This is a genomic window from Staphylococcus sp. GDY8P120P (assembly GCF_017892065.1).
Lineage (GTDB): Bacteria > Bacillota > Bacilli > Staphylococcales > Staphylococcaceae > Staphylococcus > Staphylococcus nepalensis.
In genome coordinates, this window is the sequence record NZ_JAESKI010000007.1 from 1 (window position 1) to 115,343 (window position 115,343).

The 115,343-nt window shown below is 32.9% G+C and carries 93 protein-coding genes (1 of these 93 running past the window's edge); 23 read left to right on the top strand and 70 right to left on the bottom strand.

What is annotated here, in order from left to right; all coding sequences use genetic code 11:
* Positions 1–54: 54 nt before the first annotated feature.
* Together KA900_RS04635 and KA900_RS04640 are read right to left on the bottom strand one after the other, a co-directional pair.
* The gene (locus tag KA900_RS04635; protein ID WP_096808453.1) at positions 55–1,458 is read right to left on the bottom strand and encodes an MFS transporter; all 1,404 of its coding nucleotides are present in this window, start codon (positions 1,456–1,458) and stop codon (positions 55–57) included.
* 593 nt (positions 1,459–2,051) lie between these two features.
* A complete protein-coding gene (locus KA900_RS04640; RefSeq protein ID WP_096808452.1) occupies positions 2,052–2,693 on the bottom strand; it encodes a bifunctional 2-keto-4-hydroxyglutarate aldolase/2-keto-3-deoxy-6-phosphogluconate aldolase in 642 nt (213 codons plus the stop codon).
* A gap of 585 nt (positions 2,694–3,278) precedes the next feature.
* Here KA900_RS04640 and KA900_RS04645 point away from each other — a divergent pair.
* Together KA900_RS04645 and KA900_RS04650 are read left to right on the top strand one after the other, a co-directional pair.
* On the top strand, positions 3,279–4,124 hold the full coding sequence (locus KA900_RS04645; RefSeq protein WP_115341947.1) for an HAD family hydrolase: 846 nt from the start codon (positions 3,279–3,281) through the stop codon (positions 4,122–4,124).
* Between the two features lie 3 nt (positions 4,125–4,127).
* On the top strand, positions 4,128–5,852 hold the full coding sequence (locus KA900_RS04650; RefSeq protein WP_096808450.1) for a glycoside hydrolase family 3 protein: 1,725 nt from the start codon (positions 4,128–4,130) through the stop codon (positions 5,850–5,852).
* A 221-nt stretch (positions 5,853–6,073) separates the two neighbouring features.
* On the opposite strand, the gene uidA is transcribed toward KA900_RS04650, so the two are convergent.
* The 10 genes from uidA to KA900_RS04700 all read right to left on the bottom strand — a co-directional run bounded on the left by uidA (position 6,074) and on the right by KA900_RS04700 (position 19,051).
* Positions 6,074–7,867, bottom strand: coding sequence for a beta-glucuronidase (gene uidA, locus KA900_RS04655; protein ID WP_096808449.1), 1,794 nt, complete (start codon positions 7,865–7,867; stop codon positions 6,074–6,076).
* Positions 7,868–7,904: 37 nt separating this feature from the next.
* On the bottom strand, positions 7,905–9,308 hold the full coding sequence (locus KA900_RS04660; RefSeq protein ID WP_096808448.1) for an MFS transporter: 1,404 nt from the start codon (positions 9,306–9,308) through the stop codon (positions 7,905–7,907).
* 524 nt (positions 9,309–9,832) lie between these two features.
* Positions 9,833–11,047: a helix-turn-helix domain-containing protein gene (locus KA900_RS04665; protein WP_103372987.1), complete on the bottom strand. Its 1,215-nt coding sequence runs from the start codon at positions 11,045–11,047 to the stop codon at positions 9,833–9,835.
* 142 nt (positions 11,048–11,189) lie between these two features.
* Positions 11,190–12,263 (bottom strand): YkvI family membrane protein, encoded by a 1,074-nt coding sequence (locus tag KA900_RS04670; protein WP_096808447.1) that lies wholly within the window; start codon positions 12,261–12,263, stop codon positions 11,190–11,192.
* 430 nt (positions 12,264–12,693) lie between these two features.
* The gene (locus KA900_RS04675; protein ID WP_115341945.1) at positions 12,694–13,467 is read right to left on the bottom strand and encodes an SDR family oxidoreductase; all 774 of its coding nucleotides are present in this window, start codon (positions 13,465–13,467) and stop codon (positions 12,694–12,696) included.
* Between the two features lie 118 nt (positions 13,468–13,585).
* The gene (locus tag KA900_RS04680; protein WP_103372990.1) at positions 13,586–14,944 is read right to left on the bottom strand and encodes a gluconate:H+ symporter; all 1,359 of its coding nucleotides are present in this window, start codon (positions 14,942–14,944) and stop codon (positions 13,586–13,588) included.
* Between the two features lie 189 nt (positions 14,945–15,133).
* Positions 15,134–16,690 carry a gluconokinase gene (gntK, locus tag KA900_RS04685; RefSeq protein ID WP_096808444.1) on the bottom strand — a complete coding sequence of 519 codons (1,557 nt, stop codon included), beginning with the start codon at positions 16,688–16,690 and terminating at the stop codon, positions 15,134–15,136.
* Positions 16,691–16,714: 24 nt separating this feature from the next.
* The gene (locus tag KA900_RS04690; protein WP_210139337.1) at positions 16,715–17,395 is read right to left on the bottom strand and encodes a GntR family transcriptional regulator; all 681 of its coding nucleotides are present in this window, start codon (positions 17,393–17,395) and stop codon (positions 16,715–16,717) included.
* Between the two features lie 313 nt (positions 17,396–17,708).
* Positions 17,709–18,404 carry a GTP pyrophosphokinase gene (locus tag KA900_RS04695; protein ID WP_096808442.1) on the bottom strand — a complete coding sequence of 232 codons (696 nt, stop codon included), beginning with the start codon at positions 18,402–18,404 and terminating at the stop codon, positions 17,709–17,711.
* 233 nt (positions 18,405–18,637) lie between these two features.
* Positions 18,638–19,051, bottom strand: a complete 414-nt coding sequence (locus KA900_RS04700; RefSeq protein WP_096808441.1) for a DUF2188 domain-containing protein — start codon at positions 19,049–19,051, stop codon at positions 18,638–18,640.
* A gap of 174 nt (positions 19,052–19,225) precedes the next feature.
* Here KA900_RS04700 and KA900_RS04705 point away from each other — a divergent pair, with 174 nt between their 5' ends.
* Together KA900_RS04705 and KA900_RS04710 are read left to right on the top strand one after the other, a co-directional pair.
* On the top strand, positions 19,226–20,401 hold the full coding sequence (locus KA900_RS04705) for a hypothetical protein (protein WP_103372840.1): 1,176 nt from the start codon (positions 19,226–19,228) through the stop codon (positions 20,399–20,401).
* Positions 20,382–21,593 carry a 5,10-methylene-tetrahydrofolate dehydrogenase gene (locus tag KA900_RS04710; RefSeq protein WP_115341943.1) on the top strand — a complete coding sequence of 404 codons (1,212 nt, stop codon included), beginning with the start codon at positions 20,382–20,384 and terminating at the stop codon, positions 21,591–21,593. The genes KA900_RS04705 and KA900_RS04710 overlap by 20 nt, the downstream gene beginning before the upstream one ends.
* A gap of 276 nt (positions 21,594–21,869) precedes the next feature.
* On the opposite strand, the gene KA900_RS04715 is transcribed toward KA900_RS04710, so the two are convergent.
* From KA900_RS04715 to KA900_RS04730, 4 genes are all read right to left on the bottom strand, one after another.
* Positions 21,870–23,786 (bottom strand): FUSC family protein, encoded by a 1,917-nt coding sequence (locus tag KA900_RS04715; protein WP_115341942.1) that lies wholly within the window; start codon positions 23,784–23,786, stop codon positions 21,870–21,872.
* Positions 23,787–24,231: 445 nt separating this feature from the next.
* Positions 24,232–24,930, bottom strand: a complete 699-nt coding sequence (gene budA / locus KA900_RS04720; RefSeq protein ID WP_103372843.1) for an acetolactate decarboxylase — start codon at positions 24,928–24,930, stop codon at positions 24,232–24,234.
* A gap of 177 nt (positions 24,931–25,107) precedes the next feature.
* Positions 25,108–25,392, bottom strand: coding sequence for a putative quinol monooxygenase (locus tag KA900_RS04725; RefSeq protein WP_096808436.1), 285 nt, complete (start codon positions 25,390–25,392; stop codon positions 25,108–25,110).
* 67 nt (positions 25,393–25,459) lie between these two features.
* The gene (locus KA900_RS04730) at positions 25,460–26,737 is read right to left on the bottom strand and encodes a pyruvate MFS transporter (protein WP_210139338.1); all 1,278 of its coding nucleotides are present in this window, start codon (positions 26,735–26,737) and stop codon (positions 25,460–25,462) included.
* A gap of 386 nt (positions 26,738–27,123) precedes the next feature.
* Between KA900_RS04730 and uptA the strand changes: the two genes are divergently transcribed.
* Entirely contained in the window at positions 27,124–27,735 is a 612-nt protein-coding gene (uptA, locus tag KA900_RS04735) for an undecaprenyl phosphate transporter UptA (protein WP_103372846.1), read from the top strand.
* A 242-nt stretch (positions 27,736–27,977) separates the two neighbouring features.
* Here uptA and putP read toward each other — a convergent pair whose 3' ends face one another.
* Positions 27,978–29,528, bottom strand: a complete 1,551-nt coding sequence (gene putP / locus KA900_RS04740; RefSeq protein ID WP_103372847.1) for a sodium/proline symporter PutP — start codon at positions 29,526–29,528, stop codon at positions 27,978–27,980.
* Between the two features lie 545 nt (positions 29,529–30,073).
* On the opposite strand from putP, the gene KA900_RS04745 reads away from it, so the two are divergent.
* Together KA900_RS04745 and KA900_RS04750 are read left to right on the top strand one after the other, a co-directional pair.
* Positions 30,074–32,026: a fructose-1,6-bisphosphatase gene (locus KA900_RS04745; protein ID WP_096808432.1), complete on the top strand. Its 1,953-nt coding sequence runs from the start codon at positions 30,074–30,076 to the stop codon at positions 32,024–32,026.
* 287 nt (positions 32,027–32,313) lie between these two features.
* Positions 32,314–33,375, top strand: a complete 1,062-nt coding sequence (locus KA900_RS04750; RefSeq protein ID WP_103372848.1) for a YkvI family membrane protein — start codon at positions 32,314–32,316, stop codon at positions 33,373–33,375.
* A gap of 149 nt (positions 33,376–33,524) precedes the next feature.
* Here the strand turns inward: KA900_RS04750 and mhqD are convergent, their stop codons facing one another.
* The 4 genes from mhqD to KA900_RS04770 form a co-directional block, all read right to left on the bottom strand.
* Positions 33,525–34,121, bottom strand: coding sequence for a methylhydroquinone degradation carboxylesterase MhqD (mhqD, locus tag KA900_RS04755; RefSeq protein WP_096808430.1), 597 nt, complete (start codon positions 34,119–34,121; stop codon positions 33,525–33,527).
* A 29-nt stretch (positions 34,122–34,150) separates the two neighbouring features.
* A complete protein-coding gene (locus tag KA900_RS04760) occupies positions 34,151–35,056 on the bottom strand; it encodes a VOC family protein (RefSeq protein ID WP_107643915.1) in 906 nt (301 codons plus the stop codon).
* 44 nt (positions 35,057–35,100) lie between these two features.
* Positions 35,101–36,063 carry a ring-cleaving dioxygenase MhqE gene (gene mhqE / locus KA900_RS04765; protein ID WP_103373189.1) on the bottom strand — a complete coding sequence of 321 codons (963 nt, stop codon included), beginning with the start codon at positions 36,061–36,063 and terminating at the stop codon, positions 35,101–35,103.
* Positions 36,064–36,133: 70 nt separating this feature from the next.
* Positions 36,134–36,565, bottom strand: coding sequence for a MarR family winged helix-turn-helix transcriptional regulator (locus tag KA900_RS04770; protein WP_096808427.1), 432 nt, complete (start codon positions 36,563–36,565; stop codon positions 36,134–36,136).
* A 188-nt stretch (positions 36,566–36,753) separates the two neighbouring features.
* Here KA900_RS04770 and aldA point away from each other — a divergent pair, with 188 nt between their 5' ends.
* Entirely contained in the window at positions 36,754–38,181 is a 1,428-nt protein-coding gene (gene aldA, locus KA900_RS04775; RefSeq protein WP_182478027.1) for an aldehyde dehydrogenase, read from the top strand.
* Between the two features lie 89 nt (positions 38,182–38,270).
* On the opposite strand, the gene KA900_RS04780 is transcribed toward aldA, so the two are convergent.
* Positions 38,271–39,269: a metal ABC transporter solute-binding protein, Zn/Mn family gene (locus tag KA900_RS04780; RefSeq protein WP_115341938.1), complete on the bottom strand. Its 999-nt coding sequence runs from the start codon at positions 39,267–39,269 to the stop codon at positions 38,271–38,273.
* Between the two features lie 198 nt (positions 39,270–39,467).
* On the opposite strand from KA900_RS04780, the gene KA900_RS04785 reads away from it, so the two are divergent.
* Positions 39,468–39,746, top strand: coding sequence for a GNAT family N-acetyltransferase (locus KA900_RS04785; protein WP_096808424.1), 279 nt, complete (start codon positions 39,468–39,470; stop codon positions 39,744–39,746).
* Positions 39,747–39,814: 68 nt separating this feature from the next.
* On the opposite strand, the gene KA900_RS04790 is transcribed toward KA900_RS04785, so the two are convergent.
* Together KA900_RS04790 and KA900_RS04795 are read right to left on the bottom strand one after the other, a co-directional pair.
* Entirely contained in the window at positions 39,815–41,578 is a 1,764-nt protein-coding gene (locus KA900_RS04790; protein ID WP_210139339.1) for an ABC transporter ATP-binding protein, read from the bottom strand.
* On the bottom strand, positions 41,571–43,352 hold the full coding sequence (locus KA900_RS04795; protein WP_115341937.1) for an ABC transporter ATP-binding protein: 1,782 nt from the start codon (positions 43,350–43,352) through the stop codon (positions 41,571–41,573). Before KA900_RS04795 ends, KA900_RS04790 begins: the two co-directional genes overlap by 8 nt.
* 189 nt (positions 43,353–43,541) lie before the next feature.
* Between KA900_RS04795 and KA900_RS04800 the strand changes: the two genes are divergently transcribed.
* Positions 43,542–44,351 carry a VOC family protein gene (locus KA900_RS04800; RefSeq protein WP_096808421.1) on the top strand — a complete coding sequence of 270 codons (810 nt, stop codon included), beginning with the start codon at positions 43,542–43,544 and terminating at the stop codon, positions 44,349–44,351.
* 49 nt (positions 44,352–44,400) lie between these two features.
* On the opposite strand, the gene KA900_RS04805 is transcribed toward KA900_RS04800, so the two are convergent.
* From KA900_RS04805 to KA900_RS04820, 4 genes are all read right to left on the bottom strand, one after another.
* Positions 44,401–45,060 carry an NAD(P)H-dependent oxidoreductase gene (locus tag KA900_RS04805; RefSeq protein ID WP_096808420.1) on the bottom strand — a complete coding sequence of 220 codons (660 nt, stop codon included), beginning with the start codon at positions 45,058–45,060 and terminating at the stop codon, positions 44,401–44,403.
* A gap of 111 nt (positions 45,061–45,171) precedes the next feature.
* Positions 45,172–45,978 carry a Cof-type HAD-IIB family hydrolase gene (locus tag KA900_RS04810; protein WP_107643910.1) on the bottom strand — a complete coding sequence of 269 codons (807 nt, stop codon included), beginning with the start codon at positions 45,976–45,978 and terminating at the stop codon, positions 45,172–45,174.
* A gap of 379 nt (positions 45,979–46,357) precedes the next feature.
* Positions 46,358–47,902: a sodium:solute symporter family protein gene (locus KA900_RS04815; RefSeq protein ID WP_207572774.1), complete on the bottom strand. Its 1,545-nt coding sequence runs from the start codon at positions 47,900–47,902 to the stop codon at positions 46,358–46,360.
* A 25-nt stretch (positions 47,903–47,927) separates the two neighbouring features.
* Positions 47,928–48,809 (bottom strand): N-acetylneuraminate lyase, encoded by an 882-nt coding sequence (locus KA900_RS04820; RefSeq protein WP_103373042.1) that lies wholly within the window; start codon positions 48,807–48,809, stop codon positions 47,928–47,930.
* A gap of 227 nt (positions 48,810–49,036) precedes the next feature.
* On the opposite strand from KA900_RS04820, the gene KA900_RS04825 reads away from it, so the two are divergent.
* Positions 49,037–49,909: an ROK family protein gene (locus KA900_RS04825; RefSeq protein ID WP_096808416.1), complete on the top strand. Its 873-nt coding sequence runs from the start codon at positions 49,037–49,039 to the stop codon at positions 49,907–49,909.
* A 98-nt stretch (positions 49,910–50,007) separates the two neighbouring features.
* Here the strand turns inward: KA900_RS04825 and KA900_RS04830 are convergent, their stop codons facing one another.
* On the bottom strand, positions 50,008–50,805 hold the full coding sequence (locus KA900_RS04830) for a MurR/RpiR family transcriptional regulator (RefSeq protein ID WP_096808415.1): 798 nt from the start codon (positions 50,803–50,805) through the stop codon (positions 50,008–50,010).
* Positions 50,806–50,971: 166 nt separating this feature from the next.
* On the opposite strand from KA900_RS04830, the gene KA900_RS04835 reads away from it, so the two are divergent.
* A complete protein-coding gene (locus KA900_RS04835) occupies positions 50,972–51,640 on the top strand; it encodes an N-acetylmannosamine-6-phosphate 2-epimerase (RefSeq protein WP_096808414.1) in 669 nt (222 codons plus the stop codon).
* A 77-nt stretch (positions 51,641–51,717) separates the two neighbouring features.
* On the opposite strand, the gene srtA is transcribed toward KA900_RS04835, so the two are convergent.
* On the bottom strand, positions 51,718–52,317 hold the full coding sequence (gene srtA, locus KA900_RS04840; RefSeq protein ID WP_096808413.1) for a class A sortase SrtA: 600 nt from the start codon (positions 52,315–52,317) through the stop codon (positions 51,718–51,720).
* A 159-nt stretch (positions 52,318–52,476) separates the two neighbouring features.
* Between srtA and KA900_RS04845 the strand changes: the two genes are divergently transcribed.
* Positions 52,477–53,646 (top strand): ArgE/DapE family deacylase, encoded by a 1,170-nt coding sequence (locus KA900_RS04845; RefSeq protein WP_103373044.1) that lies wholly within the window; start codon positions 52,477–52,479, stop codon positions 53,644–53,646.
* Between the two features lie 192 nt (positions 53,647–53,838).
* Here the strand turns inward: KA900_RS04845 and KA900_RS04850 are convergent, their stop codons facing one another.
* Positions 53,839–54,510 (bottom strand): haloacid dehalogenase type II, encoded by a 672-nt coding sequence (locus tag KA900_RS04850; protein ID WP_096808411.1) that lies wholly within the window; start codon positions 54,508–54,510, stop codon positions 53,839–53,841.
* A 211-nt stretch (positions 54,511–54,721) separates the two neighbouring features.
* Between KA900_RS04850 and KA900_RS04855 the strand changes: the two genes are divergently transcribed.
* Positions 54,722–54,985, top strand: coding sequence for a hypothetical protein (locus tag KA900_RS04855; protein WP_096808410.1), 264 nt, complete (start codon positions 54,722–54,724; stop codon positions 54,983–54,985).
* Positions 54,986–55,308: 323 nt separating this feature from the next.
* Here KA900_RS04855 and KA900_RS04860 read toward each other — a convergent pair whose 3' ends face one another.
* The 4 genes from KA900_RS04860 to KA900_RS04875 form a co-directional block, all read right to left on the bottom strand.
* Positions 55,309–56,382 (bottom strand): NAD(P)-dependent alcohol dehydrogenase, encoded by a 1,074-nt coding sequence (locus KA900_RS04860; protein WP_115341934.1) that lies wholly within the window; start codon positions 56,380–56,382, stop codon positions 55,309–55,311.
* A gap of 18 nt (positions 56,383–56,400) precedes the next feature.
* A complete protein-coding gene (gene xylB, locus KA900_RS04865; protein ID WP_103373047.1) occupies positions 56,401–57,885 on the bottom strand; it encodes a xylulokinase in 1,485 nt (494 codons plus the stop codon).
* A gap of 15 nt (positions 57,886–57,900) precedes the next feature.
* Positions 57,901–59,196 (bottom strand): MFS transporter, encoded by a 1,296-nt coding sequence (locus KA900_RS04870; RefSeq protein ID WP_229718971.1) that lies wholly within the window; start codon positions 59,194–59,196, stop codon positions 57,901–57,903.
* Positions 59,197–59,406: 210 nt separating this feature from the next.
* A complete protein-coding gene (locus KA900_RS04875; RefSeq protein ID WP_096808407.1) occupies positions 59,407–60,432 on the bottom strand; it encodes a LacI family DNA-binding transcriptional regulator in 1,026 nt (341 codons plus the stop codon).
* A 345-nt stretch (positions 60,433–60,777) separates the two neighbouring features.
* Here KA900_RS04875 and KA900_RS04880 point away from each other — a divergent pair, with 345 nt between their 5' ends.
* Complete coding sequence (locus KA900_RS04880; RefSeq protein ID WP_207606677.1) at positions 60,778–62,871, top strand: helix-turn-helix domain-containing protein; 2,094 nt, start codon at positions 60,778–60,780, stop codon at positions 62,869–62,871.
* 112 nt (positions 62,872–62,983) lie between these two features.
* Here the strand turns inward: KA900_RS04880 and KA900_RS04885 are convergent, their stop codons facing one another.
* From KA900_RS04885 to KA900_RS04895, 3 genes are read right to left on the bottom strand one after another with little or no spacing between them, the layout of a single operon-like run.
* On the bottom strand, positions 62,984–64,444 hold the full coding sequence (locus KA900_RS04885; protein WP_115341931.1) for an ABC transporter ATP-binding protein: 1,461 nt from the start codon (positions 64,442–64,444) through the stop codon (positions 62,984–62,986).
* 9 nt (positions 64,445–64,453) lie between these two features.
* Positions 64,454–65,173: an energy-coupling factor transporter transmembrane component T gene (locus tag KA900_RS04890; protein WP_103373593.1), complete on the bottom strand. Its 720-nt coding sequence runs from the start codon at positions 65,171–65,173 to the stop codon at positions 64,454–64,456.
* A gap of 1 nt (position 65,174) precedes the next feature.
* Positions 65,175–65,759 (bottom strand): MptD family putative ECF transporter S component, encoded by a 585-nt coding sequence (locus KA900_RS04895; protein ID WP_115341929.1) that lies wholly within the window; start codon positions 65,757–65,759, stop codon positions 65,175–65,177.
* A gap of 752 nt (positions 65,760–66,511) precedes the next feature.
* On the opposite strand from KA900_RS04895, the gene KA900_RS04900 reads away from it, so the two are divergent.
* Together KA900_RS04900 and KA900_RS04905 are read left to right on the top strand one after the other, a co-directional pair.
* Entirely contained in the window at positions 66,512–67,849 is a 1,338-nt protein-coding gene (locus KA900_RS04900) for an aspartate aminotransferase family protein (protein WP_103372606.1), read from the top strand.
* Positions 67,850–67,867: 18 nt separating this feature from the next.
* Complete coding sequence (locus KA900_RS04905) at positions 67,868–68,956, top strand: YkvI family membrane protein (RefSeq protein WP_103372604.1); 1,089 nt, start codon at positions 67,868–67,870, stop codon at positions 68,954–68,956.
* A gap of 109 nt (positions 68,957–69,065) precedes the next feature.
* Here KA900_RS04905 and KA900_RS04910 read toward each other — a convergent pair whose 3' ends face one another.
* From KA900_RS04910 to pgsB, 5 genes are read right to left on the bottom strand one after another with little or no spacing between them, the layout of a single operon-like run.
* Positions 69,066–70,658: a gamma-glutamyltransferase gene (locus KA900_RS04910; protein WP_096808401.1), complete on the bottom strand. Its 1,593-nt coding sequence runs from the start codon at positions 70,656–70,658 to the stop codon at positions 69,066–69,068.
* A 2-nt stretch (positions 70,659–70,660) separates the two neighbouring features.
* Positions 70,661–70,819: a hypothetical protein gene (locus KA900_RS04915; protein WP_096808400.1), complete on the bottom strand. Its 159-nt coding sequence runs from the start codon at positions 70,817–70,819 to the stop codon at positions 70,661–70,663.
* Entirely contained in the window at positions 70,809–71,879 is a 1,071-nt protein-coding gene (locus KA900_RS04920; protein WP_103372605.1) for a CapA family protein, read from the bottom strand. The genes KA900_RS04915 and KA900_RS04920 overlap by 11 nt, the downstream gene beginning before the upstream one ends.
* 14 nt (positions 71,880–71,893) lie before the next feature.
* Complete coding sequence (gene pgsC / locus KA900_RS04925) at positions 71,894–72,346, bottom strand: poly-gamma-glutamate biosynthesis protein PgsC (protein ID WP_096808398.1); 453 nt, start codon at positions 72,344–72,346, stop codon at positions 71,894–71,896.
* A gap of 1 nt (position 72,347) precedes the next feature.
* Positions 72,348–73,505 carry a poly-gamma-glutamate synthase PgsB gene (pgsB, locus tag KA900_RS04930; RefSeq protein WP_096808397.1) on the bottom strand — a complete coding sequence of 386 codons (1,158 nt, stop codon included), beginning with the start codon at positions 73,503–73,505 and terminating at the stop codon, positions 72,348–72,350.
* Positions 73,506–74,037: 532 nt separating this feature from the next.
* Between pgsB and KA900_RS04935 the strand changes: the two genes are divergently transcribed.
* On the top strand, positions 74,038–74,361 hold the full coding sequence (locus KA900_RS04935) for a hypothetical protein (protein ID WP_096808396.1): 324 nt from the start codon (positions 74,038–74,040) through the stop codon (positions 74,359–74,361).
* A 155-nt stretch (positions 74,362–74,516) separates the two neighbouring features.
* Positions 74,517–75,674 (top strand): ArgE/DapE family deacylase, encoded by a 1,158-nt coding sequence (locus KA900_RS04940; protein WP_119487717.1) that lies wholly within the window; start codon positions 74,517–74,519, stop codon positions 75,672–75,674.
* A gap of 169 nt (positions 75,675–75,843) precedes the next feature.
* On the opposite strand, the gene KA900_RS04945 is transcribed toward KA900_RS04940, so the two are convergent.
* From KA900_RS04945 to KA900_RS05015, 15 genes are all read right to left on the bottom strand, one after another.
* Positions 75,844–76,812 carry an alpha/beta hydrolase fold domain-containing protein gene (locus tag KA900_RS04945; protein WP_115341927.1) on the bottom strand — a complete coding sequence of 323 codons (969 nt, stop codon included), beginning with the start codon at positions 76,810–76,812 and terminating at the stop codon, positions 75,844–75,846.
* Between the two features lie 279 nt (positions 76,813–77,091).
* Positions 77,092–77,607: a GNAT family N-acetyltransferase gene (locus KA900_RS04950; protein ID WP_096808393.1), complete on the bottom strand. Its 516-nt coding sequence runs from the start codon at positions 77,605–77,607 to the stop codon at positions 77,092–77,094.
* Positions 77,608–77,825: 218 nt separating this feature from the next.
* Positions 77,826–78,155 carry a thioredoxin family protein gene (locus KA900_RS04955; RefSeq protein ID WP_096808392.1) on the bottom strand — a complete coding sequence of 110 codons (330 nt, stop codon included), beginning with the start codon at positions 78,153–78,155 and terminating at the stop codon, positions 77,826–77,828.
* A gap of 119 nt (positions 78,156–78,274) precedes the next feature.
* Positions 78,275–79,258, bottom strand: a complete 984-nt coding sequence (locus KA900_RS04960) for a D-cysteine desulfhydrase family protein (protein WP_103372503.1) — start codon at positions 79,256–79,258, stop codon at positions 78,275–78,277.
* Between the two features lie 26 nt (positions 79,259–79,284).
* Complete coding sequence (locus tag KA900_RS04965; protein WP_115341926.1) at positions 79,285–79,803, bottom strand: VOC family protein; 519 nt, start codon at positions 79,801–79,803, stop codon at positions 79,285–79,287.
* Between the two features lie 138 nt (positions 79,804–79,941).
* A complete protein-coding gene (locus tag KA900_RS04970) occupies positions 79,942–80,505 on the bottom strand; it encodes a GNAT family N-acetyltransferase (RefSeq protein ID WP_096808389.1) in 564 nt (187 codons plus the stop codon).
* Between the two features lie 274 nt (positions 80,506–80,779).
* Positions 80,780–82,174 (bottom strand): YfcC family protein, encoded by a 1,395-nt coding sequence (locus KA900_RS04975; protein ID WP_096808388.1) that lies wholly within the window; start codon positions 82,172–82,174, stop codon positions 80,780–80,782.
* A gap of 565 nt (positions 82,175–82,739) precedes the next feature.
* Positions 82,740–84,482 carry a pyruvate oxidase gene (locus tag KA900_RS04980; RefSeq protein WP_096808387.1) on the bottom strand — a complete coding sequence of 581 codons (1,743 nt, stop codon included), beginning with the start codon at positions 84,480–84,482 and terminating at the stop codon, positions 82,740–82,742.
* A gap of 87 nt (positions 84,483–84,569) precedes the next feature.
* A complete protein-coding gene (locus tag KA900_RS04985) occupies positions 84,570–85,256 on the bottom strand; it encodes an LrgB family protein (protein WP_096808386.1) in 687 nt (228 codons plus the stop codon).
* Positions 85,257–85,643 (bottom strand): CidA/LrgA family protein, encoded by a 387-nt coding sequence (locus tag KA900_RS04990; protein ID WP_096808385.1) that lies wholly within the window; start codon positions 85,641–85,643, stop codon positions 85,257–85,259.
* A gap of 445 nt (positions 85,644–86,088) precedes the next feature.
* Positions 86,089–86,964: a cidABC operon transcriptional activator CidR gene (gene cidR / locus KA900_RS04995; RefSeq protein ID WP_115341924.1), complete on the bottom strand. Its 876-nt coding sequence runs from the start codon at positions 86,962–86,964 to the stop codon at positions 86,089–86,091.
* A gap of 330 nt (positions 86,965–87,294) precedes the next feature.
* Entirely contained in the window at positions 87,295–88,755 is a 1,461-nt protein-coding gene (gene nhaC, locus KA900_RS05000; protein ID WP_103372500.1) for a Na+/H+ antiporter NhaC, read from the bottom strand.
* A 307-nt stretch (positions 88,756–89,062) separates the two neighbouring features.
* Positions 89,063–90,037 (bottom strand): SMP-30/gluconolactonase/LRE family protein, encoded by a 975-nt coding sequence (locus KA900_RS05005; RefSeq protein WP_207606311.1) that lies wholly within the window; start codon positions 90,035–90,037, stop codon positions 89,063–89,065.
* Positions 90,038–90,219: 182 nt separating this feature from the next.
* Positions 90,220–91,503, bottom strand: coding sequence for a hydroxymethylglutaryl-CoA reductase, degradative (locus KA900_RS05010; protein ID WP_103373437.1), 1,284 nt, complete (start codon positions 91,501–91,503; stop codon positions 90,220–90,222).
* Positions 91,503–92,657 (bottom strand): thiolase family protein, encoded by a 1,155-nt coding sequence (locus KA900_RS05015; RefSeq protein ID WP_119487715.1) that lies wholly within the window; start codon positions 92,655–92,657, stop codon positions 91,503–91,505. The genes KA900_RS05010 and KA900_RS05015 overlap by 1 nt, the downstream gene beginning before the upstream one ends.
* 103 nt (positions 92,658–92,760) lie before the next feature.
* Between KA900_RS05015 and KA900_RS05020 the strand changes: the two genes are divergently transcribed.
* On the top strand, positions 92,761–93,933 hold the full coding sequence (locus KA900_RS05020) for a hydroxymethylglutaryl-CoA synthase (protein WP_096808379.1): 1,173 nt from the start codon (positions 92,761–92,763) through the stop codon (positions 93,931–93,933).
* Positions 93,934–94,399: 466 nt separating this feature from the next.
* Here the strand turns inward: KA900_RS05020 and KA900_RS05025 are convergent, their stop codons facing one another.
* The 9 genes from KA900_RS05025 to KA900_RS05065 all read right to left on the bottom strand — a co-directional run bounded on the left by KA900_RS05025 (position 94,400) and on the right by KA900_RS05065 (position 108,351).
* Positions 94,400–95,944: a BCCT family transporter gene (locus KA900_RS05025; RefSeq protein ID WP_119487714.1), complete on the bottom strand. Its 1,545-nt coding sequence runs from the start codon at positions 95,942–95,944 to the stop codon at positions 94,400–94,402.
* Positions 95,945–96,230: 286 nt separating this feature from the next.
* On the bottom strand, positions 96,231–96,764 hold the full coding sequence (locus KA900_RS05030) for a methylated-DNA--[protein]-cysteine S-methyltransferase (RefSeq protein WP_107643948.1): 534 nt from the start codon (positions 96,762–96,764) through the stop codon (positions 96,231–96,233).
* Between the two features lie 286 nt (positions 96,765–97,050).
* Positions 97,051–98,433, bottom strand: a complete 1,383-nt coding sequence (locus KA900_RS05035; RefSeq protein WP_103372687.1) for an MFS transporter — start codon at positions 98,431–98,433, stop codon at positions 97,051–97,053.
* A gap of 219 nt (positions 98,434–98,652) precedes the next feature.
* The gene (locus KA900_RS05040) at positions 98,653–99,345 is read right to left on the bottom strand and encodes an alpha/beta hydrolase (RefSeq protein WP_119487712.1); all 693 of its coding nucleotides are present in this window, start codon (positions 99,343–99,345) and stop codon (positions 98,653–98,655) included.
* Positions 99,346–99,392: 47 nt separating this feature from the next.
* Positions 99,393–99,857: a hypothetical protein gene (locus tag KA900_RS05045; protein WP_210139340.1), complete on the bottom strand. Its 465-nt coding sequence runs from the start codon at positions 99,855–99,857 to the stop codon at positions 99,393–99,395.
* Positions 99,858–100,205: 348 nt separating this feature from the next.
* Positions 100,206–101,381 (bottom strand): M20 family metallopeptidase, encoded by a 1,176-nt coding sequence (locus KA900_RS05050; RefSeq protein WP_119487710.1) that lies wholly within the window; start codon positions 101,379–101,381, stop codon positions 100,206–100,208.
* A gap of 78 nt (positions 101,382–101,459) precedes the next feature.
* The gene (locus tag KA900_RS05055) at positions 101,460–102,857 is read right to left on the bottom strand and encodes an MFS transporter (protein WP_210139341.1); all 1,398 of its coding nucleotides are present in this window, start codon (positions 102,855–102,857) and stop codon (positions 101,460–101,462) included.
* 443 nt (positions 102,858–103,300) lie between these two features.
* Complete coding sequence (gene aryK / locus KA900_RS05060; protein WP_119487709.1) at positions 103,301–105,583, bottom strand: transcriptional regulator AryK; 2,283 nt, start codon at positions 105,581–105,583, stop codon at positions 103,301–103,303.
* A 227-nt stretch (positions 105,584–105,810) separates the two neighbouring features.
* Positions 105,811–108,351 carry an MMPL family transporter gene (locus KA900_RS05065; protein ID WP_207606308.1) on the bottom strand — a complete coding sequence of 847 codons (2,541 nt, stop codon included), beginning with the start codon at positions 108,349–108,351 and terminating at the stop codon, positions 105,811–105,813.
* Between the two features lie 148 nt (positions 108,352–108,499).
* On the opposite strand from KA900_RS05065, the gene KA900_RS05070 reads away from it, so the two are divergent.
* Complete coding sequence (locus tag KA900_RS05070) at positions 108,500–109,054, top strand: TetR/AcrR family transcriptional regulator (protein WP_096808370.1); 555 nt, start codon at positions 108,500–108,502, stop codon at positions 109,052–109,054.
* Positions 109,055–109,103: 49 nt separating this feature from the next.
* On the opposite strand, the gene pruA is transcribed toward KA900_RS05070, so the two are convergent.
* Both pruA and KA900_RS05080 read right to left on the bottom strand, forming a co-directional pair.
* Positions 109,104–110,648, bottom strand: coding sequence for an L-glutamate gamma-semialdehyde dehydrogenase (pruA, locus tag KA900_RS05075; RefSeq protein ID WP_096808369.1), 1,545 nt, complete (start codon positions 110,646–110,648; stop codon positions 109,104–109,106).
* Between the two features lie 416 nt (positions 110,649–111,064).
* Complete coding sequence (locus KA900_RS05080; RefSeq protein WP_096808368.1) at positions 111,065–111,502, bottom strand: DUF4064 domain-containing protein; 438 nt, start codon at positions 111,500–111,502, stop codon at positions 111,065–111,067.
* A 185-nt stretch (positions 111,503–111,687) separates the two neighbouring features.
* Here KA900_RS05080 and KA900_RS05085 point away from each other — a divergent pair, with 185 nt between their 5' ends.
* Together KA900_RS05085 and KA900_RS05090 are read left to right on the top strand one after the other, a co-directional pair.
* Positions 111,688–113,379: a BCCT family transporter gene (locus tag KA900_RS05085; RefSeq protein WP_096808367.1), complete on the top strand. Its 1,692-nt coding sequence runs from the start codon at positions 111,688–111,690 to the stop codon at positions 113,377–113,379.
* Between the two features lie 252 nt (positions 113,380–113,631).
* Positions 113,632–114,417, top strand: coding sequence for a putative hydro-lyase (locus KA900_RS05090; protein WP_119487707.1), 786 nt, complete (start codon positions 113,632–113,634; stop codon positions 114,415–114,417).
* A gap of 203 nt (positions 114,418–114,620) precedes the next feature.
* On the opposite strand, the gene KA900_RS05095 is transcribed toward KA900_RS05090, so the two are convergent.
* A protein-coding gene (locus KA900_RS05095) for a PTS sugar transporter subunit IIC (RefSeq protein WP_096808365.1) crosses the window boundary here: on the bottom strand, positions 114,621–115,343 show its 3' portion. The gene runs 294 nt beyond the window's last position; only the last 723 of its 1,017 coding nucleotides appear in the window; its start codon lies beyond the right edge, outside the window; its stop codon occupies positions 114,621–114,623.

The window sequence follows — 115,343 nt, forward strand, 5'->3', positions numbered from 1 at the left end:
TTTAAGGGTTCAGTGCCAAATGATGTCATAGTCTTTTTATTTCCTTTCATTTCATTAAATTTCTTCTCTTAAAGCGAGTTCTTTAACAATTTGTTTGTGACGTTTATCTGTTAATGGATAGCCAAACAGGAATATAAGTAATGCAATTAAACATCCTACGCCAGGCACACCAAAAAATAATATTTTAAGACCAGTTAACGTTTCCGCTGATTGGGCAACATTCGGTTGATATCCTATCATTGTCAGTGCAACACCTGGAATAAACCCAGCTAACGCTTGCGAAATCTTACGTGTGAAACTATAGCTTGAATATGTAATCCCTTCAGAACGAATGCCAGATTTCCATTGTCCATACTCTACAACATCGGCAATAAAAGCCCATGTCACTGTGTTAGGAATCACGAGAAAGAATGAAGAGATTGTGTTTACAATTAAGAAAGTAGTAAGATGACCCCCAAAGTATATAAAATTCAAAAACTCACAAATTACAAACCCACCGATACCTATAATAGCGGTCATCTTTTTACCAACGCTTTTACTTAACAATGTTGTTAAAAATAACGCTGGTATTAAAACAATAAAATTCAAAGTACTAACTAATCCTACTAAATTAGGTGCGTCCATCACATACTGGAAGTAATACAATTGAGATGACTGTTTCAAAAACATCGCCATAATCGTTAATAATGTATAAATTGCCAAGATTGCAAAGGCACCGTTGTTCAAAACACTCAAGAAAGCTTTTTTCCCTAATCCTTTTTGTTTCGGTCTTTGAATGACGTGTCTTTCCTTAACATTTTTATAACAAATTAAATGCAAAATAACGCCAACTACTGCCAGTATTGCTACTGCTACAGGATAACCAATCGCGTGGTTTGGAAATTGATTAACTAAAGGAATTACCACAATGCCAGCAACAAACAATGCAGCTTGTGAACCTAAATTTCTATATACAGATAGTTGCGTTCTATCTTCTGAATTAACTGTCATGGATGCTGAAAGTGAACCATAAGGTATATTCACGCAAGAATACGCTGCGTTAAATAACATATACGTAGCAAATGCCCAAATGACTTTTCCAGTTTGATCTAAATGAGGTGAAATAAATGATAAAACTGTACAAATTGCTAGAGGCACTGTTCCATAAAGTATAAAGGGCCTGAATTTACCGCGTTTGCCGATATTGGTTCTAGAATCTATATAAGTGCCTACGCCTGTATCTACAAAAGCATCAAATATTTTAGACACTAGGAAAACCAATCCTCCATAGAATGCAGATATCCCTAATATATCTGTAAAAAATTTTAATAAATAAATTTGCCCCATATCGAACATCATACCGTTCCCTAGATCTCCCAAACCGTATGATAGTTTTTCTTTAAATTTCAGTTTGGGTGTAGCTATGTTTTCAAGTCTACTTTGAGTTGAATGTGCTTGCTCGGATGTTTTAGAAACCATAACCTATCTCTCCCTAATCGTTTAATATCGTGGTTGCCTATTATTGTTCATGTCATGCGATTAAAAACACTTTAGTTATAAACTGTCACACTATGTTTATAAAACATAGATGCATATCTCATTGGATTCACATTTCTATACCAAACCCTTTCATTCTTATATAAATCGTTTCCTCAAATCTACTGATCTCGTACAAATTTCAATTGCTAAACCAAACATATCATGGGTATATATCATCTTTTTTCTTAGAAAAGTAATTAATGTAAACGTTTTCTAATAGCGCTAAAATTTTTTCTACTCTATATGTAAACTCATTTTTGTTTCGTTCACCCTTTAACAATCTCCAATTGAAACGATAATGTTAACAACCGACAGCACATCAATATTTTTTAATTTATATACATTTACTATCTGTATGACTGTCTACTGGGTTGTTTACAAAACACACGTTAATGATAATTCTGACTGTCGCAAATCACCTAGAGACTAGATTTATATTTGTATTACTCATATCAAATAAGACTACTCGTTCTATTTTGAATAAGTGATAGCTTAGCGTTCGTACTATGATTTGGAATGTGATGACGCGCATGCTACTTATGTCGTATTGATTGAAATTTCTGTACAAATTCACGTGTTTGGGCCACAATGATATCTTCTTCGCCTTCTTTAACATTTCGGGTTAAAGCACTACCAATACCGATTGCAAAGGCGCCATTATTATACCACTGTTCCATATTTTCTAACGAAATACCACCGGACGGCATCATTTTCGCTTGTGGTAACGGACCGTGGACATCTCTTATAAATTTAGCCCCTAGTAGGTTACCAGGGAACAATTTAACGACTTCAACACCATGTTGAAGTGCGTTTGTAATTTCTGTTACTGAACTACACCCAGGTAAATAAGGAATTTGGTATAAATGACATATATGAGCTACTTGTACATCGAAATGTGGGCTAACAACGTAACGCGCACCATTCATAATGGCTATACGTGCTGTTACTGCGTCTAATACTGTACCTGCACCAATAACAACTTCTTTGTTAAACTTCTTTGTTAATGCTTTAATAGCCAATTCTGCATAAGGTGTTGTAAACGTTATTTCTATATTCAGAATACCACCTTCAATTATTTTTTCGCTTTTTAATATTGCATCTTCACTGGAATTCCCTCGGACAACTGCAACCAGATAATTATCGTTCATTTGTTGTAAAATACGTGTCTTTTCCATGCTGCTGCTCCTCTTCGTTTTATTTACATCGCTCAATTTAATTATATTTTTTATCTAATTCTAGTCAATTACTATAGTATGTATACATAACTTTGCTTCATTTATTTCAATACGCATTCGCTCGCCATAATAACTTGAAAAGTGTTGATAGTACTATATATTTGTGTATTTTTTCACAATGAATAGTTAAACAATATTTTCTTAAATAAATGTTGTTTCCTACAACCTATATGGCGACTATTTTTGGTATATTCGATGTATTTTATAAATAAAATGACTTTTTTTATAAAAAAATGTCATAAACTGGCAACTTTGTGAATTTAATCACTATTTCCCGAGGAAATGGCTAGTTTTTTTTAAATATGCGTGCTAACTTTAACAGTATAAAGAAAGCGCTTTATTATATTTTAACCTTCACAGCGAATTGTCGTTTCACACTTGAAGCAAACCATTATTAATTCATTTCTTTGAGTATGTAACATACATAGCTTATCTATTATTCAATGAATATAAAGAAAGTGCGTGTCTATATCTTTAATTAAATAATCATAATGATTGTAATTTTATTTGAGAGGAACATTTAAAATGATTGATTCTTTACCGAACTACCAACCTAAGTTCAAAAAACTAATTTGTGTTGATTCAGACGGATGCGCTATTGATTCTATGACAATAAAACACGAGCGTGCATTCGGCCCTGCACTTGTTGCAGAATGGCGGTTAGAAAATATCCAGTCTGAACTATTAAAACGATGGAATGATTTAAATTTATATGAAATCACTAGAGGTATTAATCGTTTTAGAGGATTAGAACGTATGTTAAGTGAACTTGTTGAACAAGGTATAAACATTGAGGGATACAAAGATATTAAGCATTGGGTCCAAACAACACATGCCTTCTCTAATCCTGCATTGGAAGAAGCGATACAAGCGAATCCTAATCAAATCGGATTAAAAAAAGCACTCTCTTGGTCGCATAACGTCAACGCTATAATCAAAACATTACCAAGCATAGGCCCGTTTAAATATGTACAGGAATCGTTGCAAAGTGCTTCAACTTTTGCTGATATCGCAATCGTATCGTCTGCAAATTTATCAGCAGTAGAATATGAATGGGAAACTTACAAGCTTACGCCCTATTTAAGCGGTATGTTTGCACAAGAAGCAGGCACAAAAGAATACTGTTTAGCACAATTAAAGCAGCATTATAATTTAGAAGACATCATTATGTTAGGAGATGCTAAAGGCGATTTAGAAGCAGCTCAATCACATAATATGTACTTTTATCCGATACTTGCAGGCCATGAAAACCAATCTTGGCTCGATTTCAACAATAAATATCTAAAATTATTTAAAGAAAGTAAGTTCAACCAAGAGATACAAGAAGCATTAAAAGATTTATTTTTCAATAATTTTGAAGGAGAGGAATAAATTATGGTTAAAGTAGATTTAACAGCAGCACCATATTATTTAAATACGGATCAGATAACATGGGTGGAAGAAACACTTAACAATTTAACAGATGAAGAAAAAATAGGTCAGCTATTTTTTAATTTATTTTCATTAGAAGGTGGAAAAAAATTCTACGACGCCGACTTAACTAACGAAGATGTGCTTAAACGCTACCATATTGGAGGCGCACGTTATGAAGGTGGCAATAAAGAAGATGTGCAACACTTACTTAATGACTTACAAAAGCATACAAAAGTGCCCGTACTTGTAGCAGCAAACTGTGATTCAGGTGGTAATGGGGCATGTAAAGACGGTACCTACATAGCAAGTGCTGCACAATGTGAAGCAGCACAAGATACAAAAGTTGCCTATAACGCTGGCCTAGTATCGGCACGTGAATCTTCTGCATTAGGAGTGCACATTAACTTCGATCCTTGTGTTGATATTCTAAAAAATTGGCGTAATACGATTGTTAATACGCGTTCATATGGCACAGATGCTGAAACAGTGATTAAATATTCAAGCGCATTTATAGACGGTTTTAACGCTGAACGTAACATGATCACGTGTATTAAGCACTTCCCAGGTGACGGTACAGAAGAACGTGATCAACACTTAGTGCTTGGCGTAAATGAATTAACAACACAAGAATGGGATGATAGCTTCCGTAAAGTTTATCAACATCATATCGATCGTGGTGTACAAATGATTATGGCTGGTCATATCGCACAACCTGCCTATTCGAAAAAATTAAACCCTAATCTTGAAGATAAAGATATCTTACCTGCAACGCTTTCTTCTGAGCTCATCACTGACTTATTAAAAGACGACATGAAATTTAATGGTTTAGTCGTTACCGATGCAAGTCACATGCTCGGTATGACCGCTTCCATGCGCCGTGAAGATTACGTCCCATTAGCAATTGCTTCCGGTTGTGATATGTTCTTATTTTTTAATGATTTAGAAGAAGATTATCAATTCATGCTTAAAGGCTATGAGAAAGGCGTTATTACTGAAGAACGGTTAAATGACGCAGTACGACGCGTACTAGGGTTAAAAGCACAGTTGAGCCTTCATAAAAAACAAAAAGATGGTTCAATTATTCAACCTAAAGAAGCGTTGGATATCATCGGTTGTACGGAACATTTGGAAATGCGTGCAGAAGCTGCAGATCTAGGTATTACGCTTGTAAAAAATACTTTAAACCAATTACCTATCCGTCCTGAAACGCATAAAAATATTATGCTTTATGTCATTGAAGGTGAAAAAGACGGCATTTACAAATCTGCTAACAACGTAGCAGACGATATTATTAAAGAACTTGAATCTCGAGGGTTCAACGTCACATTAAATGACGGTTCCACACGTATTAAAGGCAAAACGCTAGCATACCGCAACAACGTAGATGCAGCTTTAGTATTTGCAAATATTATTGGCTATGCAGCAGAAAACAACTACCGTATCAAGTGGGGCACTGCCATGAGTAATGAAATTCCATGGTACGTACATGAAGTGCCAACTGTGTTTGTTTCAACTAATTTCACTACACATCTACACGATGCAACAATGGTTAAGGCATATATTAACGCATACCATTCAAATCATGAAACAATCAAACAAACTATTGATAAAATCATGGGCGAGAGCGAATTCAAAGGCGCCTATAACGACTTAGTATGGACAGACAAATGGCAAGCAAAATTATAACCCATTATACCTGTTATCATGAAAAAATAAAATTATCAAAAAATAATAATCCTTTCAGAGTACACACAATAAGTGAAAACTTTGAAGGGATTGTTTCATCTTAATTTTAGTTATATTATATATTTCACAATTTCATTAAATAAAAACCACCTCAAATTTTACGGCTAATAACAAAATTTGGGGTGATTATGATAATATTTATTTTTATTGAGTGCGGTAACTTATGATTTATAACCAAAATCAGGTATATTTTCCCAACGCTTTTTAAAGTAATGCGCCACTGCTTTAGGACGTCGTTCACGTGTGAAGATACCTTTCTTATTTCCTTGAACTCTGATAATATCCGTAGATGTTTCAAAATCTGCAAAATTCCATGTTTGTTCACCAATAAACTGCGGATATTCATCTATTACTTCGTGGTTTGCTTCATAATATCGAACTTGATACTCTTCAGTAAATAATTCATCACTAATTGCATGTATCCCCGCTACCGTATCCGCTCCATATTCCGTAAACATAATCGGTTTATCTGGTTGTTTTTCAGTCCATCCATCTAATTCTGTTCTCAGGGCTTCTTTAGCTGCTACCAAATCACCTGTTTGTGTATACCATCCATAATATCTATTCAGACATAGTACATCTACTAAATCTTGTACTTGGCATGTGTCTGGTTGCGAAGTTAATATGGTAACTATTGTGACTGGTCGGTGTTGCGGGTCACATGCACGCGCTAAATGAACTAACGGTTCAAAATATGCTTTTGCCCCCGCTTCGGTAGAAGCAGGCTCATTAGCAATGGACCACATGACTACACAAGCATGATTTTTATCACGTTCGATTAACCCTTTAATCACTGATTCATGCGCTTCTTTCGTACCAATTTCTTCAAAAGTATTTCTTAAAGTAACACCAGACAATATCGTGCTAAAGTTAAGATGCACACCAACAGCTGTTGTTTCGTCTATTACTACAATACCTTGTTCATCTGCTAACCGCATCATCTCTTCAGAATATGGATAATGAGACGTTCGGAATGAATTACCACCAATCCACTTAATCAGATTAAAGTCCATTACATTTACAACTTCATTTAAGCCGCGTCCGTTGTAATATGTGTCTTCGTGTTTTCCGAAGCCTTTAAAATAGAATGGTCTATTATTAATTAAAAACTGCCCTTTTTTTACTTCTACAGAACGAATGCCAAAGCGCTCAGCATAACTATCTATTATTTGATTATTATCTAATAGCGTCACTTCTAAATGATATAAGTAAGCATTTAATGGTTCCCATAAGTGAGGTTGCTCTACTTTAATAGAACCGTTAAAACCAGATGTTTCAGCAACAATATGACCTTCTTCATCGATTAATCGAACTAATACTTCATCCACTGTGGCATTTGTAACAACCGTATAACCTACTTCTGCTATATCGCCTTTAAGCTCTGGTATAATTTCAATATCTTCTATAAACGTTCTAGGTGTTGTATAAATTTTAACAGGTCTATGAAGCCCAGCATAGTTAAAGAAATCAAAATTAGGTTTGTTCTTTTTAATTAAATTGCCATCTTTATCTGTCGTTTCACTATAGTCACCAACGGGTAAAGTGGTTTCGTCTAATATATTATTTACACATACTGTTAAGCGATGCTGTCCTGAATAAAACTGGTCATTTAATTCTACTTCAAAGGGCAAGAAGCCACCTTGATGTGATGTGACTTCTTGGCCATCAATATAAACAGTTGCTTTATGAGTTGCTGAACCAAACCGTAAAACAATGCGCTCATTTGATAAAACTTTAGGTATCGTAAATGTTCTTTCATACCAAACATTTCCAACATGATTACGTATGTTTGTCGTCACGCCTTGGTCATTATACGAACCCGGTACTGCCATCACTAAATCAGTATTTAAGGGTCGTGTTACGTCTATCGTGTCCTGATTACCTTCTAACTTAAACTGCCAAATACCGTTTAAATCAATAATGCTTCTGTGTTCATTCGTTACTGGATATAGCATATCGATGCTCCTCTCATAATATTAAAATGTGAATTATCTATATTTCTTCTCTAAGCGCTAATTCTTTAACAATTTGTTTGTGCTTCTGATCCGTAAGTGGATATGCAAAGAAGAATAAGATCACTGCAATTAAACAAATTGTTGCGGGTACGACAAAGAATAAAACTTTCAAACCAAATATTGTATCTGGTGTCTGAGCCGCATTAGGGACGTAACCAATAATTGTTAACGCCATCCCTGGTATAAAACCTGCTAAACCTTGGGAAATTTTTCTTGTAAAACTATAACTTGCATAAATAATACCTTCAGATCTTAGCCCTGATTGCCATTGTCCATATTCTACAACATCTGCAATAAATGCCCATGTCACCGTATTTGGAATAACTAAAAACAATTGTGCAATCGTATTAATAATTAAAAACGGTACGATTTGTTCTGAAAATAGTGAGAAATTTAATATTTGGAAGATGATAAAACCACTTACACCGATGATCGCTGTCATCTTCTTACCTACTCGTTTACTTAAAAACGTTGTAAGGAACAACGCTGGTATTAATACAATAAAATTCAATGTACTCACAATACCAATTAAGTTATCGAATCCCAGTACGTTTTTGTAATAATACAGTTGTGCACCTTGTTGTAAGAATAAAGCTGTAATCGTTAATAAAGTATAAATGGCTAAAATAATAAATGGTCTATTTTTCAGTAAATTAAAAAACGCTTTACGACCTAGCCCTTTAATTTGAGGACGCTCTACTGTATGACGCTCTTTAACACCTTTATAACACAACATATGTAGCGTCACACCCGCAACCGCAAGAATTCCAACTGCAACTGGGTATCCGATGGCATGATTAGGAAAAAGACTCACTAAAGGAATGATAATAATACCTGAAATAAACATTGCACCTTGCGAACCTAAATTACGAAATACTGATAATTGTGTACGGTCATCCGCATTGATTGTCATTGAAGCAGATAATGAACCATAAGGAATATTAACGATAGAATAAGCAGCGTTAAATAATAAATATGTTCCAAACGCCCAAATAATCTTACCTGTTTCACTTATATCTGGAGAAATAAAGGTCAGCACCGTTAATATTGCTAATGGAATACTGCCATATAATATAAACGGTCTAAACTTCCCACGTTTAGAAAAATTCTTTTGATTGTCAACAAGCGTCCCTACACCCGTATCTACAAAAGCGTCAAAGAACTTAGCCACTAAGAATACCAGTCCACCTATGGCTGATGGAATTCCCAATATATCTGTATAAAAGAGCAGCAAATAGATTTGCCCCATATCAAACATTAGTCCATTCCCTAAATCTCCAAAGCCATAAGATAATTTCTCTTTAAATTTTAATTTTGGTGATTCGATTTCGTTAAATTTTTTCAGCTTAGAATTTGCTGGTTTTAATCTCGCTGTAACCATAAGGATTACCTCTTTCCACTATCGAAATCAAAGTTATGAGCTTTAACTTTGTCATTTCATAGTCAGTTTTAATGATTGTGGCCCTCAATCGTTATATCATCCATAGTTTTGAAAGCGCTTTCTACTATAGATAAATTTTTTTACCCCTATAAATTAATTCGATTTTTATTATCGCGTGTTTACATCTTTAACACATTATTTATAGAGAGCTTACTTTTATTATATTTTTAAAATAATAACAGTCAATGAAATAATAACAACGTTGTTATTATTAAGTAGTTATCTTTTTAATTTCTTTTCATTTTGAACTATAGTTAAAGTCTGTAACAACGCCAATCGAAATTGATACGTTACTTTGTATATTAACCTGAGCGAGATACCTATTATATACCTCTATCTTAATGTGAAGTGGTTTAATTTTAATGTTTTTTTAAAGATATTATCATATTTTTGATATTTTTCTAATTTTATTTACAAATTTTATTTGTAATTATTAATTTTTACGTTTTTTTAACTCAAATTTATTAGTAGAATTCTTTATGCTCTATGCGATATTTCAATGGCGTCACACCATAGTGCTTTTTAAAACATTGAGTGAAGTAACTTTGTTCTTTAAAACCAACATAATTTGAAACTTCAGATACAGTCATTTTTGTGCGTGCTATTAAGTCGCGTCCTTTTTTAACTCTTAAAGTTGTAATAAATTGAGACAGTGACTGATGGCATTCTTGATTAAAAATCCTTGATAAATAACTCGGTGCTAAATCTACATAATTTGCTAACTCATCTAACGTTAAATGTGTATCTAAATTTCTTTCAATATATTGAATCACTTTACTTATTTTAGGACTATACGCGTTTGCTTTTATCTTCATAGCTCTTTCAGCGTATGCTTTAACAATCGAATGCGTTAATTCATCTAATAATTCAATATCCATTGTTTGATCAATCATAGTCGCGAATCTAGCTGAAATTTCATCAATATGAATCAAACTAACCCCTGCTTTTTCACCTGCTTTACGACATAACGTATTAATTAAATATGCTTTATATTGCTCATTTGAAATATCGTCTTTAACTCTTCTCAAACCAGCGACAGATATATTCATATTATTTAAGATGGACAAAGCTTCTTCGACATTACCATTTTCAACCGCTGTCAGTAGCTGATTCTCTAAATGATAACGATATTCTATTTCTTGTAATGTGTAATCAATTTGTGCTTTAGATTCTGCTAATATTGCTTCATTAGTATGAAAACTAAAATCAATATCTACAGTTTCATAAACAATATTTCTCTTCTTTAAAAAGCGAATTGCTAAACGACACATTTTTTGTGCTTTAACATGATGGCATAGTGGTACTTTTAATAAATATTGTTTCAGTATCGATAGTTTAGAAATTTTAATGTTCATACTTTGCAACATTTCATTACATTGCCGTTCATTTGGTCTTTTTTCCATATATGGCCCAATAATATAAACTTGTCTGTATTTTTTAAATTTGAAAATTAAAAAACTTACATTGAAACTATTTTTATAATGGTAAATTTTATTGCTGTGCATATGCACGATAAAATGTTTTAATTCGTTTTTAAATTGCTTCCTTGTTGTATTTATAAATGGTGTCTTGATATGGTTACTAATCCCCTTCATGTCATCCATATCATAACCTTCTAATTGAATACTTAATAATTGCAAAGCATGCATTTTCAAAATTTCTAGCGCTTCATCATTCATAAAAAAACACCCCATTCCTTATAATTGTATTATATCTAAATAATAAGGAATAGAGTATCAAATTAATAGAAAATTTCAAAAATGTTTTTCTTTACACTTTATAGACCATTATGATTTAAAACGTTTATAACAATATGGTTTTTTATTTATTTTTCTTTCCAAATTTCAATTTAAATGGTGCATAAAATAGGACGAAAATGAGAACTAAACCTAAATAACCAATTAAAGGATAGAAAATAGCTACAAGGTCTGTAAAGCCTACAAAACTTAAGCATAGTCCTACAAGCACTGTAATGGTATAGAATACTTTAAAACGCATAGAGTCTACTATCGTAAATCGTGTAGCGAATGCGTAAAACATACCTAAACCTGTATTGAAAATCATGCCAAATATCACGATTGCCATAATAACACCAAGTATTGGAGATATATGGTTCACAATGCCTAACATAGGCATTTCCATGTCGCCTACAATGTTAATTTGTGTGAAAATAGCTAAGTGACTTAATACAATCATGACACCTAAGGTTAAACCACCTAGTAGTCCACCAACAGCTGCGAGTTTGCTATTTTTTTCTGCTCCTCCCATAACGATTGCCATAGATGCGCCTACTGCTGTATTAAAAGAAGCATAATTGACACCTGCTACAAACCAATTCGGTAATGTAGATGGTTTAGCATCTGAAATTGTATCCAGTTCAGCAAATGGCACGTTTGTGGTTAAGAAACTATAAACCGAAATAATTAATATAAACAAAATTAAAAAAGGTGTAATATTCCCGATAACCTTAACGACACCTTCTACACGCAACATACCTGCAAGTATAATCAATATAGTCATTAAAATTGTACCGACGATTGATGGAAGTCCAAATTGCTGGTTTAAGTTTGAGCCTGCACCTGCAATCATTACCACGCCTACGCCAAATAAAGTGAAAATAATGACTAAATCAATAACCCAGCCTAGTATTTTTCCAAATAATGTTCCACCTGTGATATTATGTATGACATTTTTATGTGAGTCTGTGTTAAATCGGCTACCTAACCATACTAACATCATCCCCACATAAGCGAATAATGCTGTAGTGATGATCGCACCTAAAGTACCTAAAATACCAAAACTAGTAAAATATTGAAGTACTTCTTGCCCGGAAGCAAAACCAGCACCTACAATGACGCCAATGAAAGCACTTGCGATAAGTAATATTCTTTTCATAATTTCCCCCCTTATTGTGTCTACTATATACAAGTTAAGTGAAATTTCAACTGTAATATATTGATGTCACATTATGCTTTTTTGAAACAAACGCTTAGCATAGCTGTATATTTACAATTTGAAAATCACTATAATTATCTAATTTTATCATTTTATCTGTAAATTATGTTGAAATACCATATACAACTATATTTTTGGTACAAATGTACCAAAACTTCAAACCTATTTTTCAATTGTTATATAAAAAAAGCAGGCTAGAAATCACAAAAACTTTGACTGATTTCATATACCTGCGTTTTAAGCATATTAATTTATTTTAATACCTTTGGTTGACTGTATTTTGTGAAACAAACCCTTAATTTGATTGATAGGTTTGACCTATAGCAGTAAATGCTATAACGCAATCTACGTTTTTATTTCCTTTAATATACTATCTAAGTAAGTATCCACCATCAACCGGTAGGGAAACACCTGTAACATAATCTGACGCTTCACTTGCTAGGAAAATAAGTGGCCCCATTAAATTTTCAGGCACACCCCACTCGCCAGATGGAATATGACTTTTAATTTCTGGACCTCTCACTGGGTCTTCTTCTAATACTCTTGTCATATCTGTTCGAATATAACCTGGAGATAATGCATTAACTTGAATGTTATATTCTGCCAACGCATCTGCATAAGCTTTCGTGATACCTACAACACCATGTTTGCTTGCTGCATATGGAAAAATATTTTTACCTGCGCGGTAGGATTGCATTGAGCCTATATTAATAATTTTTCCTGATTGTTGTTTCGTCATCACTTTAGCCACTTCGTGAGCCATGTAATAAGATGCATTTAAATTGATATCAATTACTTTTTGCCAATCTTCATCTTTAAAGTCTAGTACATTATTTCTAATCTGCACACCAGCATTATTGACAAGAATATCTATATTTCCCCAAGTAGTTACCGCTTCATCAACTACTTTTTGAGCAGCGCCTTGTTTCGTGATATCTTGTTGTATAAATGCTATATTGCCTTCATGATCATTTACCATTTGCTTTAAATATTCCCAAGATTGTGTCGATGAACTGACGATAGTTACATTTGCACCATACATTGTTAAAGCAATGGTATAATACATGCCTAATCCACGCGCGCCCCCCGTTACAATAGCGTTCTTGCCTTTTAAAGAAAAACTATTCAAATCAAATTTTGTCATCATTTACGCCTCTTTTCTCAATATTAATGATTTCTTTTAAAAAAAGTCCTTAACTATATCATACTGTTAAGGACTTAAAAAACAACTATTCATTCATACTGCTGTACTGAATATGACATTATACAAAAATACTTAGTATTAAAATAAACACGAGTCCTGAAACAGAAATCACCGTTTCAAGTAATGACCATGTTAAAAATGTCTCTTTCACAGTTAAACCGAAATATTCTTTAAACATCCAGAAACCTGCGTCATTCACGTGAGATAAAATAACACTACCAGCGCCAATCGCTAATACGACCAATGCAACGTTAACATCAGATGCTTGTAGTAGTGGTAACACAATACCTGTTGATGAAATCGCAGCTACTGTAGATGAACCTAAGGCAATTCTTAAAACAGCTGCAACGACCCACGCTAAAAGAATTGGTGACATTTCAGTACCTTCAAACATTTTAGCTATTGTGTCACCAACTCCGCCGTCGATAAGTACTTGTTTAAAAGTACCGCCACCACCAATAATTAGGATCATCATACCTATTGGATAGATGGCATTAGAAACTGAGTCCATTATTTCTGAATTTTTTCTACCTTGTTTCACACCCATCGTAATAATAGCAAATAATACTGCAATTAACATTGCTGTGCCTGCTGTACCTATAAAGTAAATGAATGATTCAAATCCATTCGTTGCTTCTTCATTACCAGTTATTAACTGAACGATAGTGGCTAGTAACATTAAAATAACTGGTGATATTGCAGTTAATAAACTAATTCCAAATCCTGGCATTTCAGATTCTGAAAATTCCTTTTGTGCGCCTAAAGCTGAAATGTCGCCTTCTCGGCTATAGGCAGAAGGTGTAATCTTTTGTGCTACTTTATTAAATAATGGTCCAGCCACAATTGTAACTGGAATCGCAATAATAATACCATAAAGTAATACATGTCCTAAGTTAGCTTGTAACTCTTTTGCAATAACCACTGGACCTGGATGTGGTGGTAAGAAACCATGTGTAACAGATAACGCCACAACCATTGGTAAGCCAAGTTTTAATTGTGAAACGTTAGCACGTTTAGCTATCGTAAATACTAATGGAATTAATAATACGAGTCCAACTTCAAAGAAAAGCGCTATACCTACAATGAAAGCTGCAACAAGCATTGCCCATTGTACATGTTTATGACCAAATTTTTTAATAAGTGTGTCAGCAATTCTTGTAGCGCCTCCGCCGTCAGCTAATAATTTACCTAATATAGCCCCTAAACCAAAAATCAACGCAATATGACCTAATGTACTACCCATACCGTTTTCAATGGTTTCAATAATTTTATCTAAAGGCATACCAAGTAAAATTGCAGTGACAATAGATGTAATAATAAGTGAAATAAATGTATTCAATTTTAAGAAAATAATAAGTGATAATAATACGACAATCCCTATAACCACAGTAATTAATGGCCAAATTGTTTCAAACATAATCGTTCTCCCTTTCAACACTGAAAACATCATCGTAAAGATATCAAACCGACTCTTTTTTTGATAACGCTTACTTTCGTGTTTAAAATTTTTATTTTTCTATTATGGTTAAAAGTACAGCTATAAATAGCTCTAGCCCAACTAGATGATTCAGTTCTATTTATAGCCTGTCTTTTATTTAATCTCTTTCTATTTTTGTTCCTTGTCTTTAGTTATATGTTCACGCTGAAACGTAGCGATTTCAGCATAACGGTCTTCTAAAGAGCGGCTTAAATTGATAAATATTGAAATCAGTTTCTGGTAAATTTTCACATTATCTTGATTAGGTTTATGATCATTTGTAGTTCCAACCATTTCTTCGATAATAGAAAAATCATCAATTTCACCAAGTGCTTTCATACCAAGCACGCAAGCGCCTAGACATGAACTTTCATAACTTTCAGGAACAATTAAATTAGTGTCAAAGATATCAGCCATCATTTGACGCCAAACTTCACTTTTCGCAAAACCGCCTGTTGCTTTTATTGTTGAAGGTGTTTCGTTCATCACTTCTATCAAAGCTAAATAAACGGTATAAAGGTTATAAAGCACACCTTCTAAAGCTGCTCTAATCATATGTTCTTTTTGGTGCGTTAAGGTTAAGCCAAAAAATGAACCTCTTGCGTCTGCATTCCATAACGGCGCACGTTCCCCTGCTAAATATGGGTGGAATATTAATCCATCTGCACCCGGTTTAACTCGGTTCGCAATTTTAGTAAGTACATCATATGGATCGACACCTAAACGTTTTGCCGTTTCGACCTCGCTTGCCAATAATTCATCTCGTAGCCAACGTAATACCACACCGCCGTTATTGACTGGACCACCAATTACATAATGATTTTCGGTTAATACATAACAGAAAATTCTTCCCTTGTAATCTGTGCGTGGTTGATCTATCACAGTTCTAATTGCGCCTGAAGTACCGATTGTGACAGCAACTTCTCCTTTTTTAAAAGCGTTGACACCTAAATTAGAAAGTACACCATCGCTTGCACCAACAACAATTGGTGTATCTTCATCTATGCCCATCAATGTTGCATAACGACGTTTCATTCCCTTTAAAATATGTGTCGTTGGAACAACTTTAGGTAACTGTGATGCACTAATACCTAATAATCTTAAAGCCGCTTTATCCCAATCTAAATCTTCAAGATTAAACATACCTGTTGATGAAGCCATTGATTGATCAATCACATACTCTTCAAATAATTGATAAAAAATATAAGTCTTGATATCAGCAAATATGGCTGTTTGGTTATATATTTCTTGTTGTTCATGTTTCATCCAAAATATTTTAGATAACGGAGACATAGGATGAATCGGCGTACCTGTTCTTCTATATATTGCATCGCCATCGTGTTTTTCTTTAATTTCTTCTGCGTATTTAATCGCACGGTTATCAGCCCATGTTAAATTTTCAGTTAATCGTTCATTACTCGCGTTCATTGCAATCAAACTATGCATTTGCGCACTAAATGAAATTAATTTCAAATCTTTTTTATCGATGTTCGCTTCTCTCATTACATATTTGATGGTCATTAACACGGCATCGAACAGTTCATCAGGATTTTCTTCTGAAACTTCTACGTTTGGTGTGTGTAAAGGATAACCGATATTATGTTTCATTATGAATTGTCCTTTTTCATCATAAAGGACAGCTTTAGTACTTGTAGTACCTATATCAACGCCAATCATATATTTCATGATTTTACCTCCTACTATCACTTCTTATTTTAACCAAAAACTATCAATATCTTCCCCAACGTCATCAAAGTTCAAATGAAATGCATTTCTAAGTTTTGTTGCATCTTTATCTGCAATCGCATCAATAAATACTTCGTGATTATGGTGGATTCGTTCAAAGTCTTCAGGTTTTTTATTCATACGTTCACGCATTGATAATAAAATAAGCGCTTCCATCACTGGCCTTAAGTTATTCCAAAACGTTTTCAAGTATTGATGCTTTGAAGCTAATATGGTTACTTCATGAAATTTCATATCATGCACTGTAAATGCTTCTGCATCCTCAAATTTCACAGCAACTTTCATCATCTCGAGCTGTTTTCGCATCTCTTTAACAATTTGTTTGTGATTACTTGCTTTAATTTTATTAAATGCAAAAGATTCTAACATAATTCTTAGATCATATAGTTCTTTCTTTTCATTATCATTAAATGGCAAGACATCTGCGCCCATACGCTCTAAATTAATTAATTGATCTTGTTTAAGTAGCTTAAACGCGTCTCTAACTGGAGAACGACTGACATTAAATTCTTTAGCGATTTGGTTTTCAGTCAGCAGTTTATCTGGCGTAATTGTCCCATCAACAATCCTCAAACGTATTTCTGAAGCAATCATTTCACCTTTAGATACACCTTCAAGCCATTGTTCTGGATATAAATATTTCACCGCGCCGTCACCTCATTATCAATTCGATATACTTGTATACAAGTATATTAATATACAAGCAACAAAAATGCAAACGCTTGCACTTTAAAATTCACGTCTTTATTTCACAAAAAAAGCGGCATGCCTAATTTGAATAGACATACCACTTTTTTTAATATTAATTATTTGATTGAGCTCAATGTGTACCATTACACGCTCATTAATGTATTTGATTACAGTAACAGGATGACCTATTACCTTAATCGTACAAAATAACTTAAGTTAACGAATACAAGTTTGGGTTAAAAAATCTTGCCTTAGTTCAGACAGTAACTTAATTGTCAAAAACTTCAGTATGGATATTTTGCATTTTACTTTCAACCGTCGTTATTTCATTTGCACATTGTTTTAGAACTTCTCTATAATCTTCAGTATTTTTTTGATTTTTATAACGAATCTTGTGCTCTAAACTCGCCCACATATCCATACCAATTGTTCTAATTTGAATTTCTACTGGCACCTTTTCTACAGAGTGAGCTAGAAATACTGGTATTGAGACTACAATATGCAAACTTCTGTAACCGTTACCTTTCGGCGTTTTTATATAATCTTTACGCTTTATAAGTTGCACATCCGCTTGTTTTAACAATAGTTCTTCGATTACATAAATATCATCCATATAATTGCAAACAACTCTAATACCCGCAATGTCTAAAATGTACTCTTTAGCTGATTCAGTATTAATTGGATAACCTTTTCGGTCTAATTTTTTAATCAAACTTCTCATTTCTTTGACTCGGCGTTCCATATGATGAATTGGATTATGCTTATACATTTGTTTGAAATGATCATCTAAGATATCAAGTTTAGTACTGATTTCTTTAAGTGCAGAAGAGTACAATTGTTCTAAAGATACAAAATCGATAACCATTTCAAATGCTTCTTCGTAGTTGTTTATATAGGCCAAACTCTCTTTAAATTCTGCTTTTAAATCATCCATATTTAGAGTAGGCTTGCGTTCAATGTACATAAATCGTACCTCCATAACTCTCACTTTATAAATATTATAGCTGAATTAAAATACATTTAAAATAAAATAGTATATAAATCAGCCATAATATTAGACTATTGAGACTAAGATATAAAGGAATTATTATCTTAGGGGGCATATCATATTAACAGTAGACAACTGTAAATACACGTGTATGCGAACGAACACTTTAAGTGACTTTCAAACGCCCACGCTCATAGTCATTTTTGATATTACTCATCCTTTTTGTGTTCAATGATTTCAGTTTTTCTATTATCTGCGATATTGCGTGCGCGTTTCATAGCATCTTCTTTTTTATCAAAACTATCAGAAGCTTGTTTCGCATCTTCTGATTTTATTTTCCAAGCATCGTCTTCATAATACACATGTACGTCCTTATTATTTAATTTTGGATTGCTTGATTCATCTTTTTCATGTACTGTAATTTTTTTATTTTTCAACTCTTCTAATTCTTTTTTAGAAGCCGTTTGATACCAATTTTCTGCTTGTTTGGTCGCAATTGGTATCGTATTTTCTTCTTTATAGCCATCCTTTAACATCGCATTACCAATATCTATAGCTTTCTTCCGTTCTAAGGGCTCCATGTTTTTCCAACTTTGTGGGTAATCTTCCATAGTCCAAGGCATAAATTAAAAACCTCCTGATTATATTTATTAGTTTTCTTTTACCACCTTTTGTTTAAACTAATCAAGCCTATGCTATTTAAATTTAATGAATTGTAAAATCAATATGATTTATCTTTGATTTATCGGGAATTAATTATAGGAAGTGTAATAGTTAAAAAAGGAGGTCAAACTAACATGAAGGTCACAATCGGGTTAATACCATCTCCTGACATGCCACATAAACTCATCAACAAAATATATTCTGAACTCCCAAAGGATTTTAAAAATCACGTTGATTCAGAGGTTGAGTGGCAGTTTGATATGCATATAGCATCCATGATTGGTACTGCTGAACATATGGATAAAGCCTTAGATATCGCTGCTAATATTAAAAAGCAAAAAAATTGGGATTATACTATTTGTATCACTGATTTACCTAATTTTTCTAAAAACAAAAGTGCGTTATGTGACGTGGATTTTGATAATAAAACAGCTTTATTATCACTACCAGCATTAGGTGCTTTTAAATTAAAAAATAAATTACGAGAATGTTTAATTTTTATAATTGAGTACTTGCATACTCCAGATAAAAATCAACTTGATTTAAATTCCAAATATTTTAAGCTAACTCAGTTTAATGAAGTCATTCCTAATGAGAAGAAATCAGATCATAAATCACGCGTTATTGCTAAATCAACTATACTAGGTTGGTTTCATTTAATTTGTGGCATGACTTATGCCAATGAACCATGGTCTGCCATTTTTGATTTTAAAAAAATTATTTCTGTTTCTTTTGCTACAGGTACTTATATAGCCATTTTTTCTACACCATGGGATATCAGCTTAGATTATAGTTATTGGCGCTTTATTTTATTGATGTTTCTTTCTATTTTTGGAATGGTTGGTTGGTTGATATACTCGTACAAATTATGGGAACGACCAAGTCCGAACACGCAAAAACTTTATCGCTTTATATATAATATAACGACTTTTGCGACGCTTTCGACCATTACATTTTTCAACTTTATAGCGCTCTATATTCTATTAACTGTAAGTACATTGTTATTTGTACCACCAGAATTGTTTTCAAACTGGACGTCATTAAATAGCAAAGAACCTACTGTACTCAATTATATTAACTTAATCTGGTTTATAACTTCTCTAGGTATATTGGCAGGTGCTATGGGATCCACTGTTGAAAATGCTGAAAAAATTAAAAGAGTAACTTATTCCTTCAGACAATATTATAGAGCTAAGTCATTAGAACAAGAAGATGAAAATAACTCTAGTGATTATGCTCAAGATGATTATTATGAAGGCAAGAAACAATCACACCACGAGGAGGGATTAAATGAGCACGACAGTCGCTAAAATAGGTATTGTTGCCGCGCCAGGTATCTCTGAAAAAATTGCACGTAATCTTGAAATAGATTTACCGAATATACTCAGCAACCAATACGACAATTCAATTGAGTGGAAAGTTGAAACAGTCATCGACCCTTTAACAGGCTCTGCTGAAACGGTTCATGATATTTTTACTAAAATCACTGACTACCAAGATAACAATAATTGGAAATATACGATTGGGCTCACTGATTTGCCTGTCATTGAACAACAAAAGGTGGTTGCTATTGATATTAATAGACAAAATGGCGCTAGTTTAATTTCTTTACCTGCTTATGGATGGCGTCCTATCAAAAAACGTATTCAAAATTCTATTTTAGCTATGCTTCAAGCCATCGATGAATTTAAAAATCCAGAAAAAAATAGCGAACATCATCGGGGCATGCAGCTTATGAATGCTCAATTTCCTTTATCGAATTTACAAGCGCGTACTGTTTATTTTAAAGATACTACTTCTCAACATACACAGTATTATGTCTCTTCTCGAGCCAAAGGTATGTTTCGTTTAGTTAGTGGTATGACATTTGCTAACAACCCATTCAATATGCTGAAAAGCCTAAGTAGCGTTGTCGCAATTGCATTTACCACAGGCGCATTCGGTATTATTTTCACTACTATGTGGAACTTAAGTTTTGCGTATGCTGGATGGCGGCTGCTATTGATGATGCTTGCCGCTATATTTGGAATGATGATTTGGATGATTGTCGCTCATGGCTTATGGGAATCTAAAAAAGAAAGTAATAATAAAAGAATCACAACGTTATACAATTTAACTACGACTATGACTTTAACTGTTTCTGTAATGATTTATTATACTATTCTATTCATACTATTTTTAATCGCTGCGTTAATCGTGCTCCCATCGGGTTATTTAGGACAAACGTTACAATTAAAAACATCTGCAAATTTAATAATATATATAAAGCTTGCTTGGTTTGCGGCATCTATTTCAACCGTAGCTGGTGCAATTGGTGTAGGATTAAATAACGAAGCACTCATACTTGAAAGTACTTATGGTTATAGACAAAAGCAACGTTACAAACAGTTACATGAAGAACAACAACAATCAAAAGAGCAACAAAAACAAACACAAAAAGATATTCAAGAGAAAAAACAAGAAGAAGAACAAAAAGCGAGAGAACAAAGTGATTCTAATTAAATTTCAGACTACAGTGAGACTCACCTCGTTTTATTTCAATGCTTATCCTATATAAATCAACCGAGTTAGCCCGAGTGATATGATTGTTTTAAATTTATTTAATTACTTTTATCATATGAATCTATATTATGTCTTTCACTATAGCGTTGTCGTTATTTAAACACAAAAAGTCACCTCCATGACATATGGAGGCGACTTTTATTTGTATCATAAATATTTGTACCCTGAAATATGATATTGGTTATAAATAATTATAGACTAACGTTTTATATCCTATTAAGCGTAAGATAATTTAACTTCTTGTCTAGCATTTTTACAATTACTTTGAATACTCATTAGAGAAGTTCTAATATACATATATTGTGGTAAAGTTGTGAGTTCTTCAACATTAATGTTTGAACCAATTTCAAAATGTTTAGCAATGTTTTCAAACACTAATAAATATTGTCCCATTGTTTCATCATCAATATGGTAACGTTGTTCATTGCTTAAAGCTCTCGTTAACATAAAGCTTATTTCTTCCAATGCATAGATACTAGGATAATAGTATTGAATAACCATTTTATTACTAAATACTTCACCATTTGCACTACTGTAAATCTGTTTCATATTATTAAGTTGAACACTTAAATGTAGCATTTCTTTTTTATCACGTTCTCTTGACGAATATTTATTACTTGAGAATAAATAATGGAAGAGGACTGCTTCATTACGTGCCACTTTAGCAAGCGTACCAGGTAACATTGATGAAGCTGTTTTTCTTCCTATGACGAGTAAACATACAACAGCAATCAGTATACCTACGATTACATCAATAATACGTGGTAACGCAATTAAGATAGATAGATGATTAGATGCTAATCCATTTAATAAAATAACTTGGATTGTAATAAATATTACAGCAAATGAATAATTAGCACCAACAAATATTTCTGTAATACCTGCAGCAACAGCTAAGAGTATAATAGCAACTGGAACGGGTGGCATAGATAGTAATATTAAAGAGAGTGCTAGAACTCCAATAATTGTGCCAATCCCTCTGGAACCTGCCCGTTCAAAGCTGTGTAATGTTGTTGACCCCAATAACACGGTATGTGTACTAAGCGGAATCCAGTATGCCTTATCAAAATCAAACATTAATGCTATAAAAATAGCAATGGCCATGATAACGCTATAACGCAAAGTATTTCTAAATACGAAAGAATCTATAGTAAGATTATTAACTAATCGGTGTCCATAAATAGGCACACGAATGTCTACTTCATGTTCTAATCGTTTTTCATCCGCATTCATGATAGCATCTACCTTAAATATGTTATCGACGAGTTTTTCGTATGTTTCTTCTATATCAACTTGTTGTGTCCATGTTTTGTTTGTCTGACCATGTGTAAATACCAAGTTGATCACGTAATCTGCCATCGCTCTAATTTCTTTAGGTAAAGGGCGTGCGTTTTCCTCATTTAATTCTAATAATTCTGAATGTATACCCTGAGCAATATTATGGAGCAATATTAAACGTTGAAATTCTGGAGATTTTTGAGATTTGGCAGAGCTTGCAGTAATCAGTTGATTATCTGTATTTCTAAACGCAGTAACAGCAAATTGTGATACTTTTGCAAATGCTTTAGGATCATCAAAATTATAAACCAATTGTTTAATAATATTATAATCATTTTTTATGGATTTAACTTCTGCAGATTCTTTTGATAGTAAAATGACGATGATAACTACAAGTGTTGCTAATAAACCGCCAATAAATACCGCTATACCTCTAGTTACAGCTTCTTCAGGCGCAACTGGTAAATTAATTGGCAAACTAAATGCTACAATAAAGAAAGTTGACGATGGGCCCGGAATGTTTAAGGAACTAAACACATAGTATGGCACAACTGCTACGATTAACAGCAATATTCCGAATATAACAGGTTGATTGACTGTTAAGGTACCGAGCATCATAGCAATTGCAAATACAATAGATGTTAAGAAGACAGTGCGAAGCTTGGACTTAGCAGTACCGCCAAACACATAAATATGAGCTAAAGTACCAGTTGAAATTAGCAGACCTATTGAAAAATACCCTACTAAGTAACCAATCATTAGAGGAAGGAACATTAATATACCTTGTCTAATACCTTTAGCAACATCGATTTTCATAGCATTAAATTTGGTAAGTGATTTTAAATATTTAATCAATGGTGGTACACATCTCCTTTTTATTTTTTAATTTAATTATTACATTTGATTTGCGTTTTCTCTAAAACATAAAAAGAGCGGGTTAGAAATCTAAAATTTATAATTTGATTTCATATTCCCGCCCCTTAAAGGTGATTTGATTTTTAAAAAAGCTTATTGATAGAAGCATCTAAACACGAGTTACTACTGCATTTTACCTGCTTTCACTCAAAACGATAGACATTAATATATGACTCAAATTACTTTAGCGCGCACAAGTATCTATGAAGGGGAAGTATCATTACAAAATCAGAACTTTTACAATTATTGATTGCGAAATCATATACACTCTTTTTAATGATTACTAAACTATTTTAACACTTTTATTAATTTCTGCTAGGGTGTTTCCTACAAAACGCTTAAATAAATATGTTAAATAAATACTATTTTACATTTTATTGAGCACTTATTCCGACTGTTTTATATCCTCATGAACAGTCGAATAATCAACATCTGTTTCTAAAAAGTCTTGATTGTTTACAGGGAAATGTTGCTCTAAAGTTTCAATATTGCTTATCTCTATTTCACCATGGTTCATTTCAAAATCTAGTACATGTCCGCCTATCGTTTTCTTTTCATCTACAAAATGTAAATGGAAACCGCCGGCTGCGATCCCATGGAAGAGCTGCGGCGCGTAAAAACCAACAATGGTACCCTCTATTTGATCATACATATACTCAGGTTGTTGCTTTGCTGATTCAATTAATTTCGTATACGGTTTCTCTTGTCTTGGCATCATTCTGACATGTACGCTTTCAAATTTCCCAGTTATTTTCACTGCCAAAAATATATTTTTGCTTTTAGCATGATACATTGCTTTATCTAATAAAGTATCTGAATCAGTGATATGTCTCACTTCAAAACGGTTATCTGGTTTGAAAGGTGTTACAGTAGAAAATGGTGTCATCTCATCACCATTTAATTGTTTGAAATTACCTTGAGCATCAGCATGGTATGCAACACCATCTAATATAATAACTTCGCCATCAGATCCTGTTAGGGTGCCTATGCCTAAATCGCCATGTTTTAAAACTTCATTGATTTTCATTGTGCCATCTAGCAATCCTGCCATCAGCGTACCGAGCGTCCCATGTTGATATAACATGATTTTTCTCTCCTTATATAAGTATCTTTTTAAGTGTCATACCTGTTACAATTATTTACAACAAACTATTATACAATATAAATACATAGCATAATAACATTGTGCTTACAAAGCATAACAAGTTATGTAAAAAGACTGTAAACGTATGAGATTGGTTTACAGTCTTTTGATAATATATTATTTTCTTATAGCGATTTCTATTTCTGGTTCTGCAATTAAATAAGGTTCAACTTCTTTAAAAAATACTTGAAAATGCTCTGATTGATTATGCGCTTGTAAAGCCGCTTCATCTTTATATTTTTCTATAAAAGCAAATGTATCTGGCTCATCCGTTTTTTCAAAGTGAGCATAATATAATGCGCCTTCTTCTTTATTCGCTTGTAACACCAAACGCTCTACTAGGGCTAAGTAATTATCGCGTTGGTCGGGATTAACCTTCATTACTGCAGTTACTACAATCATATACTGGCCCCCCTTGATTATGGTTTGTTTCCTTTTATTGTTTACCTAAAACGTACTTTAACAAACATTATAATGTATCCTTTTCAATAATTAATGGTTGATCTGGTTTTACAAAAAACCACATTACTATTGCAAATATTACAGGAATAATGACTAACTCTAAAGTCACAGTCCAACCTACAATATCAACCAACATACCTGCTAACAATGGGCTAAGCAGTGCACCAATATTTCCCCATAAGTTCATCCATCCTGATACAGAACCAGAGAAATTACGTCCTAAATCGGTTGCTGCTGCCCAACTCATACCAGTTGCAATACCAATCCCTCCCAAACATAACGATAGCCATAAAACATTAACTACTAAATTGTTAGTTTGAATTGACATAAATAATGAAATACAAAATACTACAAATCCAATAACGGCTATCGTTGCTCTTGCAATAAACCTAGATTTGCCTTTTTGTAATAATTTATCAGAAATTGCATCGCCACATAGAATAAGTAAAAACATAGCAATCCATGGTGCACCAGCTGCCCATGCCATATCAGGATCAGTTAGTTTTACATTGTACTGTTCAGTTAAATACGTAGGTAACCATATCAAAAATAGTGATACGACAAATTGCACAACAAAATACTGTGCTGCCAATGCGTAAAAACTAAAGCGTCTTAAAAATATATTCCATGGCGCATTATTTTTTTCAATTTTGATAATGTCACGGTTTGCCATAATATATCTTTTTTCTGCTTCATTTACCATCTTATGTTGTTCTGGTAAATCTTTCGCAATGACTATCCATAACAATGCAATAACAATACCAATTGCACCAAAAATATAAAATACAGCTTGCCATCCAAACATATTAACAATCGCAATCGTTACTACTGGAGCGATAACAGGCCCAAAATAGGATCCTGCTAATAAAGCACTTGATGCGCGTCCTTTTTCTCCCTTTGCAAACCAAAATGAATTAAACACTGCATTGGAAGGATACATTGGCGCTTCACCAACCCCAAATAAAAAACGTACTGCGTATAATAGACCATGGTTTTTAACAACACCTGTTAAAATCGTGAAAGCACTCCACCAAACAAGCGCAATTGTTAACATTTTTTTCGAACCAAATTTTTCTGCTAAAAAACCCGAAGGTACTTGCATCAATGCATAGCCAAGCGAGAAAAATGAAGCTAGTAAACCAAATTGCGTTTTCGTTAAATTTAAATCTTCCATCATAGGACCAGCAATGATCGATATATTCGATCTATCCATATAAGCAATAACGCCTATAATAAAAAATGCAATAGCGAAATACCATCTTATGTTTGTTCTTTTTTGTTCCATGTTGTCTCCACACTTTCTCCCTATTTCACTAGTCATCATATGACCTATTGTGTGCCTAGATATTACCACAATATGAAATCGCTTACAATAACTTTTTTTCCTTTCATCAAAGTATTTATGGAAGTTATAAAATACACTGGCATAAACACATATAAAGTTTGAAATTATTTAATTTTGGTTAAAGTAACCTTTTAAGACAGTAAACCATTTAACTACCCATACATTATTTCGTTATCATTAGCTTCGCTTAAATCTATTAAATCATTTTAGTCTGATATTTTATTCAATTATGCATAATGTGATAACTTGGATTATAATGTATAAGTAATATAAAAATCATAGTTATAGTTATACTTTTACTATATAAAGGAGCGAATTTTGTCGCCATGGAACAAATACTGACAAATTTTATTAATACTTGGGGTTATACTGCGATTGCAATATTAATCTTGTTAGAAAATATATTGCCTTTCATACCGTCTGAAATTATTTTAACTTTTGCCGGTTTAATGACAGTTAAATCTGATTTGTCGATACCTTTACTCTTTATGATATCCACTATTGCGTCTTTGATTGGGTTAATACTACTTTATTATATAAGTAGCATTATATCTGAACCACGCTTATATCGTTTTGTAGATAAATATGGGAAATGGATTAAGCTAAGAGGTAAAGACATCGCCAGAGCGAATGAGTGGTTTAAAAAATACGGTGCCATTGCCGTATTTATTTGTCGTTTTATACCAGTGTTACGTGTATTAATTACGATACCTGCTGGCATTAATCGCATGAATATCATTTTATTTACTGTGCTCTCATTAATAGGTACGACAATTTGGAATATAGCCCTAATCTTTTTAGGAAGTATGTTAAGTAACAGTTGGGATGTACTAATGAATGGTTTACATACTTATTCATACATCATGTATATCGTTATCACCATTGCAATCATCTATCTGTGCATTCGAATCTATAAAAAGAATAGTACACAGCAATAAATATATACTTTCGTAATAATGGTTATATAACTTTATATTTATTTTCCATTAAGTTAAGTCATTAGATGAAATGAGTTTTACCTGATTTTTCTATATAAAAAAGACTAACTTCCCCCTTAGAAGTTAGCCTTTCACGATCTATATTTTCTCCCTAAGCTTTAAAATACAAGCATTTTAAAGCATTTCTTTATTTTTGTTTAATATGATACATAGTTAATATTTTACCCCTTAATCAACTATGTTTAAGCTTTTTGATTGTCACCTTTAACCATTTGACGAACTTCTTCTAAATCGCCTTCAACGTCGATTTGAGGTTTCTTCGTTATTTTACTAACTACAATGGTAACAATTAGACTTGTTAAAAATCCTGGCACGATTTCATATAAATTAAAGAAATCATTAATGTCACCCAGAGGTTTAACAAATGCAATCCAAATGATGACTACAATTGCGCCTGATAACATTCCGCTGACTGCACCAGTACGACTTAAACCTTTCCAATATAAACTTAATAGTACAAGAGGTCCAAATGCTGATCCAAAACCAGCCCAAGCATTACCTACAAGATTTAGAATTGTATCGTTTGGTGTCCACGCAATCATAATTGATGCAATAGCGACTACAATTACAGATAGACGACCAACAAGCACAAATTCTTTTTCATGTTTTTTAGCCGCTTCTTCACCACGAAATAATTTATAAAAATCTTCGGTTAATGAACTTGAAGTCACTAATAATTGTGATGATATCGTACTCATAATCGCAGCTAAAATGGCTGCTAGTAAGAATCCACCAACAAGTGGATGGAAGAGTATTTGACCCATTAAAATAAATAATGTTTCTGGATCTTGAAGCGTTACACCGCCATCATTGACAAATGTAATGCCTACAAGACCAACACCAACTGCACCTAATAAACTAATCGCCATCCAACTAATACCAAAGCGTCTAGCTGTTGGTAATTGTTTCACTGACTTAATAGACATAAAACGCACAATAATATGTGGTTGACCAAAATAACCTAATCCCCAAGCAAAGAATGAAATAATACCGATGATTGTTGTCCCTCTAAATAAATCTAGATTTGTAGGTTTTAATTCTGCAGCTTGTGATAAAGTATCTAACCCACTCAATTGCATCATTGCTACTATCGGCACCATCACCATCGCGATTAACATAATGACACCTTGGAAGAAATCCGTTAACGATACGGCTAAATAACCTCCGAAAAATGTATACGCAATGACGATAAAGGCAACTAATAATAGACCAAAATGATAGTCCAAGCCGAAGGCGCTATCAAATAATTTACCACCTGAGACCATCCCCGAGTGCGTGTACAACGTAAAGAATACAACAATAATACCACCTGAAATAATTTTAATCACGTTAGATTTATCATCTAAACGGTTTCTAAAGAAATCAGGTAATGTAATTGCATCTCCTGCTTTTTCTGTATAAACACGTAAACGTGGCGCCACAACGAGGTAATTTATGTATGCACCAATTGTTAGACCAATGGCTAACCAAGCAGCGGATAAACCTGTAGTGTAAACTTCACCAGGTAATCCCATAATCATCCAACCACTCATATCGGATGCACCAGCAGATAACGCAGTAACATAAGGTCCAATGTTCCTACCGCCCAACATATATTCACTAATATTTCCCGTTGCTTTTTTATAACCATAATATCCAATAATTAATAAAACAACGAAGTAAGCACCAAGCATAATATATGTTTGCCAGTCTGGATTAACTTGGCTCGATAACGATGCTCCCAATGTAAACATAAAATAAACTCCCTTTATATAATTTTGTTACATGCATTTATTATACAAAACTTAAAAAGAATTTAAACCGTTATTTTGAAAAAAATTTTTATAATATAGAGACGAAATGCTGTAAATACGCCTTGAACAACTGTTATTAAAGCCTTCAGGCACATTAAAATTATAATTGTAATTTTACATTTAAAAAGACAAATAAGTAATATAGTGATTCAAAAAAATGTATGTTTCCTACAACTTTTATGTTTATACCCTAAAATACATATTTGAGTAACATCAATGTCATTTTAAATATGACGTCACAGTGCTCTCAATGAATAGTTAAAAACTTAATACGCGTATGTTTTCATCCCTGACATCTTCTGCTAATATCGTAATTAAGCTTGAAATATGTTTGATATTCCAAGATGATTTATAACTAGTACTCATAAACGAATTAGAACTAGACATTCTCTCTAGAATAAATGCTACAATATCATATATACGATGAAAGCGGTTTATTATATAGAGATGAATAACAAAACAACTTAAATGGAGTGACATAAATCATGCATAATACAACAGAAAAAAGTGTAAAAGAAAGATATTTAGATTTGCTATCTCAACAATTTAATAATAAAGAAGAGTTAGCCACTGAAATTATTAATCTTGAATCTATATTAGAACTTCCCAAAGGCACTGAACATTTTGTCAGTGACTTGCACGGTGAATTTCACGCATTCCAGCATGTATTAAGAAACGGTTCAGGTAATGTACGTTCAAAAATCAACGATATATTTCAAGACACGTTAACACAAAAGGAAATCAATGAATTTGCTGCTCTTGTTTACTATCCAGAAGAAAAATTAAAGTTAGTAAAAAATAGTTTTACATCCAAAGAAAGTCTAGACGCATGGTATATCACGACGATCAATCGTCTTATTAAATTAGTCACCTACGCCTCTTCAAAATATACACGTACCAAGTTACGTAAATCATTACCTCAAAATTACGTATTTATAATAGAAGAACTTTTATATAAAAGTAACAAATATAATAACAAACATTCTTATTATCAAACATTAATGAATCAAATTATCGAGCTTGAGCAATCAGATGATTTGATTATCGGACTATCTTTTACTATTCAACACCTAGTGGTCAATCATTTACATGTGGTTGGCGATATATATGACCGTGGTCCAGAACCAGATAAAATCATGGATACGTTGATTGATTACCCATCGGTAGATGTGCAATGGGGAAATCATGATGTACTGTGGATTGGTGCATATGCTGGTTCCAAAGTGTGTTTAGCCAATTTACTAAGAATTTGTGCGCGTTATGATAATTTAAATATTATTGAGGATGCTTATGGTATTAATTTACGCCCTTTATTGACTTTAGCTGAAAAACATTATTCAGGTGACAATTCTGCTTTCAAGCCTAAAAATGCTGAAGCATTATCTCAATCTGAAATTGAACAAATTACAAAAATCCACCAAGCGATTGCTATTATTCAATTTAAATTAGAAGCGCCTATCATTAAACGCCGTCCCGACTTTGAAATGGAAGAGCGCCTAGTATTAGAAAGTATCGATTATAAGCATAACGAAGCGACACTTTACGGTAAAACTTATCCATTAGAGCATACTTGTTTTCAAACTATAGACCCTAACAATCCTAATGAATTAACTGAAGACGAGCAAGAAGTGATAAATAAATTATTATTATCAGTACAACAATCTGAAAAACTGAAACGTCATATGACCTTCTTAATGCAAAAAGGTAAGCTGTACCTTCCATACAATGGTAACCTCTTAATCCATGGCTGTATCCCAGTAGATGAAAATGGTGAAATGGAATCTATGGTCATCGATGGAGAAAAATGTTATGGCAGAGATTTGCTTGACCACTTTGAATATTTTGTACGAGAAGCGTTCGATCATAAAGATATACATGATGATTTAGCAACTGACCTTGTATGGTATTTATGGACGGGTAAGTATTCTTCATTATTTGGAAAACGTGCAATGACAACATTTGAGCGTTATTTCATTAAAGATAAATCAGCACACAAAGAAACTAAAAATCCATATTATTATTTACGTGAAGATGTGAAAATGTGTAAAAAAATGCTCAAGGACTTTGGCCTTGACCCAGAAGAAGGACATATTATTAATGGACACACGCCAGTAAAAGAAATTGATGGTGAAAACCCAATCAAAGCTAATGGAAAAATGATTGTCATTGATGGTGGATTTTCAAAAGCTTATCAATCCACCACTGGTATCGCAGGCTACACGTTACTTTATAATTCCTTTGGTATGCAACTCGTGGCGCATCAACATTTTAATTCTAAAAAACATGTGTTACTTAATGGAGGCGATGAACTTTCTATTCGTCGTGTCGTTGATAAAGAATTAAAACGTAAGAAAATTCGTGATACCAATACTGGTCGTGAAATACAAGAGAAAATTGATGTTTTAAAAGTGTTGATGCACGACCGTTTTGTCCACTAAAGGTTCATAAATCACACACTTTTCATATCATAATCTAAATTATGATATGAAACATTTTAAGAGGTGAAGTTTAAATCAATATTGATTTAAACTTCGCCTCTTTTTTGATACCTTTTTAAATTTCAGGTCGCTTGATAGATTTTCGTTCATACAAAAAATACAAATGTATGTTTCATATAAACTTTTGTGTTTATTTCTCGTTTATTTTCAGCTAAAATAGGTACTTGTGATATTTTATTAAATAAGTGTTTTTTACAAAGTAAATTGCATGAAAGGATTCTAAGTATATGCCTAAATTAAAAGAAATGATTATAGTAGCCTTTGCCTTTGTAGGCGTTGTTGTAGGCGCAGGCTTCGCAACAGGACAAGAAATATTCCAATTTTTTACAAGTAATGGCAAATTCAGTGTGTTTGGTGTTTTTATTACTGGATTTATTATTACTATAGGGGGTGTGTTTGTTTTAAATACAGGGTACCGTTTGCGCTCACATAATCACACCGAACCTATAAAATTTTATCTTCCACGAACAATTGCTGCCATTTTTGATATTATATTAACTTTATTTTTACTTGCGTTAGCAATGATTATGACAGCTGGTGGTGTTTCAACACTTCATGAAAGCTTTGGCATACCTTACGCCATCAGTTCTTTAATTTTAGTACTTATTATATTAGCCACACTCTTTTTAAAATTTGATCGCTTGATTACCGTTTTAGGAATGGTAACGCCATTTTTAGTTATTATTGTAACAATCATTGCTATTTATTATTTTACTACTGGTAGCTTTGATTTTAATTCAGCAGATCAATACGCTAATAACGATAACCGTACAGATAAATGGTGGTGGTTTGATGCTATTAACTATGGTAGCTTACAAATTGCTGCTGCTTTTAGTTTCCTTTCTGTTATGGGAGGACGCTTAAAATACGAAAAATCTACAATATATGGTGGTATTTTAGGTGGCGCCATTGTTACATTTTTATTATTAATGTTAAACCTTGGTATGGTAACTGAATTTACAAATATAACAGACGTCGCACTACCTTCGTTATTATTAGCTAATCATATTTCACCTATTATCGGCACATTTATGGCGATTATTATGATATTAGTTATTTATAATACAGTTGTTGGTTTAATGTATGCATTTGCTTCTCGTTTTACAGAGCCATATCAAAGAAATTATTATATTTTAATCATTATAATGGCAATCGTTACATTTGCTACTACGTTTATTGGTTTTATAGAGTTGATTGGCAAGGTATTTCCAGTCATGGGTATTTTCGGTTTTATATTATTAATACCTATATTTATCAAAGGTGTTTTTCGTAAATCAAATCAATCATGATAAAGAACCCCAAATGATAATGACGCTATGATCTTCAGTCAGTTAGACAAGATAATACGTTAAATTCATCATCTGGGGCTCTTTTATAGTCAATATTTTACTATTAAATTCAGCCAACATTACATAAAATACGTAGCTTGTTATATTAATTAATCATCTTTTAATAATGATTGTCCTGCGATAATACCTTCGCGCGTCAATTCGTGACTATTTACCCACACTTGTTTTACAGTAGCGCCTCGATTTTCAAAAATATCTATAACATTTTGACTATCTTGAATTGAAACGATAGGGTCATTTTCACCCATAGATAATAATACTTCTACATTACTTAAGTCTTTATCATTTACTAAATCCACAGGGTATAATGGCGCATAAAGTAATGCTTTATTAAATGTAATATCTGGATGCAGTATCATACTAACCGCAATATTTGAACCATTTGAAAAACCTACAGGTACAGCATTAGTCAAATCGAAATGGTATGTTTCTGCCGCTTCTTTTAAAAATTGAATTAATCTGTCTGTTCTATAGTTTAAATCTTCCACGTCATATTGCCCTTCGCCATGACGTTTGAAGAAACGGTTCATTCCATTTTCTGAAATTTCTCCTCTTACACTCAATATATTATATTTAGGATTAAGCGCTTGTGCTAAAGGCAATAAATCATTTTCGTCACCACCAGTTCCATGTAATAAAATAAAGGTTGGTGCGTTTGGCTGGCCTTCTCTAAAAATATGTTCCATACTCTTCATCTCCTTTAAGTGTTTTTTAATTATATACGTATCGGTGGTAATAAACGTAATAGTTCATCTTCTCTTTCTTCGTATTGAGGGGGCATTATCAAGCGTGTACCTAAATCTTCGAAACGTTCATCGATTGTAAAGCCTGGCCCTTCAGTGGCAAATTCAAAAATAATGTCACCACGTTCTTTCATGTAGACTGCATTAAAATAATGACGATCTTTGACTTCAGTTACATGGTAACCTCTATCTAACATTTTCGTTTGCCATGCTTTATGAACATGGTTATTTGGCACTGACCATGCGATATGATGGACCACACCTACGCCCCAACGAACATGTTCATTTGGTACATCTTTTTTTACCATAACGTGATGTTGCCAATCGCCTACTGTTTTCAAATGGATATACATATCATTTTCATTTACACATGCTAAGCCCATTTCTTCAGTTAACGTTTGAACTGTTTGATATGGATTATTAGACAACATAGTAACACCATAAAAACCAACAATATCTATGCTATGCTTATCTAAAGCTTCCTTGTCATCTTCAACAAGCGCCAAAGGCAACTCATGTGCATCTACAAATTCAAGCGTATCTTTTCCAAATAATTGTGTTCTTACTGTCTCAATTTCGTGTACCTTTAGATGTGTTTCCCATTGCTTTAATGAACCCCGGGGCACCCTAAATGCAATATGTTGCACTTGTCCCGCGCCAGTACGGCCTTTATAATGATTGGGCCAGTTAAAAAATGTCAATATCGTGCCATTGTCAACGCCACCATTTGAAAAGTATAAATGGTATGTTGATGGGTCATCAAAATTCACTGTTTTCTTTATTAATTTTAAATTGAGAATATCTCGATAAAATTGAATATTTTCTTCTGGATTACCTACAATTGCTGAAATATGATGAATGTGATGAATAGGATCCATCTCCACCCCTCCTAGTTTATTATTAAAAAAACAATCCAAAAAATTTAGTGTGATCGTTTCGTATCAAAAGGACGTACTTCCGATTCTATATAATCACGTTTTTTCTCTAAAAATGGTGGCAATGCAAGACTCTCACCTAATGTTTCATAGGGTTCATCTCCCATAAACCCTGGTCCATCTGTAGATACTTCAACTAATATATGACCAATACGGGCATACAATGCTTCAAAATAAAATCTATCTACTAAACCTGAATTTCCGATGCCATATTGTTCATATTTTTCTAACCATTTTGAAATAGCTTCATGGTCTTCTAATCTGAATGAAACATGATGCACTTCGCCGTAACCTTGTCTAGCTTCAGGGGCTGTCGTGTCTTTTCTTAAAAATACTTGACCGCCATTGCCACCTTCACCAACTTCTAATACTGCAACATCTTCCTCTTCAATAATTGTTCTCATACCAAATATTTCTTCCAAGATTTTTTTGAAATCTTCAAAGTAGCTTACAGTGATTTCAATAGGTCCCAAACCATAAATTGCTTTATCAGTAGGTACTGGCCCTTTTTTCCATGGTTGTCCTGGTGCTACGCCTTTATTATTTTCATCAGAAATTAATTGATAACTTTGTCCATCAGGCTCTTCAAATGGCAACACTTTTTTACCAAATAGCGCTTGTATGCCTTCATGTTTAACCCCATACTCATTAAATCGTGCTTCATAATACGCTAACGCTGCATCATCAGGTACGCGGAAGGAAGGACGCGTAATTGAATTTGTTCCAGAATGACCTTTAGGAACGTGAGGGAAATCAAAAAATGTCATATCTGTACCAGGTGAGCCGACATCATCTGCAAAAAATGTATGATAGGTATAAATGTCATCTTGATTTACTGTTTTTTTCACAAGTCTCATACCTAATACTTCAGTAAAAAATTTATAATTTCGTTCAGCATCATCTGTCATTGCTGTTACGTGGTGTATACCTAATAATTGATTATTTGTCATAATAAAACTCCTCTTTTTATATTTATCTCGATTTCGAAGTAATTTTAAATAAAATTTTTAAGTGCTAAGCCTAAATCATAGGTTGTGCACTTAATTTTTTCAAAACGTGCTGTAATGTTGTTAATTCTTCATCTGACAAAATTGAAAAAGTTGATTCTAATGTTGCAGCATGCTTAGGAAATATCTCATTCATCAATGTACAACCTGCTTCAGTGAGCGAAGCATTAGTCACTCGTTTGTCTTGTACATTTCGTATTCTTATTACATACCCTTTTGTCTCTAATTTATCTACAACATATGTGATACTACTACTCGCAATTAATACTCTATCACCAATACGTTGTATCGGTTGATCGCCTTTATTGTACAGTAACTCTAATACCGCGAACTCTGTCACATTTAGTCCATAACGTTGAATGTCATTCCTAACTATTTGTTCCAAATGATCGATAGTTCGGTTCAAACCAACAAATGTATTTAACGACGCTTTAGTTCGATTCATCACATCACCAACTTTCAATTTATTTCGATTTCGAGATAAATTATAATACTGTTTTTTAAACAAGTCAACACATTGAGTATAAAAATTATACTGTCATTTAAAAGTTATACAAAAATAAACTTACATTTGCTTATTTATTCAGTTTCTACCATTCAAATTAGTGGTATATATCATAATGTGGAGGTGTCATAATGAATCAATTATTTATAAACAATGAATTTGTAGAAAGCAAATCTACTGACACAATGGACGTCATTAACCCTGCAACTGAAGAAAAGATAGACACAATTACTTTCGCAACAGAATCTGAAGTTAACTCAGCTGTAGAAAAGTCAAAACATGCACAATTAGAGTGGGAAAAAGTGCCTCAACCAACACGAGCAGACCATGTAAAAATGTTAATCCCTTTATTAGAAGAACATAAAGATGAAATTGCAAAATTGTATGTTCAAGAACAAGGAAAAACACTTGCTTCGGCAAAAGGTGAAATAGATAAATCTATACATTTTATAGATTATATGACAAGCCAAAGTATGAATAATAAAGGCGAAGTCTTGCAAAACAGCCGTGAAAACGAAACGATTTTGTTAACTAAAAAACCAATTGGTGTAACAGCAGGTATTGTGCCTTGGAATGCGCCCATAATGGTGTTAATGAGAAAAGTGATCCCTGCTATTGTAACTGGTTGTTCTGTAGTTATTAAACCTAGTGAAGAAACCTCACTTGTCACGCTAAAAATTGCTGAACTATTTCGTCAATCTACTATACCTGCAGGACTTATTCAAATCCTTCCAGGTAAAGGAGAAGCGCTAGGTACGCAATTAGCTGAACACCCAGATATACAACTCATTTCAATCACGGGTAGCATGCGCGCAGGTAAATCAGTTTTTGCTAAGAGTGCAAATACAGTTAAAAAGGTAAATCTTGAACTTGGAGGTAATGCACCTGTATTAGTCACCTCAAATGCGAATTTAGATAAAGCAGTTGATTATATCGTTACAGCAAGAATTAATAATGCCGGACAGGTATGCACTTGTCCTGAACGCATTTTTGTACACAAAGCTATTCATTCAACATTTATCAATAAGTTAAAAGAAAAAATGCAGAGTTTAACTGTAGGAGATCCATTTGATAATAAAACAGACTATGGTGCGCTTATTAATCAAAAACAATTAAATAATGTGGATGAAAAAGTTCAAAATGCAGTTAACAATGGGGCTCAATTAATTACAGGTGGCCACATCATCGATCGTCCTGGCTATTTTTATGAACCTACCATTTTAGATCAAGTAGATCCAGAAGATAGCGCGTTTAAAGAAGAAATTTTCGGACCTGTGTTGCCAATTGTGCAATATAACAACTTTGACGAAGCCATCGAACAAGCAAACAACACAAATGCTGGTTTATCATCTTATATCTTTTCAGAAGATTTAAAAGAAATTATGACAGCAACCGAATCGCTTAAATTTGGTGAAGTTTATGCCAATTGCGAAGCAGAAGAAGTTGTAAACGGATATCACGCTGGTTGGAGAGAATCAGGTTTAGGTGGCGCTGACGGTGTACGCGGGCTAGAAGAATATTATAACACTACTGTTTCATATATTAGATATGATTAAGATAATTAGATATTAAGAAATGCCTCAACATTATGATTTAAAGTATCAAACTAATGTTGAGGCATTATTATTATATAACTAAATCTGTACTACTCGTTAAGTGCTTTATCTAAAGATTTCATATTTTCTTTCATCAATGATTGATAAGTGATTTCGTCATCACTTACTTCTTCTTTTGATAAAGTAGCCATATTGTGAAATTTTAGCGGTGTAGTATTGGACTCTTTTTGAATCACATCTGTTACTTTGGATGTGATATTTTGTTCATATAATACATAAGGTTGTTTTGTTTTATTCATATTTCGAACAATATTCATTAACTCCCGTTGGCTAGGTTCTTCATTATTCATGCCACTGACACCCTGCTGTTTAAAATGATAGCGATTAGCTAAATAACCTATAGAATCATGAGATATAATAACTGTGTCACGTTTAGGATGCTGTGTTATCTTTTTCATCTTATTATCAATTTGATTGATATCTTTTATCAATCGTTTATAATTCTGCATATAATAAGATTGATGTTTAGGATCTTTCTCTACCAAGTCATCTTTAATTGCTTTAACAAACTTTTTATTTAATACAGGGTCAAGCCATACGTGTGGATCTTGTCCTTCATGATTGTGACCTTCATGGCTATCATGGCCATCATGTTCTGTATGCGTTTCGTGCTCATGCTCGTGGTCGTGCTCATGTCCGTGTTCGTGACTAGCAATTAAATCACCATGATTAAGATCTTGCGCAACTGGTAACTTCAAACGATCATTATTAATTGAAGTTGCAACTTTTTTAGCAACTGGGTCCATTTCTTCATTTGAATAGATAAATAAATCACTTTTAGCAATATTAATCATTTCTTTTTGCGTAGGTTCAAAAGAATGCATGTCTGCTCCAGGTGGATAAATTGAATTGACATCTACGTATTTACCACCTATTTGCTCAGTAAAACTTTGAAATGCAAATGCCGTTGTATATATTTTAAGTTTATTGTTAGAACTGACGTCTTTTTTCTCAGTATTTATATTTCCGCAAGCACTCAACAATACGATAAATATACAAGTCAGTATAAATAATACTCTTTTTTTCAAAAAACGCCCCTCCAAATCGAAATTATTCCGTTAAAACTATAAACTTATTTTCTTAATTTTTCAATGGTTTTTACTTATTCTATAATAATTCTTAGCTAATTTTTCCCATAAATATAGATTAATTCCTATTATGAGTTTAACTTTAGCTTAAATGTGATATTAAATAAGTATGAAGTTAATCTACAAGGAGTGATTTAAATGGCGGAAATTAAACAAGGTACAAATAAATTTTATGTAGGCGATAATGAAAATAACCCTCAAGCTGAAATTACTTTTCAAAAACAAGGTGATAACCAAATCAATATTGATCATACAGGCGTACCAGACGAACTTGGCGGCCAAGGTTTAGGTTCACAACTTGTAAAATCCGTAGTTGATTACGCTCGCGATAATAATTTAAAAGTTACTGCAACATGCCCTTTTGCTAAATCTGTGATTGAGAAAAATGCAGAATATCAAGATGTGTACTCAGGTTAGTTTTTTACAAACTAAATTCAAATATAAGAAACGGGACAGAAATAAAATTTTAATTTCTGTCCCGTTTTTTAACCATTTTGCAATAAATACATATTACGATAAATACCATTTTGCTGAATTAATGTTTCATGTGTACCTTGTTCTACAATCCTACCATGATTCAACACCAATATCTTATCTGCATCTTGAATCGTAGAAAGTCTATGTGCGATGGCTAAAGTGGTTCTTCCTTGTCTCATCGTGTCTAGAGACTGTTGAATTTGTTCTTCCGTTTCGGAATCAATATTAGCTGTTGCTTCATCTAATATTAATATTCGAGGATTTGTAGCAATCGTTCTCGCAAATGCTAATAATTGGCGTTCACCACTTGAAAAAGCACTCCCTTTTTCAATCACTTTATGTTGATACTGACCTGGCAGTTTTTCAATAAAATGATTAGCGTGCACAAATTCTGCAGCAGCTTTGACTTGTTCAAATGTCATCGTCGGGTGGTACAGTTTAATATTTGATTCCACAGTACCATAAAATACAAAAGCATCTTGCAACACTAATCCTATTTTCTGCTTTAATTCTTCTTTTGGTATTATTTTAATTGAGTAGCCATCTATTTCGATAGCGCCACGGTTAAATTCATAAAAACGCATAAACAAATTGATGATTGAACTCTTTCCAGATCCTGTGTGACCAACAAGTGCAACCATTTCACCAGGGTTAACAGTAAAATTGATATTTTTTAATACATCTGTCTCACCGTCATAACTGAAACTAACATTTTTAAACTCAATCTTCCCTTCTTGGATGCCATGGTTTAATATTGGATGCTGTTTAGGTTCATAAGTACGGTCGTCAATCAATGTAAATACTCTACTCGCTGACACCAATGCCTGTTGTAAAATATTTAAATTCTGACTTACTTGATTAATCGGTTCAAAAAAACGTTCCATATATTGTACAAAGGCAAACACGACGCCTGCAGTAATTCCTGTGGTAAAGCTAATTATTCCAAAATACCCCAAAATCATAACTGTCGCAAATACAGAAATCGCGCTAATTGCTGGTCTCAATAATAGGCTATCGAGTTTTACTGTTTTCAACATATATTGGTAATGTCCATCATTAATATCATTAAACTCTTTATTTAATCGTTTTTCTTGATTAAATGCTTGGATTATCTTCATACCTTCTATAGATTCTGCTAATTTTGTATTTAAATCTGACAATCTTTGTCTTGATTTTGCAAATAAAACAGCTGAATATTTACGATAAATTGCTAGCATTATAATGATAATGGGCAGAAAAACCAAAGCGATTAAAGCCAATTTCACATCCAAAATAAACATCATAATATAGCTTGATATCATCATAAAAAATGCTATTACAAATGTTGAAAACACGCCTACAATCATATCTACAATGGTCTCTGTATCATTAGTCAATCTAGAAACAATACTACCTCCAGGCACTTTATCAAAATAGCTCATTCCTAATTTCCCTAATTTATTAAAGGCGTCGATTCTTAACTGTTGAATGACTTTAAAGGCAAGATATTGAAAAAGATATTGACTTAAATACATTGTTAAAGCACCAATAACCTGAATACTAATAAAAATAACGACAAGCCAAATCATCGATTGTTGAGGAAAATGGCGCGGCGTAAGATAATCATCAATAAATATTTTTACCATATAAGGTGTTAGCATACTTGCAATTGTTGATAAAGTTAATGTAAAGAATGCTAAAGCAATAATGCCTTTATAAGGGACTGTATATTTGAATAATCTAACTAAAACTTGAGCTTGATCTTTTGCAGTTAAGTTAACATTTTCAGTCATTTGCATCGTCCCCTTTCGCAAGGTCATCTAAATTACGAGTGAGTTGTTGTTGTAATGCTTGAGCTCGATACGTTTCATAATACCAACCTTTTTGATTCATTAATGCTGTATGTGTCCCACTTTCAACAACCGTGCCACCTTCCATTACAATAATTTCATCAGCGTGTTTCACCGCACTCATACGATGAGCCGTTATGATATTGGTTTTACCTTTCCTCAATTTTTCTAAGTTACCCAATATCACTTCTTCAGTTTGCGCATCTACCGCGGAAAGAGAGTCATCTAAAATTAACACCTCTGGGCCAATTAATAACGCTCTAGCAATCGAAATACGCTGTTTTTGACCTCCTGATAAGGAAACACCACGCTCACCTACTACCGTTTGGTATTGGTTCGGAAAAGATAGAATATCATCATGGATATGACTGGCTCTACTAGCTTCAAAAATACTATTATCATCGATTTCCTCATTACTAAAAGCAATATTGTTTCGAATCGTAGTTGAAAATAAAAAGTGTTCCTGTGGCACATAGCCGAACTGTGCGCGTAAATTTTTCACATTATAATCTCGTATTGGATAACCGCCATACTTAATTTCATTAGCTTCTGCTGTATCAAATTCTCTAAGTAGCAATCGGATTAATGTACTTTTTCCTGAACCAGTACGACCTACAATACCTACAGTTGAACCTTGTTTAACTTCAAAATGAACATCATGAATGCCATCTTCTTTATTACCCGGGAAATGGAATTTTTTGATATGAAATTCAATATTTCCTACAGGGCTTGCATCTATTTTAAAATGTGTATCTATACCATTTGGCGTATTACCTATTTCTTCGATCCGTTCATAAGATGCTTTAGCTCTTTGGACAATATTAAAAAACAAACCTAAAGCTAATAAAGGCCAAACCAACATACCTAAATATGTTGTAAAAGTAATGAGTTGACCTAACGTGATATCATGATTAAATACTAATTTCGCTCCAAAGACGATGGATAAAAAGTAACTAATTCCTATTACCAATGTAATTGTGGGGTCAAATAATGCATCAATTTTTGAAACTTTTAAATTTTTTACTACAACATCATCGCTTAAATTTTTAAAGTCCTTTTGATCACTTGTTTCGTAACCAAACGTTTTAGTTACTTTGATACCTGCAACACTTTCTTGTGTCTTATCATTTAATCTACTAAACGCCGCTTGTGCTTTTTTAAAGCCTTTGCTTAGTAGTGAACCATAATAACTTGTTAACAAAACCATAAAAGGCAATGGTATCATTGCAATCAATGTCAATTGCCAACTCACTGTCGCAGCCATTGTAATCACAACTGTTCCACCAGTTATTAAAGCATCTGCGATCATTAAAATACCTGCCCCTGCAGCATTTTGAACTGCCCTTATGTCATTCGTTGCATGTGCCATTAAATCGCCAGTCCTTCTATTTTGAAAAAAAATAGCACTCATATTTGTATATTTCTTATATAAAGAAGTTCTTAATATCTGCCCCAATTTTTGACTTGTGCCAAAAATTGATAATCTCCATACATACCTTAAAATATAAGTGAAAATAGCAACAAATACTAAAATGACAAGGTAAACAGCTAATACTTTAGGCGTTAATTTGTTCGTTGTCATCTGATCAATGGTTTTACCAATAATTTGAGGTGGTACAATTTCAATTAAAGCAATTAATAACAAAGTGATAAGTCCTAAAATGTATTTATTCTTATGTTGTTTAAAAAACCATCCCAACTTCCAAAACACCTGCATGCGCTCACCCCCAAAATTAATCCAATTGCTTATGCACACATCTTACCACAAGTTATTAAATGTAAATATACAAGTGTTTTTGCCCTTTTATAAAATTTAATCTTCCTCTGAGACAGACAAATTGACTCGGTATAATTTTTATATTAACTTATATTTATAAAGCATAAGTTAATATAAAGGAGCAAGATGATGACTTTTCACGATAAATCTGCAATACAAGTAACGAACGTTACACTAAATGTTAAAAATTTAACAGATATGGTTGATTTTTATACACATATTCTAGGCTTAACAGTTATGTCCAAAAATGAAAATACTGCGACTTTACAAGTTGGACTGAACGGTCATACAATGACATTATTCGAGATTCAAGACGGACGTCAGCCTTCTATCAGAGAAGCAGGACTGTTTCATATTGCATTACTATTACCTGAAAGAAAAGATTTAGCAGACTTTCTTTTTCACGTTTCTCAATTAAACATTCCAGTAGGTGGCGGAGATCACCTTGTAAGTGAAGCTTTATACCTTAATGATCCTGAAGGAAATGGTATCGAAGTTTATTACGATAGATCTGAAAATGAGTGGTTATGGAAAGACAATAAAGTAAAAATGGATACACTACAAGTAGACATTAATAATTTGCTTAAACAAAGAACAGAAATAGGTTGGAAAAAAATGCCATCTAACGCTAAAATTGGACATTTACATTTAAAAACTTCTGATTTAGAAATAGCTCAACGTTTTTATATTAACCAATTAGAACTCACACATATTTCCAATTTTCCCCAAGCTCTGTTTATGTCTACCAAAAATTACCATCACCACATTGCAGTAAATACTTGGCAAGCTAATATGCCTCGAGTTAAAAACGGTAAAAGTTATGGGCTGGCTCATATTGATATTTATAAACCTCATATCAACACTGTACGTATGTTTACAATTGATGGATTAGCTATTACAGTGCACAATCATACAGAATTAGTAGCTGATAAGACATAAGTAAAAAGCTTGGAACAATGAAAAACAATTCATTGTTCCAAGCTTTATATTATTCAACCCATTCTACTACGTGAGATTGAGGTTGACGCACTTTTTCTTTTGAATCACTTTCTCTATAACCAAATGCAACCATAACAGATGGTGCAAAATGCGCTGCATCCATAATATTTTCCTCGATTAAGAATTGTGTAACTGCATCTAAATCAAAACCTTCTATAGGGCAAGAATCAATATTCAATAATGCGGCACTTGTCATCATGTTTCCTAACGCAATATAAGTTTGCTTTTTCGCCCATTCTAATAATGTATACTCACTATCATTTATATGAAAATTTGTTTGGAAATTATCAAATTTCACTTCTGTTGCAGGTATGCTTTCTTCACTATATTGTTTGATTTCACGGATCATATGTTGTACGAATGGCGATTTAGAAGTTACATTTTTACGAGCCAATATAATTACAAAATAACTTGCAGTATCTAATTGCCCTTGTGCCCCCCAACTAATTTCTTTTAATTTATTTCTAATTTCGCGATTTTGTATTACCACAAATTTCCACGGTTCTAAACCTAACGAACTTGGAGACAATCTGCCCGCTTCCAGTATAGTATTAAAATCACTTTCACTCACTTTTTTATTTGAATCAAAGCGCTTCGTTGCATGTCTAAAATTAAACGCGTTGATGATTGTTTGTTGCATATCATTCATTTCTTGTTTGCCATCCTTTCGAATTATATATTATACCTTTTAGTATAGGATAATTTATAATCCTGATTAAAATAATATGTTTATAGTCTATACTAAATGTGAGCGAAAAACTTAATTATTAATTTTAAGTACTTCATCTTCAATAACAGATAAAACGCCTTGTTTATTATTTGAAGGCGCTACATAATTTGCGGCTTCGAATAATGAGGCATCCTCACAGTTTTCCATCACATAACTATAATGTGCTAATTGCAACATATCTAAATCATTATTTGCATCTCCAAATGCCATTAATTCATTTTTAGTTAAATCCCATTTATTTAATAATCTTTCTAATGCACTTCCTTTAGTCATACCAGGTATAATAAGATCGATACTATCACGACCACTGGACACTAATGCTAAATCTTTTGAAAAGTAATTTTTTAAATCTTCATCGAGTGTAGGGTGTGTACCTCTATTAATATTTAAAGCAATTTTTACATATTCATCTTTAGGTAAATTTTGAAATGACTCAATTTCTTTCAATTGGCGATAATAAAAATGCGCCTCTTTTTTAAATGATTCTCGGTTGTCTTTTAATATGTAAGCACTATCCAAACCACACACAATGATCTCTTTAATACCACGATCTATATTTAAATAGTTAACGACACTTTGGTAAAAATCTCTTTCAAAAGCTTGATAATCATATAACGTATTTCCTTCATAAATAACAGCTCCATTTTCAGCAACAAAAAACATGTTTCTATCACCAAAAATAGATTTCAATTTAGCATATTGATTACCACTGGCTGCTATAAATTTAATATGCTCGTTTTCTAATTGTTGAAAAATACGATTAAACCTTTGTTCATCGTATTGTTTGCTTGAATCTAAAAAAGTGCCGTCCATATCTACTGCAATTGCTTTTATCATATGCTTATTCCCCTCGAATCTTATGTTATATTTGTAACCTATTATATCTACAATAATCGCTGAATCAAAGTAAATAAATCGCCCATATACATTGATTTGTACTTCATTTATATCAAAAACTGAATAAAAAACAGAGCAGGATAGAAAACTTTTCTTACAAGATTTCGTAGCCCTGCTCTGTCAAGTATGACAACAAGTCACATTATCGCAATTTTTCAATCATTCATCACTAACATGCTAAACCTAACTAAACTATCGATGTATATTTCCTATTACTGAATCAATCCTTTAAAATATATGCAGAAATGATAGCTTGATTTAATTTAAATGTCTACAATTCATATAAAACTATAATATATAATTGAAAACTGTTTTTAACTTAATTTTCCTTACTGTCTTCTTTAAAGTGTACGATAGAAATATAATTTGTTTCTTCTTTGATATCATAAATAGTTAAACCTGTAATGTCTTTTTTCTTTCCTGGTACGACAATACTTATAATATAAGCGAAAATAAATGCTACTAAAAATGAAATGATAGACACGTAGAATGGCGAATTGCCACCACCCATACCATTAAAGATATAGGCAAATATGATTCCAAATATTAATCCCATCAAAACACCAAACGTATTTGTACGACGTGTAAATATGCCTACTGCAAACACGCCTGCCAATGGTACACCTACTAATCCAGTAATAAGTAAGAATAAGTCCCAAAGATCATTAGAATCAGATGCAATTAAATAAATCGACATACCAAATCCAAACAGTCCTGCAAGTATAATTATCCATCTAGCAAACCCTACTTCACTTTTCTCATTTCCTTTTCCAAAAAATCTATGCTTAATATCGACAGAAATACAAGCTGAAATTGAATTTAAACTTGAAGAAATCGTTGACTGAGCAGCTGCAAAAATCGCCGCAATTAACAAACCTGCAACAAATGGTGGCATTTCAGTCAAAATAAAATATGGTACGACAGAAGATGTATTAAATCCTGTAGGCAAAGCAGTATTATGACTATAGAATGAATAAAGCATTGTTCCCATTCCATAGAATAATGGCGCTGATACTAAAGCTAAGACGCCATTTGTCCATAATGATTTTTTAGTCTCTGACATAGATTCAGATGCTTGATAACGTTGAACTACGTCTTGGCTTGCTGTATATTGGTGCAGGTTATTAAAAATATTCCCTAGAAAGATAATTGGGATTGCTGCTGCTGCAGTATTAAATTTCCAGTTATCCGTGCTAATAATCTTTTTATGCTCAAGCGCATCGCTCATAACAGTACCCATGCCGCCTTGAATGTTTATAACACCTAATATAATAATTGCTGCTGCGCCACCTAAAAGAATCACACCTTGAATAAAATCACTCCATACCACCCCTTCAAATCCACCAAGAAATGTGTACAATATACACAAAATGCCAACAAGACTCGCGACTACATATGGATTCATATCAGATACTGATGTAATAGCTAACGTAGGTAAATAGATGACAATTGCTACCCTACCGATATGAAATAAGACAAATAATAGCGAACCAATAACGCGAATACTAGGGCCAAAGCGAGCCTCTAAATATTCGTAAGCAGAAGTTACCTTCAATTTTTTGAAAAATGGTACATAAAAATAAATAAGTAATGGAATTATTGCTACAATCGCAATATTCCCCGCGATATACGACCAATCTGTTAAAAATGCCTTTTCAGGCGTCGACATAAATGTAATCGCGCTTAATGTTGTAGCGTAAATAGAGAAACCAACTGCCCAGGAAGGTAAACGGCCGCTAGCAGTAAAGAAACTATCTGTACTTTGACTTGCCCTTTTGGTAAAATATGCGCCTACTAACAGCATCACAACTAAATAACTAACAACTGCAACCCAGTTCCATATACCAAAACCAACTTGTTCCATTCATTTCAACCCCTTATACGGTAACCTATAAATTATACGTATTAATTAATGCTCCCAATTTTTCTCTATTATCTTCATCGAATGGTTTAAATGGTCGTTTTGGTACACCACCATCAATACCACGTGTAGCTAATATTTCTTTAAGTGTGGAATAAATGCCCATAGACAACACATTCTCGATAATGTCATTTGTATCATGTTGAATTTGATACGCTTCTTCAATCTCTCCATTTTTAGCTTTTTCAAAAATTTGTCTTGCACGTCTACCATTGACGTTATAAGTAGAACCAATTGCACCATCTACTCCAGAAATAGCTGCTTGTACTAGCATTTCATCAAATCCAGAAAGTATGAGCTTGTCTGGATAAGCTTTACGAATACGCTCTAGCAAAAAGAAGTTAGGTGCTGTGTATTTCACACCTACCACTTTTTCATGATTAAACAGCTCACCAAATTGGTCGATTGAAATGTTAACTCCAGTTAAATCTGGTATAGCATAAATAATTAAATTGTTTTGCGTGGCCTCAATTAATTCGAAATAATAGTCTTTAATTTCTTCAAATGAAAAAGGATAATAGAACGGTGTAACTGCTGAAATAGCGTCATATCCTAATTCAGTTGCATATTTACCAAGTTCTATCGCTTCATTTAAATCTAAAGAACCTACCTGTGCAATCATTTTCACATCATCGTTAACAGCTTCTTTAGCTACTTTAAAAACTTGTTTTTTTTGTTCTTTATTTAACAAGAAATTTTCGCCAGAGCTACCATTAACATAAAGCCCATCTAAGCCTTCAGTTTCAATCGCATTTTGCACAATTTGCACTAATCCCTTTTCTTTCACTTGTCCTTTTTCATCAAACGGTACTAATAACGCCGCATATAATCCTTTTAAATTCTCTTCCATTGATAACCCCTCCATCTATGTATTTAAGTTATTATTCCTAGACATTTATATAACTATATAATGCAATAAAAAACATCTTTTATTTTTCTATTTACAGTTCAAATTGTAAACGCTATCATAAAATGTGACAATAGCTTTTTGAAAAAATACATCATTTATCAATAATATTTATGAAAATAATTTTCAAAATAATTCAGTATATTTGATAATCTGAGGAGGTTTCATAAATGAATCTATATAATATCGCTATTGATATTGGTGGTACAGAAATTAAGGCAGCTGTTTTCAATCAACAGCTAAAGTTCATAGATTACATAAAAATACAAACACCGAATAATGTCGACACATTTATTAAAGATACAGTTTACGAACTTGTAGCTATGTTTAAAGCAAAATATGGCATTGAACCACTCAATGTAGGTATTTCTAGTGCAGGGGTTGTAGATGAGCATAATGGTTTAGTTGAATATGCTGGGCCAACGATTCCAAACTACACGGGGACGAACTTCAAAACTATACTCAAGCCATTAAATGCTCAAGTACAGGTTTTTAATGATGTAAATGCAGCGTTATTAGGAGAACTTTCATTTCATGATTACGAAGCACAAAACATATTTTGTCTAACGCTTGGAACAGGCATTGGAGGTGCTTTTTATAATCAGTCGTCTCAACTCTATAATGGCGAACGAAATCGAGCCAATGAAATTGGGTATTTGCTTTATGATGCCCAAACAAAAAAGACCTTTGAACAACGCGCTTCAACATCTGCTTTGAAATCACTCATGATAGAAAAATCCTTTGCTTATAAAGATGATGTACCCAAATTATTTGAACTAGCAGATCAGCAAGATGCGCTCGCCTTATCTATACTCAATCAATGGAGTGATTCAATCGCGGAAGGGATTGCCCAAATACAAATCATTTATGATCCTGGATTAATTCTTATCGGAGGTGGCGTCTCTTCACAAGGTCAAAATTTGTTAAAGTATATTATTCCTAAAGTTGCGCTTTACTTACCTGTTCAATATGGTCATGCTTCAATACAAACTACACGAACACAAAACCACGCTTCTCTTTATGGCGCCGTTTCTAAATTTTAAAAAATAAAGCTAAGGCATCAACAGATGCCTTAGCTTTTATTTACGTTATGAATAATAACAGCTGTAAAAAAGTAAAACAGCTAAAATTATTACTATTTTTATTCGTTTAAAATGATTTTTTTAGTATGTTGATATACATGATGCATGTAGTCATCTTCCAATAATAAATAACTCACAATATCGATTAAAAATAATGTTGCAATTTGAGTATTTATAAATTGGGTATCTCGATTTCTCGATTGATCAGTAGTAATTAATACTAAATCTGCACATTCTGTTATTGGACTTCCTTCATAATTAGTGATGACGACAACATAGGCGCCGGCGTCATGTGCGACTTTAGCTGCAGCAATTAATTCGGTTGTTTCACCACTATTTGAAATAGCTACAAATGTATCCGATTGCGTTAAAAGAGAAGCAAATATTTTCATTTGATGTGCGTCGGTAGAAACGTTACCTTTCAACCCCATCCTCATCATGCGATAATAAAACTCTGTAGCTGATAATCCAGAACTACCTAAACCTGCATATATAATTTGCCGGCTTCGAATAATTTGATTAACAAAGCTTTGAATTTTTTCATCAGAAATAAACTCTCCTGTTTGTTGAATAATATTTTGATGATATTTATGAATACGCTGAATTAATGGACTATTTTCAATCACTCTTTCTGACATTTCTTGCTGCAAATTAAACTTCAAATCTTGAAAGTTTTCATAATTTAACTTATTGCTAAATCGCGTAATAGTTGCAGGCGAAGTACCAATCGCGTATGCCAATGAATTAATTGTTGAAAATGTGTCATCAAATTCGCTGTTTTTAATATATTCTACAATGTATTTATCTGTTTTAGTAAACAAATGATGATAACGCTGAACGCGATTCTCAAATTTCATCATATACACCCTTTCCATCCCCATATTAGCTATATTATAAATGAAAATGTTTTTCAGAACAATGAAATATATTGATTATTATTTTCTCAATGTTATATTAAAACTATAAATCAATTAACAAATTAAGCATTTTATAAAATCTACTAAAGTTACGGAGTGTATAATTATGTTACCACAAGGATTGATTGTCTCATGCCAAGCCTTGGAAGATGAACCGTTACATTCGTCTTTCATTATGTCTAAAATGGCTCTAGCTGCTTACGAAGGTGGCGCTGTTGGTATCAGAGCAAACTCTAAAGAAGACATCATCGCAATTAAAAAAGAAGTGAATTTACCTGTCATCGGCATAGTAAAAAGAAATTATGCTCATTCAGACGTTTTTATCACGGCTACTAGCAAAGAAGTTGATGAATTAATAGATAGTAACTGTGAGGTCATTGCTTTGGATGCTACAAAACAAAGACGCCCTCAAGAAACTTTACAAGAACTTGTTTCATATATCCGTCATAATGCGCCAAACGTAGAAATTATGGCGGATGTATCTACGCTTGAAGAAGCACAGTACGCTGATACATTAGGTTTTGATTACATAGGCACAACACTACGTGGCTACACTTCTTATACAAAAGGGCATATTCTATACGAAAACAATTTCCAATTTTTAAAAGACGTACTAACACACGTCAATGCGAAAGTCATTGCTGAAGGAAATGTCGTCACGCCTGAAATGTTTAAGCAAGTTACAAATTTAAATGTTCACTGTACAGTGGTTGGGGGTGCAATCACACGGCCTAAAGAAATTACTAAACGTTTTATTGAAGCAATCGAAAAATAAACATTAAAAGCCTGTATTCAAGCGCACCTAAAGTAGGTTGCTATTGGAACACAGGCTTTATCTTTTTATTATTAAAATTACACCGCTTCAGCAATAAATATCTTTCTATCTTCCCACTCCCCCGTTTGCTCATTATAATTATCGCAAGTAATTAATGTCAGTTGCTTCTTGTCCGTTGGTTGCTCATCCAATATTTCTACCGCATCTGGTTTTACGTCATAGATTTCTGTAATCTTATATTCTCGTTGTGCTTCTCCAACTTTAAAATAAATCTTGCTTCCCTTTTTGGCTTCAGGTAACCTAGAAAATTGGTAATCCGAATGTCCTACCATTGTATGACCAGCAATCGCTATATTTTGATCATCTAATGATTCATTCTCCTCTGCAAAACTCACGCCCCTATCTAATTGTTCGGGCGTGGCTGGTCCAGGATAAACAGGTGTTTTAATATCTGCATCTGGTACTGATAAATAACCTGCCATTTGAGTTTTATCTTTAGGTATTTCTACTTTTTTATTTTTATTTTCTTTAGAATGTTTATCATAATGTTCTATTTTATTTTCATTGTCTTTTTGTGCGAAGTAATCATCTATTTTCGGTTTTGCAAATAAATAAATTGCAAATAAAATGAGTGCCACGCCAACTAATGTGACAAGTTTGCTTACCCATTTATTCATATAAATATGACTCCTTTTTCTTTGTAAACATATTCAATATAAGTATAGCACAACTTTTTAATAAAAAAAGTTACTTTATAACAACTTCCCAAGTTTTGAAATTTCAGTATAGTGGTATGTATGATTATGAATTAATTTATACAAAAAGGAAGTGTTTGTATGTCCGTACTTTCAAGTGACGAACGTGTTAAAATTTTATCTGATATGATTGAAATTCAATCTGTAAATGAAAAAGAACTTGATGTTGCGCATTACTTAGAAAAACTATTTAATAAACACGGTATCCAAACCCAAATTGAACAACTAGAAGGTGAATCTACGCGAGCTAACTTAGTAGCTGAGATAGGTAATGGGAAACCAGTCATCGGCGTTTCAGGACACATGGATGTTGTCACAACAGGCGATGATAGTTTATGGAATTATGATCCGTTTAAACTGACAGAAGATGACCAAGGTAGATTACATGGTCGTGGTTCAGCAGATATGAAATCTGGACTAGCTGCATTAGCAATTAGTTTAATAGAAATTAAAGAAGCTGGTACATTAGAGCAAGGTACAATTCGATTTATGGCAACAGCTGGAGAAGAAATAACAAGTAATGGCGCAGCTTTACTACATAAGAAAGGCTACATGGATGATGTAGAAGCGCTATTAATTGCAGAACCTTCACAAGATGGTATTGTGTATACACATAAAGGGACAATGGATATACAAGTTGTATCCAAGGGTAAATCTTCACATAGCTCAATGCCTGAACTAGGCTATAATGCTATTAATCCTTTAGTAGATTTTATCCATTATTTAAACAATGAATATAGTAAAGTAGATATTAAGAGTGACTTATTAGGCACACCGACCATGAATTCTACAATTATAACTGGCGGAGATCAAGTCAACTCAATACCAGCTTATGCTGAATCATTGTTTAATATGCGTACAATTCCAGACTACGATAACAATAAATTCGAAAATTTATTTAACAGCATCAAAGATCGAGTAGAACAAGAAAGCAATGCTGATATCACTGTTAATCCTTATGTCAATCGTGATCCTGTATACACTAAAGGGGATAATGAATTCTTAAAATTAGCTAAATCTTTAGGCGATGAATACTTTGACCGAGATTTAGAAGTTACATCTTCTACTGCAACTACAGACGCATCATATTTAATGAAAGACAAAGACGACAACTTTTCATTTGTTATGTATGGCCCCGGCGAAACTGGGCAAGCACACCAAGTCGATGAATATGTTTATAAGCATACTTACCTTAAATTTATAGATTTATATAGTCAATTATTACCACAGTATTTAAATAATGCTAATTAATATGAATAGAAGCGTATAGATAATGATATCTTTTCTAACAAGTTTCCTAACCTCGCTTCTTGTAGGAATGGCTATAGGCTATCCTAGGATGAAACATTATTTATGTCCTAGAAAGATTATAAGAGGACGAGACGTTTATTAAATGTCTCGTCCTTTTTTCTATCAATTCGTCATACTATAGCTTAATTTTTTCTATTTTATTTCTAACCAATTAACTATTTCGTTTAAATTATTAACCGTTATTGTAGGTGTCTGTCCATTAAAATCGAAAAGCTCATTATGTCTATTGACCCAAACAGTATCAAAACCAAAATTACTTGCACCTGTAACGTCCCATGAATTAGAAGAAACAAACAAGATATCTTCTCTCTTCAAATGATAATATTTTAATATTAATGCGTAACTCGCTGGACTTGGTTTATATTGTTTAATTTCATTTACACTTATAACCGTGTTAATATAATCACCTAACTCAGAGTTATCAATCAATGGCATTAACATATTGTCATTTCCATTTGATAATATACCGACATCAATCTCTTTACTATTTAATAGTGATACCACTTGGGGAACTTCTTCAAAATATTCTAAATCTAAAAATGAATCAAATAATTGATTAACATCTTCCCTATTATATTGTATTTCATGGCTCTCCATTGTATAACGTAACGCTTCTTTTGTTAATTCATCAAATGGAATATAACGTTGCATAATTTGTTTTAAAAACATGTGATTTAATTGCGTTTTTCTCCATAATTTAGAAATTGATGTTGCTTGCGCATCATCAAACTGAACCATATCTTTCTTTAAAGAGGACATATCAAATAGTGTTCCATAGACATCAAAAATAATTGCTTTATACATAACGAACCTCCCTTTCTATTTACACACTTATATATTCATTAACACGTTTTAGTAAAATAAAACAATTTCTTCTTCAACAATTATTTATTCTAAAAAACTAAAGTTGCTTGATTTAACTATCCTTTATATTAATTTATTGTAAATTTTTCAAATATAGCATTAATACGCCTTAATTCGGTTATAAGAAAAGTAAGAGAGGAGGCAGTTTGTTATGAGAAAAACATTTCTATTTGATTTATTAAGTCTCTTTTTTATCGCAATTGGTTATATGTTAATCATTACGTTAATTCTATTTTCTTTTGACTTTTTAGAAATTCAAACAACTGGTTCAAGCTTTTTAGAAACCCTTAGTACAATAACTATATTTCAGTTTTTCAATCATGATATATTTAATGGGTTATTCACATTATTTTTAATTGTCTCTTTCTTATTGTTCTTGTATAAAACCATTGAACTCTATCAAAAAAATAAGTGAATGACTTCAAAAACTTTAAACCCCAAATTTGTCGCTCTATTTTATTTAAAATGCATCACATTTATTTCATTTTAGGTTTTTATGAATTTTATATTGTAACACTATATTATAAGTTATATAATATTCTAAGAGAATGTATTGTGCTTAAGTTTTGTAGTGCCATCTATCATCATAGTTATATTCCATTCCCATAATTAAACTTTATGCACCCATTTTCACTAATGGTATTGCACTACATTCTCAGCAAATGTGTAAAATTTTACTCATTTGAAAAGAGATCTAAAACCACTTTCAGGCAGTGGTTTTAGATCTTCTTATATGAACTATTTATTTGATTTTCCGTTTGGGTATACCATCACTTTTAATGAGCCACTCTTGTTCGTTCTCGCTCTTTCCATAGCCTCTTGCGCCTCTTCTAAATCGTATGAATCAGTGAACATGGTATTTAAGTCCGCAGTAGTAGATGATAACATTTCAATGCCCATAGGATAAGTATTAGCATATCTAAAAATGCCAACAACATTAATTTCATGATTAGCAATAAACGGTATGTTTAATTCGATATTTTCTTGTTGAGGTAACCCAACAATAGCTAAAGTACCGCCATTATTTAATGCTGCTAATGCGTTTTGTAACGCTGTAGGGTTACCGGCAGTTTCAAAGGCATAATCTACACCTTTGTTATTTGTTATTTCATTGATACGCGTAGCTACGTCCTCTTGTTTAATGTTTATAGCGTGTGTTGCACCAAGTGTTAGTGCTTCTTCTAATCTTATTTGTTCAAGGTCTGACACTATAATTTTTGTAGCACCAAACGCTTTAGCCGCTACAACAGCCATTAAACCTACTGGGCCCATACCCATAATTACTACTGTGGAACCTGGTTGAACATTTGCTCGTTTACATGCTTGAACTCCAACTGAAAATGGTTCATTTAATGTAGCTTCTTCAAAAGATAACTCATCCGGGATATGGAATAAGTAACCTTCGGGATGACTAATATATTGACTAAATGCCCCATCAATCGGTGGTGTAGCTAAAAATTCAACATCAGGGCATAAATTATATTTACCAGATTTGCAATACTCACATTCTCCACATGGTACACCCGGTTCAATAGCCACTCTATCTCCTTGCTTAAAATGTGTAACTTCAGATCCGACATCTGCGACTACACCAGCACATTCATGCCCTAAAATCAAAGGGTTTTCGACTACAAACTCGCCAACTCTACCGTGTTCATAATAGTGAACATCTGACCCACAAACACCTACTGCCATTACTTTCACTAAAACATCCGTTGGACCTATTTTAGGTACTTCAACTTCTTTAAGCTCCATATCAAAAGGTTTATTTAATATTGAAATATTCATCGTTTCTGGAATGTTATTATTCATTTCAAATTCCTCCTAAAGTTAATTAATATTTAATAAGTTTTGTGTTATTTCTTTTGTTTGCTTATATATCTTTCTATAAATTTCAAAATATTGATTATATAATTTATGATTATCTAAATTAGGCTTATAAGACGTTCCTATTTCTATAAATGTGTCAGTACAGTCTTCCATAGATTCAAACCATCCTAAACCGTAAGCCGCTAGCATAGCTGCTCCCATGCTTGGCCCTTCTTCGTATTTTAATGCAGTAACTTTAGCGTTAAAAATGTCAGCTTGCATTTGTAACCAGAAGCTATTCTTTGCGCCTCCACCTATTGAAATAATCTCATCAATCTGTCTACCACGTGCTCTCATATATACTATAGATTCATATAATGAATAAGTAATGCCTTCAATAGTGGCACGCGAAAAATCTTCCTCACTCGTGTTACTATTTATTCCAATAAAACTCCCTCTAATATATGCATCTCCGTGTGGCGTGCGCTCTCCTTGTAAATAGGGTGCAAACAATAAGCCATTTGCTCCAATGGCTGATTTTGTCGCTAAATTCAAAATTTCATCAAAAGACTTTTGCTTAAAAAATGTCTCTTTCAACCAATTCAAACTGTGTCCTGCACTTAAAGTAACGCCCATTGCATAAGACATGTTGGGCATAGCATGTTTAAAGAAATGAATATTATAGCCATAATCATCTTCATTACTCTGAGTACATGATAAAATCACTCCCGAAGTACCAATGCTGCACAACGTTTGCCCCTCATCGATCACGCCTGAGCCCAGTGCACCACACGCATTATCTGCGCCACCAGCAAAAACTGCAATATCTTCTGTTAAATTTAACTCTTTTTTTATATCTTCAGTAATATGTCCGACATAACTATGAGATTGTACAAGCGGTGGGTAAATGTCACCAAGCCCCAACTGATTACCAACTGCTCTATCCCAATCATTTGTATTCGGGTTAAGTAAAAGCGTACCTGCTGCATCACTATATTCCATAGATATATTTCCAGTTAATTTATAACGCACATAATCTTTAGGTAACAGAAATACCTTTAATTGTCGCCAATGCTTTGGTTCATTCTGTTTTAGCCATAAAAGCTTAGGCAACGTAAACCCTTCAAGTATTGGGTTTTTTAATAATGTGTTTCCAAACTTACTTTTTATTTCCTCACACTGTTTAGATGTTCGAGTGTCGTTCCATAAAATTGCATTTCTAATAGGCTGATAAGCATGATCTAAAGGAACTAAACCGTGCATTTGACCAGAAAATGAAAGACCACTAATTTGCTTATCATTCATTGTTTCTCGGTTAATTAAAATTTTAATGCCTTCTTTAACTGCAATCACCCAGTCTTCAGGGTCTTGTTCATTATAACCAGGGTAAGGCTGTATCAACGTTAAAGGAACGCTTGATTGATCAATGATATGCCCTTGCTTATTTGCAGCAATAATTTTTACTGAACTTGTACCTAAATCGATACCAAGCACAACATTTTCCATTTATATCTTACCTTTCTAATAGTTTTGAGTTTGGGTATTTAATGGCGTTATTTTACTATCATCAATGCCCGGTTGATGAACTTTGATATAATAAGTGATACCTGCGCCGACGAAATAACAAATTGCAAAGGCCCAGACTACGCCTACTTCATTGAATATCGGTAAAATAATAGTTGCAATTAAAGGTGCGATAAAATTACTTAATCCTGCAGCAAGATTATGTGAAGAAAGTGTAGCACCGATATGATTAGGTTCTAATGCAGTAAAAATAGCAAAAATTGGTACAAACGCTGACTGAGTAATACCAAATAAAACAGCACATAAAATTGCGATAGCAAATACATCGCCGCTGAGTATTGGTAAATAATAGAATAATAAGGTCGTTATTCCACAACCGATACAACCAAATATCATAACTTGGCGTTTCCATCCAATTTTATCAGCAATAACACCCCAAATGACATCACCTACAATACATGTGACATGCATCGTTCCCCATGTCCATAACCATTGTTGCATTGAAAAGCCTATAGTATCCGTAAATAACACAGGGAATATAATAACTAAACCAAATAAAGATAATTGATTTATAATTCTCACTATAAATACTTTAATAATATCTGGGTTTTTATATACGATACCTATATCTTTTAGAACTTTTGAATATCTTTGTTTTACCGATAACATTATATTTGGTTTCACATCATGTTTACCAACAACTATAAACGCTATTAAACCACCGACAAAAATCCATATTAATGACATCCATAATGTTCCATTAAATCCCATAAAAGGAATTGTAAAGCTAGGTAAGTAGGTACCAATAACACCCATGCCTACTGAAAACATTGCCCAAAACCATCCAATAGCTGTCGCTAATCTAGCTTTATCAGTGATATAAGTTACCCACACTAAAAATCCGTATAAGAATAATGGATAGCCTAATCCCCTAATACCATATAAAACAAGCATCATTGGCAGACTTTCCATTCCTAACCCAAACACTAAAAACAACACATGAAATATTAACCATATTATAGTGCCTAAAGCCATGATTTTTTTCGGTCCATAAACGTCAGATAAAACAGCGGCAAGCCATGATCCAACAACAACCATCACACCATAAACAGTAAATACTAAAGATGCTTGGCCACCTGAAAAACCTATATCAACAATATTCTTTGATAAAAACGCTTGTTCAATACCGTCTCCTGTCATAAAAATAAATATAGCAATAAGTGCTATAAAAATAATTCTTGGAATACCCATCCATGTTTTCATACTATTTTTAGAAATCGTCTCGTTATTCAAACTAATTCCCCCTTTATTTTAATAAGACTTATAAATCAGCTTAAACGTTTAAGTTTTGGCTATGAAACAAACGGGATGGAAAACAAAAACTTGATTTCTTAAGCCCGTATTTATAATAATGCGTGTTATTTCTGAATAACTAAGTAAGTATCACTTATAAGGTTCAGTCGCCAACTACAGGTAATAATATTGCAAGTATCTTCTTTTTAGTCAAAATGATTTATCTGAAACAAAAGAACAAGATTCGCGAATTAATAATTTTGTAGACAGTTCAACTGAAGCAACCGCTTTACCTTGAATAAGATTATGAATCATTTCCCCAGCGACACGCCCTATTTCTTTTGTTGGTTGTGAAATTACAGATAGTTTCGGCGTGTAAATTTCATTCCAATAACTATCATCAAAGCCAACAATGATAATATCTTCGGTTATTTTCTTTCCGCTTTCTTTTATAGCTTGTAAAGCACCCAACAACAATAAATGGTTCGTTGCTACTATAGCTCGAACGCCCTGATAAATCAGCGCTCTTGTTGCGTGGTAACCACTATCAATTTGCGCATCTGTACCTAATTGTTGATTACTATAATAAATAAGTTGTTGATCTATTGTAATGTTATTTTTAGCTAAAGCTAGTTCATACCCTCTTTTTCTTTCTGACGTTGTGCTAATATCGGGATTCGCTAGTAGCAAACCTATATTTTCAGACGTGCTATCAACTATCCTTTGTGTTGCATTAAAAGCTGCTTTTTCATTATCAACACTTATAGATGGTAATGCTTCTCCATATATTTTCCTATCTATAGTCAAGATAGGGGTTTGATGCCACTCTTTTTTTAGATTCAATCGAGATTTCACAGGAACTAAAATAATAGCGCTTACATTTTGACCTATAAAAGTTTCGATTAATGCTTGTTGTTTGAGTTCATTTTCTTCTGATGAAACGACAGCTACATGTAAATGATGTTTTTGACATTCGTTGTTTAATTCTGTCAGGATTTCTGTAAAAAAAGGATTTTGGTCAGGTACAATAAAAACAATCAGGTTAGATTGGCCCGTTTTTAAACTTCTTGCAAAATGGTTGGGTTCATAATTTAACTTTTCAATCGCGTCTAGCACTTTTTGTTTTGTCTTTATACCTAGTTCGGTACTTTTGTTATTTAATACATTTGAAACTGTTGCAATAGATACGTCAGCAACTTTTGCTACATCATGTAGCGTAGGTTTATTGTTTGCCATGACACTCACCTTAAACGTATAAGTAATAATTTGACTTATTTATGTCAACACGATTCATTGTAAATACTTATGTTAATTTTTGCAAGCGTTATCATAAAACTTTTTAATTTCATCTTAATTTTTATTAGTTTGTGACCAATTAACACTATTTTTAATTCATCAGGTCTTTTTATTAATCAAAATTAACTTTTTTCATTTTTTGTAAATTCTTAAAGTACGAATTATTAATTCAAACTATCACTATAATAATCTTCCCTTTTGACTCAACTATTTTTTCAGTGTCAATTGTACAATAACGTTAATAATTTAATGTGAGTCTCACATAATAAAGTAAAGGTGATATTTGTGATTAGTTCTCTGTCTATTAGGAATCATTATACAACTGAATTAGAGCGATGTATAAATGAGATTATTATTTTAATTCCTATAAATAAAGTATGCAAAATAAATTTAAATGGGGCCGTAATAACTATAAATAACGGATGTATTATTAACAATGCAGACTTATATCAATACATTGATGTTGAAAATCTTGTAGAACTCAAAATTCCATTACCTTTATTTGTAGAAAAAGATAAAACCATTGCTAACGCATTTTTTGACTTTAAACAAATTAAATATGCAGAGCAATTTAGAAATTTAGTATTGCAAAAATTACATGATAATATTCAAGATAAAGCTGTTATGAATATTTATATATCAAATATTATTGATTTTTTACTAAAAGAAGCAAGAGTTAATTTAAAACATCCATATTTGCCATACTTATATACAAAACACCCTTTAGTTCAACGCTTAACCCAATATGTACATAAACATATTGATGCGTCTTTATCTACAAAACAAGTTTCCAATGTTTTTTATATTTCACAGTCCTACATCTCCATATTATTTTCTAAAATATTAAATATGAATTTTAAGCAATATACAAGTTCACTTAAGATTGCATTATCATTACATGATTTACTAAAAGAAGAACAAAGCATTTACGATGTTGCAACGAAATATAGTTTTACAAATGTTAGTACATATTCTAAAAATTTTAAAACTTATGTCAATGTACCACCTAAACACTATATTTACCAGTTTAGAAAGAATCGTTTTAACGAACCTTATCAAGTTTCATTAAAAACGCCGAATTTATCTCAAACTATTACTGAATTACATCATCTTTCCCATCAACAATATATCTCATCTAACCGTATTATTTTAGATAAACTTAAATACAATGAAAAATTTAATATGATGCACACTTTTATAAAAATTGAAGATTGGCATATGCTGCTATCTTTCAATCAGTACGATCTCCAATATAAGATTAAAGCACTGATTCCAAATCCAAATTTAATAATTATTCATACTGGTTTCGATCATTTAAACAAACTAGAGTATCAAAAAGTATTTAATGTCCTAAAACGGTTAACTAATCAAGGTTATGATATAACATTGAAAGTTGATAATTCATCATTATCTCAGACTATTGATTATCAAATCATTAAAATACTGGATTCATTATCAACTGTTAATGATAGCCTCTCACACGTCAGTTTGCTCTTTGTCACTAATCAACATACACTATTACAAACTCAAAGCTTGATTCAAAAATTTAAGCACCAATTTCCGAGCATCGAGTGTGGCGTAAATATTGATCGTTTAATTGAAAATGGAGGCATTTTATCCAAACTTTCGCAACGCATGAGCGCCCTAAAAGCAGATTTTTATTTCATCGATATGGATTGGTTAACATTAGGTAACATCATTTCAACAAAATGGGTTAATTCAAAAAATGATTTTGATATACATCAAGTAGTCACATTGTTTTTAAGACGCATACATCCCACGTTGGCTAATAAAATTATATTAGGTTGTATAACTCATAAAACACTAAAGCATTATTATAATGACATGTCACCATCATCACATATTCTATTACTCCATTCTTTAATTGAATTTCAATCTTCCATCAAAGGCTTTGCTTTTCCATATTTTTCTGAAGATGATGATCAATTTATGTTTGTTAATCGTACTCATAGTACTATGCCGCTTGTACACATTTTAAGTCTGTTGAAACCATTTTTAAATCTGAATATAGTCAAATTTAAAAATGGCATTATAGGTAAATCAAAATATCATACGCATGTATTGTTATATAATCAACTTTTTTCTTCTACAGAAAAATCCTATTTAGTAGCAAATATTATGCATAACTTTATCAGTGACTTTCCTGTTTATACGCGTATTCTCAACCAAAACCATGGTATCATTTCTCATTTAATACCAAATAATCTTGATTTGAGTTATATTGACCCAAAAATACTAGAACAAATTAACAAATCAAATCATCCACTTTCTAAACTAAGCATGCATTGTCATCATGATCCGTTAACTATCAGAATGAATACATCAGAAATCCAATACATTATGTTCCCAAACGTTTAATCATACAAAATAGACAATAAAAAAACGAGATAGAAATCAAATAAAAAGTTATGATTTCTATCTCGCTTATATAACAATCACAAGCGTATGTTTTTAAACTTATTCAAAATGTTTATATTATATTAAAAAATGTTTGTAATTTCTCTATAGTATCGTTATTAATTTCATATTGTGCTTTAACTTTTCCATCTTCTAAATGTAAAATTTCATCTGTGCAAGACAGTAACATTTCGTAGTCGTGTGTGATAACTAACACTGTGTGCCCTTCATATGCCAGACGATTGATAATTTTACTCATCTCTCTCATATGGTGGCCGTCTAACCCACTTGAAGGTTCGTCGAAAACTAATATTTCTCGTTTAGTTTCAACTGCACTAGCTATTGCTAAGCGTTGTTTTTCTCCACCTGATAATGATAACGGATGTCTTTGTAAATGTTCCGAGATACTATAATTTCTAAGGCATCGTCTAATCATCTCATCATCTAATGTTGGGTTACTTAACTTCAACTCTTCTTCTACACTTTCAGCAAATAATTGATTGTTAACATCTTGAAATACCATATATACATTTGACAGTCTATGACGCGGTTTTAACGTTACTTGATTGTAATCCACTGTGCCTTTAAATTTTTTCTCAACCCCAGTTAAACCACGTGCTAATGTTGATTTTCCTGACCCGTTTCGACCAATAATTGTTGTTACCTTGCCTTTACTAATATGAACATCATCTATATTTAACGCTAACGGCTGATTTCTTTTATATTTAAAATAAAAACGATGTAAATTCAAATATCCATTTCTACTATTGAGGCTAGATTTTGCCTTTAATTGACGCAAATGAATCATTCGTAAACCTAAATTGGTTAACTGTACATGTGATAAACGATTAAATTGCTGATTATTATATATTTTCTTTATTGATCCATACGACATAACAATAAAGCGATCTACAATTTCAGTTAAATAATGTAAACGGTGCTCTGCAATTACAATGGTTTTTCCCTCAGATTTCCAAATTTTAAGCATTTGTTTTAACTTTAAAATTGTATTAAAATCCAGGTTTGAAGATGGTTCATCTAAGATAATCAGTTTGTGTCCATATACTTGAATCGCACTACAAGCAAGCAATTGTTTTTCTCCACCTGACAAATTAAATATATCTCTGTTTAAAAGATGTTCTAAATTAAATTGCTTTACGCTTTGATTAATACGTTGTTTAATTTCATTAGCTGGGGTGCCATAATTCTCCAGTTCAAATGCTAACTCACTCGTTGTATTCAAACAAAAAAATTGAGATCTTGGGTTTTGAAAAACAGAACCGCTTTGTTGCGTTAATTCATATACCTCTTGAAGTTGTATATCCTTATCATTCATTAAAATTTGGCCGTCAATTTCTCCATTATAAAAATGAGGTATAATACCATTAAGCATCCTTGTTACAGTCGTCTTTCCACACCCTGAAGCACCAGTTAAACAAATAACCTCTCCATCATCTATAGTAAGGTTAATATCGTTCAAAATATTTTGTTCGTTTGCTTCGTATCTAAAAGATACATCTTTAAATTGAATCATATTCTACCCTCACACTACATAATAAAAAATACAAAGTAACAGTGTTATCATCAAAAACAACCAATCTAACCAGCGTATGTTAAGTGAAATAATGGATGTACGCTGATGTGTTAAATTTAAGCCTCGTGTTATTGAAGCAATCGTTAATTCATTACCAATTTTCACGACACTGTTTAACAATGGAACCACGCGGTATTCAACGTATTGAATAGGTTTTATAAAAGCAAATTTCAATGATATGCCTCTCATTTTCATAGCGTCTTTGATGGAAATTGACTCCTCTTTGATTGTTGGTAAAAATCTAAACATGACTGCAATGGGTATAGTCACCTTTCTAGATAATTTTAACCGTTCCAAGCCTACTATTAAGACTTCAATTTGTGTAGTTTTAAAAATATAATATCCCATTGCTAAAGACGGTAAAAACCGTGTAACAATACCCGAAGGTACAAAAATTAATAAAGTTGCAACTTGATTGTGATCAATAATTACAAAAGCCTCTCCATACCAAGCTAAGATGGTTAAACACAAGATAATTAACCCTACTGTATATTGTTTTATACATATTAGTAGTAATGGTGGTATGAACATTAATAGTAATCTTATATAAACTTCGATACCTGTTACTCCACCTGTTAAGGCAACAAGAGAAATCATCAGTATGAGGCCAATTTTAATTCTAGGATCTAAGTTAAATAAATGGTCTTGTCGGATTATGTGATTATACATATTAAATCATACCTGTACGTTTGAAATGTTTTTTTAAAATCATTTTTGCGATATAAGCTCCAATCACTGCACCGATAACCGTGGTAATAATAATAACGGGTATCATTTCAACTGAAAACAAACCAGCAACAGTCGTCTCATATTCAACACCATATTTTTCTTGAATAAAAGATAAATATGAAGTTCTCATAAAGTAAAATGGTATAAAAGTACCAATTGGCCAAAATGAAAAGATAATATAGCCTAAACAATTTTGTTTCCAATTCTTATAATGTCCCCAAGCCATTATGCCATCTGAAATCAGTATAACGGGGACACTAAACACTAAAGCTATCCAAGGATGGCCCATAATAGCTAATATCAAACTAACTATAATACCACATATAGATAATGCACCAAACTTTTGAACTTTTGAAATAAGCAACATGATAGGTATACCACCTACTAAACCAACCATTGCAGGAAGCAACAACATGAAGATGGGTATAATGCCTAATATGCCTGGAGGTGCTATAAAAATGAAATATATTGCCGTAAAGAGTCCAATATTTATTAAATCCTTAACTTCTAACTTACTATTTTCCATCAGAAACTCCCTCTTTACATCATTCACTAAATATTATTAATACGCGTAAACGTAACTAATTTGCTAAACTATTACACATTAAAGATACTATAATTGAAAATCATTATCAATTACAGCGAACTAATCTCTCACCTAAATGCTATTTATATAAAAAGAGATTAGGTTAAAAAGTTACGTGAGCCATGGCTTATGCATAAGTGTCACTAACTTAATAAATTAAATTGAGACTTAGAGCTTTAAAAGTATAATACAAGCTTACTTTTATTCAGACATCTATCTCTAATTTCAAAAATAATCATGATTTCGTTTTTGTATCGTAAACGAATCATGCTCTTTATTATTATAAACGAAAAATCCCTTAAAAACTAACTATCCATTTCAGTTTACAAAAGTCATCCTAGCGCTTAATTTTGCATTAAATAAAATAACTACAAACGTAAATTGAACACACTTTCTATTATCACAAATCTAATCCCCAAAGATTATATGTGTTATATTACATATTTTTAGCGTTATTCAACTTTAAATTTTCAGAATATATTTACAATTCGGAATTTTCTTAGTATATTCATACGTATCAGCATTCTATCGTTATTAGAAAATACAATGAAAGCAAACGTATAAAAAATGCTTAACAACACAAATTCACTTTATAAAAAGGGACTAAAAGTGAATTCTTTTATTTAAGTTTTTACAACTTTTAAATCAGATGATATGCAACAAAACGTGGGAGGATTTGAATTATGGAAAAAATGAAAAAATCAGAGCAATTAATCAATCAGGATAGTCAATATTTTGCAAAACCAGGACGCATAAAATATTATCCACTAGCTATTTCTCATGGGTATGGTGCCACATTAGTAGATGTTGATGGGAATACATATATCGACTTACTTGCTAGTGCTAGTTCACAAAATGTCGGTCATGCACCTAAACAAGTAACAGAAGCGATCAAATCACAAGTAGATAAATTCATTCACTACACACCTGCTTATATGTATCATGAGCCTCTAGTAAAACTTTCAAAAAAACTTTGTGAAATTGCTCCAGGAAATTATGAAAAGCGCGTACTTTTTGGACTTTCTGGTTCAGATGCAAACGATGGTATCGTAAAACTTTCTCGCGCCTATACAGGCAGACCTTATATCATCAGTTTTGTTAATGCTTATCACGGCTCTACTTATGGTTCATTATCCATGTCTGCTATCAGTCTTAATATGAGAAAAAAATACGGTCCGATGTTACCTGGATTTTATCATATTCCTTTTCCGGATAAATACAGAGGTATGTTTGGTAGCCCAAATGTAAATACTGTGGAAGAATACTTAGCCCCCCTTAAAGAAATGTTTGAAAAATATGTACCTGCTGAAGAAGTCGCATGTATTGTTATTGAAACGATTCAAGGGGATGGTGGATTATTAGAACCAGTTGAAGGCTATTTTGAAGCATTACAAGATTTATGTAAGTCTCACGGTATTTTATTGGCTGTTGATGATATCCAACAAGGTTTAGGACGCACTGGAAAATGGAGTTCGGTGACGCATTATAATATCGAGCCCGATTTAATTACTTTTGGTAAATCTTTAGCCGGCGGATTACCGATGTCAGCCATTGTCGGTCGCGCCGAAATAATGGATACATTAGATGCCCCTGCGCATTTATTTACTACTGGTGCAAACCCAGTAAGTTGTGAAGCTGCTTTAGCCACAATTAGTATGATTGAAGATGAAAATCTGCTGCAAGGCAGTACTGATAAAGGCGCCTATGTACGTCAGCGTATGGATCAATGGAAAGAACGATTTGAATCTGTTGGGGATGTTAGAGGTAAAGGATTATCTATTGGTATAGATATTGTTTCTGATAAAAAAAATAAAACGCGTGATGGTGAAGCTGCACTGAAAATTTGTAACCGTTGTTTCGATAATGGTGTTGTTATTATTGCAGTAGCTGAAAATGTACTCCGTTTCCAGCCACCCTTAGTCATAACTTATGAGGAACTAGATACAGCGTTAAATATTTTAGAATCTGCCATTGAAGACTTAGAATCTGGAAAATTAAATGATTACGACATTGCTGGTCAAGGTTGGTAATAAATGGGAGGGACAACTATGCAACAACAAATCAAAATCACAAATATCATTAAACTTAGCGGTGCTTATATCGCTTACTTAATTGGTTCTGGTTTTGCTACTGGACAAGAAGTCATGCAATTTTTTGCATCTTTTGGTGTATACGGTATATTGGGTGCTTTAGTGAGTGCAGTACTATTTTGCTTACTTGGTTCAACATTAATGATGAAGGGTTACGACCTTCAATTAAAGCAACCAGGTCGAATATTTAAGTATTATTGCGGTAACATTGTAGGAACAATTATTGAATATTTTACAATTGTTTTCATTTTTAGCATTGTAGTTATTATGATTGCTGGCACAGGCGCCGTTGTAGCAGAACAATTTCATTTACCAAATTTAGTTGGCGTCTTAGGTATGGGTGTGGTAGCAATGCTTACAGTAATTTTAGGGTTGAATAAATTAGTTGATATTATTGGTACTGTTGGCCCAATTATTGTCATTTTAACAATAGGTATTTGTTTAATTGTCTTCTTCTCAAATATCGGTAACCTATCTAATATGCTCTATTTACCTGAAAGCGCAAAAAGCTTACAACCAACCAATCATTGGTGGCAATCTGGCGGACTCTTTTTCTGTTATAACATTTTAGCTGGAAGTATTTTCTTCTCACAACTTGGCCAACAATCAAATAGTAAAAAGGAAGCTGGCGTTACAGGTATTATTGGTGGGGCGGTATTAATGTTAACGGTCATTGTGATGATTATCGCGCTACTCGTACACTCAAATCATGTATTTGATTTAGAAGTACCAGTACTTTATCTAGGTAATACCATTGCACCGTTTATCGCGCTATTGTTTTCAGTATGTATTTTATTAGGTATTTATTCTACAACTGCACCTATGTATTGGTTAGTAAAAAATGAATTTATGAAATTGGTTCCTTCAAAATTAGGCGTACTTGTCACAGTTGTACTAGGCATTATATTTATTATTTGTGGTACGTTACCTTTTGGAGAACTCGTTTCGATTATTTACCCATTCGTTGGATACGTGGGCGCCATCGTTGTAGTTATCATCTTTGTCCGTACACTATATAACTATTTTACTCAAAAACAAAAAGCATAATCCACAAATGACACGCAGTCGTTTTATTCAAACATAAAAAAGATGACGTTCTAATCACTCAAAAGAACGTCATCTTTTTATATTTTAATATCTATTGCCTAAAGCAATATTATCTATTCCCGACGTCATGACCGATTTCTACTGTTTTATCATTTTTATTATAAACTGCAGCTTGGACGCTACCAAAGTTAGGGTCATTACGTTTTTCTTCAGTTTCAAAACCTAAACTATTAAATATATCTATGTCTTGTTTACTTGTTGCGTTTTCATAAAATACCTTGCCATTATCGTTGTAAAAACGTGGTTTATCAATCGATTCTTGTAATGTTCCGTCACCACGTAAATAGTCGATAATCACTTCGTTTAATGTAGTAGGTATTTTGTTTCCTCCAGGTGTGCCAATGCCCATGTAATAATCCGGTCCAACTATAATGCTAGGTGAAGTAAATGACCGTGGTTGCTTATGCTTCTCACCATAATTTGGACTTGCAGGATCAGAAGAGAAGTTACCTAATGAATCATTCATATAAAACCCTTCTTTCATATAGTCACCTGAACCAAAGAAACTCGCTAGTGTATTGGTAGTACTTGCTATTTCTCCGTTTTTATCAACTACTACAAAATGCGTTGTACTTGTATTATCAACATTATTTGTATTGAAATCACTACTAACATTGATTTTGTTTAATTTATCTAAAATATAACCTTGAGAAAGATATTCATCATAGTCTTCATCTTGACCGTTGACAATATCTCTATTTCCATACATTAAATTTCTAGATTTTAAAATACCAGTAATATAATCTAACCGGTCATTTGATGCTGTTTGGCTATTTGTTGCTTCATCAATTTTTAAGCCTTGTAACATCAGTGTACCTCCTAAAGGATTGGATGCAGCATAAACCGTATTATTTAAATATTGTGTACTAACTGGTTCTTTTTTCTCTGTTTTATAACTTTGAAAATCTTTTTCTGTTAATTTATTATCCATTTGTTTAGAGACGCTTTTTCCTACTTTATCATAGAAATAATCTGGCCCGTTATCTCTAATACCTTTTAAGGTTTTCGCTAAAGCTGGTTGCTTGATAACATCACCTTCTCTTTTGGTTTGTGCGCCATCAAAGAAAGGTGAATCTCTATCCACATCTGAGCCATATAACTTCAAACTTCTTTCAAGTTCTGAATCTACTTCAAATCCTTCTTCAGCTAAAGGGATAACATAATTCATCACTTTCTTTTTGTCCATCTTTCCCGCTTCATTATGCGCATCATCAATACCTCGAACGAAACCTGGCACGCCAACTTGGTCCTTTTGTTTATAATTAAACGAAGAGATGTCCTTGTATTGCCACTGTTTTGGTGCTACATTTTCTTGACCATCATAAGCTAACATTGCACCTCCGCCACCAAGCCCTGAAGAGTGTGGTTCCGTAATAGCTAAAGCATAAGAAACACCCATAGAGGCATCCACTGCGTTGCCTCCATCTTTCAATATTTTTTCTCCCACACGTTTAGCAATCGGATTATTTGAAGCAACACCGTAATTTTTATCTGATGCATCATGTTGATGATCAGCGATTTTATTCTCATATAAATCATCTTTATTATAATTATCTTTTTTCGTGACTAAAAAAAACATAAAAGAAATGATAATAGTAAGGAGTAGTATTACGATGAGCGTTTTTTTATTATAAATACTCATAGTTATGCTCCTTTAGATAAATACTGATGATGCGAAGTTTTAAGTTCATTTTGTTCATAGTGATCTAAACCTTCGTTTGCTCTCGCGAATACAATTAATATTGTGATAATAAGAATGACTGTAATTATTGTAAGACTTACCCAATGATCTTTAATGTTCATATACATAACCTCCATTCTCTTTTTTCAGTTCGACGTTTTCACCTTTGATGTTATTTAATAATTTGGTTTCTTCTATCTTGTTCGGTGTAGCTTTCGTTAGCTTACCGCCTACTGATTTGATAGGCGTTACCATAAATTTTGAATGCTCACCATTCCAATTTTGCTGAACAGCTAAACCTTGTTTATTTTTTGATAAGAAATCTTCTGAAGTTACATTTCCTAAACTATAAAAAATATTTGTGTCTTTATAATTTTCAATTTCTTGAACTACGGTATTATGACCAATAATAGTATCTGCACCCGCGTCTGCTAAAGAATGTGCATATTGTTTTTGTCTTGTCGTAACAGACCTTTCATCTGTCATGCCCCAATCTACATTAACAACCACGTAATCATTGTTTTCTTTTAATTTTTTTATTATCGGTATATAGATATTGGGTTCTAAACTGATGGATGTAGTATTTTTTAACGGATCTGCGTAGTCAGATTCAATATCTGTAAAAGATACATTGGCAATTTTCTTGCCTTTTATTGTTTGTTGTACCGTTTTACTATTAATTGGATTTGAGCCATTTCCAGTTAAAAAATTATAACCATTTTGTGCTTCAACAGCTCTACTAAAATCTCTAGCAGTAATATTATCAGTAACTTGATTAATAATATTTAAACTTTTTATATTTAATCCTTTTAAAAACATTACATTTTCTAAATTTTTATGAATGTTGGTTTTTCTATCATCTGAAAAATCCGATAACTTCAAACTGGCTGTTGAATAATCACTTCCATGTAAAAGGTCTTTAATAGAACTAAAAGTATCATTTAAATCATTTTTTCTTATATGTTTATTTAATTCCACGTTACCTAAATATGTCAGTTTGATTTCTTCTCCATTTTTTTCCATAGCTTTAACAGGTACAAAATCTTGATTTTTTAAAACAAATCCTAATAAAACAAGTGCAACAAGCAATATTAAGCCGGTATATATGGAATTTCTTTTTTTATGGCGTTTTGTCCATTTCAATACACGCTCATTTATAGAAAATCGTTTGGATTGCTTCATATCTCTGCTCCTTACTAATTAATAAAGCTATAAAAGAATAAGATAACGTACGTAATACATGTTAGTAACATACATGTGGATAGGGTAATAACGACGCCTTGCTTTTGTATTGTGTTCGCAATAATACCAGGAATCACAACACCAATACCGGACATTTCAACCATTTCAAACGGTGTTATTGGATAAATTAAGTCAAATACAAATTTTAATACCATGCCTGTTAATATCATAGCAGCGAATTTTCTACGTCCATATAATATAACGAAGCGACTTATACCATGATTAACAATGAAGTATGTAATACAGCTAATGATTAAGACTGATAGTAGCATAATGGGTTGATCAAAAATGAGTGCTAGATACCCTGGAACGACTAAACCAGCAGGACTAATACCAAATTTTTCGGCAAAGATAAGACTAAGAACAATGCCTACAAATAATGAAAAATATAACTCTGAACCTATCATATTAATTTATCCCTTCTATATATTGCGCTATTTGTTTACCTGGTCCGTGAATATTACCTACACAAAATATCAATGCGTTTTTAGATTCTGTGTAAAGCGCATGTTCAACTTCTTTTATACTTTTGCCTTCAAAATTTAAATATTTTTTGTCAGGCAAATCATGCATCACTTCAGTGACCATTTGTGTGCTCTTTCCAGTACAAATTAATGTATCGAACGGTACATCTTTTACAAAGTCTTCAGCAAATTGTCGTGTTCGATCTACTCTGTCAGCACGACAATTTAAGACAATCACAATTTTTTGGTACGGGTAATTGTAAGATTCTACCTTATTTAAAATTGCTTTAGTAGACTGTGGTTCATTGGCTGCAAAAGCATTGACGTATACGTTTGTAGTTTCATTTGCATTAAAGTATTTTACTTCAACCGCGCCAACATCTGGCGGAGCGTTAAGCATACCTCTTAGCGCCGTATCACGATCAATACCTAAGGCTTCTGCCACACCCATTGCAATAGCCACATTATCTGGAAAGACAATGTACTCAAATTTTCTCAGATAGGATTCTGGTACTTCATCCTTATCAACAACGATTAACTTTGTCTTACGTCTTTTGGCAACTTTTGCAAAAAAGGGAGTGTAGTCATCTTTCATAACTATCAAATGCCCTTTATAAGGGATCGTAGCGGTAAATGCTTGAGCAACTTCATCTAATGTTGGTCCAAGCACATCCATATGATCTTCCATAACATTTACAATGACGCCAATATTAGCCTTCACCAAATCTTTTTGAAATATAATTTGATAATCAGGGTTGACAGCCATACATTCATTTACTAATGCATTCGCATTTTGTTTCACAACTTTTCTTACGATATCTCGTTGCTCACCAATATTTGCTCCTTGAGGTTTCCTGTATACAGGATATTCTCTAGGCGTAAACCAGTACATCATACGCGCGTCTGTACCAGTTGTTTTACCAATCACACGGTACTTATCTTCCCGTAAAATACTGTAAATCAAGCGGGTGATTGTTGATTTACCTCTGATGCCATTAATATTGATACGTATAGGAATCTTTGCTAATCTGTCAGAATGTCTTCGTTTTTCAACGATGCCTAACCAAAGAATGACGCCTACACAAATTATGATTAGTAGCAAACTTTGTCCCTCTTTTCCTGCTCATATTTTCAGTCGTGTACTAAAGTCATCAAGCTATTTGAAAACTTTAATTAAAAGAAATGGTTCAATATGTTATAACCTTTCAATAAAGACATAATATCATCTAGTTATTGATCTCATATTAAGTCTATAAAATATCTGTTAATTAAATGTAAAATTATATTTAATCTCCCAATAAACTCTTTTATAAAATTATATTTAATATAACAACAGTTCCTTTTATAACATTGATTTAATATAAAGTCTATAAGATATCTATAGATTAAATATGAAACACTATCTACATTTTATAAAAAGTTATATTTAATGCAATAACAATTCCTTTTATAACAATGATTGCATACTTTTATTAAAAAATAAATTTGAATGAAAAATTTTATAAAAATTTTTAACAACAAGTATTCACTCTTAAAAGAAATAAATACAATATTTACTTGAAATTTACATAGTATTAAAATTCAAATGTTATCTTGAAGTTGAAAGTAATCATAGGTTGTTTAGGAGGATGGATATGAGCAAGCCAGTAAAGTTAACTGTCTCACTGTATCTTATTGTCGTTGCACTTTTATGTTGTAGTTATTTAATTATGATTTTAGTAGGAAGTTTTCAAGGTAATGATATGCGCGGCGCAGTGCTTGATACAGATAACACAAGACATATTGAAAACGTGAATGAAACAAATAACGCATCGCAATCTACAAAATCATCTACACAACAAAATCGCTCTATTCCTAAAAATTGGCAGTCTCAACACATGAATCAACCTACAACTAATCAATTCGATACTATAAAAACATGGTCTTTAGATAACGCATCCTCTAAAAACCATGTTTAATTTTTAATAAAATCACTCGGCATATATTTTTAACAATACGTTCAAAATTCCTATAAAGATGCCTTTTTCAAATGTGTCTAATTTCAAAGTGTCTGATTTTTCAGATATAATAAAAGCGATAGATGTTTTATTAATTTTGGAAAAGGGGTTTTATGATGAGTAAATTTACTAAACAAGAAAGAATTCAAATCTTAGAAGATTTAGTAAGTATTAAATCAGTTAATGACAATGAAATGGAAGTATGTAAATATCTACAGAATTTATTATCAGAGCATGGTATTAAATCTGAAATTATTAAAATAAGTGATAGTCGCGCTAACCTAGTGGCTGAAATTGGTGAAGGCGCACCCGTGCTTGGTATATCTGGCCATATGGATGTTGTATCTGCTGGCGATGAAAACAAATGGACATACGATCCATTCAAACTTACAGAAGTAGACGGCAAACTTTATGGTCGTGGCTCAGCTGATATGAAATCAGGCTTAGCCGCGTTAGTACTCAGCATGATTGATATTCACGACCAAGGTTTATTAACACATGGGAAAATACGCTTACTTGCAACTGCTGGTGAAGAGATTGTTGGAGAAGGCGCAAAAGCATTTCATGATAAAGGTTATATGAAAGACGTGGATGCATTAGTTATTGCTGAACCTTCCCAAGATAGAATTATTTATGCTCATAAAGGATCAATGGATATTCGTGTCACTTCTCATGGTAAAGCTTCACACAGTTCTATGCCACAACTTGGTTTTAACGCTATTTCACCACTTGTTAAATTTGTTTACAAAGCAGATGAAGGGTTTAACAAGTTTAATAAAAATAATGACTTATTAGGTAATGCGATTATGAATGCAACGATTTTCAATGGAGGCAATCAAGTGAACTCCATTCCCGAACACGCAACATCCGAATTTAATATTCGTACTATTCCTGAACATGATAACGATCAATTTATTTCTTATTTCAATGAAATCTTAAAACAAGTTGCTACTGAAGAAACTGATATTGAAATTGACACTTATATGTCTAGACCCCCTGTTTACACTACAGGCCAAAATAAATTAATAGCACTTGCTGTTGAAATGGGTGAAAAATATCTCAATACAACATTACCAACAGAAGCTTCGCCTGGTGTGACGGATGCCTCAGATCTATTAGTAGATAAAGACGAAAACTTTTCATTTATTATGTATGGTCCAGGTACTGTCAGTCAGGCTCACCAAGTAGATGAGCATGTAGACAAAGAAGCATATTTAACATTCGTTGATCTATTTACGGACTTCTTCCCAGCTTATTTAAACGGTTCAAAATAATTCAACATGCTTATATCCTTTTTAAGGCCAAGCCATGATTTTTTATATCAGTCTCAATATAAAAAGAGCGAAGATACGCAACCACTATTTGATTGCATATCTTCGCTCTTTACTTTATAACTTTAATGATTCAATTGTAATTTCATCGCTGTAAAACAAAGTTTAAAATTTAATCTATAATTTCTTTTAATTTATGAATCAATTGTTCTCTTTCAGGAATAGGAAAAATAGGGTGAATGTGAAACAACTGATATCCAGGAATAAACGAATGCTGAATACCTTGTTCATTTAACATTTGAGATAATTTTACAGCATCTGGATAAAGTGTCTCTTTCGTTCCAATGGAAATCGTAATGCGCCCTAGACCATTGAAATCTCCGTAAATTGGTGAAACTCTCCAATCTGTTAAAGGTAATTTATCAGCCCACAAATTAATTAAATATTTACTCCCCTCAATTCCTAGCATTGGATCAATCTTTTCATACACACGTGCTTCAGGATGGCTTAAAGTGCCGTCTAATACAGGTGAAATCAGCACAATATCACTTGGTTGTGTTAAGTTAACCGTTTTTAAATACTGCGCAAATGATAATGCTATTTGACCGCCTGCAGAATCACCTATAATAGTAAGTTTTTGTGCATTCACTTTTTGTTCCAATTCGTTTCGATATATAGCTTCTAATAATTCAAATGTTTCTTTATATGTGGCATGCGGTATTTTTGGATAGATAGGCATGATGACTTTAGCATTAAAAGCCGTAGCGAGTTTATCTATATATTCAAAATGGTATTTAAGTGGATTTTGGAACCAAGCGCCGCCATGAACATAGATTAATGATCTTTGTTGATTATCTTCTTTATCATTTACCACATAAGTTGTGACATTTTGTATCATTTTTGTATAAACTGTATTTTCAAAATGATAATCTGTTCCTTCATATTTACCTTGAGTTTGATGCTTAACTGCCTCAAGTGCTTCTTGTGCGTATGTTGCCTTTTCAAATGCACGCTTCATCTTCGTAACTCTAAGCAGCATTTCATATAAAAAACTTTTATAACTACGTTTTTCTACAATTTCAGCGTACAAATATGAAGTAGCCACACCCATACTTGTAATAGTAGCTATTTTTTTTAACATCTCATATGACCTCCAATATATCATTATCTGAGAGCAAGACAGAAGTTTTATTTCATAATAACAATGACATGCATCGCTTTACTTGGTATTCATAACTAGAAAAAACGGATATAAATAGATTTCAAATTTGCTATCTGCTGCCAGTAAAAATTTAATGCATCCTATTTATAAATCACTTTATTTTTTAGTAAAGTGTTTATCCTAAATTATATTAGTATGTATGAAATACACGAGTTATAAATGCTCTACATACAAAACCACATTTATCATGACGCAGTTTCATCCTATAGTTGAATCTAATAAAGATGCTTGATTAATCATCATGGACATATATAATTCATCATAATAATGATCATCCATAAAAATAGATTCGTGTTTAATGCCTTCAATTTTAAAACCCAATTTTTCATAAAATTTTACTGCTGGCGTGTTCGTTGTTATTACAGTTAACTCTAACCGTCTTAACCCTTTACGTTCTGCCCATTTTATCGTTTCTTGAAACATCTTAGTCGCCAAACCTTGATGATGCATTTCATTAATTACACCCGTTAAGATATAACCTATGTGTTTTATTTTAGCTAATCTACTAATGTGCACTGATAAATAGCCAACAATGTCATTTGTTTCTGTTTTTACACCGATATAAAAATTTTGCTTAATATCTTCTATTAATTTTTCTTTATTAAAACTTCTTTCATCCGGTAAATAGAGCATATATTGTGTTTCTTGATCAATCTTTTTCATACAAGTATACAGCGCTTCTGCTTCATCTGGGCAAATTCTTTCTATGCGCATAAATACTCCCCCTTTGACTCTATAGATTAATCTTATCATACAATATTTTTATTATAGATGACACTTATAATTTAATTTAACCCGTTTTTATTTCGAACTATTCATTTTCACTCAATAGTTTTAGCATAAATTGAAACATCCTATTATTACTTTTACAATAGTAAGCGAATAACAGGATGTCTAAGTGCGTTACGTGCATATTTATTTACTTTATAGTCTTATGTTTTTAAACTTTCGTACATCATTGTTAATTGGTGTTCTATTTGTTGCATATCAATAAATCTGCCTTGACGATGCATTTCTTTACCATTTAAAAAAATCAAATCTACCGGTACAGTGAAAATAGATAATTCACCTGCTATTGCTTCTACTTTGCTTTGATTAATTACACCTAATGGCACGCCAGGAAATCCACGTACTAAATCTTCTATTTGGGGCAAAACTGCATGACAAACACTGCAATTATCTCTCATTACGTGGACTACTGCGAGTGGGTTTTGCTCAATAAATGATTGGTATTCATCAATTGAAGTTAATATTTGAGTCATTTAGAATACCCTCCTTAAATATAAAGTGTTTTATATTATGAATCATATGCACTAGAATTAGCAATATTTATGCTCTAAACTGCAGATGGCATATTTCAATCAGCTATCTTTCCAGTCGTTTATAAATCTTTATTAAAAGTCGGGAGTAAACGTTGGATACGTGCTCTAGTTTCTTCAGTGTAACCTTGTAGACCACCTGTATGAATAAATAAAATCGCTTTTTGATCGTCATACTTTCCTTGTTTGATTTCTTCTACTAAACCACGAAATGCTTTTCCAGTATATGTTGGATCTAACACAACGCCTTCTTGTTGTGCGATATCAATATAAAATTGTAACTCTTCATCTGTTGCTTGAGCGTATCCTAATCCGATATATTGATCATTAATCGATAGCGTATCAAATGTTGTTATATCTTCATCTAATTCATTAATGATTTCAATCACCTTATTTTTGAAAATAGACGCACTCTCATTGACAGCATATCCAATAATTTGAGTTGATAAATTATGTATATACTTTCCATACCACAAACCTGCATATGTGCCCCCAGAACCGACAGCTAGATTGATAGAATCAAATTGAACATTTAATTCATCTGCTTGCTTTACAATTTCTTCAAAAGCATTGATATAGCCATGAGCGCCAATCCAATCTGATGCACCGCTTGGTACTATAAAAGGCGTTTTATTTTCGCTTTCTAAATCTTTACTTAATCGTTCCATCGCTTTTTCCCGAGACTGATGTTCATCAATCACATGTATATGCGCACCTAACATAGCATCTAAGAATAAATTCCCTTCAAATGCTTTTAGCGCTCCTCTTAAAACAAGATGACATTCAATATTGTATTTAGCGCACAAAGCTGCTGTTGCTCTAGCATGATTAGAGGTAATGGCGCCCGTAGTAATAATCGTATCATAACCATTATCTAACACGTATTGTATGGTATATTCTAGCTTTCTCACTTTATTACCTGATATTTCAGTTCCAGTATAATCGTCTCTTTTAATATATATATCTTTACCTAATGTTTGGCTTAATGTTTCTAATTTTTGAATAGGTGTACTTAAATTGGCCACGTTTAATTTTCTTTGTAACATATCATTTCCTCCTTTATCTACATTATTCATGGTCTTGGTATAAATACTGTTGATTCACTATCTGATGGATAATAATAACCGTTAGGTATCGTCTGTAACTCGATTAAACTTCCCCATGGTGCTCTAACATATACTGTGCGGTTATCTTCAGTATCTTCGTACTTCGTATTACTATGCGGTTTTGATAATGGTTGACCACCAGCTTGCTTTATGCTTCTAAATGCCGCTTCAAAATCATCTACATAAAATGAGATGTGCGTAAAGCCAATATCTTGTAATGTATCTGCGTTGTTTTGTGTTGCACGCACAAATTCAAACATCTCTATATTCGGCCCATGATTAAACACCATCATTCTTTTTTTAATAATTTTGGCTCCATGTTCTAGTCCTAAGACGTGTTCAACAAATTCTCCACCTCTAGGATCATCCATCCTAGTTTGGCTGTCATAAGCAACCTGACCATCTAAAGCTTCTTTAAAGAAAGACGTTGCCTTTTCAATATCTGGAACAGTTAAACCAATATGGTTAATTCCTCTTGTTATCAAAACTTAAAGCCTCCTTTATACATTGCTGCTTACTTCATTTTCATATGTCATTTAATATAAAGATTACTTATTTAAAAACAACCTTATATAACCAACAATGATAGCGATTTAAAATATCTTTCATAAATATATATGATTTTAGTGATCTTGAGATAAATCAAAATCATCTTTCAATAACCTATACCGATTCATATCTCGGTAATGTTTGCCGTCATATATATCTTGAACATCCGTCGCGACAAAATGAAATCCGGCGTTTCTGGCTACTTTATTACTTGCCAAATTTCTAACGTCAGCAACAATTGTTAGTTTATTTAACCCTAGGTGGTGAAATGCATAACCACAAATAAATTTAACGCTTGCTGTAGTGATTCGTTTACCAGTATAACCTTTAGCAATCCAGTAACCAACTTCTGCTTTACTATTTTTAGTATCTATTTTATGTAAATCAATTGTACCAATGAGTGTATCTTCGTAATAAATTAAAAATAGTTGTCCTTTTTGTTCAGCTTGATGTTGAATCATCATTTTTAAATATGATTTTTCTTCATCTACTGTCATGTCTTCCGTTATAAAATCTAAAAATCTAGATAAATGTGAAAAGTTTTCTTGTATTGTTTGAAATAACGCTTTCGCCATTTGAAGATCCGGTGGTACTAGTGTGACTTTCGGCAAAATTGTTATAGATGGTCTGTAATGCATAGATTCACCTTCTTTAATAACGTCTTATTTATTATCATATTTGTAATTTCTGAATATTTCAACTTTTTAATGATTGATAACTTAAAAAATAAGAGCGACTTAGAAATCAAAAATCGTTGATTTCCAATTGCCGCTCCGCATAAGATTGACTTAATGCTATTATGAAAGTCATAAATTGATTTACAAATAAAATCTTTTATTTATATCATTTAACTTTTAACAACGTGTTCGCCTATAATTTGTTTCTAATAAGTTATCATTGGATATGTTACATTTAATAACCAATCATTAATGCAATAGACATGCCGATACAGCAAATAACTACCCAAACAACAATTAACTTCCAAGCAAATTTAAGCCATTGTGTATAAGTTATTTTCCCTACCGCTAATGCACCCATCAAGATGGCAGATGTCGGGAATAATACATTGCTAATCGCGTCTCCATATTGAAAGGCAAGTACCGTGATTTGTCTATTAATATTCAGTAAATCAGAGATAGGTACCATTAATGGCATAGTCGTTAATGCTTGTCCTGAACCGGATGGAATAAAGAAGTTTAAAAAGAATTGTAAAACAAACATAGTGATAATAACCATTGACGAAGGAACATCAGCAAGTAACGTGGTCATCCCGTGTACAATCGTATCGATAATGTGACCATTTTCTAAAATATAAATAATACCTTTAGCAAAGCCGACAATCATCGCGCCAAATAGAATATCCTTCATACCTTCTATCATCGCTTCAAACGTGCCATTAATACCTAAACCGCCTATTACGCCTGCAAGTAAGCCTGCCAATAAGAAATTTGCGCTCATTTCATTAAACGACCAACCATAAGTGAAAATGCCATATACATTTAACACTATCGCTGCAACAATAAGTAACAATCCTATGCCTTGACGCTTCGTAAAGCGAGGCGTTTCTATTGCTTTTCCTGACTGGCTTTCAGTTTGCTCTAATTCATACACAATACTTTTGCTTGAATCATGCTTAACTTTACGCGCATATAACATAACAGTTGTAACAGCTGCTAACAAAATAAAAACATAAATAACAGAACGCAAACCCCAACCTGAGAATAAAGTTAATTCCGCAACAGATTGAGCTACGCCCACTGTAAAAGGATTTAGCATACCTCCTATAAAGCCACTGGAGGCGCCTAATATAACCATTGCTGCGCCGGTCATCGCATCGTAACCTAAAGTTCTAGCAATAATAATACCAATAGGTACGAATATGATTGTTTCTTCTGCTAATCCGATAGAAAATCCTAATATTGAAAATATTGTCATCGTCAATGGAATCATTAACGCTTTGTATGAACCTAATACATTCATAGCTTTGTTCACACCATTTTCAAAGGCGCCTGTTTTATGTACAATACCAAACGCACCGCCGACTAAAAAAATGTAAAATACAATTTCGCCACCGCTGATTAGCCCTTCTGGTATCGCACGAAAAATATCAAAAAATGAGACACCTTGCTGTGATACTTCTTGATATGAGCCTGATACAACAAGCGTTTGTCCATCTTTTTTTTCGCGTGCATATTCTCCTGCCGGTATGATATATGTAAGTAAACTTGCTACTACTATAATGAATAGTAATAGTCCATATGTATGTGGTGTTTTAAATTTTAAATTTTTAAATAAAGATTTGAACATCTCAAATTACCCCTCACTTGGCGTTTCATATATTTGAAAAATTAACCCAAACTTCAACGAATGAATCCATCATTTCAATATAATTACTTATATCTATAATATTATACTTTATAGGTATTAAGCTGAATTTTCAATCAATTTTCAAATTATATCCTTATTTCATAGAACAAACTAACTTATAAAATAAATCAATAATAAAAAGAACCAAAATATCTTATGATGTCTTGCTCCTAATACTATATAAGCAGTAGACAACTAGACTAAAAATGTAAATAAAAAATTAATTCTAAAGCGTTACGCTTTTAGTTATTGCTTTGGGAGCACTTACGCATGCGCTTTACATGAGCTAAAGCTCATAATTCTTTTAACGTTTACCACACTTATGTATGAACTTGATTCATGTATCACTCTTAACTTAAATATCTTTGATATAAAAAAGAGACCCAGTTGGGTCTCTAATTGTTTTATAACCACTTCAACGTTTATACTTTGAGATTTTAACAAGACGCAAAGTCATTGAGCATAATATATTGTCTCTGCCACTCTGTCTACATTATCTACTTATTTAGAAGAAACGTTTAACAGCTGTAGAAATTGGAGGTAATTCATCTAAGTCTAATTTTTTATCTTCTGTAATAGATCTAAATGCCCATTTACCATAATTCATTGCTTCTTCATTTACAATTTTACCTGGTAATGGCGCTGCGGTTTCATCTACATAAACATTAACAATTGTTGGTCTATCTTCAGCCATAGCTGATTCGACAACTTCATCAATTCTGTTTGGATCTTTAAGTGTGTATCCTACGCCACCAAAGCTTTCAGCAAATTTTTCTAAATCAATATCAGTGAAGTCAATGGCATATTCTAATTCACCTGCAGCTTGTTGTTCATATTTAATGAATGAAAGTTGTTCATTGTTTAATACAAATAATGTCATTGGTAAATCATATTGCACTGCGGTAGCAAAATCTTGCATAACCATATCAAACGCGCCATCACCAATAATACCAACAACTTGACGATTTGGATATTCACGTTTTGCTGCTAATGCTGTAGGTAAAGCACAGCCCATTGTACCTAACCAACTTGAGATAATAAATTTATTATTTACTGTTAAGTTTAGATAACGCGTAGACCATACAGTCGCTGTTCCAACATCTATAGCAAATATAGCATCATCAGTTCTAACTTTATTAATTGCACCCATTAAACGTTCTGGTCTAATTGGTTTGCTGTCATTAGCCATGTCTTCAGCCATCCAAGCGTCCCATGTAGCTTTTCTTTCTAATATTTTATTTAAGAAATCGCGGTTAGCTACATGTTTAGCTGAATCAGTTAATTGTTGTAATGCGAGTTTACTATCACCTAGAATACCCACATTTATATCAAAACGATGTCCTATATTTTCTGGATTTGTATCAATTTGTATAGCTTTGATGTTTTTCTTAGGTAGATAATCTAAATACGGATAGTTAGTACCTACCATGATTAATAAATCTGCGTTTTGAATTGCTTGATATGAAGTTTTAGTACCAATTTTACCTAGGTTACCTAAATTATAAGGGTGTGCATCTGGCAGAATCGTTTTCGCTGGTAACGTTAAGATTGTTGGTATTTTGAATGCTTCTATAAATTCACGTACTTCATCTTTGGCATGTTTTGCACCAGTACCAAGTAGCACAACTGGTTTTTTACTTTTATTAATTAACTTAGCCGCTTTTTTAATACTGCGTGGTTTAGGCGCTACGCGTGCAGGTGGTGCAGTGTCTACTTTTTGGTCTGTAGTATCTTTTACTTTACGTGTTAATAAATTATTAGGCAAGATTAAAACGGCTACACCTTTTTTCTCATAAGCTGTACGGATTGCTTCATTTACAATACCAAATATATCTTTATCATCTTCAGATACTTGGTGTTTATACACAGCTACGTCATCAACCATTTTATTAATATTCGTTTCTTGGAATGCTTTTGTGCCTAATGCTGTACTATCTGTTTGCCCTGCTAGAATTAATTGCGGCACGTTATCCATTTTTGCATCATACATACCATTTAATAAGTGAATCACCCCTGGGCCACCAATACTGAGTGCAACACCGATTTTACCTGTTAATTTTGTATACCCTGCAGCAGCTAAACTAGCAACTTCTTCATGTCGCACATTAATAAATTCTATATTATTTCTTTCTGTTCTTAATCTATCCACTACTGCATCTATTGAATCACCAGGAATACCATATAAGTGATCTATATCCCATGCTTGTAATGCTTTTACTAATGCCTCATTTGCTTTAATTTTTGCCATTGTAAAAATTGCTCCTTCCGAATTTTAGCGATTTAATTTTTCATTACATAAAATAGTTAATATTTTTAATCATTGCTAGGCTTATACTTAGTATAAAAAGATCATGAGTATAGGCAGTACAATTGAACTCAATAACGCTGTCAAAATCATACCAATTGAACTAAAAGCACCTGCTTCTAAATCAATATCAAGCGCTTGTGCTGTACCAAATGCATGCGATGCGTTGCCAAATGTTAATCCCTTGGCAATTGATGTTTTAAACCTTCCAAATTTAATCAAATACGCGCCTAGAATACTACCTATTAAACCAGTAGCTATAATAAACAACACAGCAATTGCATCGACACCTCCCATTTGATGTGATACTTGAATACCAACTGCCGCCGTAATTGATCTTGGTAGCATCGTAACAATGACTTCTTTTGAATAGCCAAATGTTTTCAAAATGACGTATACAAATACGAAGTTCAATATCACAGCTGCAATAACGCTACTAAATATGATTTTTCCATTAGCTAATATTTTATGACGGTTTTGATACAGCGGATATGCCAAAGCGACCACTGTACAATTTAATAAATAGTGAATCCATTTACCGCCAATCATATATTGCTGATAATCTATATTAAATATTAATAGTACAATAATAATCCCAATGGATGACACTAGTGCTGGATTTAAAAATGGGCTTCTATATTTAAACTGTAATTTTTTTGCTCCAACGTACATACAAACTGTTAATACAATCATTATTATTGCTTTTAGAAATGTCATCTAATTTTGACCATTCCCGTATTGCTCAGTTTTAACCATTTTTTCAGCAATGTACCCTGAGATTAAAGCAACGCAACACGTGCCTATTACAATCATAATAAAGAATAAAATAAAATTGAGATTAATCATAGACGCAACATCCATAACACCTACTACAGATGGGACAAAGAAAAATACCATTGTTGCTAAGAAAAATTTAGAACCTTCTTCTACCCATTTTGTTGGAATTATTTTAAATTGAAGTAACAAAAAATATAAAATCAATCCAACAATACTACCTGCAATTGGAATATGGAAAATCATTTGAATCTTATTACCAATAAAAGTAATACCCATAATAATTAACGCTTGAAACATAATTTTGACTATCTTTAATGCTACCTGCAATACTCATCATCCTTTGTTCCTTTATTGTTTTATTCATTTCGTACTTTTATATATAACTATTTTATTGATTACATTATTAGTATAACGCGCCACAATTTATAATAAAAATATTGTTTTTTTATACTAGCTATTACTTTTATCTATGGAAACGTTTTTACATATTATGTAAGTCTATACTTTATCTAGAAATAGCCATATCTATCAAAATTATTTACGTTATGAACTATTTATAAATGAATGCTTATATCTAAAAAATAACGGGAGCAGCACGGGACCAAATAGCTTTAATTGGATTCCCGTTCCGACTCCCGCAAATTAACTAAATTACTGTAAAAAACGCTATAATCATTCAGTAATGATTAACCTCATTTGTATATACCTTTTTCATGCAACAAAATATCTACTTTAATAAAGCGGCTTGTTTGTTTTCTCGCTTGTCTATATATTATAGTCGTTGTTTCATAAAATCTATCCATTGCCTAGTTGCATAACTTAAATATTTGTCGCGCTTCCAAATCACGCCTAATTCCCAACGCATGCCAGGATCTTCAAGTGTTATATTTTTAAAATTACTATCCAATAAATTCACAATATTTTCAGGTAAAATACTCACACCTAAATGTGCGTTTAACAAGTTTTCAATAAAGTTCCATTGTGAAATCTTTGATACTGTATTAGGGATATAACCAGCATTTTTTGCTGCTTCAATTATTTTATCGTTTAAATAGAAATCTTCATTAAATAGTATAAAATCTTCATCTTTTAGCATGGCCATTTGCACTTTCTGGTAATTAGCTAAATGATGCTCTTGATTCAAAACCAATTTTAACTCTTCTTGATATAAAGGCAACGAATGAAAAATAGATTGGTCGACTGGCAACGTTGTAATACCAATATCTATTTCATCATTAATCAGTTGATGCTCAATCATTTTGCCACCATTTTCAACTAAATTATAAGTGACATTAGGATATTGTTGATGGAACTCACCTAATATATGAATAAATTTATTCATATTCATGACAGCAGATAAACCGATGCTAATATGTCCTGTTTCTAAGCCAACTAAACTATTGATTTCTCTAGGTAAATCTTTATATAGCGCTAATATTTCTTTACATTTTTGATAAAAAACCATTCCAGCATCCGTTAGCACAAGTTGACGATTACTTCGATCAAATAACGGCATATTTAATTCTTTTTCTATATCTTTAATCGCTTTACTAATCGTTGGTTGTGCAATATATAAAGATTTAGAAGCGTTCGTCATACCATGCTGGTTTACAACCTCAACAAAATATTTCATATGCTTAATATCCATATGCGTGCTCCTCTATACCTAACTTCAATTTGTACATTCTAGTATACGGCTAAATTCTAATTTTTCAATCTTTTTAATTAACAGATATCATAAAAAGAAATTGACGTGCTAAGTTATCATTGTAGATAACTTAGGTTAACACAATAAATCATTTGGTATGGCGTTCATTACTGTTATTTATCGTTTTAAGCTTCATCATTAAACTATAAATGTCTAGTTTCTACTATTGAAATAAAAATAACAATCACCTTTTTTGATTTACCTTGAATTTTTTGTAATTAACGATACGCTTCTAATACTCAACCACATCTTAGCTTATCATGTTAAGTTTTAAGCCAAGTTTGCATTATCTGAGTCTTCTTTATCTATTTCTTTTAATTTAATTATTTTAAAGCCAACATAACCAAAGATAACTGAAATAATTGGTACCGTATAATTAACAATCGCAAACGGTGCGTATTCCATTACAGATACGCCTAGTGTTGATGCTATAAACACACCACACGTATTCCAGGGTACAAATACGGACGTTAACGTGCCACCATCTTCGAGTGCCCTCGATAGGTTTTTAGGATGTAAATTCTTTTCTTTAAAAGCATTAGCGTACATTCTTGACGGTACAATAATAGATATGTATTGTTCTGAGCACGTAAAGTTAGTCCCAATACAAGATATAATGACAGATGCAATTAATGAACCAGTAGTTTGCGCTACTCTTAAAATCAGTGAAATCAATGCTGATAGCATGCCTGAGTATTCGAGCACACCACCAAAAGTCATCGCTACTAAAGTCAGTGATATAGTATAAAACATCGATTCTAATCCACCACGATTAAATAGTTCATCTACAAGTTTGTTTCCTGATTCGATCGTATAACCTGTTTGTAAAGCTGTTAATGCTTCTGTTATCGATCCACCTTGTACAAATATTTGAGCAAAGAAACCAAATATAATACCAACACAAATGGCGGGTATCGCTGGCACTTTAAATATGACTAGGACGATTACTATTAAAGGTATTAATAATAACCAAGGTGTTATGACAAAGTTATCTTGCATTGTGTTAAGGATTGCATCAATTCTTTTTGTATCAAAGTTTTTATTGCCATATTGCATACCCATAAAGAAAAAAGCGATTAACGCAATGATTACAGCTGGTATCGTCGTGTAAAACATATGCTTAATATGCTCGAATAATTCAACGCCTGATAAACCTGAAGCAAGATTTGTTGTATCAGACAGTGGACTCATTTTATCACCAAAATAAGCACCACAAATAACTGCGCCAGCAACCATGCCTGGAGAAATGCCCATGCTAATACCGATGCCCATTGACGCAACACCAACAGTTGCCATTGTGGACCAGCTACTGCCAATAGCTAATGCGACAACACTACATAAAATGACCACAACTGCTAAAAAATAACGTGGATCTATTAATTGTAAACCATAATAAATCATTGTCGCCACAACACCACTGCCAATCCATGAACCAATTACTAAACCTACAAGTATAATGATTACAATAGCTGGTAACGCATGCCGTATGCCTTTATACATCATTTCTTCTACTTCACGAAATTCATAGCCATGCATCATTGTCATTATAATTGCGACTGCAGTTCCTATCATTAATGGAATATGAGGTTCTTTTTCTAATACAGCCACTGTAAATAACATAGTAATAATCATAATTGATAAGGTAATTACTGCAGATGTCACACCTAATGGCTTCTTCGTATTTACGTTATCTTCGTCATTCTTATTTTTTCGCGTAAAAATAACGAACACCTCCCTTTGTTAATTAATATCATACTTAAAAATGAATACGCTTTCAATCGTGTATTTATAACTTTTTCATAAATTTTACCTTAAATATTTTACTATTACATCAAAATACCATGAAATTTTTTAATTACAACGTACTTATTTATTACATCTATTCTTACCTGATCCCCTAAAGTACTACCATACACTGACATTGTCTTATATATTAAAATTTACTTTTTTTGAAAATTTTTTAAAATAAAAAAACCTGTAACTAAGCAATATCAAATGACTGCTCATTACAGGTAAATATTTTAAAGTTTGATTGTGTTTAATGAAATTGGTAGCTATGGTGTCCTTTAGCGAATCCTTTTACTGTATAAATCCAAGAGCCACCATCATTTTCAATATCATTTGAACAAATAATCAGTTGATCTGTTCCTGGAATAAATGCAGGATGCGTTGAACGAAGCATATGACCTTGATCCCTTCCTGGAATCAATATTTGCCCTATTGGATAACCTCTCTTATTAAATACTAGCACTCTTCCTTGACCATACATTGCAACATATAAATTATCATCACTATCTATACAACACGAATCAGGACCTTCATGCCCTGTGAAATGATAAGGTATAGACGCTCCAAATGGTGCGATGGTCACACCGTCTTCTAATAAATCAATACGATGTAATCGGTTCGTATTCGTTTCTGTTACCCACAATGTTTTTTCATCCGTACTAAGTGCTACACCATTGGCAACCGCTAAGTTTTGTATAACAGGTGTAATAGATTGAAAGTCTGGTGAAACATAATACACGCCACCTTTAGGATTTGTAGAATAACCTCTGAAATCCGTAAAATAAAACCCGCCTTTACGATCAAATACTAAATCGTCCACACAATATTCTGTTTCAATATCTGATACAATTTCTTGAATCTTATTGCCATTTGCATCAACAGCGTAAATACCACCTGAACGATCAAAATCACCTAAATAACAGACAAATAAACGTCCGTCTTTATGTATTTTAACGGCTGCTGGATTTTCTTTATGTGACTTTAATAATCGAGTTATTTTTTTATCAGGCAGGGCTACATGAAAAATAGTTCCCCCAAAAACTTCGCAAAGTATCAAGTCTCCATTTCTGTCAAAGCAGAGTCCTTCGAGTTGTAATCCCTTATCAGAAATTTCTAACCATGGTTCTGCCGTAATAGTTTGTATCCCTTGTTCATGAGCAAGGATAGGCACCTCACTTTTAGCGTTCCCCGTATATAATAATGAAGGTAATTTATTATTTATCATTAATCATTTCCCCTTTTTTTAATTTCTTCATATTTTAATTATATGGTATACAAAGTTTCAAATAAATCAATTACTTTAAAATTTACTATCTAATTTACTTATATGCAAAAAGCCCCTAAAAGTTAGATTTTCAGTTCAACTTTTGGGGCACACATCAAAATCATTCAGGGGTTATTTTAATATTATTGTTTTTGCAATCTTAATTCTTCTAACAATTGTTGTGCAACGGCTGTATTTGCACGATCTTGTGTTTTTAAGCGTTCTGCTACTTGAGCAATTTCTTCACCTTGCGCACCTACTACAATTGCTAATGATTTATATTGTAAACTCATATGGCCTTGTTGAATACCTTCAGAAACCAATGCACGACATGCCGCAAAATTTTGTGCTAACCCCACGGCAGCAACGACGTGACCTAATTCTTGCGCAGAATCAACCTTCATTAATTCTAAAGACGCTTTTGCGATTGGTAATACTTTGGTGCCACCGCCTACAGTAGCCAATGTCATAGGCACTTCAATTGTCCCTACAAGCACTTGTTTTTCTTCATTATAATGCCACGTAGCTAGGCCACGATATTGACCGTCTTTACTTGCATATGCATGCGCTGTGGCTTCAGCCCCACGAGTATCATTACCTGTCGCCAACACTACAGCGTGAATGCCATTCATCACACCTTTATTATGTGTGGCTGCACGGTGAATATCAACTTGAGCCAATACAGATGCACGTTCCATTCTTTTGGCTACATCTTGACCATCACGCCCACCTTTTGACAATGCATCAACTGTGATTTCTCCCTGTACTTTAACGACAGATGCAGTTGCATGATTAGATAAAATGCTCATCAATATATCAACATGTTCTAATTCATTTTTTAAATATGCTGTTATCCCTTCTAAAATGGTATTCAACATATTTGCGCCCATTGCATCTTTTGTATCTACGTAAACTTTTAATGACAATAAGCCTTCCTCGGGGAATGTATCTATTTCAATTTTACGAAAACCACCGCCACGCTCAATTATTGAAGGATATACTTCATCCGCAATACGTTTCATTTGTGGTTCAAGTTGTTGAAGACGTTGTTCTAAAACTGCAGTATCTAACACACCATCAAATACAATTTGCCCAATCATTAAACGCTCACTAGAAACAACTTTAAAGCCCCCAGTTTGATTTACAAGCTTTGCACCATAACTGGCTGCTGCAACTACTGAAGGTTCTTCGACCATCATTGGCACAACATATGATTTATCGTCTACTTTGATTTCAGGTAATAAACCTACAGGTAATGTCCCTTGACCAATGACATTTTCTATAAGACTATTCGCAATCTCTTCTGAAATTAAAGGGTTATTGAGTAACACACTTTTATTTTCTTCAGATAACCATCCTTTAATTACTAATTCCTCTAACTTTTCTGTTCTGGACAAATGACGAAATGTCTTGCCTAATGGATCCATTAGTTATTCTCCTTTTCAATTTGGATTGCAATGCCTAAACCGCCACCGATACAGGCAGTTGCTACGCCCGATTGTTTATCTTCTTGAGCTAAAATATTAACTAAAGTTGTGACTAAGCGAGTACCGCTTGCACCAATAGGATGACCTAATGCAATCGCCCCACCATATAAATTTAACTTATCCTCAGATATACCTAAATGGTCTCTTACAGGAATACTTTGCGATGCGAAAGCTTCTGTCATTTCTACTACATCAAAGTCATCAATGACTTTATCTGTTTTATCTAATAATTTTGTCACAGCATGATATGGCGCATAGCCCATATACTCAGGATCACACCCGATTTCGGCATGCGCACCAACTATAGCTAAAATATCATAGCCTTCTTGTTTCGCATAGTCAGCATCCATTAAAATGATAGTTGATGCGCCATCGTTAATACTAGACGCATTACCACCTGTTACGGTACCATCTTTTTTAAATATCGTTTTTAATGTACTTAATTTCTCAACACTACTATTTCCGCGAATACCTTCATCCGTAGTCATCATTTCTCCATTTACATCTTCTAATGGAACGATTTCATTATTAAATTTACCTGCTGCTGACGCTTGTTGTGCTTTTTGTTGAGATTCATTAGCAAAATGGTCTTGTGCTTCACGTGATACATTGTACTTTTCAGCAATTTTTTCGGCTGTAATACCCATAGGCACGTTTAAAAATGCATCAGTAAGGCCATCGTGCATAAAACTATCTACAGGGGCTTCGTCTTCATTAAGTACTAACTTAGGCGCGTTTGTCATGCTTTCTACGCCACCTACAGCTATTACTTTAGCTTCACCTAATTGGATTAATTGCTTTCCTAAAATAATAGATTTCAAGCCAGACCCACACACTTCATTAATTGTCATAGCTGGAGTTGTATTTGGAACACCAGAATGGATTGCTATTTGACGGGCAGGATTTTGACCACTCCCACTTTGCAATACATTGCCATAAATCACTTGCTCTATCATTTCTGGTTTAATATTAATTGCTGACATAGCAGCCTCCAGTGTTTTTGTGCCTAATTCTACTGCGGTATAATTGCTTAATTTCCCTCTAAATCTCCCGATTGGTGTACGTTTGGCACTTACAATTGCTATTTTTTTCATTGTTCGTCTCCTTTATCACGTGTTATAAATTATTGTATTTTATACGTATCATTTGGTATGATACAGTTGCTTATTTATATAAAGAAAGGTGTCGTTATGCTTTATGACAGTTGGTATTGATCAAATCAATTTTTATGTTCCAAGTTTTTATGTAGACATGGCTAAACTTGCTGAATCTCGACAAGTTGATCCAAATAAATTCCTTATTGGTATTGGCCAAAATGAAATGGCAGTGAGTCCTATGAGTCAAGATATTGTATCTATGGGTGCAAATGCTGCCAAAGATATTATTACAGAAGATGATAAGAAACAAATCAGCATGGTTATTGTTGCAACTGAATCTGCTATCGATTCTGCTAAGGCTTCAGCAGTTCAAATACATAATCTATTAGGTATTCAACCTTTTGCGCGTTGTATTGAAATGAAAGAAGCATGCTATGCTGCAACACCTGCTATTCAACTCGCAAAAGATTACTTAGCAAACCGCCCTGATGAAAAAGTTTTAGTCATTGCTAGTGATACTGCACGTTATGGTTTAGAATCTGGTGGCGAGCCAACTCAAGGTGCAGGCGCAGTTGCTATGATGATAACACAAAATCCACGCATTCTTGAACTAAATGATGATGCTGTAGCATTTACTGAAGATGTATATGATTTCTGGCGCCCAAGTGGTCAATCATACCCACTTGTAGACGGCGCGTTATCAAAAGATGCTTATATTCATTCATTCCAAGAAAGTTGGAATGAGTATGCGCGTAGACATCATATTTCACTAGATTATTTTAAATCCTTATGTTTCCACGTGCCTTTTACAAAAATGGGTAAAAAAGCACTTGATTCAATTTTAACAGATGATATCGATGAACAAACCAAAGAACGATTAACATCAGGGTATGATGCAGCGACTTATTACAATCGTTATGTTGGTAATATCTATACTGGTTCATTATATCTAAGTTTAATTTCATTACTAGAAACGCATCATGAACTCAATGCTGGGGATACAATTGGCTTATTCAGCTATGGATCAGGCTCAGTTGGTGAATTCTTCAGTGGTAAAATAGTAGAAGGCTATCGAGATGCACTTGACATCGAAGGCCATAAAAATTTATTAAACCATCGTACAGAAATCTCTGTTGATACGTATGAAGCGTTCTTTAAACGTTTCGATAATCTTGAGTTTAATCACGAGGTTGAATTAGCAAATGAATCAAAAGGTATATTCTACCTTGAAAGCATTCATAATCATATCCGTAATTATAATACCTTAAATTAGAATTCAAATCACTTAATCTTATCTCATTCTTCATCATTAACCGAAAATATAAATATATAACAAAATAGTCTAGAATATCATTTCTAAGATTAAGTAAAATGCACCTTTATTTTTAAAAATAAAGGTGCATTATTATATTTAACATTTGTCGCTTATCAATCTATATACTTGCCTAGATGCCGTTTTCCTATCCTTTAAATTTAACGCTAAATATGACCATCACGCTCATAACCTAAATTTAAACATGTATGAATATAGTCTCTCAATTATTTTATATTTTAGTAATATATTTATCTCTATTGAAAGTTTTAGAAATGAACAAGTACACTGAAATATCTAAAATGATTAATATCACAATATTTCTATATAAAAATATTAAAAAGGATGGTTTTTACGTTATTTTTAGTAAAAACCATCCTTTTTTCTAATGTAACTGAGCTATACCTGTCCAATTCTTAGTAATTATTTAATCACGATCTTGGCTTTGGATATGTCTTTTTGGTTGTAAAGATAAGCCTAAATGTTTACGTTCTTTATTACCATCTTTGTATAAAGATATCATCATTAATATCACTACAAAACTGAAAGGTAAAGCAGAGATAATGGCTGCAGATTGTAATGCGTCTAACCCAGTATCTCCACCAGCAAGTAAGAGTACGTAAGCAATAGCTGCCAATGCAATGCCCCATACAATTTTTATAAAACCTGAAGGATTTAATGTGCCATAGGCTGTTTGCATGCCTAACACAAAAGTTGCTGAATCCGCAGATGTAATAAAAAATGAAGCAATTAAGGCTAGTGCGATAATTGATAGAATAAAACCGAACGGTAATTCATTAAAAATACCAAACAATTGCGTCTCGGGGGGCATTTTAAATATTTCATTATGAGATTGGCCAGTATCTATACCAGTCATACCGAATGCACTAAACCAGATAATACTAACCACTACTGGCACACCTAAAACTGCAATCACAAATTCACGAATACTACGCCCTTTTGAGATTCTCGCGATAAAAATACCAACGAATGGACTCCAACTCATCCACCAGCCCCAATAATAAATTGTCCAGCTTTGGAGCCACTCCGCTTTTTGCTCATTTAACGGTGCGACATCTAGACTATTAAAAATAAGTGAATTGAGATAATCCCCCGTGCCACTGGTCATCATATTTAATATAAGTACTGTAGGACCTACGATAAAAATAACAATAAGTAATAATGCTGCTAAAAACATATTTAAATTACTTAAATATTGAATGCCTTTACTCAAGCCGCTCCAGGCACTATATAAAAATAATACTGTAACTACAGCGATAATAATACCTTGAACTACAGCGTTATTCGGCACACCGAACAAATAATTCAAGCCACCGTTTATTTGTATTGCGCCAACACCTAAAGAAACTGCTACCCCTATGATCGTGGCAAATACAGCTAACACATCAACAATAACACCGATGGGACCATCTACTCTATCTCCAAGCACTGGTCTTAATGTCCTTGAAATTAATCCATTTTCTCCTTTACGAAATTGTGAATATGCTAAACCTAACGCAACTACGCCATAGACTGCCCACGGGTGAAAGCCATAGTCAATAAATGATGACCTAAAGGCTTGTGCCATTGCTTCCTTTGTTTCTGGATCTGCAGTCGGTGGAGATAGAAAGTGTGATATCGGTTCAGATGAACCATAGAATACGAGACCGATACCCATACCAGCGCTAAACAACATTGCTAACCAAGACACTGTATGAAATTCTGGTTTGTCTGTTGGTTTACCTAATTTCAACTTCCCAATCGGGCTAAACAACAAAAACACACAGAAACCTAAAATCACTGTGTATAACAACATATAATACCAACCAAATGTTTTCGTTACCCAAGTAGATATAACACCTGTAATTTCTCCAAATTTAGCTGGAAAAATAGCACCAATTATTACTAATATACCAACTACTAGTGCTGAATAAATAAACACACTAGAAAATGATTTTCTTGTATTTTCCAAATTTTCCACCCCTCTAGTATAAATAGGAAAGACGTTTTTTAGGATAACACAATGAGATTAATAAGCAACTTGGTGCTAAAATAATTTTTTATTTTTTAAAAATATAATTTTTTAAATAAAAAATGAAAGTGAATAGCATTTCTAGCTTTGGCTTTATCTTAATATCTAGTTACGCTAGCTCGACACTGATGAAATTGCATATATATACAATAATCTAACTTTCATATTTCTATGTTTTATACTTAATTGTTCTGAGCATAGAAAGCTACGCTATTTTGTGCGTCATTTATGGCTTAGTGCTATGTTTGGGTCTATAAAGTGGCTTCATATTGACTTGTTCAAGTTGTAATAGCTCAATTTTCGTATCGATGCCGCCTCCATAACCTGTAAGACTGCCATCTTTACCAACTACTCTATGGCAAGGGATCATTATAGAAATTGGATTGGTACCGACAGCACCGCCAACTGCTTGTGAAGACATTTTTTGTTTATTTCTTTTAATTGCTATTTTTTTCGCAATATCGCCATAAGTCACTGTTACGCCATATGGAATGTCTAATAAAATCTCCCAAACTTGTTCTCTAAATTCCGACCCTGTAGCTTTTAATTCAAAATCAATTTTGGGATTATTTCCTGCGAAATATGCATCAAGCCATGTAATTGCTTTTGTAAATATGGGCAATTTTGCTTCTGTTAAAGGTTCATTATAATTTAATTCAAAATCGTTATGCTTAGGCAACCATAAACCTGTAATCGCCTCTCCATCTGAAGTAATTGCTATTTGACCGATTGGCGATTCATAATATGTTTTGTATTGCATAGAACCCCCCCTTTCTCGTATATATTTGTATTAATCATAATCCTTTTAATTTTCTATGTAAAATTATGAAATGTAATTTAGTTTTATAACGTAAAAAATTAAATAAAGCGAGATAGAAATCTAATTAAAAGAATTAAATCTCTATCTCGCCCCTAACCAAAATGATTTGGGTAGTTAAAAGCTGGTATAAACATATGCCTAACGCATGCTTTCATATGTCGTTTATATAAAACTAGATCTTTTGTTTATATTCCAGAAACAGCTGGTAATTATACGTTAGCCATATTTAGTTTATTTTCCGTGTTGGTATTACAATCGCACTCGTTAGCACGCCGCATAATACTAGACAAGTACCCACAATAAAACCAATACCAGCAGCGCTGTGCACGCTTTGGCCACTCTCAATGATCCCAGTAAAAATAGAAGTCATAATCGCAATACCAAAGGCACCACCTAATGTAGAACCCATTTTAAAAATACCTGATGCCACGCCAACTTTTTCAGGAGGCGTCGTAGATACTGCTGTACTTAATGCCGGTGTAGCAAATAATCCTGTGCCCCCACCAAAGAATACGGCACCAATTAATGCAATCACCACGTAAACAGGTGTATCAAAAAACGTTAAGCTGAATAACAGAACACCTAATCCTGTAAATATCGGGCCAATAACCATTGCACGCTTTGCGCCAAATCGTTTAATACTTTTTTCTCCTAAACGTATAATAAGCAATAATGAAATTAAATACGGCAACGTCAGTAAGCCAGCTTGGAAAGCTGTTAGCTTTAACCCACCTTGCACATACATATTAAATAGTGCAATAACGCCAACCCCAGTATTTAATAAAAAGTTAGCTATGACTGCGCCAATATACGGTCTATTTTTAAATAAATCTAAATCTATAAATGGCGCTTTTTTGACACGTTCTACTTTGAAAAATATGTAAATACAAATTACAAATACAACAAATAAAATCACTGTTATAGCGTTAAGCCACCCTATTTTGTAACCTTGGGTTATTACAAAACTAATACTGCCAATCATTATAATAAAAATGGCTAAACCGATATAATCAAACGGATTAGATTCAGCTTTATTTATACGACTTTCTGGTAATTTATTCAATAAAAACAACGCTACGATTGATAATATAATTGATAATATAAAAATCGATTGCCAAAATATAAATGTAGCCATGGCTCCAGCAAAAAATGACGATAGTCCAGTGCCACCAAATGCGCCAATTGACCAAAAACTCAATGCTTTCTGCCTATCGTCTCCTTCGAAGAAATCATTTACAATTGAAATTGTTGCCGGCATAATAATCGCTGCCGAGAAACCTTGTACAATCCTACCGAGTAAAAGTAGTACAACGTTTCCTGAAACAATAAGCATAAGTGAGCCAATAATACTTAATACTAACGCTATCCTAGTCATTCTTACTTTTCCAAACTTATCTGAAATATTCCCTGCAACCACCATAAACACGCCGGTAACAAATGAAGTTAAACTCACTGAAATGTTTACGATATCTGGGCTCGCATCAAATGTCGTTTGGATCTTAGGCCCGATATTTAAAAAAGATTGGGCAAACAGCCAGTAAGTTAATATAGATAATACAATACCAGTCAATAACTTACTACCTGAAACCTTATTCGTTTTCACTGTCATAAAAACATCCCCTATGTTTTAAAATAATAATTACTTTGAACTTACTTATTAGGAATTTTATAGATGCATCATTATAAAGCAAATTATTCAATTTATAAAATCCATATAGTCCAAATTTTACCATTATTTTGTACAAAGGTCAGATTTTTATCGTTACTATTACGAATTTTCTGATAATTTTAGCCTTAAAGACTTAATTTCTTCTTAAAATTGACAAAATCAAAATAATTTTTTGATTGCTCTTGCAAAATACTTTTTAAAATAAGACATTTCATGGTTACCTCTTTTATTTGTCTCATAATAAAATGAAGCATTTTCCGAAATCATTAATTCGTTTAATATATCTACACCTAATTCTGTCTGAGTGAACATTTCTTGTTTTATGCTAATGTGTTGTCGTCCCTCTTGTTCACCCACATACCAATAGATACGCTTATCTTGTTTTATAATTTCTTGTTGTTTCATAAATTCAACAAATCTTGGATACCATATCGATGGAGATATCAATATATAATAGCCAAATGTTTCTGGATCTTTCAATAATGTATATAAAGTAAATAACCCACCTAAAGAAACGCCGCCAATCCCAATATCTTTATGTTCTTGTGATATATTAAAACATTTTCTTAAATAAGGGATCAATTGCTCTATTATCCACTTTTTATAAGTATCTGCCCCTCCATCATAATTGACGCCGTCTACTACTGCATGCCATGGTGTAAGTTCAAGTTTTCTATCATTCGGAACCAAGTCTGCAAATATCACATCTGCTTCAACGTCTTTAAATAATGCATAACCTTCTTGTACTAGCATAAGCGGATATGGATGATGACGCCTTTCGTCATAGCCTTTCGGTAGCTTCACTAGGATATCGTGTTGTTGAAAATGAATTTTAACTGTTTTCGTATTCATTTTAATCACTGCTTTCTTAACAGACCACAGAAATACAACATGGGTCATTATACAAAATTGAATAATTTTATATTATTATTTTTGGCGTATTCTAAAGCTAATATTTCTAAAATATTAATGAATGCTCTATTTTCTTTAACTTTAATATACTGAAATTTAAAATCTTTTTCTACTGCTTTAATATGTTTCAGTTCTGAATCATCTAATTCATGTTGTTCGATATAAGTTTTTCTAAATTTTGCAGTTCCAGTATCTGAAGCTAAATTAAATTGCCCTAATTTATCATATAAATCTTTTTGCGTTAATTTATAACCAGTCATAAATCCACCGGCTTGCCCAACAAAAATAGGTGTTTTGTTTTCAAAGATTACAAAAACGCCCTTTTGCTCTCTAACTTTACTTCGCTTATCATTATCAAATGTTAAAGCCTTAGAATGATCATATTTAAATAATTTTTTTAATTGCTTATTATAGTCTTCTAACAAGTCATTTATTTTTTTCTCGCCATTCAATGCAATCATCCCCTTCTATTTTTCATTTTACATATACACTAAATAGAGATATATTAAACCTTCATTTTTAATTGTTAGTTTAAATTGCATTCAAATTTATTACAACCATTTATTTCTGTTCCACAATATATGAAAGTGCAAAATCCCATACTTATCTCAAAAAAAGAGTGAGAAAGCGGCCTATGTTTAGGTCATAGGTTCCATTTTCTCACTCTCATAAATATCAATAGATGTTTAATCATTTGATTCAAATACATTGCTTAACCAAATATCTGTCACTTTAGTCTTCCTTCTATAGTAACTCCATTTTTATAACTTTCATCATTCAATATTTAGCAGGTATTGCTTTTATTTCAAATAATTTAATACAGCAATGCCTACCGCTTCAGCAGAAACACGCATCGCTTTTTCACTAATATTAAATTTAGGGTGATGATGCGGGTGGATATCACCGTTTTCAGGTGAAGCACCTGCGTAGATAAATGTGCTAGGAATTGCTTTAGCATAATACGCAAAATCTTCAGATGGTGGTTGTGGCTCACATCTTTCAACATTGTTAATCGCATCTGTTTCTGCATTTTCTAATGTATCTACCACAAATTGAGTAAACTCAGGATCATTGTACAGTGCTGGATAATCATCGTGATAGTCTAATTCACATTCGACACCGAACATTGCTTCTAAACCTGCTGATAAACGGTTCACTTCTTTTTTAATTGTATTTTTGGTCTTATCAGTCAACGCACGTACATCGCCTTCTATTTCGATACTATCTTTAATAACATTAAATTGACCTTTACCATCAAATGAACCTATCGTTACGACCCCAGTTTCAAACGGGTTTAAACGTCTAGATACGATTGTTTGTATGGCATTTACAAAGTAAGCACCTGCTACGATACTGTCATTTGCTGTGTGTGGCGATGAACCATGGCCGCCTTGGCCATTCACTTTTAATTTAAAGAAGTCACGTCCAGTTTGTACGTTGCCCTCTCTGTAATATATATTGCCAGCAGGCATATGACTCATGACATGAACACCTAATACATGGTCGACGCCATCTAAGACACCGTCTTTAATCATTGCTTGCGCGCCACCAGGTGGCACTTCTTCAGCTGGCTGATGGATGACAACTACTTTGCCATTAAAGTCGTCTTTCATTTCGATTAACGTTTCTGCGAGTATTAACATGTATGCTGTATGTGCGTCATGTCCACATGCATGCATAACACCTTCATTTTTTGAAGCAAATGCTAATCCTGTATCTTCTTGAATTGGTAAAGCATCAAAATCAGCGCGAATTGCAATCGTCTTACCTGGTTTTCCACTGTCAATCGTAACTTTCAACCCGTTAGGACCCACATTTGTTTCGACTTTACAATCTTTTCCTTCATAAAATGATTCAATATATTTTGGCGTTTCTTTTTCGTGGAAAGAGAGCTCAGGATGTTGATGTAAATAACGACGTATTTCAATCATACGCGGTTCTTTTTCTTTCAATTTTTCAATTAAATGTTTCATCATGGTTATTCCTCCTATTGTAAATATATAATATCTAATTGCTATTATATACTTTTTAAACTAAAGCGTTGTATTTTAGAATTATGCTTTCATTTGCTTTTTAAAAGATGGTACTGTCAATAAAATAATAACAAATGATAAAAGTGCCATGATGACGTTCAGCCATAAGCCTGCCAATGCACCGATTTGCACGTTTGTTGCTGCCGTAACAACACCATATAATGCACCAGATAAAGCTATACCAAATGCGCCGCCTAATGAAGAAGCCATTTTATAAATACCTGAAGCTACCCCCACTTTATCTTCAGGCGAATTAGATATCGCCATATCTGTAGAAGGTGTTGCATAAAAACCTAAGCCTAAACCATATAATAAATAACCAATAATACATACAATGACATATAATACACTTGGTAAAAACGTTAATGAGATTAAAATAATACCTATCATATTAAAAGTAGTTCCTAATAACATAGGTTTTTTTGCGCCTACTTTTTGTAACACTTTTTCACCAACTCTAATCATCAATAATACAGTTACTAAATATGTGATTGATAAAAGCCCTGTTTGAAACGCATTAAAACCTAATCCCTTTTGAACAAAAGTATTTGCCACTAATAAGGCACCGGCCACGCCGTTAAGTAAGAAATTCGACAACGTTGCGCCTGTATATGCTTTATTTTTAAATAATTTAAAGTCAATAAGTGGGTTACGTTTTTTATTTTCAATTTTTATAAAGTACATTGTAGTTAATACAAATACAATAATCAGACCCAATATTAAAGGTGAAACGATGCCGAATGTACCACTTTGTGTAATAACAATATTAATACTTAACATCATCACTACAAAAAGTATGAGGCCTGTAAAATCAAATTTTAAATCGGTTGTATTATCTGATTTTGTTTCCGGCGTCCCTTTTATAAGTAACATCGCCATCAAAGCAATAATTATTGATAAGATAAAAATCCATCGCCATCCAATAAATGTGGCCACCATGCCACCAAATAATGATGCCAATCCTGAACCGCCCCATGAGCCGATAGACCAGTAACTTAATGCACGTTGTCTATCTTTGCCTTCAAAATATGTTTTCATAATTGCTAATGTTGATGGCATAATTGCAGCTGCTGATAAACCTTGAATCACTCTCCCTAAAATGAGTAATACTGGTAAGTTGCTAATAATGATTAATAGTGAGCCAATAATACTCAACCATAATCCAATATAAGTTATTTTCACACGTCCTACTTTATCAGCAAGACTGCCAGCTCCAACCACAAACATCCCTGAGAATAATACTGTAATACTTACAGCGATACTGATTGTGCCAATATTACTATCAAACGATTGTTGTAACGTTGGCACTACATTTAATAATGATTGTGCAAATAACCAAAAAGTAACGACGCCTAATACAATACCTAATATTAATTTATTGTCGCCTCTATACGTTTGCACGTTTCCCTGTTGAGTCATTTGTTCGTCCTCCTAAATTATTTTGTTAAATGACAAATAGGGAAGATTAGCTCGATTGAAAAATGTGCTTGTTTATCGACATTTTCAATAAATGATACTCGCTATCCTCTCTACAAAACATCATAACGAGTACCATTTTTGAAAAATATAGAATATTTGTGTTTCTAGTATCTAATATTTTCTACTTATTTTTTTCATTTAAAGAAGACAAAAATGTAATATATCTTTTTTGTCTTTTCATTGATAACTAAAAAAGAGAGAAACATAAAAATCATTACTTACAATAAATAAATTGATTTCTATGTTTCTCTACCTGATAAATGATTGCAGTTCCAATAAATATGCTAAAGCATTTTATATTAACGGTTGTTCTAGGATGCGTTTTAAATTGTAACCCGCTATTTATATATAACAGATGGTATTCAAACGTTTTATGAAGATGATTAAAAGTATTTTTTAAACTCAATGATTTGTATCGCGTTGGTTTGTAACTTTAAATGATAAGACACTGTATCTACTATATCCACTTCGCTAACGTCTAATTTAGGGTAAGATACTCTATTCACATAATTAATAGTTTCTTCATCCATACCATGACGCGTATTGTATTGCTGCCAAACTTGATAAAGTGCACCATTATTTTTGTCCAGAGTTAAGTGTTTAACTTTGTAAGTGCCTTTGTCTGCATTCAAAATATTGAGTTGATACTCTTTATGTAGCAAATAATCCGATTTCTCATTTATAGTGTAGTATGGGTTATAATGTTCTGCATCCCATACCACGATTTGAAATTGATCATTACACCCTAAAACTATACAGTCTTCATTCTTAAATAGCACTTGTTTAAATAATTTCTTAAAAAACATACTTGTAAAAAATGCTGGTCTTTTTCCATCAAATTGGTGATATAAATCGATACCATTCAGCTCTGATATCACATCATTTGCATTATATTGGTGATGTAATTCGTGATTTAACCAATAACCAATTGCATGGATACGATGATTCATATCAATGAGTTGTTCAAAAATAATACCTGCTCTAAAGTATTCTCCGTTAGTGAGGTGCGTGTTACCAGTTAAAGTATTCCAATTAAGAAGCACCACTGGTATATTTTTATCCTTCACTCCTAATAATCGTGTCATGGTATTATATTGTGCGATGATATGTCTTTTTGCTAAATCATACTGTTTACTTTCTATAGATTTAAAATTAATAATATCATTTTGGTTTGCGTTAAACGCTATACTATCAATATTTGTGCTTGCTTCTGACAGTAGTTTTTTAGCTGTCGCTAACGCATTCATATTATCCATATCAATATTAAGTACAATATGGGCGAACTCAAAATATTGCTTAAACAAAGTGATAACGTTTAATATTTTCTGCGTATGGTTACACTTAAGATAAACAACAAGTTTAAAACAATCTCTATTAGGAACCGTATTATAAATATGTTCTAATAAGCACTTTAATTCTTTTGTGTATTTTTCAAATTGTGAAGGCAACGTTGGCGGATGCATTTCGATACCTAACCCTATTTGATGCTCATATAGAAAATTTAAACATTCATCCACTTTCATATAAGGGTGCATATTGGGAATCATTTCGTCACTTTCAATCACATTACGATCAATATAACCTTTTAATATAGGGTCTTTAATTAAAACATGATCTAATCCTAAATCGTGTTGTACTTCTATTAATTGTTTTCTATATCTTTGAATGAGTAACGTGTCAAAGCTCCCAATTTGAATAACATGTTGGTAATGTGATAATTGTTGGCTTAGATTATTTTCTAATGTAATATCAATTACTTTTTGATTATCAGGAGATTGAATGATGGTTCCAAGCGTTTGTTGTATATATGAAGATAAATAATATAAATACCTTTGATAGTTTTCAAATTCTGTTGTTTTTTTTATTTTCGTTGGGTGATCTTCACTTTGATATCGGGTTCTATATTGTGATGGTGTTAGCCCAGTATTTGCTTTAAAATACTTTAATAACATAGTCGAGTTGCTAAAACCATTTTTTAAAGCAATTTGTGTGATTGATGCATTTGTATGAACCAAATCATTTTTACAATGTTCTGTTCTAATATGATTAATATAATGATTAAAACCAATGCTCATGTGTTTCGTAAATAGTTTCGAAAGATACGTCGTACTCAAATGAACTTTTTCGGCTATTTCACTTAATGTAATAGGTGTATTAAAATATTTTTCAATATATTTACATACAAATTCCAAACGTTCATCGTTAATGTCATTTTCAAGCGTTGCATTGTCATGTGTTGGTAAATAACGCACAATAATAAATATCAAATCAATTAATTGCTGTTCTAAATATAAGCGATAAAATTTCCCTTTTCTAATATAGACAATACCAATTTTAGCAATTGCATTAATAATTTGTTTATAAATCACACCTTGTAACGTTTGCTGATTTAAAATATACATTTTACCATTAAAGTCGTTAATATATTGTCGTAAATAAGCTTCCGCTAAATGAATACTGATATATAAAGCATCATCCTCTTCTATAAATTGATAACGTTCTCTATGATTAATAATAAATACATCACCTGCTTGAAAAGTCTGAAATTGACTCCCTCTTACAACTTTCAACGTACTTTTAAGCACTAATACCATACGTACGCCATCGTTAAAATTCACTACTGAATTACCACTGTCATTAAATTCTATATCGTAAAAGATTTCCATATCACACCTCTTTATTTAAATACATTTTAATAAAGTAAATATGAATTTTCATGTTCTTTTTTGATTTGTCAGTAATTAGACATAAAAAAAGAGCAATGCAGAAACCAAAATACGAATTGGTTTTCTACACTTGCTCTTTTAAAATTACGTTTAGTTTTTTCAGAAATGTTTGTAGCACATACCACATTCAAATTTTAACTGTATGCTCAAACTTTAAAAACTAATGTCTATTTATTTTTATTAATCGCTTTTTCAATTAACTCATTTAAATGACGAATATTTTCACTTTGTTGCGATAACAATTCAACAATTTGATCATCTGCATTGCCTTGTTTATTCACTTGCTTATTACGAGGTTTACGTGCTACAGATGATTGTATTTCACTTTCATCTTGTGACGCTAATAAATCTTTTTTGTATGATTTTAAAGCTTCATACAAGAATTCAGGTTGTGTTGTTTGTTGCGCAATTTCGTTATATAATACTTTCGTTTTGTGATCAACGATAACCGTATGATTGTCTTCTTTAGCGTAACTTGGTTGCTTCTGAATACTAAATGAACGATCATAATTATCATGATGTGTGGACTGATTTATATTGGCATAATTGCTTGAAGGCATCTCACTTTGTAAAGCGTGTCCTTCAATATCTACATGCGGCAATATTCGGTTTAACCACGCTGGCATATACCAAGAAGCTTTACCAAATAATTGCGTTAATGCAGGAATTAATAATAGACGAACAATAAAGGCATCGAATAATATACCAAAGGCCAATGATAGCCCCATAGATTTAATCATCACGTCGTCTTGGAAGACAAATGCGATAAACACACTAAACATGATAAGCGCTGCAGCAACTACAACTGGACCACTTTCTTTAATACCTACTTTAATTGAATGCTCATTATTTCTTGTCTTACTGTATTCTTCGTGGATACGAGACATTAAGAAGACTTCGTAGTCCATAGCTAGACCAAATAGTAGACCTATTGTGATAACTGGTAAAAATGCTAATAACGGGCCGGTCGTATCTACACCAAATAAGCCTGACATAAATCCTTTTTGCATTACTAAGGTTGTGAATCCTAATGTCGCTACTAAGGACAGCACAAAACCTAATACTGCTTTTAACGGGATGATAATAGAACGGAATACTACCATTAATAGAACAAACGCTAATGCCACAATCACACCAGCAAATAATGGTATAGCTTCATTTAATTTTTGGGACATATCAATATTGATAACACTTTGTCCAGAAACTTCTGTTTTGAAATTATATTTATCTCTAGCATCGTCATCATAATCTCTTAAATCATGAACTAAATCATTTGTGGATTGTGCATTTGGTCCTTTTTCTGGGATGATTGCTACTAATGCATAATCTTTACTGTCGCTTAATTGGGGTGGCGTCGCCATATCCACATGATCCATATCATTAATATCTTTAGTTAAGCTTTGTAAATCTTTTTGTAAATCTTCTGGATTATCATTTTGGTCTTTCACATTCACAAGCATTGCGATTTGACCATTAAATCCTTCACCAAATTTATCTGAAACAATGTCATATGCTTTTTTCTGAGTAGTATCTTCTGGTTTCATACCGTCATCTGGGATACCAAGACGCATGTCATTAATCGGTATAGCAGCTACAACTAATATAATCAAGCCAATAAGCACAGCTGCTAAAGGTTTACCAACAACAAATTTAGACCATTTTGTGTCCACATCTCCATCAAACTCTGATTTCGTTTGTTTAGGATGAATTTTTTTATGGAAAATGCTAATTAATGCTGGTAATAATGTTAATGCACTAACTACTGCTACGAACACACTAATCGCTGAAGCAAATCCCATGACAGCTAAGAAATCGATACCTACAAGAGATAAACCACAAACAGCAATAATAACTGTCACACCAGCGAAAATAACTGCACTACCTGCAGTACCCACTGCTAAACCAATTGCTTTAATATGATTAGGTTCGCTCTTCACGATTTGTCGATATCTAAATAAAATAAATAATGCGTAATCAATACCCACTGCTAAACCAATCATTACAGACAGTGTTAAAGTCACATTCGGGATATCAAATGCGTATGTCAATAATGAGATGATGCCTACACCTGTACCTAAACCAAGTAAAGCGCTAATGATTGGCATGCCTGCTGCAATAAACGATCCAAATGTAATCAATAGAACAACAAATGCAACAATAACACCAATTATTTCAGAAGCGCCACCAATTTCAGTAGATTCCATGCCTGTACCCATGAGCTCAACTTGTACATTGTGATCCTCTTCTAATTTTTCAACTTGGTCTTTAACTTCATCTTTAGAGTCTTGTTTTAACGATGTTGCTGAAACATCATAATTAATGTCAGCAAACGCTGTAGACTTGTCTTCACTAATTTGTTTATTATCATAAGGATCTGTAATATCTTTAATATCCTTATCATTATCTTTAATATCTTTCAATGTATCTTTGACATCTTTTGTCATATCTTGTTTTACGATGCCATTATCGGAGTCACTTTTAAACACAACTCGTATTTGAGCTTTTTCACTATCTTGCCCAAACTCATCTTCTATCTTGTTATTCGTATCTAGTGACTGTAACCCGTTCATAGTAATATCATTATCAAACTTCGGCGAACTTATTGTAAGCGGTATAATAATTGCTGCGAGAATAACAACCCAAGCAACTATACTCCACCATTTGTGCTTAGCAACAAATGAACCTAGTTTGTATAAAAATTTTGCCAAACTATTGCCTCCTTATTTAAACAACGTTATAGTTTATACATATAGTGTAGATTATTTCTATTAGTATCGTACATCTCTTTACCCTGTTTCAAAAAGAATTAAATATGCATTTCTGTATATTTAAACTACAAATTAGGAGAATTGTAGAATGAATGAAAAAGATTTACGTGTTATTAAAACAAAACGCGCACTCTCTCAAAGTTTATATGAATTATTAGAAAAACAACCATTTTCAACCATTTCAGTTAACCAAATATGTAATGAAGCGTTAGTGCACCGTACAACATTTTATAAACATTTTTATGACAAATACGATTTACTTATTTATTTAACAACTGATTTAACACAAGATTATTTTTCTACAGATTTGAAAGAACGAATCAATAATCCTTTTACGATTTTAAACAAATCGATAACTGATATAGAAGAATTCAGTAAAATTAAAAGTAAGCAAGAAGACGATAAAGAATTTGAACGTACGCTTGAGAATCATTTTATTCGCGTATTGCAAAATGATATTAAAAAGAATGAACACCGGATATCAGTAGATAAAATTGTCCCGATAGATTTAGTTTTTTATGTTTACGGCACTACCCTTTACGCATTTATGGAATGGATTCGCGAACATGATATCAAACTACCTTCAGAAGAAATTGATAAACTATTTCATAAAATGATTAATATACAAGTTAATGACATATAAAAAATAGAGCAAGATAGCAATGCTATCTTGCTCTATTTTACATTATGCCTTAAAACATTTCTGAAACAACTTTTTGTTCTAAGAAATTTAATAAGTAGTCTGGACTACCTGTTTTAGCATCAGTACCTGACATTTTGAAACCACCAAAAGGATGGTAGCCAACAACAGCTGCAGTACAGCCACGGTTAAGATATAAGTTCCCAACATCATATGCTTTCACAGCTTCAATCCAATTTTCACGATTATTAGTAATAACCGCCCCTGTTAAACCATAATCTGTATCATTTGCTATTTCTAGTAATTCATTAAAGTCTTTACCTTTCACAAAGCCAACAACTGGACCAAATATTTCTTCTTGCATGATTTGATCACTTGATTTAAGCCCAGAGAAAATAGTAGGTTCAACAAAGTAACCTGTAGCCCCATCAGTGCCTCCACCTTGTTCTAATTTGCCTTCTTTTTTACCAATTTCGATATAATTTTTAATCTTATCAAATTGTTTTTGGTTAATAACCGGGCCCATATATGTGTTATTTTCTGTATTACCTAATGTTAATGATTTTGTTAGTTTAACTGCTTTCTCTAACACTTCATCATATACATCTTTATGAACGATAGCGCGTGAACAAGCAGAACATTTTTGGCCAGAGAATCCAAAAGCTGATGTCACAATAGATTCTGCTGCTAAATCTGTATCTATATCTTTATCAACAACGATTGCGTCTTTACCACCCATTTCAGTGATGACACGTTTTAAAAATTGTTGTCCTTCTTGTACTTTTGCAGCTCTTTCAAAAATTCGTGTACCTGTGGCACGTGAACCTGTAAAGGTAACAAAATGCGTATGCACGCTGTCTACGAGATAATCGCCAATTTCTTTTGGATCACCTGGCACAAAGTTTACCACGCCTTTAGGTAAGCCAGCTTCTTCTAATACCTCCATTAATTTATAAGCTGTTAATGGTGTATCTTCAGCTGGTTTTAAAAGCACTGTATTCCCTGCAACCACTGGTGCTAATGTCGTACCAGCCATAATTGCGAACGGGAAGTTCCATGGTGGGATTGTAACACCAGTGCCGATAGGTTTATAAAAATATTGATTGTGTTCCCCTTCTCTATCTAAAACTGGTTTTCCATCTGCGAGTTCCATCATTGACCGAGCATAGTATTCAATAAAATCAATACCTTCAGTTGCATCGCCGACCGCTTCGTCCCATGGTTTGCCAGCTTCATACACCATCACTGCTGAAATTTCTTCTTTACGACGTCTAATAATAGCCGCAACTTTAATTAAAAACTCAGCACGCTCTCTATGCGTCCAACGCTTCCATGATTTATAAGCTTCGTCAGCAGCTTCAAATGCTTTGTCCACTTCTTTTGTTGTCGCTTTTGATACTTCTGCAATGACTTCAGAAGTGTTTGCAGGATTGATAGATTGGAATGTATCTTTAGTGAATATTTTCTCCCCGTTAATTACTAAGGGAAGTTTTTGATTTAATTCACCTTTCACTTTCTTTAAAGCTTCTTTGAATGATTCGACATTGTCATTGTTTGTAAAGTCAATGCCCGGTTCATTTTTATAATTAACAACCATTTTTCTACCCCCATGTTAAGTTTGTAAATAGAAAACTAAAATGGAAACTTTCCATTCTTGATTTCATTGTATAGGTATCACACAACAAATGCAATCGCTTACAATAACTTTTATAGAAATATATTGTATTTTGTCACTGTAGCCAATATGCTTTAATAATGGGTTTAATATGAAAAGTACGCGTTCTTATTTCATGGGTGAAACGTCCTTTTTCTTCATATACAAACTACCTTATTCCCTGTCAGAATGATTTATTATAATAACTGTATTTAAAAAACACTTTCGTTTAATTTCAGTCCAGCAACATGGTTGTAACGAAAGTGTTTTTAACTTATTTCCAAAATATGTCTATGACTAAACTAACTACTTCATAACTTATTTGCTTATAATAGGATCATGTAGAAAGTATAATTCACCTATTTCTTATGTATTTTTTTGGATTTACTCTTTTTATTTGGCTGTCTAACTAATAATATAATTCCAGCGATAAGCCATAATAATGCCGTGAGCAGATTTAAAGTAAATACAGTTACAATAGCTAGTAATACAAGTATAACGCCAACTGTTTTAGGTAACTTATTAATTAACAATACAAATATGAGTGCTAGAATTGTCGTTATAATAACAGTCCCTAAAGCGATGATAAATAACTGACTTATGTTATCTAGCAATTGCGAAGTCTCTGTTTGCGTTAAGTTGTCACGGATTATATCTTGGTTTTCGACCGAACGCATCAACGAACTTTTATAACTCTCATCATTTAAAAATGGCGCTGCAATGGCCATTAAAAAAATAACTACAAACTGTATGAGAATACCTAACCAAGCCAATACTTTTTCCACAGTTCGCTTCATATTTAACCTCCTTAAAAACATCTATTTTCATAGGTTGTATACCCAACACTATACAAATTATTCACGTTGGCCTACCCTATAGTATAATATTTAAAATATATTTACAAAATTTTAAGCGAATACAGTTATGATGTTAGGGTAATTGCTTAATATAAATAAAAACAAAGGGATGATTTAATACTATTATGAATGACAAGAATGCATACGACAGAAAGAAAAAACATCGGAATCTTGTTTATATGATATCCGTAGCAATCATTGTCATAATTACTGTAATCGCAGGAAGTTTTCCTACGGTTTTCGGAACACATGCACAACAAGTTTACGATTATATAGCGAATCATTTTGGTTGGCTGTTCTTAGTAATTATTTTTATTTTAGATATCTTTTTAATTGCTTTAGCTGTTTCACGCTATGGTCGTTTTAAATTGGGTAATGATAATGAAGCTCCAGAATTTTCAATGATGTCTTGGATTGGCATGCTTTTTTCAGCTGGTTTAGGCGTCGGCATTGTTTTTTGGGGAGTAGCCGAACCATTAACACATTATTTACATTCACCATTTCCTGGTAAAACACCTGATGAATCTGCAGAATCTGCCCGTGTTGCTATGGGTTATACTTTCTTCCACTGGGGAATTTCACAGTGGTCTATATTTGCGATTGCTGGTTTAACAGTGGCCTATTTTCAATTTCGAAAAAAACGTAATGGCCTTATTTCAACTGCAATGGAACCCGTATTTGGTGAATCTTATAAACGCCCATACAGAAACGTGATAGATATATTAGCTATCATAGCTACTGTTATGGGGATAGCTACATCAATTGGTCTAGGTATTATGCAAATTAGTGGTGGGCTCCATCATGTCTTTAATGTACCGAATAATAATATAACAAAAATATCCATTACTATTTTAATGGTCGCTATCTTTTTGACCTCAGCTGTTACAGGCCTCAATAGAGGGGTTAAGTGGTTAAGCAATGTCAACATCGGTTTAGGCGCAATATTACTTATCTTTATATTTATATTCGGAGATTTTAAATTTATTTTAGAATCGTATACATTAGCGGTCGGTGATTACTTACGTCATTTCGTTGAATATAGTTTAAGAATTAGTCCGTATACAGGAGATAATGGCTGGATACAACAATGGACTGTCTTTTATTGGGCTTGGGTTATCTCTTGGTCTCCATTTATAGGCGGATTTGTAGCTCGTGTCTCACGTGGTAGAACTATCAGAGAATTCGTCATTGGTGTATTAATTATCCCCCCTTTAATTTCTTTTACATGGATTGCAGGCTTTGGGGGCACAGCAGTTAAAATTGCATTAACTAGTAACGATAACATCGCAAATATTGTTGATAAAGACTATACCGTTGCTCTGTTTGAATTGCTATCTAAATTTCCTATTGCTGATATAACTAGTGCTTTAGCGATTGCACTTATTTTTATATTTATCATTACAAGCGCTGACTCTACTACCCATATCGTTGCTGGTATGGCTACTGGTGGTATTGCAAATCCTAAAATTAAGCATAAAATTGTTTGGGGTATATTGATTGGTGCCATATCAGTCGCTATGACAATTGCAGGCGGTCTAACAAGTTTACAAACAGCCTCTGTGGTTACTGGTTTACCTTTCTCACTTATTCTGTTGCTTATGATTTTCTCCCTAATGCGTGCCTTACGAAGAGAACCAACAGAACATTTTAAAATGACTTATATCGATGATGATAAGGATTACTCTATACCATTAGAAGAACGTGAACGTAAAAACCCAACCCATAATGATCATCATTCAGTAGAACAAGCAAACGTTAAAGATGATAAACCTAATCACAAAAACGAGAGTAATCACTCAAAAAATAAAGACGATTAAATTAACAACGCATTTAAAAATTATTGATAATACACGATGGCAAAAATAAATTGAGCCATTATCAGTGATATGATTAATAAAGTTCTGCTCGACCTTATAACTCAATATTGTGATTGTAGAAGTGAAAACAAAATTAGTTTCTCTTCTATAATCATTTTTTGAATTCGCACAATATTCAGAAGTATTTATACAACTTATCGTTTAATTTTTGCTAAAATATATCTATATCCAAATGAATGGGAGGCACACTTGATGAATTTACAAACAGAACATCCAAGTACATTAAGAAAATTGATAAGTGAAGGTACACTCACAGGTCATACAAGTGGCATGGCTAAAGGTTATATTCAAGCAAATGTAGTCATATTACCATCTGCTTACGCGTATGACTTTTTAAAATTTTGTTTTAGGAACCCTAAAACATGCCCACTTTTAGACGTATCTGAAAAAGGATCTACGCATTTTCCTTTTTATGGTAAAAACGCTAATATAACTAGCGAAGTTGCTCAATATAGAGTATATCGTTATGGAGAATTAGTAGAATCCCCGGTCAATATTAAACATTTATTTAATGACGATATGGTAAGCTTCTTGATTGGTTGTAGTTTCACCTTTGAACATGCCTTATTAGAAGCTGGGCTTCCAATCCGTCACATTGAAGAAGAACATAATGTACCGATGTATGTGACAAACATTCCAGCAGCGCCAAGCGGCCAATTTTCAGGAAATATCACCGTAAGTATGAGACCGATGACCATGCAACAAGCCATAAAAGCAACTGAAATTACGACACATTTCAAAAATGTTCATGGCGCACCTATTCATATCGGTGACCCATCAGAAATTGGCATTGAAAACATCACTCAACCTGACTTTGGAGAACCTGTTACGATTAAAGAAAATGAGGTCCCTGTATTTTGGGGATGTGGTGTAACACCACAATCTGTCGCTCTAGACGCTAAGCCCGAATTAATGGTTACACATGCACCTGGACACATGTTTATCACTGATGTACCAGATAGCCAATTAAGTGATTAAACCTATATACAAAGTTAATTAATTATTATAAAAAACGCGGGCATATAGATGTCACAAAACCCATTTGGCTCTATATGCTCGCGCTCCTATTTTTCTATAATCATTTGTTTTTTATAAAATGCACTTCATGTATCCATTTTACGTCAGTCATAAGTAATTTTAAAAATCTTGATGACATGCTTTGATTTTGACTATACTTAATTTTAACGTGCTTCAATATCCTCTTTTGTAACAATTGGATAATTCTTAAACCAAACGGAACATGCATAACCTACAATTAATCCTATAATACCTACAATTACACCATAGATAATTATTTTCATCGGATCATTGAACCCAAACATAACAAGGAAACCTGCAAGTGGCGTTGCCGTTCCGGTAGCATCATTGATCATGCCAGATGAAGCAATAACTGCCCCTGCTAAAGCACCTCCAATAAAGTTTGCTGTGTATACTGGGACTGGATTCGCAGAAACGACATCGGCTTGTGATAATGGCTCAATACAAACTGCAATCCTAGATTTACGATCTCCAAGTTTTAATTTATTAAACATCGTACCGTTAATAAAGGACGATGAAAATGAAACCATTGCCGCAATAGCCATTGGCATGCCTGTTAATCCTAATAATGCAGTTAACGCCATCGAACTTAAAGGCGCTGTGCCGACCACTGTAATTACGCCACCTAGTATGAGACCCATAATAATTGGATTAATCTCTGTAGAACTTTGAATAATATCGCCAATCTTCAGTAATGAATTGTTAACTAATGGTGTAATCACTGTTGCGACCAATCTTGCCAACGGAGCAATAATTAAAATACCCACAATTAAATCTACGCCATCTGGTACTTTATCTTCTGCAAATTTCATTAAATAACCAATTGCATAACCTGCGACAAATCCCGGTATTAAATCTAAACCGCC

What these genes read in the sequence shown, in the direction of transcription:
- KA900_RS04770 (WP_096808427.1), bottom strand. Translation starts at nt 36,565, where the DNA reads ATGAATCGAACTAAAGCGTCGTTAAATACATTTGTTGGTTTGAACCGA.
- KA900_RS04950 (WP_096808393.1), bottom strand. Translation starts at nt 77,607, where the DNA reads ATGCGCATAGAAAGAATTTGCCCAGATGAAGCAGAAGCGCTGTATACT.
- aryK (WP_119487709.1), bottom strand. Translation starts at nt 105,583, where the DNA reads ATGGAAATCTTTTACGATATAGAATTTAATGACAGTGGTAATTCAGTA.
- KA900_RS04805 (WP_096808420.1), bottom strand. Translation starts at nt 45,060, where the DNA reads ATGAATGATATGCAACAAACAATCATCAACGCGTTTAATTTTAGACAT.
- uptA (WP_103372846.1), top strand. Translation starts at nt 27,124, where the DNA reads ATGGAACAAATACTGACAAATTTTATTAATACTTGGGGTTATACTGCG.
- KA900_RS04820 (WP_103373042.1), bottom strand. Translation starts at nt 48,809, where the DNA reads ATGGAAGAGAATTTAAAAGGATTATATGCGGCGTTATTAGTACCGTTT.
- KA900_RS05035 (WP_103372687.1), bottom strand. Translation starts at nt 98,433, where the DNA reads ATGACAGTGAAAACGAATAAGGTTTCAGGTAGTAAGTTATTGACTGGT.
- budA (WP_103372843.1), bottom strand. Translation starts at nt 24,930, where the DNA reads ATGTTATATCAACATGGGACGCTCGGTACGCTGATGGCAGGATTGCTA.
- gntK (WP_096808444.1), bottom strand. Translation starts at nt 16,690, where the DNA reads ATGAAATATATGATTGGCGTTGATATAGGTACTACAAGTACTAAAGCT.
- KA900_RS04635 (WP_096808453.1), bottom strand. Translation starts at nt 1,458, where the DNA reads ATGGTTTCTAAAACATCCGAGCAAGCACATTCAACTCAAAGTAGACTT.
- putP (WP_103372847.1), bottom strand. Translation starts at nt 29,528, where the DNA reads ATGTTTACATTGGGAGCATCGTTATCGAGCCAAGTTAATCCAGACTGG.
- KA900_RS05070 (WP_096808370.1), top strand. Translation starts at nt 108,500, where the DNA reads ATGAATGAAAAAGATTTACGTGTTATTAAAACAAAACGCGCACTCTCT.
- KA900_RS04850 (WP_096808411.1), bottom strand. Translation starts at nt 54,510, where the DNA reads ATGTATAAAGCAATTATTTTTGATGTCTATGGAACACTATTTGATATG.
- KA900_RS05005 (WP_207606311.1), bottom strand. Translation starts at nt 90,037, where the DNA reads ATGATAAATAATAAATTACCTTCATTATTATATACGGGGAACGCTAAA.
- KA900_RS04920 (WP_103372605.1), bottom strand. Translation starts at nt 71,879, where the DNA reads ATGAAGCAATCCAAACGATTTTCTATAAATGAGCGTGTATTGAAATGG.
- KA900_RS04845 (WP_103373044.1), top strand. Translation starts at nt 52,477, where the DNA reads ATGTCCGTACTTTCAAGTGACGAACGTGTTAAAATTTTATCTGATATG.
- KA900_RS04970 (WP_096808389.1), bottom strand. Translation starts at nt 80,505, where the DNA reads ATGCATTACAGACCATCTATAACAATTTTGCCGAAAGTCACACTAGTA.
- pgsC (WP_096808398.1), bottom strand. Translation starts at nt 72,346, where the DNA reads ATGATAGGTTCAGAGTTATATTTTTCATTATTTGTAGGCATTGTTCTT.
- KA900_RS04700 (WP_096808441.1), bottom strand. Translation starts at nt 19,051, where the DNA reads ATGCCTTGGACTATGGAAGATTACCCACAAAGTTGGAAAAACATGGAG.
- KA900_RS05040 (WP_119487712.1), bottom strand. Translation starts at nt 99,345, where the DNA reads ATGAATACGAAAACAGTTAAAATTCATTTTCAACAACACGATATCCTA.
- KA900_RS05030 (WP_107643948.1), bottom strand. Translation starts at nt 96,764, where the DNA reads ATGCAATACAAAACATATTATGAATCGCCAATCGGTCAAATAGCAATT.
- KA900_RS05080 (WP_096808368.1), bottom strand. Translation starts at nt 111,502, where the DNA reads ATGAAGCGAACTGTGGAAAAAGTATTGGCTTGGTTAGGTATTCTCATA.
- KA900_RS04760 (WP_107643915.1), bottom strand. Translation starts at nt 35,056, where the DNA reads ATGGATCCTATTCATCACATTCATCATATTTCAGCAATTGTAGGTAAT.
- KA900_RS04835 (WP_096808414.1), top strand. Translation starts at nt 50,972, where the DNA reads ATGTTACCACAAGGATTGATTGTCTCATGCCAAGCCTTGGAAGATGAA.
- KA900_RS04645 (WP_115341947.1), top strand. Translation starts at nt 3,279, where the DNA reads ATGATTGATTCTTTACCGAACTACCAACCTAAGTTCAAAAAACTAATT.
- srtA (WP_096808413.1), bottom strand. Translation starts at nt 52,317, where the DNA reads ATGAATAAATGGGTAAGCAAACTTGTCACATTAGTTGGCGTGGCACTC.
- KA900_RS05020 (WP_096808379.1), top strand. Translation starts at nt 92,761, where the DNA reads ATGACAGTTGGTATTGATCAAATCAATTTTTATGTTCCAAGTTTTTAT.
- KA900_RS05010 (WP_103373437.1), bottom strand. Translation starts at nt 91,503, where the DNA reads ATGGATCCATTAGGCAAGACATTTCGTCATTTGTCCAGAACAGAAAAG.
- pruA (WP_096808369.1), bottom strand. Translation starts at nt 110,648, where the DNA reads ATGGTTGTTAATTATAAAAATGAACCGGGCATTGACTTTACAAACAAT.
- KA900_RS04890 (WP_103373593.1), bottom strand. Translation starts at nt 65,173, where the DNA reads ATGTATAATCACATAATCCGACAAGACCATTTATTTAACTTAGATCCT.
- KA900_RS04875 (WP_096808407.1), bottom strand. Translation starts at nt 60,432, where the DNA reads ATGGCAAACAATAAACCTACGCTACATGATGTAGCAAAAGTTGCTGAC.
- KA900_RS04810 (WP_107643910.1), bottom strand. Translation starts at nt 45,978, where the DNA reads ATGATAAAAGCAATTGCAGTAGATATGGACGGCACTTTTTTAGATTCA.
- KA900_RS04855 (WP_096808410.1), top strand. Translation starts at nt 54,722, where the DNA reads ATGAGAAAAACATTTCTATTTGATTTATTAAGTCTCTTTTTTATCGCA.
- KA900_RS04895 (WP_115341929.1), bottom strand. Translation starts at nt 65,759, where the DNA reads ATGGAAAATAGTAAGTTAGAAGTTAAGGATTTAATAAATATTGGACTC.
- KA900_RS04650 (WP_096808450.1), top strand. Translation starts at nt 4,128, where the DNA reads ATGGTTAAAGTAGATTTAACAGCAGCACCATATTATTTAAATACGGAT.
- KA900_RS04670 (WP_096808447.1), bottom strand. Translation starts at nt 12,263, where the DNA reads ATGAAAAGAATATTACTTATCGCAAGTGCTTTCATTGGCGTCATTGTA.
- KA900_RS04980 (WP_096808387.1), bottom strand. Translation starts at nt 84,482, where the DNA reads ATGGCAAAAATTAAAGCAAATGAGGCATTAGTAAAAGCATTACAAGCA.
- KA900_RS04695 (WP_096808442.1), bottom strand. Translation starts at nt 18,404, where the DNA reads ATGTACATTGAACGCAAGCCTACTCTAAATATGGATGATTTAAAAGCA.
- KA900_RS04790 (WP_210139339.1), bottom strand. Translation starts at nt 41,578, where the DNA reads ATGACTGAAAATGTTAACTTAACTGCAAAAGATCAAGCTCAAGTTTTA.
- KA900_RS04750 (WP_103372848.1), top strand. Translation starts at nt 32,314, where the DNA reads ATGCCTAAATTAAAAGAAATGATTATAGTAGCCTTTGCCTTTGTAGGC.
- KA900_RS04730 (WP_210139338.1), bottom strand. Translation starts at nt 26,737, where the DNA reads ATGGAACAAAAAAGAACAAACATAAGATGGTATTTCGCTATTGCATTT.
- KA900_RS04675 (WP_115341945.1), bottom strand. Translation starts at nt 13,467, where the DNA reads ATGACAAAATTTGATTTGAATAGTTTTTCTTTAAAAGGCAAGAACGCT.
- mhqD (WP_096808430.1), bottom strand. Translation starts at nt 34,121, where the DNA reads ATGGAACATATTTTTAGAGAAGGCCAGCCAAACGCACCAACCTTTATT.
- KA900_RS04725 (WP_096808436.1), bottom strand. Translation starts at nt 25,392, where the DNA reads ATGATTGTAGTAACTGCAGTAATGAAGGTTAATCCCGACCAACGCGAT.
- KA900_RS04910 (WP_096808401.1), bottom strand. Translation starts at nt 70,658, where the DNA reads ATGAGTATTTATAATAAAAAAACGCTCATCGTAATACTACTCCTTACT.
- KA900_RS04680 (WP_103372990.1), bottom strand. Translation starts at nt 14,944, where the DNA reads ATGTTTGAAACAATTTGGCCATTAATTACTGTGGTTATAGGGATTGTC.
- KA900_RS05055 (WP_210139341.1), bottom strand. Translation starts at nt 102,857, where the DNA reads ATGACTCAACAGGGAAACGTGCAAACGTATAGAGGCGACAATAAATTA.
- uidA (WP_096808449.1), bottom strand. Translation starts at nt 7,867, where the DNA reads ATGCTATATCCAGTAACGAATGAACACAGAAGCATTATTGATTTAAAC.
- xylB (WP_103373047.1), bottom strand. Translation starts at nt 57,885, where the DNA reads ATGGAAAATGTTGTGCTTGGTATCGATTTAGGTACAAGTTCAGTAAAA.
- KA900_RS04945 (WP_115341927.1), bottom strand. Translation starts at nt 76,812, where the DNA reads ATGTTAAAAAAAATAGCTACTATTACAAGTATGGGTGTGGCTACTTCA.
- KA900_RS04825 (WP_096808416.1), top strand. Translation starts at nt 49,037, where the DNA reads ATGAATCTATATAATATCGCTATTGATATTGGTGGTACAGAAATTAAG.
- KA900_RS04785 (WP_096808424.1), top strand. Translation starts at nt 39,468, where the DNA reads ATGGCGGAAATTAAACAAGGTACAAATAAATTTTATGTAGGCGATAAT.
- KA900_RS05015 (WP_119487715.1), bottom strand. Translation starts at nt 92,657, where the DNA reads ATGAAAAAAATAGCAATTGTAAGTGCCAAACGTACACCAATCGGGAGA.
- KA900_RS04800 (WP_096808421.1), top strand. Translation starts at nt 43,542, where the DNA reads ATGACTTTTCACGATAAATCTGCAATACAAGTAACGAACGTTACACTA.
- KA900_RS04940 (WP_119487717.1), top strand. Translation starts at nt 74,517, where the DNA reads ATGAGTAAATTTACTAAACAAGAAAGAATTCAAATCTTAGAAGATTTA.
- KA900_RS05085 (WP_096808367.1), top strand. Translation starts at nt 111,688, where the DNA reads ATGAATGACAAGAATGCATACGACAGAAAGAAAAAACATCGGAATCTT.
- KA900_RS04830 (WP_096808415.1), bottom strand. Translation starts at nt 50,805, where the DNA reads ATGAAATTTGAGAATCGCGTTCAGCGTTATCATCATTTGTTTACTAAA.
- KA900_RS04900 (WP_103372606.1), top strand. Translation starts at nt 66,512, where the DNA reads ATGAAAAAATCAGAGCAATTAATCAATCAGGATAGTCAATATTTTGCA.
- cidR (WP_115341924.1), bottom strand. Translation starts at nt 86,964, where the DNA reads ATGGATATTAAGCATATGAAATATTTTGTTGAGGTTGTAAACCAGCAT.
- KA900_RS04660 (WP_096808448.1), bottom strand. Translation starts at nt 9,308, where the DNA reads ATGGTTACAGCGAGATTAAAACCAGCAAATTCTAAGCTGAAAAAATTT.
- KA900_RS04960 (WP_103372503.1), bottom strand. Translation starts at nt 79,258, where the DNA reads ATGTTACAAAGAAAATTAAACGTGGCCAATTTAAGTACACCTATTCAA.
- KA900_RS05090 (WP_119487707.1), top strand. Translation starts at nt 113,632, where the DNA reads ATGAATTTACAAACAGAACATCCAAGTACATTAAGAAAATTGATAAGT.
- KA900_RS04815 (WP_207572774.1), bottom strand. Translation starts at nt 47,902, where the DNA reads ATGGAACAAGTTGGTTTTGGTATATGGAACTGGGTTGCAGTTGTTAGT.
- KA900_RS04935 (WP_096808396.1), top strand. Translation starts at nt 74,038, where the DNA reads ATGAGCAAGCCAGTAAAGTTAACTGTCTCACTGTATCTTATTGTCGTT.
- KA900_RS04860 (WP_115341934.1), bottom strand. Translation starts at nt 56,382, where the DNA reads ATGAATAATAACATTCCAGAAACGATGAATATTTCAATATTAAATAAA.
- KA900_RS04795 (WP_115341937.1), bottom strand. Translation starts at nt 43,352, where the DNA reads ATGCAGGTGTTTTGGAAGTTGGGATGGTTTTTTAAACAACATAAGAAT.
- KA900_RS04985 (WP_096808386.1), bottom strand. Translation starts at nt 85,256, where the DNA reads ATGACATTTCTAAAAGCAATAATAATGATTGTATTAACAGTTTGTATG.
- KA900_RS04955 (WP_096808392.1), bottom strand. Translation starts at nt 78,155, where the DNA reads ATGACTCAAATATTAACTTCAATTGATGAATACCAATCATTTATTGAG.
- KA900_RS04915 (WP_096808400.1), bottom strand. Translation starts at nt 70,819, where the DNA reads ATGAACATTAAAGATCATTGGGTAAGTCTTACAATAATTACAGTCATT.
- KA900_RS04745 (WP_096808432.1), top strand. Translation starts at nt 30,074, where the DNA reads ATGCATAATACAACAGAAAAAAGTGTAAAAGAAAGATATTTAGATTTG.
- KA900_RS04975 (WP_096808388.1), bottom strand. Translation starts at nt 82,174, where the DNA reads ATGTTCAAATCTTTATTTAAAAATTTAAAATTTAAAACACCACATACA.
- mhqE (WP_103373189.1), bottom strand. Translation starts at nt 36,063, where the DNA reads ATGACAAATAATCAATTATTAGGTATACACCACGTAACAGCAATGACA.
- KA900_RS04710 (WP_115341943.1), top strand. Translation starts at nt 20,382, where the DNA reads ATGAGCACGACAGTCGCTAAAATAGGTATTGTTGCCGCGCCAGGTATC.
- KA900_RS04885 (WP_115341931.1), bottom strand. Translation starts at nt 64,444, where the DNA reads ATGATTCAATTTAAAGATGTATCTTTTAGATACGAAGCAAACGAACAA.
- KA900_RS04665 (WP_103372987.1), bottom strand. Translation starts at nt 11,047, where the DNA reads ATGAATGATGAAGCGCTAGAAATTTTGAAAATGCATGCTTTGCAATTA.
- KA900_RS04705 (WP_103372840.1), top strand. Translation starts at nt 19,226, where the DNA reads ATGAAGGTCACAATCGGGTTAATACCATCTCCTGACATGCCACATAAA.
- KA900_RS04905 (WP_103372604.1), top strand. Translation starts at nt 67,868, where the DNA reads ATGCAACAACAAATCAAAATCACAAATATCATTAAACTTAGCGGTGCT.
- KA900_RS05050 (WP_119487710.1), bottom strand. Translation starts at nt 101,381, where the DNA reads ATGATGAAACATTTAATTGAAAAATTGAAAGAAAAAGAACCGCGTATG.
- KA900_RS04640 (WP_096808452.1), bottom strand. Translation starts at nt 2,693, where the DNA reads ATGGAAAAGACACGTATTTTACAACAAATGAACGATAATTATCTGGTT.